The following is an 82,875-nucleotide window of genomic DNA, read 5'->3' as shown; positions in this document are numbered from 1 at the left end:
GGCTTTGAAGTCACCAAAGTATTTAGTGATCGCTGCCGTCAGGGTGGTTTTACCGTGGTCAACGTGGCCGATCGTGCCGATGTTCACGTGCGGTTTCGAACGCTCAAACTTTTCCTTAGCCATATCGAGGCGCCTCTTGGATTGAAGGGGCCTGCATGCGGCCCGAAATTAACATCGCGGGCTAGGTAGTGGCTTCGAGCGGAAAAATCAAGCGTCAGTTGCTATTTGTCGCCTGTTCGGCGGCTTCTTCTGCGGCCTCGGGCGCCAGAACTTCGAGCGCGGCCTTCGCCTCGTCGGCATCCGAACTGTCGGAGGCAATCGGCTCGATGCCGAACCACTGGCCGTTTTCCTGCAACCAGCGCTCAACTTTGAGGGCGGCATTGCGGCTCAGAATCTCGAGCTGTTCCTCTTTTGTGCGCGCAATACCCGACCCGACGAGCGTCGCGCCAGAAGCGCCTTCGAACACGGTCAACAGCTTGGGCTTTTCCGTCAGCTTCACACCTTTCGAATCGTCCCAGATGTTGACCGACAGCACGAGCACGGATTTCGGCGTGAACAGAACCGGGATGCCGGGCGCGGCAAGGCCATAGGCATCGACCTTGATCCCGATGTGATAGAGCTTGTCGCCATCGTACCGCCCAAAGCGCGCCTGCATCGCGTCCTTGATCGCGGCTTCGATATTTTCCTCGCTCTCAGTGCGAGAAAATGGAGCTTTCGTCGCATCCGTGGCCACAACGACATTGTGCCCAAAGGCGAAATCCCCGAGGTCCACCAAAGGCGTATCCTCCGTAATGACCTTCGCATCACTACAGGCCGTCAGAGCCAAAAGGGACAGACCAAAGACAGCGCGACGCGTAAATGACAGCACGGGGGGAGACCTCCTGAATTTTCGGTTCCCTAGGGGTAGCGGCAAACGGCGGGCGGTGCAACGCCATGACTTCGACATGACTTAGTCGCAGATCGCACGCAGATCTGACCAGGCCGCCTCCGAGAGAATCGGCTGTGTGTCCTGATCAAAACCAACAGCGGCGGCATGGGCGCGATCCACCCGGTCGCCCAGTTTGGGGTGAGACGCCAGATGCGAGGCGAGGCCTTCGCTGTCGCCGTACTTCTCTTTGAGCCGTTCGAACAAAGGCGCAAGCGCGCCGGGCGACACGCCGACTTTCGGCAAAAGCGCATGGGCATAGGCGTCGGCGGCACTTTCGGCCTCTTGGCTATATTGCGCATTCACCAGTTGGTTGACGCCCAAAAGCACCACCGTGCCGCCGGCAAAATCGCCAAAAACCAGAGACAAAACCCCAAAGGTCCCCACCCCGCGCAGGGCGTGTCGCGTGGGGTCGCGATGGGCGACGTGGCCAATTTCATGCGCGATGACGGCGGCGACCTCATCGGGACCACCGGCCTCGTCGATCAGCCCGCGCATCACGACGATCCGACCGCCCGGCAAAGCAAAGGCATTGACCATATCGAAATCGAGCACCGTGAGGCGCACAGCCTCCGGGGCCAGATCGGACGCGCCAATCAGTGCCTCCTGCATCTGCGTCAAAGCCTCAAATCCTGCGTCATTCGTGCATTCGCGGATCGGAATATAGTCGTTTTGCGAAAAGCTTTCGCGGATGCGCTCATAGGTCTTGTCGCCCAGCGCGCGCTCGCCTTCGACCGGCAAACGCATGGCCAGTTGATCGGCAATCGCCGGAATCAGCACGAAGACGATCAAGAGAACAGAGGCCACAGCCCCCGTGATCAACCCGGCGATGCGGCCTTTTCCGGTCACCGGCGCGCGGCGCGTCAGGTTCGGCGCGGCGGCTTTGATCTCGGACAACAGCACGCCATCGCGCACATAAAGCCGCGCGGTAGGAGACATCACAGTGGTGAAGACCCCCATCGACACCTTGCCCCAGCGCAGTTTGTGCTGTCCCTCAACATGGCGCAGTTGCGACAGTGGCCAGCTCACGCACAGGGTTTCACCGGACACGACCTTGCCCCAAATGTCCTCGCGGGGCTCACCAAGATAGCGCACTTCAAGCACGCCCTCGCCCGGCGGCATCGTCACATAGGCATCATGGCACTTGGCCGTCTTGCCATCCACGAATTCACAGCGGACACCTTCGGGCGTCGCGGCCCAGGGATTTACTTGGGGGTTCATCGTCATATTGCCGCCCCCAGATCAAAGGCTTCGGCCATGCCCTCGGCCTGCCCTGCGTGGTCCCGATCACGTTGCTGGATCTGCGCCAGATGTTCGCCCCCCGTCAAAGACAGGGTCCGCGCATAGTGCCGCCAGGTCGGAAACAGCACAAAGGTCTGACGAAACACGGAAAAGAACAGAAGCGTCGCCATATAGAGGAACAGCGCAAAGGCCACGGTCAGCCCGGCAGACGGCAGGCCGTCACCATCCCCGGCGGTCCCTTCGCTCACCGCGCCCGAGGCAAACACCCCGAAATCCGCAAGCCCCGGATAGAACAGGATCAAAAGGCCAGAAGCCGCCGCGCCGACGACCAGCATCGCCAGCCCCGTGCAAATATTGGTCAAAAGATAGCCGCCGATGTTGATCCCCAAAACCCGCGGAAACGACAGGCGCGAGATCAGCCCAACACCGCCCGCCGTCTTATGATTGGCGAGATAGCGCAGGGCAACGACCCGGTAGCGCAGATAGAAAAACAGCGCGATCAGGATCAGCAGCGGCACGAAAGCCAAAAGACCAAAAAATTCGCCCCCAGCATCGAACCCATTGTCTTTCTCACCCACCGCGAAACTTTGAGCAACAGCATAAGAGACCATACCCAGCCCAAGCCACAGACACATAAGCGTCGGCAAAAACGACTTCGCCAGACCGGTCCATTTGCCGCCTTGGTGCATCCGCTGGTCGCCGAAAAACGTCCGGTCCGTGCGGAACTTTTCCAGCTTGAAGGTCATGCGCGGCCAAAGAAACCCAAGCGTGATCAGCGTCAGAAACAGATGCCCCATCGCAACCATCGCATATTTCCCCGCCGCCGGTTCAAGCCCAAAGCGAATGCCGCGCCAGCGGGTGCGGGCATAGACATAGCGTTTGGCCCGGTACGAGGCGAAATAGATCAGCGGCAAGGCAATGACGGCGGCCACGAGATAGGCCTCGACCTCATCTTGGAACACCGCATAGGAGGCATAGACCAGCCCAAGCGCCAGCACACCGATCAGGAGCGCCAGCATCACAAGCGCGATGAGAAATCCGGTGAATTTCTCGATCCCCTTGCCGACATATTCCAAAGGCGTGCCGTCCGGGCGCACAGCGGACCAGAAATGCCGCCGGAGCCGGGTCTTCATCCAGAACCGATAAAAGCCAAGCGTCAGAACGGACAGCGTGGCGGTCCACAAAGACAGGCTCAAAATCGGCCCGACCCGACCCTCGAATTCGGTTTTCAAAAGCTGCGCCACATGTCCCCCACACACCACTCACGACGGTTCCCCGCCAGACAAACAGAGACCGATTAAAATCAGCTGAATTTATTGTCCCGCGGGAAGCCATGCGGCGGCTGTTTACCCACGCCTGCACGTTTCCCGAGCCATTGCGTCAGATCTTTTTCCGTCCGCGTGTTGCCACCGCCCATGGTCCAGCTCAGGCCGTCTTCCCAATTGAAAGTGGTCAGATCGGACAATCCGCCATCGAGTTCCAGCATGCCTTGGGCGCCGCGCGCCTGGTTGTATTTCTGCAACCGGACACCTTTGCCCCGGCCCAGTTCGGGCACCTCGGCGAGCGGGAAGACAAGGAAGCGACGGTTCTGCGACATGATCGCCACATGATCGCCGGCAATCCGGTGCACGATCACGGCTTTCTCGTCGTCCTTGACGTTCAGCACCTGCTTGCCGGACCGCGTCTGAGCGACGATGTCTTTTTCCGCGATCTGGAAGCCGTTGCCCGCATTCGACGCCACCAAAAGACGCCCCTCGGGATCGTGTTTGAAGATGTCGACGATCTCCACCTCATTGGGCAGATCGACCATCAGCCGGACCGGCTCGCCCATTCCCCGCCCACCGGGCAGGTTGGCCGCAGACAGCGTGTAGAACCGTCCGTTCGACCCCATCACAATCAGCTTGTCCGTGGTCTCGGCATGGAAGGTGAAGCGTGGTCCGTCGCCGTCCTTGAACTTCAGCTCGCGGGTCAGGTCAATGTGCCCCGACATGGCGCGGATCCAACCCATTTGCGACAAGACGACGGTGATCGGCTCGCGTTCGATCATCGCTTCCAGCGGCACGTCCTCGACCTCGGTGGCCTCGGCAAATTGCGTCAGACGCGCGCCGCGCGGGCCGTAGTCTTTGCCGAACTTCTTCTTGGTCTCTTTCAACTCATCAGAAATCCGAACCCATTGCAGCTCTTCAGATCCCAAAAGCTCTACAAGCCCGGCCTTCTCTTCCAAGAGGGCATCGCGTTCGCGGATCAGCTCGATCTCTTCAAGACGACGCAAGGACCGCAGCCGCATGTTGAGGATCGCCTCGGCCTGCACCTCGGTCAATTCGCCTTGGCCTTCGGGCGCGGGCAGCGGACTGACGTAGTCTTTTTCCGTCATCGCACGCGGCACGTCGCGGCCCCAAATCTCCGCCATCAAGGCAGCTTTCGGGTCGTCGTCGTAGCGGATGATGTCGATCACGCGGTCCAAATTCAGAAACGCGATGATGAAACCTTCGAGCACCTCGAGACGGTGGTCGATTTTCTCCAACCGGTGCTGCGAGCGGCGTTGCAACACAACACGACGGTGATCGAGCCAGGCACGCAGCACCTCTTTGAGCGAACACACCTTCGGCGTCCGCCCGTCGATCAACACGTTCATGTTCAAGGAGAACCGCGTTTCCAGATCGGAGTTGCGGAACAGCGTGTTCATCAACACATCCGGGTCGACGTTTTTCGACTTGGGCTCAAGGATCACGCGAATGTCCTCGGCGCTCTCGTCGCGCACATCGGCCAGAATCGGCACCTTTTTGGTCTGGATCAGCTCGGCGAGTTTTTCGATCAGTTTCGATTTCTGAACCTGATAGGGAATCTCGGTGACGACGATCTGCCACACACCGCGGCCCAGATCCTCGACCTCCCATTTCGCCCGCAGACGGAAAGAACCGCGGCCCGTGGCATAGGTTTTCGCCATGCTTTCGCGCGGCTCGACGATGATGCCGCCCGTCGGGAAATCCGGGCCTTTGACGTAGTTCAAAAGGGTCTCGTCGCGCACATCCGGCGTCTTGATCATATGCAGCGAAGCATCGATCAGTTCGCCGATGTTGTGCGGCGGGATGTTCGTCGCCATGCCGACCGCGATGCCCGACGAACCATTGGCCAAGAGGTTCGGGAAGGCGGCGGGCAACACCTCCGGCTCGCGCAGCGTGCCGTCGTAGTTGTCACGGTAATCGACCGCATCCTCATTAAGACCTTCGAGCAAAGCCTCGGCCGCAATCGTCATCCGCGCCTCGGTGTAGCGCGAGGCCGCCGGGTTATCGCCGTCGATGTTGCCAAAGTTCCCCTGACCGTCGACCAGCGGATAGCGGACGTTGAAATCCTGCGCCAAACGCGCCATCGCATCGTAAATCGCGGCGTCGCCATGCGGGTGATAGTTGCCCATCACGTCGCCGGAGATTTTCGCGGATTTGCGGAACCCCCCGGTTGCGGACAGCCGAAGCTCACGCATCGCATAGAGGATGCGTCGGTGCACGGGCTTCAACCCGTCGCGCGCATCCGGCAGCGCCCGGTGCATGATCGTCGAGAGCGCATATTGCAAATAACGCTCACCGATCGCACGGCGCAAAGGTTCAAAGGTCTCGCCCAGAGGCGCGCCTTCGTTTTCGGGATCTTGGGTCAAATCACTGCTCATAGGGAGCATGAATAACCGCCCGCCTCGCCCCCGGCAAGCGCCCCTCTCACAGGATTTTGTCCCCAGAGCGCCCGAAGGTGATCAAATTCTAGGTGGAGTTTTGGAACAAGTTTCCCCGTCAAGAGTTGAAGAATCGGTTATAATAGAACGCGTAACGATATTCGGGGGTGTGTTATGCTGCGTCTTTTGGCGATGACTTCTGTTGGCCTATGGGCCTCTTTCATGGTGTTTGGGCGGGATTTGAGCCCGGAGGAACAGGCCGTGCTCGATCTGCGCCGCGCCGAGAAAATCTCTGTGTTTTCCGGGCTGTCCGATAGCTTCTCCGCAGCCTTCGGAACGGACGCGAAACGTCAAGGCGCCTATGTCCCGACCTTGGCTGAGTTGAACGCCCAACGCACCGTGGCTCCGACATCTGCGCCTTCTCATGACACTGGCCTCGTGCAACTGGCCAGCGCCCAGATCGGCACGCCCGACATCACACCCACCAGCGCCACCACGACCGTCGCACATCCCGAAAAAATGGCCGCCCTGCTGGTCGATCCCGTGATGGACCCGACCGAAGCCGCGTCTGACATGATCCTGCGCGAAGTCACCGCAGCCCGTGTCAACGTGCGTTCCGGCCCCTCCACCGCCAATCCGGTGATGGGTCAGGTCGTGCGAACCGAGATTGTCCGCGTCATCTCTCCCGAAGAAAACGGCTGGGTCAAAATCTCCGTCGAGGGCGACGGGGTCGAAGGCTATATGGCCGCCCGCTTTTTGGCCGATGTTTCTCACTAAGAGTGAATTTTGCGATCTCGCCTGATTGGTGGATTCCCTCGTCGTCGATCATGCGATAAGCCTTTCCCGATCCTCTCGGGAAAGGCTTTTTTCATGCGCTCCATCCTCATCACCGGCTGCTCCTCGGGCATCGGCTATCATGCCGCTCATGCCTTGCAAAAAGAGGGCTGGCGGGTCTTTGCGACCTGTCGACAAGAGGCGGATGCAGAGCGGTTAAGGGCGGAAGGTCTGGAAAGCTTTCGCCTCGATTACGAGGACCCGGCCTCCATCGCCACCGCCTTTGACGAGGCCTTGTCGCGCACCGGCGGCACGTTGGACGCGCTCTTTAACAATGGCGCCTATGCGATCCCTGCGCTGGTCGAGGACCTGCCTGTCGCCGCGCTGCGCCAGAATTTCGAGGCCAATCTCTTTGGCTGGCACGACCTGACGCAACGCGCCATCAAGGTGATGCGCCAACAGGGGATCAACGGCCAAGGCCGCATCGTGCAATGTTCCTCCGTCATGGGGTTCATCACCACCAAATTTCGCGGCTCCTATGCGGCGACAAAACATGCGCTTGAGGCGCTCTCGACCGCCGCACGGCTGGAACTGCGCGACACGGATATTCATGTCTCGATCATTCAACCCGGCCCCATCGCAACCGATTTCCGCCTGAATTCGCGCAAGAATTTCGACCGCTGGATCGACTGGGAAGGTAGCGATCAATCGCCGCGCTATCGCCCCGTGGTGGATCGCCTCTATGCGACCGACAAATCCCCCGATCCTTTTGAGCTGCAATGCGATGCCGTGACCGCCAAACTTCGCCGCGCACTCAATAGCCCGCACCCGAAAGCCCGCTATCACGTCACGAAGGTGACCACATTCTCCGCGCTCGCCCTGCGGTTTTTGCCCGCGCGCGCCAGCGAATGGATGATGGCAAAGGGCTGACGCCCGGATTCGCGACTTGGGTCGCGGATATAAAAGCGCTATCACAGTCACATCATTCCTAGGGAGGAAATGCACATGTCCGATCCGTTTCTCTATGTCATTGGCGCGGCGTGCCTCCTCGTCCTCGTCATTCTCGCGCTCGGCATCGGCCAGTTCGGGCGCGGCGGCGCCGAAGGAGCGAAACGCTCGAACAAACTCATGCAGGCCCGCATTCTCGCCCAATTGGGCGCGGTGATCCTCGTGGTCATCTTCGTGGCGCTGCGCAAATCGGGGAACTGACATGGTTGTTTTGAACAAGATCTACACCCGCACCGGCGACAGTGGCGAAACCTCTCTGTCGGATCTCTCGCGCACTCCGAAATACGCTACACGTGTCGAGGCCTACGGCACGGTAGATGAGGTCAACGCCACTTTGGGCCTCGCGCGCCTTCATGCCGAGGGCGAGGTGGACGCAGCGCTCTCGCGCATACAAAACGATCTCTTCGACTTGGGCGCCGATCTGTCGCGTCCGAATTTGGACAAGGATGATGAGGCGGGCTACCCGGTGCTGCGCACCGTGCCCTCGCAGATCGAGCGCCTCGAGGCAGAGATCGACGCGATGACTGCCGTCTTGGAACCGCTCCGAAGCTTTATCCTGCCTGCTGGCACGGCGCTGTCCGCGCATCTTCACATGGGCCGCACAGTTGCGCGCCGCGCCGAACGGCTGGCCGTCGCGCTGAATGCCGAAGAATCGGGGGACGTGAACCCGGCGGCGATCAAATATCTCAACCGGCTCTCGGATTGGCTTTTCTGTGCCGCCCGCATGGCCAATGACGACGGCAAAGCCGATGTGCTCTGGGTGCCGGGCGCCAATCGCTAGGCCTGCGCGCATGGCAAAAACACCGGAACGCGGCGGCGGATGTTCTCTCAAACGCTGCGTCTTTGGGACGAAACGCGACGTTTTGGGGGTGTTTTCTGCGTCCGCAAACGGGTAATCACATCAGCGGAGAGCTTGAGCGCCCCCCAAAACTTTGGGCGGCACAGTCATAAGGGAGTTTACGCCTATGAAGGTTTTGGTACCTGTCAAACGGGTGATTGACTACAACGTGAAGGTCAAGGTTAAGGCCGACGGCACGGGTGTCGATCTTGCCAATGTGAAGATGTCGATGAACCCGTTCGACGAGATTTCGGTCGAAGCGGCCATTCGTCTCAAGGAGGCTGGTGTGGCCTCTGAGGTGGTTGTGGTGTCCATCGGCGAAAAGAAATCCGTCGACACGATCCGCAACGCGTTGGCCATGGGCGCCGATCGCGGCATCCTGATCGAAGAGGATCAGGGCGTCGACATTGAGCCGCTCGCAGTGGCGAAAATCCTCGCCAAAGTGGTCGAAGAGGAAGCCCCCGAGCTGGTGATCCTCGGCAAGCAAGCCATCGACAACGACATGAACGCGACGGGCCAGATGCTTGCTGCCCTTCTCGGGTGGGGTCAGGCGACCTTTGCTTCCGAGATGGAAATTGCGGACGGCAAAGCCGTGGTGACCCGCGAAGTGGACGGCGGTCTTCAGACCATTTCCACAGCACTTCCGGCCATCGTGACGACCGATTTGCGCCTCAACGAGCCGCGCTACGCCTCGCTGCCGAACATCATGAAGGCGAAGAAAAAGCCGCTCGATGAGAAAACCGCCGCCGATTACGGCGTCGACACCTCCCCGCGTCTCACGGTGGTCACCACCGAAGAGCCCGCCGCGCGCGAAGCCGGGATCAAGGTCGGTTCCGTCGATGAACTTGTCGCGAAACTCAAAGAGGGAGGTCTGGTCTGATGGCTGTTCTGCTTCTCGCCGAAGTCGCGGGCGGTGCGCTCGCTGTTGATGCCACCGCCAAGGCGGCCACCGCTGGTGCCAAACTGGGCGATGTGACCGTGCTCGTCTGTGGCCCCGCCGCCGCAGGGGACGAGGCCGCGAAACTCGATGGCGTGTCCAAGGTTCTGGTCGCGGATGACGCGGCCTATGCCAACGGTCTGGCCGAAAACCTCGCCGATCTGATCGTGTCTCTTGCGGGCGATTATTCCCACATCATCGCGCCCGCGACGACCACCGGCAAAAACGTTCTGCCGCGCGTGGCCGCGCTTTTGGACGTGATGGTGATCTCGGACGTGACCGAGGTTGTCGACGCCGACACGTTCAAACGTCCGGTCTATGCGGGCAACGCGGTGCAGACCGTGAAATCCGCCGATGCGACGAAAGTCATCTCCTTCCGCACCTCGACTTTTGATGCCGCTGGCACCTCCGGGTCCGCCGCTGTCGAGGCCGTGTCGGGCGCGGGCGACAAGGGCCTTTCGGCCTTCGTCGAGGACAAGGTGGTCGAAAGCGACCGTCCGGAATTGACGTCGGCCAAGGTCATCGTCTCGGGTGGCCGGGGTGTCGGCTCCGAGGAGAGCTTTGGCATCATCGAAGCGCTGGCGGACAAGCTTGGCGCCGCTGTCGGCGCGTCGCGCGCTGCGGTGGATTCGGGCTATGCGCCCAACGACATGCAGGTCGGCCAGACCGGCAAAGTTGTGGCGCCTGAGCTCTACATCGCCTGCGGCATCTCCGGTGCGATCCAGCACCTCGCCGGCATGAAGGACTCGAAAGTGATCGTCGCGATCAACAAGGACGAAGAAGCCCCGATCTTCCAGGTCGCCGACTTCGGCCTCGTCGCAGACCTCTTCGACGCCGTCCCGGAATTGACCGAAAAACTCTGAGACATCTCAGGTATGAAACACGAAAGGCCCGCCAGAACGGCGGGCCTTTTGCTGTCCGGCTTGCGTTAAAGATAAGGCGCAAGCGCATCCTGAAGAGCTTTGGCGGCTTTCGCATGGGCAATCGGGCCCAGCATTTCCCGCGCGGCAGGAGCGTCGAGATCGGAATAGACCATCATCTCGTAGCCCGCGTCGATCTCGTCTTGGCTCACGACCACCTCGACCACATCTTTAACCAAAGGCCGAATTTCCTCGATCATCTCGCGGTTCACAAAGAGCGGATCGCCCTCGATCGCGTCACAGGCGGCCTCGTCATCCGGGGAATGGCCGGAGAGCCACAACAGCACGACATCGCCTTGCAATTTGTTGGCCATGGTCCGCATCCGCGCCACCCAAGCATCGCGCAGCTCTTGGCGCACCATGACGAATTTTTCCTCCGACGTGACCTCCAAGGTTTGCAGCAGATGCCGCGTGAAGTTGAAATCGGTAAAGTCGATCTCGCGATAGATCGTCCGCAACAGGGTCGAGGCGCGCAAGAAACGGTCATTGCGACGCGGGTGCACCGCATAGAACCGGTTCGACATGTTTTGCGCGCCGGGCATCTGCAGCACCGTCACCTTGGCCTTTTTGCAGATATCCGCCACGGTTTCATCATTCAGAAACACATCCACGCCGCCATTCACACAGCCGAGGTTGAGCGTCGTAGCCCCCAATCCGGCCTCGGTGAGCGCCGGAAACGGCACGTCGACGAATTTCCCGTATGTTTCCGTCCCCCCCAGGAAAGCCACATACGGATCGTCGAGATTTTTTTGCGGTCCGCGGAACAGAAGTTTCGATTTGCCGTACCGGCACGGCGTATAGTTTAACGAGCCTTCGCCCATATTTTGGTAAGCCATGTGTCCACCCACTGGTTCTTAAATTTCACCCGACACAGAGAGTCGCAGACACAGGTTTCGAAATCGCTAAATCGCCAATTCATTAAAAATTTTATAGGTCAGCGCCCCTGTCTTGCCCCTTGAACCCGGCGGGATGTGGCGCGTAAACTTCATACAAATTTGTCCAAGGAGAGTGCGGATGGAGATCAAGAAAGTCGGTATCGTCGGCGCCGGTCAGATGGGCAACGGCATCGCGCATGTCTTCGCTTTGGCGGGCTATGATGTGGTGGTGAACGACATCGCGCAAGACGCCTTGGACAAGGGCATTGTCACGGTCACGCGCAATCTCGACCGTCAGGTGTCGCGCGAGAAAATCTCAGAAAATGAACGGGATGCGGCGCTTGCGCGGATTTCCACCACGCTCAACCTCGAAGAGCTGGGCCAGACCGATCTGGTGATCGAGGCGGCGACCGAGCGCGAAGACGTCAAGAACGCGATTTTCGAACGTCTCCTGCCACACCTCAAACCCGAAACGATCCTGACCTCGAACACCTCGTCCATCTCGATCACCCGGCTTGCGTCGCGCACGGATCGGCCAGAAAAATTCATGGGCTTTCACTTCATGAATCCGGTGCCGGTGATGAAGCTCGTCGAACTTATTCGCGGCATCGCCACCGATGAGGCAACCTACAAGACGCTTTTGGGCGTGGTCGAATCACTCGATAAAACCGCCGCCAGCGCCGAGGATTTCCCGGCTTTCATCGTGAACCGCATCCTGATGCCGATGATCAACGAGGCGGTCTATACGCTCTATGAGGGCGTCGGATCGGTCAAATCCATCGACGAGTCGATGAAGCTGGGCGCGAACCATCCGATGGGGCCGCTGGAGTTGGCCGATTTCATCGGGCTCGACACCTGTCTGGCGATCATGAACGTTCTGCACGATGGCTTGGCCGACACAAAATACCGGCCCTGCCCGCTTTTGACGAAATATGTCGAGGCCGGGTGGCTCGGCCGCAAGACCCAGCGGGGCTTTTACGATTACCGGGGCGAAACACCTGTGCCGACGCGCTAAATCAGGCGCATCAGGATATAAAGAAGGGGCCGCGCTGGCCCCTTTTTCGTGTTTAGAGTTTAATCCGTGCGCCCGCCCAGAGCCAACGTATGAGAGCGCATCCAATCCATGAATTCACGCGTCTTCGTCTGCCAGTCCTTGAGGTCGTCCGGCGTCAGCGGATCACCGATGATCGGGGACTGAGGTTTGTCCAAAGCATGCGCAATCTCATGCAGCAAAAGCCCCTGCCGGAAGCTCGCCGCGATCTTGTCCGCGATCTGATAAAGCCGCGTGTTGCGCCCCGGGAAATAGATCGGCAGCACGGTGGCCCCAGATTTCAGCACCATCTTGGCGGTGAACGGGTTCCACGGTTTTTCCTTCACCGGCCCCCACCAATCCTCCGACGAGGCCACGGCACCCGCCGGGAAGAGGATGATTACGCCCCCGGCTTTCAACGTCTCCATCGCCTCATTGCGCATCTTGATCGAAGCGCGGTGGCTGTCGGGTTCGTGCGGGAAAGGCACCGGCAACATGAAGGGGTCGATTTCGCGAATGCCGGTCAACAGCGAACGCGTCAGGATTTTGTAATCCGTGCGTACCTTGCCGATCAACTCCGCCATCACCAGACCGTCCACGAGGCCGTGCGGGTGGTTCGCGACCACAACCAGCGGGCCTGTGGCGGGTATCTTGGCGATCTGATCCTCGGGGGTCTGCACCTTGATGCCCATGACCTCAAGCGCCTGGCTAAAGAACGGCTGGCCCATCGGCGTGCCCATCTTTTCGAACCGACGGATGCGGCGCAAAAGCGGCAGCTTGCCGGTCACCCATTCTATGGTGCGGATGATCAGAACCTTCGAGGGATCGGAAAACGTGCCCGCATAGGACAGCCGGCGTGCGTCGTATTTGACGAAATCCTCGTCGCCAGGTTTCGGAGCGTGGAGGTCCGTCACGTCGTCTTGCCCATCTTTTTCGGGGTGAGACACTTTACATATCCTCGCCAAATCTGTCCTTGATCAGGGCCTCTATGGCATCCGCCAGCGCGTCCGCCTCCGGCCCGGTCGTCGTGACGTCAATAGTGGTTCCTTTGGAGGCTGCCAACATCAAAAGCCCCATAATGCTGTCGCCAGAAGTGCTCAGCCCGTCTTTGGAAACCTCGGCGCTGGCGTCGAACTCCTCGACCACTTCGACGAGTTTCGCAGAGGCGCGCGCGTGCAGCCCCTTAACATTCACGATTTCATGTGTGCGCATAACCGACGCCATCTCCCCACTCGACTTTATTCTTGTCCGACAGCTTTAACGCCCGTGGACGTCGAAACTGTCGATATATTTTCGCCCGGCATCAAGCGCATTGCCGACCGCCTCCGCAACCGTTTTGTGCCGCGATTTCGCCAGTTTGATCAGCATCGGCAGGTTCGCGCCGTAAATGATCCGGCGGTCGTTGTGATGACAAGCCAAGAGCGACAGGTTCGACGGGCTGCCGCCAAACATATCGGTCACCACGACCACACCATCGCCGCTGTCGACATCGTCGGCGGCCGCGCAAATCTCGCGCTGTTTGGCCGAGCGGTCATGATCCGGCTCGATCGAAATCGCTTCGATACCCACCTGTTTGCCAACGACATGTTCGACCGCCGCGAGATATTCGCGGGCCAGTCCCCCATGTGCGACGATCACAATTCCGATCACGTAAGCATTCCCGGTCAGAGGCCGCTCTGGCGGCGTTCAAGTTCCCTGTGTCTTATTGACACTTGCCAATTATGTTCTGCAAGGGCTTTGGATAGAATTTCCGCGAGCGTTACCGATCTGTGTTGCCCTCCAGTACACCCAAAGGCGATTGACAGGTGCTTTTTACCCTCATCGCGATAGGCTGGCAGCAAAAGCAGCGTCAGTTCCAGAATTTTCTGGAAAAACGCGTCAAAGCGCGGGTCGTTTTTCACGTAGTTCTGGACCTGCGCATCCGTGCCGTTCAGGGTCCTGAGGCTCTCGTCCCAATAGGGATTGGACAGGAAGCGCACGTCAAAGACCATATCGACGCCCCGCGGCATGCCGCGTTTGTACGAAAAGCTATGAACCGAGAGCGCCATATCCGCCTCGCGCCCTTCGGCGAACCAGCGTTCGATCTCGTCGCGGAGCTGGTGCGGCGTCATCTCGGAGGTGTCGATCAGGATGTCGGCCCGCGCTCGGATCGGCACCAAAAGGTCGATCTCACGCGCCACCCCGTCCTGCGCGGTCTCGGCCGGCGCCAGAGGGTGGCGACGACGGGTTTCGGAATAGCGCCGGATCAGCACCTCGGGCGCACAATCGAGGTAAAGCACCTCCGCCTCATGGTTCGGATCACGGGTCAGATCGTCGATCACTTCGATCAGCCCGTTGACGGAGAAATCGCGGTTGCGCACATCGAGACCCAGCGCCAAAGGCTTGGTCAGCCCGCCGCCCTCCAAAAGCCGCGGCAGGATCGAGATCGGCAGGTTGTCGATGACCTCATAGCCCAGGTCTTCGAGCGTGTTGATCGCCGTGGAGCGCCCCGCGCCAGACGGTCCGGTCACCAACACCACACGGTGGCGGGATTTCGATTGCGGGACCGGCATCTCTGCGGGTGAAGTCACGCGCATCGGCCTCCTTTGAGCCATTGGATCAGGGCCGGGGCGAATTGCGGCCCATCGACCCGGTAGAACAGGGGAATCGAGACCCCGATGAGAGCCTTTTCGCGCCGGGGTGGCAAGCGCTCTGTTTCGACCTGTGCCATGTCGACCACAGCGCGCAATCGGGTGTGCGGCAGGCACTCTGCTGTCAAAATCCCGACCCCGCGCGCTTCGATCATGCCGGCAAGCGTCCCTGGCGCCGTCGCCATGAGATCCGCTCCATCGCGTGTCAGGAGGGTGCGGTCGTCAGACACCAGCGTGGCGCCCAACGCCATCATCGTGAGTGACAGCGTCGATTTCCCGCTGCCCGACGGCCCGATGATCAAAAGCCCCGTCTCGGAATCCAAGGCGACACAGGAGGCATGAAGGTTCACCTCCTCCTCGTCCTTGCTCACACCGGCAGCCCCACGACGAAACGGGCGCCCAGCGGGTCGGAGGTGATGTCGGCATCGGTCGGACGAATGTTCTCAGCCCAAATCACACCGCCATGCGCCTCGATGATCTGTTTCGAGATCGCAAGGCCAAGACCGGAGTTGTTGCCGAACTGGCCTTCGGGGCGCTCCGAATAGAAGCGTTTGAAGATTTTCGTCAGCGCCTCTTCCGGGATACCCGGCCCGGTGTCCTCGACCACGATCAGAACACGATGATCCCGCTTGCGGACCCAGACCCGAATGGCGTCACCGTCTTCACAGAACGAGATCGCATTGGTGATCAGGTTCACAAACACCTGCGCCAGACGTGCTTCGAGCCCCGAAATCATGATCGGTTTGTCGGGCATGTCCGCGATGAATTCGACGCCTTTTTCCTGCGATTCCTGCGACAGGTAGTCGATCAGGTTCGTCAGCATCTGGATCAGGTTGAACTCTTCTTCCTCTTCCTTGACCAGCTCACTGTCGAGGCGCGAAGCGTTGGAAATGTCGGACACAAGACGGTCAAGACGACGCACATCATGCTCGATCACATCGAGCAGCTTGATGCGATGCTCCTCTTTCTTGATCATCCGCAAAGAGCCCACCGCAGAGCGCAAAGACGCGAGCGGGTTCTTGATCTCATGCGCCACGTCTGCGGCAAACTGTTCGTTGGCGTCGATCCGATCATAAAGCGCAGACACCATGCCCCGAAGCGCCGAGGACAGACGTCCGATCTCATCGGGGCGGCCCGAGAGATCGGGGATACGCACACGGCCCGGCGCCACTTTGCGGCTGTTCTTGTCGCGGCCAATCTCGGCGGCGGCGGCCAGATCGGCCAGCGGGTTGGCGATGGTCGAGGCCAGCACAAGGCTTAGCCCGATGGAGACCAGAATGGCGATCACAAAGACTTGCAGGATTTGTTCGCGCTCGACCCGAACCAGATCGTCGATCTCACCCTTGGCAGACACAAGCCCGATCACACCGATGGTCTGTCCGGTCTCATCCAAGGTGATCGGTGCGGCCACGGTAAAGACCGTGGAACCTTCGGCATTCACGCTGGTGTTGACATGGATTTCATCGTTCAGCGCAAGCGCGGCAAGTCCCGCGACATGTTCTTCGTAATCCTCAAAGCTCTCTTGGCCGCTGCCTTTGGCAAAGGTGATGGCCGACCAGATTTTATTGAGGAAATCGGAGATGACGGTCGAACGGCCTTCCTCGCGCAACCCGGCCACATTCGCCGGCTCCACCCGAGGCATCCCCTCGGTCGAGGCGATGAGCACGCCCGTCTGATCATAGATGTAGACATTATCGCGCAGAGGCAGTTCCAGCACCTGGAGCACGCCCGTCACATCATCAGAGTCATCGCTGACATCAAGCTGACCATCCGCCCCGGCCGTGACCTCAAGCATATCGGCGACCAGCGCCGCCTCCGTCACCATCGCCTTTTCGCGTTGCAGCACGAGGCTATCGCGGAAAGGGTTGAGATAGAGAATGCCCGCGACCATGAGGATGATCGCAACAAGGTTGAAAGTGATGATCTTTTGCGCCAGTGGCGAGCGGTTCACAGCAATGAAACTGCGACGCCGACGCTTTTCCCGCAGCTCCGCATCAGAGATGCGCGGCGCAACCCAGTCGTCTCCCAGAACGACATCCGCGTTCTCGGTGCTGGACTTGCCCGAACGATCCATACCGGAAGCCAGGGTCATTACTCCTCGTTGTACCTATACCCGATGCCGTAAAGCGTTTCGATGGCCGAGAAATCGCCGTCGACGGAGCGCATTTTCTTGCGCAGGCGTTTGATGTGACTGTCGATGGTGCGGTCGTCGACATAGACCTGATCATCATAGGCCACATCCATCAACTGATCGCGCGATTTCACAAAACCCGGACGCTGTGCCAGCGCTTGCAACAGCAAAAATTCGGTCACGGTCAGGGTGACGTCAAGACCTTTCCATTTCACCGCATGGCGCAACGGATCCATTTCCAACTCGCCACGAACCAGCACTTTGGTCTCTTCGGTCTCAGCCACGTCGATGCCCGCAATCGCCTCTTGGCGGCGCAGAAGCGCGCGAATGCGTTCGACCAGAAGGCGTTGCGAAAACGGTTTCTTGACGTAATCGTCGGCGCCCATGCGCAAGCCCAGAACCTCGTCGATCTCATCGTCTTTCGAGGTCAGAAAAATCACCGGCATGTTGGTTTTCTGGCGCACGCGCTGCAACAGATCCATGCCGTCCATGCGCGGCATCTTGATGTCGAAGACCGCCATATCGGGAAGGCGTTTGTTGAAGGCATCCAGAGCCGACTGGCCGTCATTATAGATTTCAACCTCGAACCCTTCGGCCTCTAGCGTCATGGATACGGAGGTGAGGATATTCCGGTCGTCGTCTACCAAGGCGATACGGGACATGGTCGGTTTCCTTCAACTGCTCAACTGGTTCATTTTTTGTGCTATCTTCCGTGTTTCAACCGCTCAAATCAAGCGAAACCACGAATCAGAGCCCGGGGTTAAAGCCATAGAAACCGGAAAGTTTCAAGGAATGGCTAATATGTCTCACCTTCGTGCTTATCCCTTATGCAGATTGGCTTTGATGCCCGGTCGTCGGCAAGTGTTTGCGCTACCCCCTATGTGGTTGCGCAAACACTTGATCTCGCGCCTGTTTACGCGCGGCGCAAGCGTGATATAGCAACTCCGTTGGCACATGTGTTGCCCATCCGCGAATGGCCCTTTCGCGGTACAGAATTCTATATCCAAAGACGCCGGCAAGGACACGGCGAGGGAGTTTGCATATGACAACCGGACGCGTGAACCCGGCTTTCACCCTTGAAGACCAAGGCATTACCGGACTTGGCACTGTCTATTACAACCTTCTCGAACCGGCCCTCATCGAAGAAGCCATCAAGCGCGGCGAAGGTGCTCTCGGCAAAGGCGGTTCTTTCCTCGTCAGCACTGGCGCCCACACCGGCCGGTCCCCGAAAGACAAATTCGTCGTCCGGACCGCAGATGTCGAAGACACCATCTGGTGGGAAAACAACCAGCCCATGGACCCGGCGAAATTCGACGTGCTCTACGCCGATATGCTCGAGCACATGAAGGGCAAGGATTACTACGTTCAGGATCTCTACGGCGGTGCCGACCCGGCCAACCAGCTCGACGTACGCGTCGTGTCTGAGCTTGCCTGGCACAACCTGTTCATCCGCACCATGCTGCGCCGTCCCGAGCTCAGCGATCTGGATGATTTCACCGCCGATTTCACCATCATCAACTGCCCGTCGTTCAAAGCCGACCCTGCAAAGCACGGTTGCCGCTCCGAGACGATCATCGCGCTGAACTTCGAGAAAAAGCTGATCCTGATCGGCAACACCGAATATGCGGGCGAGAACAAGAAGGGCGTGTTCACCCTGTTGAACTACATCCTTCCGGGCAAAGGCATCATGGCGATGCACTGTTCCGCCAACCACGCGCCGGGCAACCCGGTCGACACCGCGATCTTCTTTGGCCTCTCCGGCACCGGCAAGACCACGCTCTCCGCCGACCCGGCCCGCGTGCTGATCGGTGACGACGAACATGGTTGGTCCGACAAAGGCACCTTCAACTTCGAAGGCGGCTGCTACGCCAAGACCATCAACCTCTCCGCCGAAGCCGAGCCGGAAATCTACGCGACCTGCTCGATGTTCGGCACTGTGATCGAGAACATGGTCTATGACGAGCACACCAAAGAGCTCGACTTCCAGGACAGCTCGCTGACCGAAAACATGCGCTGCGCCTACCCGCTGCACTACATCTCCAACGCGTCTGAGACGGCGATGGGCGGTCACCCGAAGAACATCATTCTTCTTACCTGTGACGCCTATGGCGTTCTGCCTCCGATCGCGCGTCTGACGCCCGCTCAGGCCATGTATCACTTCCTCTCCGGCTTCACCTCGAAGACCCCGGGCACCGAAGTGGGCGTGACCGAACCGATCCCGACCTTCTCCACCTGCTTTGGCGCGCCCTTCATGCCGCGTCGTCCGGAAGCCTATGGCAACCTGCTGCGTGAGAAGATCGCGAAACATGGCGCGACCTGCTGGCTCGTCAACACCGGCTGGACCGGTGGCGCGTTCGGCACCGGCTCGCGGATGCCGATCAAGGCAACCCGCAACCTGCTGCACGCCGCGCTCGAAGGCACGCTGGCCGAGGTCGAATTCCGTAAGGACGACAATTTTGGCTTCGACGTTCCGGTCTCCGTGCCGGGCGTTGCTGATGTGCTTCTCGACCCGCGCCGCACCTGGGCCGACAAAGAGGCTTTCGACGCGCAAGCTGAGAAACTGGTCCATATGTTCAAGGAAAACTTCGAACAGTACCTGCCCTTCATTGATGAGGACGTGAAAGCCGCCGCCATCGGCTAAGGCCTTTCCTCACCTCATGATTTGACGCCCCGGCCCATATGGTTCGGGGCGTTTTCTTTTGCGCGTCATTCAGATGTCACGCCGCTCAGGCATTCTGTGTTCATGAAATATGCTCTGATTTTCACGCTCCTCACGACCCCGGCTCTCGCGCAGGAGGTCGATTTTACCGACCCCGCACTGATCGACGCCGGTAAAGAGATCTTCACCGATTTCTGCATGGCCTGCCATGGCGAAGAGGCTCTGGGTGGCAATGGTCCGGACATCCAAGGCGCAATACTAAGCGATGTCACCCAAGCGATCCGAGGCACGGATCAGATGGAGCCTGTTGAGCTGTACGAGGGCGAACCGGAAGCCGTCGCGGCCTATCTTATGGCACTGGCGCCCAAAGTGGCCGAGACCAAATTGCGCCTTCTGGCCGAACGTCAGCAGGGCTCAAAATAGCCCGCGCCGGACCAAATTGGCGCCAGCCACCAAAAGCACAAACAGCGTCGCGCGTTTGAATTTCTTCTGATCCAACCGGTCCTGCACCTGATGGCCCAGGATCATTCCGATAAGCGCCGGGATCAGCAACGCGGCGGAGAGTGGAATGGTCTGGGCATTCAACACCCCCGAACGCAGATGCGCCAACATCAAGGTCAACGCGCCGGTGCCAAAGATCACGCCGGTGATCTTGATCTGAAGCTTTTTCGGCGTGTCCACGGCGGTGAGATAGGCCACGGTCAGCGGCCCCCAGATGCCTGCCACACCGCCAATCACGCCAGATATCGCGCCAAGGCCCAGATCGTAAAAGCCGCGGTGATGGTCCGGGATGTGCAAGGCGCGCCCCACCAAAAGATAGCTCGCCAGCACGATCACGATGAGGCCCAGCGACAAGAACACCACCGATTGCGGCAGGATCACCACGAGCTGCGCGGAGAGCACGATCATCACGAGCAATGCGCCGATATAGAGCCTGTATTGTTTTGCGGCCTCGACCGCCTCGCCAGCACCGCCTCTGAGCGCCTGCCAGACGTTGGAGACAACCGTCGAAAAGATCAGCCCAGCCAACGCCACTTCGGGCGCCAGAAACGATCCCAATCCCGAGATCATGATCATCGGCATGGCAAATCCGGTCGCGCCTTTGACAAAACCCGCCAAGAGCGTGATCGCAACCGCGGCGATGATTTGTGGCATGGTCAGAAGGGTCAGGAGGCTTTCGAACGTCATGCCCCCTGATAAAGCGCCGCCTTTCTCACGTATAGGAGAAAGGGCGCGATCCATGGAGCCAGAGGTTTTCTTTCGCGGCGCCAGAGGTGGTGCAATTTCTCTGCGACACTTTAAGTCTTATAAAAACTTCATTTGAAAATATTATTGCGCTGCGACTGCGAAAGGATTAGACAAGTTCGAGACCTTCAGGAGGAGAGAATCCCATGGCCCTTGATCAACAGGAGATGAAACAGGAGATGACAATGCCGAACCCCATTCTGCCCGATCTTCTGGCTCTGACCGGCGCGGCTGTGGCCCCGGCGGAGGCCATTCTGGACCGTGCACGCGCCGCCTTGCGCTCCGAATTCCTCGACGGCGACCGTGTGTCGAGCAAAAAGATCGAGGCCAATCAACCCGCCGCACACGGGCTCGCGTGGCTTGCGACCTATGTCGAAAGCCTGCGCCAGATGCAGAAATGGGCCGAAGCGCTCTCCGCAGACGGCAAATTCGGCGAGATGGAGCAGCTCATCCATCAGATCGCCTTTGGCGAATACCTCAGCCAGATTTACGGCGGCATCCCGATGAACCAAGGCGAGATTTGCCGTCTCTCCGATCTGGGTCTGGGCCTTGTCCAGCCGAGCCACTGCGAAGTGGTCAAACTCATGCTCGACGGCAATTCCACCGGCGCGCGCACGCGGCTTGTCGAGTTGATGCGCACCAATTCCGGTCATGCGACCTTTGGCGCTTCGGGCCTCGACGACGAATTGGAAATGATCCGCGATCAGTTCCGCCGTTTCGCCGATGAAAAAGTCGCGCCCTTCTGTCACGAATGGCACCTGAAAGACGATTTCATCCCGATGGAGATCATCGAGGAACTCGCCGAACTTGGCGTCTTCGGTCTCACGATCCCCGAGGAATACGGCGGCTTTGGCTTTCCGAAAGCGGCGATGGTCGTGGTCTCCGAAGAACTATCGCGCGGCTACATCGGCGTCGGCTCTCTAGGCACGCGCTCCGAAATCGCGGCCGAGTTGATCCTTGGCGGCGGAACCGAGGCGCAAAAGGAACAGTGGCTGCCGAAACTGTCCTCCGCCGAAATCCTGCCCACCGCCGTCTTCACCGAACCGAACACCGGATCGGACCTTGGGAGCCTGCGCACCCGTGCGGTCAAAGAGGGCGAGACCTACACGGTGACCGGCAACAAGACCTGGATCACCCACGCCGCGCGCACCCATGTGATGACGCTTCTGGCCCGCACCGATCCCGACACCACGGATTACAAAGGCCTGTCGATGTTCCTGGCTGAGAAAACGCCCGGCGATGACGCAAACCCCTTCCCCACACCCGGCATGTCCGGCGGCGAGATCGAGGTCTTGGGCTATCGCGGCATGAAGGAATATGAGATCGGCTTTGACGGCTTTAAGGTGAAGGCCGAGAACCTTTTGGGCGGCGAGGAAGGCAAGGGCTTCAAACAGCTCATGGAGACCTTTGAGTCTGCCCGCATTCAGACCGCCGCCCGCGCCATCGGCGTGGCGCAAAACGCGCTCGAGGTCGGCATGCAATATGCCGAGGACCGCAAACAGTTCGGCAAGTCGTTGATCGAATTCCCCCGCGTCTCCGGCAAGCTGGCGATGATGGCGGTCGAAATCATGGTGGCGCGTCAGCTCACCTATTTCTCCGCTTGGGAAAAGGACCACGGGCATCGCTGTGATTTGGAAGCCGGGATGGCGAAGCTTTTGGGCGCACGGGTCGCTTGGGCCGCCGCCGACAATGCGCTGCAAATTCACGGCGGCAACGGCTTTGCGCTCGAGTATCAGATTTCCCGCATCCTGTGCGACGCGCGGATTTTGAACATCTTTGAGGGCGCAGGTGAAATTCAGGCACAGGTGATTGCGCGTCGTCTGCTGGGCTAAGTCATCCTTCAAACGACTTTAAAAAGGCGGTGCCTCCTGCGCCGCCTTTTTTGCGAGCCGGTCCACGAAGCGATCCCGCGCGGCGGGCAGGCCCCGATCCGACAGCTCCGCCGTGATCTTCGCCAGAAAATGCCCCGTCGTCTTGAGACCCTGCCCGATCTCGGCAAAATCCAGAGACGACTGCCCCAACAGACATTGCGGCAAGGGCAAAAGCCGATCCGCCCACTCCCCCGCGCCTTTTCCCGAAACGGCGCGGCCAGTCTTGGGCGAGACGTAAATCAGATCGTCGGGTGAACCGGTCACCGCACAAGAGGAAAGATCGAGGCCAAAGCCCAGCTCCTCCAGCAAAGACACCTCCCAATGCAAATAAGCCAAGGGCCACATCGGGTCGGCGCCGATGCGGTCAAACAACGCCAGACTGTCGACATAGAGATAGCCATGCGCCTCGCGCTCCGGCAAAAGCTGCGAGAGCATCGCGGTCATCGCCGTCATCCCCGCAAGCGCCATAGGATCTCCCAGCACATGCGCACGGCTTTTCACCGGCTCGAACGTAAAGCTTCCGAGATGATCTTCAATCCGCGCTTTCCACGTCACGGCAACATGCCCGCCCGGCTGCAAATGCGGCGTCATCTTGCGCGAAATACCGCCCCGCACGACGCCCGCATGCCGCCCGTGATCGGGGGTAAACACCTCGACAATCACCGAGGTCTCGCCATGTTTTCGGACGGAGAGGACCACCCCTTCATCGCGCCACTCGATCATGCGCCTGCTTCTTCTTGGTCGAAATACTCAATCAGCCTGACGTGCAAGGCGCGGAACGTCAATCAGACAGACCGGCCTCATCCAAAAGCGTGCGCCCCAGTCGGTCCTCAACCTCGATGATCCAGAGATCGGGGTCAAAACTGCGTTGTTTGGCCAGAGAGGCGTCCACATCTCGCTCTGCGCCTTCGGCCAGCACAGCCCAGTCGCGGCGATCCTCCATAAGGTTGAACTCGCGTTGAAACGCCTTGGCCTGACCGTCCAGCGTATTGAGCTTGACCATCACGGCACCGGCCGTGGCATCGCCCCTCTTGACGACAAAGGCCGGAATATCGGCCAACCGCAGCCGCGTCAGATAGGCCGAGACCCAGACATCCGCCGTCAGCCGCGCCATCAGTTGCCGTCTTTGAAATCAAGCCCCATTTCGCCGTAGCGCTCGGCCTCTTCGAGCCAGTTCGGACGCACTTTGATCTGCAAGAACAGGTGCACTTTACGGCCCAGAAACTCCGCCAGTTCCTCACGCGCCGCACGCGAAATGCGTTTGATCGTCTCGCCGCGCTTGCCAAGGATGATGCCTTTGTGCCCGTCCCGCGCCACGTAGATCACCTGATCGACACGGGCAGAGCCATCCTTGCGCTCTTCCCATTGCTCGGTCTCGACGGTGAGCTGATAGGGCAATTCCTGGTGCAGGTTCAGCGTCAGTTTCTCACGCGTGATCTCAGCCGCAATCATCCGCATCGGCAGATCGGCGATCTGGTCCTCCGGGTAGAGCCAAGGCCCCGCCGGCAGTTCGCGGGCGAGCCATTTACGCAGGTCATCGACACCTTTGCCCTTCTCAGCCGAGATCATGAAGGTCTCTACGAAGTTGCGGCGTTCGTTCATGTCCTTGGTGATCGCGAGGAGTTTCTCAACGTCCACCATGTCGATCTTATTGATCGCCAGCGCGACTTTCTGCTTCGGGTTCGAATGCTCGTCCAAAGCGGCCAGAATTTCCTCAACGCCCTCGGTCACACCCTTATGCGCCTCGATCAAAAGCACCACGACATCGGCATCCGCAGCGCCGCCCCAGGCGGCAGAGACCATGGCGCGATCCAATCGACGTTTGGGTTTGAAAATCCCCGGCGTGTCGACGAAGACGATCTGGCTGTCCCCCTCCATCGCGACGCCGCGAATGCGGGCACGGGTGGTTTGCACCTTATGGGTCACGATCGACACTTTCGCGCCGACCATGCGGTTCAACAGCGTGGATTTTCCGGCGTTGGGTTCACCGATCAGGGCCACAAAACCTGCGCGTGTCGTTTCAGCCATCTTTGGCCTCCAGTTTTGTCAAAAGCGCCTTGGCGGCGGCTTGTTCGGCCTGACGTTTGGAATTTGCTTCCGAGCGCTCCGCCTCACCACTTTCGAGCGTCACTTCGATGGTGAAGATCGGCGCGTGATCGGGGCCTTTGCGGGCCACTTCGGAATATTTTGGCGGCTTCTGCCCCCGGGCCTGTGCCCATTCCTGAAGCGCGGTTTTGGCGTCGCGGGCGTCGTCTTCGACCCGGTCGATGCGCTTGCCCCAAAGCCGGCGCACCAGCGCTTTGGCAACCTCAAAGCCCGCATCGCGATAGACGGCAGCAATCACCGCCTCCATCGCATCGGCCAGAAGCGCTTCTTTGCGACGACCACCCGACATCATCTCCGAGCGACCAAGTTTCAACACGGCACCCAAATCGATCTGACGGGCGACATCGGCACAGGTTTCCTTGCGCACCAGCGCGTTGAAGCGCGGCGCCAACTGACCTTCTGAGGCGGATTTGTCTTTTTCGAACAGAGCCTCGGCCATGGTCAGACCCAAAACCCGGTCGCCCAGAAATTCGAGGCGCTGGTTGTCGGGGCGAGTCGCGGACGAGATCGAACTGTGCGTGAGCGCGCGCAAGAGCAGTTCGGGCTGAGAAAACTCATGCCCGAGCCGCGTCTGGAACGCGCTTATGTCTGCGGACATCTTCACTGGAGCGCCTTGAAGAAACGATCTTTGCGCCAGGTCCAGAAATAGACAAGACGTTTGCCCGCAGAAGAGAAAATGACGCGGCTCGCCTTCCCGACAATATATTCCTCAGGCACGTAACCCACGCCGTTCTGGGCTACCGAGAGCCGGCTGTCGGCGGAGTTGTCGCGGTTGTCGCCCATGAAGAAATAGTTGTTGGCGGGAACGGTGTAGACCGGTGTGTTGTCGACGCTGGTGGGGCCGATATTGAGGATCGAATGCTGACGCCCGCCCGGCAGGGTCTCGATGTATTTCTCTTTGGCACACTCACCGCCAAGGCCCGACGTGGTGGTGCAGGCCGGACGACGACCGGCGGCACCCTGTTTTTCATCGGTCTCGACGAACATACCATCCGGGGTCTGCGGCACCTCTTCGCCATTGAGGAAGATCACGCCATCGCGCATCTGAATCCGGTCGCCCGGCAGGCCGATCAGGCGTTTGACGAAAGTGCGATGCTGGGTCGGGTGCTCGAACACCACGATGTCGCCACGCTCCGGCTCAGAGCCAAGGATACGACCAGAGATCGGGCAGAGGAAATTCACCACCTTCGGACAGGACCACTGCGAGTAGCCGTAGCTCATCTTGTTGACGAAAAGAAAATCGCCGATCAACAGCGTGTCTTTCATAGAGGACGACGGGATAAAGAACGGCTGGAAGAACAGCGTGCGGAAAATCCCGGCGATCAGCAGGGCATAGACCACTGTTTTGATGGTTTCGGTCAGGCTGTCCTTGGCACTGCTCATCTTCTCGTCCTTTGGGGAAACGGTTTTACGCTTTAGCCGGATATGAAAGGCGCGCGGCGGGGAGTCAAGGCAAACGCCCGTGATGGTGGGGTTTTCGGGCGGTAATCGACAATTGGGCGCGCTTTATTTGTCCTTCGGGCAGGCTTCATATGTCCTTCGGACGGGCTTCGATCACCACAAAAGCCTGCGCCCAGGGGTGATCGTCGGTCAATGTCACATGGATGATCGCCTCGTGGCCCGGCGGCGTCATCTCCTCGAGCCGCTCTTTGGCCCAACCTGTCACCTCCATCACCGGCTGTCCGGTCGGGAGGTTCTTGACCGCCATGTCTTTCCACGAAATCCCCATGGCAAGACCCGTACCAAGCGCCTTGGAACAGGCTTCCTTCGCGGCCCAACGTTTCGCATAGGTGCCCGCGACGTCGCGACGACGCTCGGCCTTGGCCTGTTCGATCTCCGTGAAAACACGATTTTTGAAGCGCTCGCCAAAGCGCTCCAAAGTACCGGTGATCCGGTCGATATTTGCGAGATCTGTGCCGATGCCCAGGATCATCCCTGATGCCCCATATAATGTGGCGCGATGCACGGCACGTTCGGATTAAGCCGCAGCCTTCGCGCGTTTCTTTTCCTCAACCTTGATCTTGTTCTTGGCAACTTGACCAAAGAAAAAGCCGCTGACGAAGTATACCAAAAGCAGAAGAATGACGGAGGCAACAGCCGTCGCAATCATCGCGGTCGACGTGCGCAGTTCCGGAAGGACAGTCATAAGCCCCACATAACCGATGGCACCGACCACAAGGTTGACCAGCGTCGCCATACGCGCAAAGGCGCGTTTTTCGGATTTTTCAGGGATGCGACGTTCTTTTTTGTAAAAGAATTCCCCTTCGAAAGCAGCCGCACCGATGAGCGGCGCAACACCTGCCGCCATGCCCACGCTGGAGCCAAGAAATGCCTCAAGAATCCACAGCAGGATGCCCACCACAACCGTCAGGCCGATCAGGATCCCTGTATACCGCAAAACTTTCATATCATTAACCTTTTCATAGATTTTGCTTGCGAACTTCGTCCATCAAACGGCGCATCTCGCGAATCGCCGGGATAATACCCAAAAAGATAGCCTCGCCAATGAGGAAATGCCCGATGTTCAGTTCTGCGATCTCCGGCAGCGCAGCAATCGGTTGCACGGTGTCGTAGGTCAGCCCGTGGCCGGCGTGGACCTCGAGGCCGAGCCCATGCGCGAAAGCTGCCATTTCGGTCAGACGCTTCAATTCATCGTCACGCTCGGCAAATTTGCCCTCGGCGTGCAGGTCGCAATAGGCACCGGTGTGCAGCTCGACGACGGCGGCGCCGATGCGGTGCGCGGCCTCGATCTGCGGCTGGTCGGCCGCGATGAAGATCGACACGCGCGAGCCAGCGTCGCGCAGGGGCGCGATGAAATGCGCCAGACGGTTTTCCTCGCGCGCAACTTCAAGCCCGCCTTCGGTGGTCCGTTCCTCGCGCTTTTCCGGAACGATGCACACCGCGTGAGGTTTGTGGCGCAAAGCAATCGCCTGCATCTCGTCCGTGGCGGCCATTTCGAAATTCAACGGCACGGAGAGGTTCGCGACCAGCGCCTCGATGTCCGCATCCGTGATGTGGCGGCGATCTTCGCGCAGGTGCGCCGTGATCCCGTCGGCCCCCGCCTCTTCGGCCAGCTTCGCGGCCCGCACCGGGTCCGGGTAGGCCGAGCCACGCGCGTTGCGCACGGTGGCGACGTGATCAATGTTCATGCCGAGGCGGAGTTTCTGGGTCATGGTTTCGTTCCCAATCAAGATCGTTTGGCGCGGACAATAGCCTGCGGGTCGCGAAAGAAAACCGACAAATCCTGATCGAAGCGATCAAACCTCGTGCGGGCGTGTCGGGTTACGGTTTCTGAGCCGCTTTTTGCGCCTGTTTCTTGCGCCGCAACTCTTCGAGCTTGGCCTTAAGCTTGCCGCGGCGGCGGTTTTGATAAGCGGTCACCATCGGCAGAGTGATGTAATAGGCCGCAATCCCCGCCACGATGCCCGGGATGATGCCGCCGACCAGATAGGGCATGAAAATCTCATGCCAGAACCGGATCAGCGCATCCCAATTGGCATCACGATCCGTGAACAGCGCAAGAAAATTGCGCCAAAAATCATCGGCGGCGTCGAAAAACTTGCCCGCAAAGCTGCGCTCATGCTCGTGATCGAAACTCGTGCCCAGCAGGAAGTGGCCCATTTTCATCGAGATCACGCCAATCGGCACATAGGTCAGCGGGTTGCCGACAAAGGTCGACAAAAGCGCCGCGATGACATTGCCGCGCATCAGCTTGGCCAAAACAAAGGCGATGACGAAATGCAGGCCGAAAAACGGAGTGAAGACCGCGAAGACGCCAGCAAAGACGCCGCGCGCAATTTTATGAGGGGTGTCAGGCAGACGGTGAAGACGATGTTTGAGATACCGGACCGCCCGCCCCCAGCCACGTTTGGGCCAGAGGGATTGCGCAAGCCATTGAAGTGGCTTTAGCTTTTCCCGGCGTTTAAAGACCACATCACCCTCTTGACCCCCTTAGGGTCGTCTGTCCAAATTCCTGTATCTGCGCACCCGTGCCACTTCGCTTTCGGCCTCAAGCGCCAACATCACCGCATGCAGATGCTCCACGTCCCGCAGGTCCACATCTACGATCAAACGGTAAAAATCGGGCTTACGATCGACGAAATTCAGGTCCGAGATATTGGCCTTTTGCTCCGCAATCAATGTACAGATCCGCCCCAAAACGCCCGGATCGTTGGAAATCGTCAGATCCAAAGACACGGTATATTGCGGCGCGTGCGGTCCCGAATGCCATTGCAGATCGACCCAGCGATTGGTCTCCGCCTCAAGTTCCTCAAGCGCGGGACAGTCGATCGCGTGAATCACCACGCCCTTGCCGCGATAGGTGATGCCGACAATGCGCTCGCCCGGGACCGGTTGACAGCACTTGGCACGATTATAGGTCTCGCCTTCGGAAAGTCCAAGCACCGCGCGCTTCGCGTCAATCGCACCGCTTTCTCGCACCAGTTCCGGATAGACCGCCTTGACCACGTCGGAGGCGGTGAGTTCCGCCGAGCCCAGACGCGCCAAAAGCGCTTCGCTGTCGGCCAGCGACATTTGTTTCGCCGCCGTCGCCAGCGCCTTTTCCGACGCCTTTTTGCCGACATGCTCAAACGCCACGCGGGCCAGTTCACGCCCCAGTTTGACAAAGCGTTCGCGGTTCTCTTCGCGCAAAGATTTGCGGATCGCCGCCTTAGCGCGGCCCGTCACCACGATGTCGAGCCAGGTTGCCTGCGGGCGCTGGCCTTCGGCCGTCAAAATTTCAACGCTCTGGCCGTTTTTCAACCGGGTCCAAAGCGGAACGCGGATGCCGTCCACCTTGGCGCCAACACAGCTGTCGCCGATACGCGTATGGATCGCATAGGCGTAATCCAAAGGCGTGCCGCCTTTCGGCAGGGACACCACCTCGCCTTTCGGCGTGAAGGTGAAGACCTTGTCGGAATACATCTCCAGCTTGACGTGTTCGAGGAATTCGGAGTGATCCTCGGCATTCTCAAACCGCTCCGTCAATTGAGCGAGCCACTTCGCCGGGTCGACCGCAAAGGGGTTTTGTGCCCGAACGCCATCGCGATAAGACCAATGCGCGGCCACCCCGGATTCCGCAACCTCGTGCATCTGACGGGTGCGGATTTGCACCTCGACGCGTTTGCCGTCGCGCCCCGAGACCGTGGTGTGAATAGACCTGTACCCGTTAGATTTCGGCTGGCTGATATAGTCCTTGAACCGCGTCGGCACCGCGCGCCAACGCTGATGGATCACACCCAACACGCGGTAGCAATCCATCTCTGTTTTGGTAATGACGCGAAAGCCGTAAATATCTGACAGGCGAGAGAAACTTTGCTGTTTCTCCTCCATTTTGCGCCAGATCGAATAGGGTTTTTTGGCGCGTCCAAAGACGTCCGCCTCGATGCCCTCGCGCTCCAGCTCTGCACGGATGTCGTTGGTGATCTTATGGATCACATCGCCGGTTTCCCGTTGCAACAGGATAAAGCGGCGGATGATCGAATTGCGCGCCTCGGGGTTGATGACGCGGAAGCTCAAATCTTCGAGCTCCTCGCGCATCCATTGCATCCCCATGCGGCCTGCCAAGGGCGCATAGATGTCCATGGTCTCGCGCGCTTTCTGGAGCTGTTTCTCCGGGCGCATCGACTTGATCGTCCGCATGTTGTGCAAACGGTCGGCGAGTTTCACAAGGATCACCCGCAGGTCTTTCGACATCGCCATGAACAGTTTGCGGAAGTTTTCCGCCTGTTTGGTCTCTGTCGACGACAGTTGCAGGTTGGTAAGTTTCGTCACCCCATCGACCAGTTCCGCGATCTCTTCGCCGAACTTGCGCGCGACCTCTTGGTAAGAGGCGCGGGTGTCTTCGATCGTGTCGTGGAGCAAAGCCGTGATGATCGTCGCATCGTCCAGAGACTGTTCGGTCAGGATGGCGGCGACGGCGACGGGATGGGTGAAATAGGGTTCGCCAGAGCGGCGGAACTGCCCCTCATGCATCTCACGTCCGTAGGCATAGGCCTCGCGGATCAGTTCGGCATTTGTCTTGGGGTTATAGTTGCGGACCAGCGCGATCAGGTCTTCGACGTCGATCATTTTGGTCCGCGAACTCCGTGAATGGGGGCCCCATGAAAACCATGCGGCCCCGCCTCTTAGTTTTGCCCCTGCGCTTCCATCAGCGCGCGCAGCAGTTTCTCTTCGGACATATCGTCCTCGGCCGGTTTGTCGGCCTCTTGGCCCATCAGGAGAGCCATTTGATCGTCTTCCGGCTCATCGACCTCGATCTGGGTCTGATGGCTTTCGATCATCCGCTCGCGCAGCGCGTCGGCGGATTGGGTCTCTTCGGCGATCTCGCGGAGCGCAACAACCGGGTTCTTATCGTTGTCCCGATCCACGGTCAGCGGAGAGCCAGCGGTCACTTCGCGCGCACGGTGGGCGGCAAGCATCACAAGCTCGAAGCGGTTCGGAACCTTGTCGACGCAATCTTCAACGGTCACGCGGGCCATGGGATCTCCAATCGTTTGGACAGACATAGGAATGCGTCGGGACGCATTTGTTCAAAGGCTCTATTTAGGGGCTCAGCCCCTTATTGACAAGCGCCCTTTCCCCTTAATTCACGCGGATTTCAACTCCGGACATGGGTTTTACCTCAGTTTTCTCGTTCTCGGGCCGGGCGGCAAGCATCTCAGCTATGGTTTGGCCCAAAAGCGGATGCCGCCAGTCGGGGGCAAGATCGGCAAAGGGAATCAGCATGAACGCCCGATCCTGAATGCGCGGATGCGGCAGAATAAGCTGATCCGGCGCACGCACCGTTTGCTCGGCCAAAGGCAAATCGATCCAGGCCTGAACGGAACGCGCATCGGGGCGCACCTCATCCGCGTAGGCCATGAGATCCAGATCAATCGAACGTCCAGCCCAACGCGTCTTGCGCACTCGCCCCAGTTCCGCCTCGATCTCGTGCAGAACCAACAAAAGCGCCTCAGGAGGGCCGTCGAACATGACTTCTGCGGCAAAATTCACGTAATCCGGCCCGGCCCCAGCCGGGAAACAGGGCGTCTCGTAAATCTGGCTAAGCCCCTTGACCTCGACACCCTGTGCTGTGAGCGCTAGCAAAGCGGCCTGCAAAGTTTCCATCGGAGTGCCGGTTTCAGAAGGCAAATTGGCGCCGAACGCGATCCATGCGCGCATTTTCGCCCAGCCCAAAGATGTCTCTCGCACCAAGTTTTTAACGCCCTATCTTTTTCGGCAAGTTCAGTTTCGGTGCATTTCATACTATTCAGCAGGACAGAAAGCCAAGAACAACTGACTGTCCCCATGGAGATTGCTGTCGGGGCGGTCCAAAAAAACAAGATATAAAGGACCTTTATATGTTTTATAAAGATGAGCGGCTTGCCTTGTTCATCGATGGGTCGAATCTCTACGCAGCGGCAAAATCGCTCGGGTTCGATATCGATTACAAACTGCTCCGACAGGAATTCATGCGCCGCGGTAAATTGCTGCGCGCATTCTACTACACCGCATTGCTTGAAAACGATGACTATTCGCCGATCCGCCCGCTGGTCGATTGGCTGAACTACAACGGGTTCACCATGGTCACCAAACCGGCCAAGGAGTTCACCGACTCCATGGGTCGACGCAAGATCAAGGGCAACATGGATATCGAGCTTGCCGTCGATGCGATGGAACTGGCCCCTCATGTGGATCACATCGTGCTCTTCTCCGGCGACGGCGATTTCCGTCCGCTGGTCGAAAGCCTGCAACGTCAGGGCGTGCGCGTCTCTGTCGTCTCCTCGATCCGCACCCAACCGCCGATGATCGCCGATGAGCTGCGTCGCCAAGCCGATAATTTCATCGAGCTGAACGACCTCAAAGACGTGCTCGGACGTCCGCCGCGCGAACCGCGCGAAGATGACAGTTACGACAACTGAGTTATGAAAGCCCTCGCCGTCTCGGCGGGGGCTTTTCACTTTACCGGTCTTTTGATCTGTCGGCCTTTTGATCTTCCGGTCGTTGCACTTGGTCCCTTTCGCCGCTACCTCTGAAAAAGATCAGGAGTGCCGCATGACCGAAACGACCCCCAAGCCCCCTCTTATGCTCTATCTCGCCGCCCCGCGCGGGTTCTGCGCCGGTGTCGACCGCGCGATCAAGATCGTCGAAATGGCGATCGAGAAATGGGGGCCGCCGGTCTATGTCCGCCATGAGATCGTGCACAACAAATTCGTGGTCGATGGACTGAAAGAGAAAGGCGCTGTGTTTGTCGAGGAGTTGGAAGACTGCCCGGATGACCGCCCCGTGATCTTTTCTGCCCATGGCGTCCCGAAAGCCGTGCCCGCCGAGGCCGCCAAGCGCGAGATGGTCTATGTTGACGCCACCTGTCCGCTGGTGTCCAAGGTCCATATCGAGGCGGAGCGGCACCACGCAGACGGGCTTCAGATGATCATGATCGGCCACGCCGGTCACCCGGAGACCATCGGCACGATGGGGCAGCTTCCCGAGGGCGAGGTTCTCTTGGTCGAAACGCCGGATGATGTGCCGGGGCTTGAGGTGCGCGATCCGGAGCGTCTGGCCTTTATCACCCAGACCACCTTGTCGGTCGATGACACTGTCGATGTGATCGCCGCGCTGCGCGCGCGTTTCCCCAACATTGTCGGCCCGCACAAAGAAGACATCTGTTACGCCACCACCAACCGGCAGGCGTCAGTGAAAGCCATTTCGTCAAATATAGACGCTCTTTTGGTGATTGGGGCACCTAATAGTTCGAATAGCAAACGTTTGGTCGAAGTCGGAAAAGCCAATGGCTGCGCCTATTCTCAGCTTGTGCAACGTGCCCCCGACATCGACTGGCGCGCTCTTGCGGGCATCACCTCCGTCGGCATCACCGCAGGTGCGTCGGCCCCCGAGGTCTTGGTCAATGAGGTGATCGACGCTTTCCGCGCCCGCTTTGACGTGACCGTCGAGCTGGTGGAAACCGCGCAGGAAAACGTCGAGTTCAAAGTCCCCAGAGTTTTGAGAGAACCCGCATGAGTTTTGAGTTTCTCCTGACCGCCTTCATCGTCTGCCTCGCCCCCGGCATCGGTGTGATTTTCACCCTTTCCACCACCTTGGGGCGCGGATTGCGTGCCGGGCTTTGGGCGGTTTTGGGCTGCACACTCGCCACCGTCGCCCATCTCGGCGTGGCGCTTGCCGGGTTGGCCGCCGTGTTGCACACCTCCGCGCTTTTGTTTTCCGCGATCAAATACGCCGGTGTCGCCTACCTGCTCTACATGGCCTGGGGCACGCTCAAAGGCACAGGCGCGCTAGAGGTCAAACCGGATCATCAACCGCAAAGCGCCGCAAGCTTGGTACGTCGCGGAGTCCTCTTGAACCTGCTGAACCCGAAACTGCCGATGTTTTTCGTCGCCTTCCTGCCCCAGTTCGTTCCTGCGGATGCGCCCCATACGAATATGCTGCTCGTCGAGCTCGGCTTCGGTTTTGTCGCCATGACATTTGCTGTCTTCCTGCTTTACGCCCTTGCTGCCGGGTTCCTGCGCGCGTGGGTGGTTGAAAGCGAGCGCGCCATGGCATGGATGCGCCGTATCTTTGCCGCCTCTTTCGCAAGCCTTGGAGCCAAACTCGCCTTTGAGCGCGCATGAGACCCAAAGCCTTAACGCGAAGACTTGACCATTCGCCCGAAGCCTATATCACCCGGTCCCATCATGGCTGAATTCTACGCATATACCGACGGAGCCTGCTCCGGAAATCCCGGCCCGGGGGGCTGGGGCGCTTTGTTGCAGGCAAAGGACGGCGACACGGTCGTCAAAGAACGCGAGCTTAAGGGCGGCGAGGCAGAGACCACGAACAACCGGATGGAATTGCTCGCGGCGATCTCTGCGCTTGAAACGCTCGGACGCCCGACGTCTATCACCATCATCACCGACAGCGCCTATGTGAAAAACGGTGTCACCGGCTGGATTCACGGCTGGAAACGCAACGGTTGGAAGACCGCCGCGAAGAAGCCGGTGAAGAATGTCGATCTGTGGCAGCGCATCGATGAGGCGCAGAAGCGTCATGACGTGACCTGGGAATGGGTCAAGGGCCACGCCGGACATCCCGAAAACGAGCGCGCCGATGAGTTGGCCCGTGCGGGCATGGCGCCGTTCAAAAAGGGTGCCACATGACCCCTTTGGCGGCCCTCGATTACGCCTCGGTCATCGTCTTTGCGATTTCCGGCGCTTTGGCCGCCTCCCGTGCTCAGCTCGATCTCGTTGGCTTCGCCTTCGTCGCCTGTCTCACGGCGGTGGGTGGGGGAACACTTCGCGATCTGTTGCTCAACCGCGAGGCCGTGTTCTGGATTGCCGACCCGACCTATATCGTCATCGCCTGTCTGGTCTCTGCCGTGGTCTTCTTGACCGCGCATCTGTTCGAGAGCCGTCAGAAAGCCCTCTTATGGGCGGACGCCGTGGCGCTTTCGGTCGCCGTGGCGGCGGGTGCCGGTGTGGCGCTCAAGCTCGGGCAACCGCCGGTGATCGTGGCCCTCATGGGTGTTGCGACCGGGTGTTTTGGCGGCATGATGCGCGATGTGGTCTGTAACGAAGTGCCTCTGATCCTGAAGCATGGCGAGCTTTACGCCTCGGCGGCTCTGGCCGGACCTTTGGCGTTGCTTTTAGCATCTCAATTTGAGATTCCGCGCTTCTTTGAATTTATTATATGTGCGATTGTGACATTCACGCTGCGCGCCGGAAGCCTGGCCTGGGGCTGGTCCCTGCCCGTCTACAAATCGCGTCCCCCGAAGAACTGAGGGCTTACGCCTTGATGTACCACGTCGCCGCCACCGCGAGACAGCAGGCGACAAACCACCCTCCGGGGCGGAACATCAGCCAAAGCCCGAGGCCGAAGAGGATGCGCGCAAGCATCCCCGGAATGGACAGCAGCCAGATCATCTGCGCCCCCTGATCGCTTTCCACGCCCAGATCAACAGCATCGCACCAAGCACAGCGCCGACAAAGCCCGCCGCCACGCCAGAGAGCATCAAGAGAAAGCGCAGCACAAGCCCGCCGATCAAAGCGCCCAACATGCCGATCACCACGGTGGTGATCAGATCGGTTTTCAAATCCATCACGCGGGTCGCAATGAACCCGGCGGCGGCTCCGACGATGATGAGGAACAGGACCGGCATAGGATCAACGCCTCCGCCAATGGGTCGGCACGATGATCAGCGCGCCCAGCGAGGACACAATCGCATTCAACCCCGGAGAGCCAAAGCCGACACCGAACATGAGTTTGACGAAATAGGCCAGAAACGCCCCGCCGACACAGATGATGATCGAGGGCAGGATACCGTTGCGGGTAAAGCCCGTCTTTTCGCAAATATAGCCGACGATGCCCGCGATGACGACCGTGCCGATCAGGATTGGAAACATGACGCGCCCCTAGTCGAACCGGCTGCCCTTTGGCAGATCCAGCCCTTTCAAAATCTCTGCGACAGGCATAGCACGTTTGCCCTCGCGCTGCGCGGTGAGAATTTCGACCGCGCGGTCCCCGCAAGCGATTGTGAAGTCGTCCACCACCTCGCCGGGGGCGCCGGTGGCCCCCGTCACGCAGGACATGTGGAACTTGATCCGCTCGCCGTTGAGCATGGCCCAAGCGCCGGGAAATGGCGAAAGCCCCCGGATTTGCCGGTCGATCTCGTGCGCGGGGCGGGTCCAGTCGATCCTCGCCTCGGCTTTGTCGATTTTACGCGCGTAGGTCACGCCGTCCTCCGGCTGCGACTCCGGGACGAGTTGATCCAGCGTATCGAGCGCAATGGTGATCGCATCGGCACCCATCTCGGACAGGCGATCGTGCAAAAGCGCCGTGGTGTCCTCTGCCGTGATCTCAGTTTCTTGGCGCAACAAAACCGGGCCGGTGTCGAGGCCTGCCTCCATCTGCATGATGCAAACGCCGGTCTCGTCGTCACCCTCAAGGATCGCGCGATGGATCGGCGCGGCGCCGCGCCAGCGCGGCAAAAGCGAGGCATGGATGTTGAGGCACCCGCGCTTGGGCGCATCGAGGATGATCTGCGGCAGAAGCAGGCCGTAGGCCACGACCACGGCGATCTCGGCATTCAGATCCTGAAACGCCGCCACATCCGCCGCGTCTTTGAAATTCACCGGATGGCGCACCGGAAGGCCAAGCTCTTCGGCGCGGGCTTGCACCGGCGTTGGGCGGTCTTTCTTGCCCCGCCCCGCCGGACGCGGCGGCTGGCAATAGACGCAGGCGATCTCATGCCCCGCCTCGACCAGCGCGTCGAGCACAGGCACGGAAAAATCGGGGCTGCCCATGAAAACGATCTTCATTTCATCGCTCCCATCTTCTTGGCCTTTTTCAGGAACATCTGGCGCTTCACGGACTTCAGATTGTCAAAATACATCTTGCCGTTCAGGTGGTCGATCTGGTGCTGCACCGAGGTCGCCCAAAGGCCGACGAAATCCCGCTCTTCCATCTCGCCCGCCTCATTGAGAAACCGCACCGTGACGGCGCGCGGGCGGGCGATCGCGGCGGACATACCGGGTAGGTTCGGGGAGGCCTCTTCGTGCTCGCGCAATTGCGCGGAGGCATGAAGCACCTCCGGGTTGGCCATCAAAACTGCCTTGCCGCGTTCGTCCGAACAATCGACCACGGCGAGCTGTTGCATCACGCCGATCTGCGGCCCGGCTAAGCCATATCCCGGCATGGCGTCCATGGTCTCGACCATATCGGCCCAGATGTTTCGGATCTCTTCGGTGATCTCGGTGACAGGCGGCACTTTGGTTTTCAGACGCTTGTCCGGGTAGGCCACAAAAGGGCGTTCTGTGGGCGTATGGGTCATACGTAAATCTCCTCAAGACGGGCGCGGGTTTTCGCACCAATGCGGTCGAAATGCACCAACCCGTCGAGATGGTCATATTCATGCTGGGCAATGCGGGCCTCGGCGCCCGTCATCTCGCGTGCGTGGCGCTGCCCGTCGAGATCGGTCCATGAGAGCGTGATACGCTCGGGCCGCGTCACAGTGGCTGTAATGCCGGGGATCGAGAGACAACCCTCATCCATCTCACAGGTCTCGTCAGAGAAGGCCGTGATCTCGGGATTGATCGCGACAAGCGGCGATTTTTCGCCCTCTTTCCACGTCGCATCCATGACGAAGAGCCGCAACATCGCGCCTACTTGCGGCCCGGCAAGGCCGCGGCCCGGCGCGTCATACATCGTCTCGAACATGTCAGAGACCAGCGTGCGAATGTCGTCGGTGATCTCCGCCACAGGCGCGCAAGCCGTGCTCAGCCGCGCGTCCGGCCAGAGCAGGATCTCGCGCAGCGCCATTAGGGACGAGCCCTCTCGCGTTTGAGCTTTTGCATCTTGCGGGTGATCATCTGACGCTTGAGCGGTTTGAGGTAATCGATGAATAGCACGCCGTCCAAATGGTCGATCTCATGCTGCACGCAGGTCGCCCAAAGCTCGTCGAACTCCTGCTCATGCGCCTTGCCTTCGACGTCCTGCCAGCTCACGCGCACCATCTTCGGGCGCTCGACATCGGCATATTGACCGGGGATCGACAGACAGCCCTCTTCGTAGACATTGCGCTCGTCGCTTTTCCACGTCACCTCGGGGTTGATCAGAACCATCGGCTCCGGCGTCCCCTCTGCGTCTTTGACGCAATCCATCACCAACATGCGCTGGATCACACCGACCTGCGGCGCGGCAAGCCCGATGCCTGGCGCGTCATACATGGTTTCCAACATGTCGTCGGCCAGCTTCGCAAGATCCTTGTCAAACTCGGTGACAGGATCGCAGTGCTTTTTGAGGCGCGGATCGGGGTGAATGAGGATCGGTTTCAGTGTCATGCCCTGCATTTAGTCAAACCAAGGGGGCCGCGCAACTGTGCAGCGCCGAAATCGCGCAGCCCCTTTTGCAGGATTGCGGTTTTCTTTCGCCCCAAGGCGGGATTAGGCTCTGCGCAGACCCGAAAAGGAGCTTTGCATGACCAACCCGCTGTTCGACCCGATCATCCCCCGCTTTGGCACCCATTGCGCGAAATGGGACAAGATGGAGGACATCTACGGCGTGCCCTCCGCGGACGGGATTGCGATGTGGGTGGCGGACATGGATTTCCGCCCGCCTGCCGTGGTGCAAGCCGCCGTCGAGAAAATGGCCGCGCATGGCATCTACGGGTATCTCGGCGATGACAGCGATTATCTGGCCGCCATTCAATGGTGGATGAAAAATCGCCACGGCTGGAAGGTCAGCCCGGAGTGGATTTTCACCACGCATGGTTTGGTGAATGGCACGGCGCTCTGTGTCGACACCTACACGCAACCGGGCGATGGCGTGGTCCTGATGACGCCCGTGTACCATGCCTTCAGCCGGGTGATCAAAGCTGCCGGGCGCGAGGTGGTCGAATGTCCTCTGGCGTTTGAGGACGGCAAATATGTGATGGATTTCGACGCCTGGGATGCCCAGATGACCGGCAAGGAAACCATGTTGGTCTTTTGCTCGCCGCACAACCCGGGCGGCCGGGTCTGGAGCCGGGACGAGTTGGAGGGCGTGGCCGCGTTCTGCAAGCGTCACGACCTTATTCTTGTGTCGGACGAGATTCACCACGATCTGGTGATGCCCGGACACAGCCATACACCGATGGCGCTGATCGACGGGATCGAGGATCGGCTGATCATGATGACCGCGACCACGAAGACCTTTAACATCGCGGGCACGCATTCCGGCAATGTCATCATCCCGGACGCCAAATTGCGCGGGAAGTTTGCGGCGCGGATGGCCGCACTGGGGATTTCGCCCAACTCCTTTGGGCTGGAAATGGCCACCGCCGCCTATAGCCCCGAAGGGGCCGCTTGGGTCGAGGAGTTGGTCGCCTATCTCGAGGGCAACCGTCAGGTGTTCGATGCGGCGATTGCGGAGATTCCGGGGCTGACCTCGATGCCTCTGGAGGCCACCTATCTGGCTTGGGTCGATTTTTCCGGCACCGGCATGAGCGCCTCCGAGTTCACCGCAAGGGTCGAAAAATCCGCCCGCATCGCCCCCAATCATGGCCCGACATTTGGCAAGGGCGGGGAGCTTTACCTACGCTTCAACCTCGCCACGCCGCGCAGCGTGGTCGAGACGGCGTGCACCCGTCTCAAAGAGGCGTTCAGCGACTTGCAGTAAGGTTAACGCGGCAACAAGGCGATCGGCGCGTCATCGGGCCGGTCGTAATCCAGAGGCGGCTTGTCGCTGGCCACGGTCGAGCGTTTGAACTCAAAGCTCATCTCATGTCCGTCGTCCGTCGCCGCCACAATCAGCGCCTGATAGAGGTGCCGCGTACCATCGAAGACATCGACCAATCCACGCAGATGCTCCGTGTTGTCGCGATCCAGCGCAAAGCCATTGTCCCACGTCCGAAGGATCGGATAGGTATCGTCGCCGACTTTGACGCGCAGTCGAGACCGGCGTTTGAGGTCACGCTTGCGGGCCATCTCAAGACCTTCAAGCACCTCTTTGGGTAAAAAATCAGTCATGGTGGCCTCCCTGGCAGTCTTCCTCTCGCCGAAATGCTGCGCAGCATCTGTGGCTTCTTAAAGCTTGGCGCAAACATGGTTTCGGTCAAGTTAACCGTTTCGCCATGTGCCAAGTTCCGCCATGAGAGTCACCGGATTGTCGCAATTCCCGTTCGAAGAGAACGTTCGCACCTCCTCATGTGCATCCGCGCACCATCTATGCGCCCTGACGCCTGTTTGCGCATCAATGCAAAGTGGTTACCTCGATGTAACCACAAGCGGAGGAAAGAGGGTCACATGGGCTATTTGCAAGACGGGATTTGGCACGACGGCTGGTACGACACGGCCAAGTCCGGCGGAAAATTCGAACGCACCACGGCAGGGTTCCGCAATTGGGTGACCCCCGACGGGCAGCCCGGCCCAAGCGGCCAGGGCGGCTTTGCCGCCGAGAGCGGGCGCTATCACCTCTTTGTGTCCTACGCTTGCCCTTGGGCGCATAGAGCCTTGATTTTCCGCGCTTTAAAGGGGCTTGAAGAGCATATCACCATCTCCGTTGTGCACCCCGACATGTTGAAAGACGGCTGGACCTTTGGCACGGATTTCGAGGGCGCGACGGGCGACACGCTTTTGGGCAAACGCTTTTTGCGCGAGGTCTATCTTGAGGCCGACCCGCATGTTTCCGGTCGCGTCACCGTGCCGATCCTATGGGACAAGAAAACCGCCACGATCGTCTCCAACGAATCGTCTGAGATCATCCGCATGTTCAATTCCGCCTTCGACGGCATCACCGGCAACACGCTGGATTTCTGGCCCGAAGAGCTGCGCCATGACATTGAGGCCATGAATGCCCGCATCTATGAGCCGATCAACAATGGCGTCTACAAAGCCGGTTTCGCCACAACGCAGGCCGCCTATGACGAGGCAATCCACCCGTTGTTCGACGGCCTCGATGCCTTGGAAGATGTGCTGTCAGAGCGTCGCTACCTTTTGGGCGACCGTCTAACCGAAGCCGACTGGCGCCTGTTCACCACGCTCATCCGGTTCGACAAGGTCTATCACACGCATTTCAAATGCAACAAACGCATGCTGAAGGACTACCCGAACCTCTGGGCCTACACCCGCGAGCTATATCAAATGCCCGGGGTCCGCGAGACCACGCATTTCGATCACATCACGCGGCACTATTTTTACAGCCACGACATGATCAACCCTTACCGCATCTTGCCGATCAGCCCGGAGATTGATTTCGACGCGCCGCATGGACGTGGTTAAGGCAGCGTAGACAAGCGGCGTCAGGACGCCGCTTTCCCATAATGCGCCACCATGGCACTGAGATCATCGGGATCGACCTGTTTGGGCACAAAGGCACAGGCATTCGCCGAATGCTGGAAAATCGACCCGTCCGAGAAAAAACTCGAATTCGTGGTGAAAATCACCCGCGTTTCGGGATGGCGATAATTGGCATAATCGGCCACCGCAAAGGCCGATCCCTCATCGAGCACAAGATCCAGAACGATCAGCTCCGGCGCGCTATGCTGCAGAGCGGCAATCGCTTCGTCCTGACCCTGCACGAGAGACACATCCATGCCCTGACGCTCCAGATGGCGTTTCCAGATCTGCCCAAGCTCAGGGCTGCTTTCGACGATCAATACCTGCATGCGCTCTCTGACCACGGGTCATGCCGCGATCCGTTTTTTATCTCTCTGACGAGGAAGTGGATTCGATAGGTCAAAGTAACGGACCTTTAACTTGGTGGTCAATCGCGTCGGAGTCGCACCCTGCCCCAGAAAAGCTAAGATTTTAACTTGCACTCTCTGACTAGCCCGCCGAAACACATGCCAAGGGGGCAGTTCAAGCGCCCCCATCGGGAGGGCCTATGAGCAAACATCGCGATCATGGAGGCGGTTTGGATGCTGCCGTCGCCCGATATGGCGGCGAGAAAGCCGACTGGATCGACCTCTCGACCGGCATCAACCCGACGCCCTATCCCATCGGCGAGATTCCGCAAGGCGCATGGTCCGCACTGCCGGATGCCGCTGCCCAAGACGCCCTGATCCAGGCCGCACGTAGCTTCTGGAACGTGCCGCGCGGTGCCGCCATACTGGCCGCCCCCGGCGCCTCAAGCCTGATCGCACGCTTGCCTGCGCTTTGGCCCGTTGGGCAGGTCGAGGTTCAAACCCCGACCTATAACGAACATGCCGGCGCTTTCGATGCACATGGTTGGCAAGTTTCGAGCCAACCCAACCTGTCCGCAGATGTGCAGGTGGTCGTTCACCCGAACAACCCCGACGGGCGGCTGTGGCGGCAAGACGAGTTGACGGCCCCTTATGTGATCATCGACGAAAGCTTTGGCGATGTGATGCCGGAGGAGAGCCTGATCGAGCGCGTTTCCGATGGTCGCACCATTGTACTCAAGAGCTTTGGCAAGTTCTGGGGGCTGGCCGGTCTGCGCCTCGGGTTTGCCATCGGCGCGCCGGAGCTGATCGACCGTCTTTCCAGCCTGATCGGCCCTTGGGCCGTGTCCGGCCCTGCCCTGTCAATCGGCACGGCGGCGCTGAATGATACCGGATGGGCCGCAGCAATGAATATCAAATTAAAACACAATATGGAAAAATTTGATCATCTTATGATCCATAAGGATGCAAAACCTATTGGCGGCACCACTCTCTTTCGTCTCTATGAAACCCCTGATGCCCGCGCCTTTCAGAACAGATTGGCCAAGGGCCACGTCTGGTCGCGCATCTTCCCCTATTCCGACACTTGGCTGCGTCTTGGTCTACCGCCAGAGGACAAATGGGATCAGTTTGAGGCCGCGTTGTGAACACCGCCGCCGCGCTCTTTCTCGCTCTGGCGCTCGACGCGATTTTCGGGGAACCGAAATGGCTTTGGAACCAGATGCCGCATCCGGCCATCCTAATGGGGCGATTGATCGGCTGGGCGGATCGGCGGTTCAATCAAGGCGTCATGCGCAAAGCCAAAGGCGTCCTTGTGATGACGGCTTTGGTGATCTGCGCCGCAGCACTCGGGATTGTGCTGCGCCACATCCCGCTGGTCGAGATTGTGCTGGGCGCCATTCTTCTCGCCCAGAGGTCGCTGGTCGATCACGTCAAGGCGGTCGCACGCGGGCTCGAAACCTCGCTTGAAGCGGGACGTCATGCGGTGTCGATGATCGTCGGGCGGGACACCTCCGACATGGACACCCCCGCTGTCTCACGCGCGGCCATTGAATCCGCCGCCGAGAATTTCTCCGACGGTGTGATCGCGCCCGCCTTCTGGTTTCTGCTTTTCGGTCTGCCCGGTATTCTGGTCTATAAAATCACCAACACCGCCGACAGCATGATCGGCTACCGCACCGAACGGCATCGCGATTTTGGCTGGGCCGCCGCACGGTTGGACGATCTTTTGAATCTGATTCCCGCACGCCTCACCGCACTCTTGCTGTTTCCCTGGCAGAACATGCGTGGATCACACGAGGCAAAGCTTTCGCTCTGGCAAGAATTCTATGTCGATGCCCGCCGACATCGCTCCCCCAACGCCGGTTGGCCCGAGGCCGCCCTGTCGCGCAAACTTGGCATCGCCCTCTCCGGCCCCCGCGCCTATCATGGCGAACTGCGCGACTACCCATGGGTCAATCGCTATGGCCGCGAGGCCACCGTCGGTGACATTGACGCCGCCTGCGTCCAGCTCTGGCGGGCATGGTCCATGGTTTTGTTCTGCCTCGCTTTCCTGTCATTTGCCTGACACGCTCAGCCCCGCTATCTTGCCCCAAAATATGACTTTAAAAGGTGTCTTCATGCGTTCTCTCGGCCTCGTGCTCGCCCTCTCTCTCGCCTCCCCCGCTGTTGCGGATGTGTCTTGCGGCGGGAATTTCTCAAGCTTTGTCAATCAGATGAAGCAATCTGCCGTGAGCCAAGGCCATGCGCAGGCCAATGTCGACCGGTTCTTTGCCTCCGTGCGCCACGACCCCGCTGTCATCAAGGCCGACCGCGCGCAGGGCGTGTTTCAAAAGACATTCATCGACTTTTCCCGCGCTCTGATCAGCCAAAACCGGGTTCAGAACGGCGCCGCCAATGCTTCGAAATACAAAAGCGTTTTCGACCGGATCGAGCGTGACTATGGCGTCTCGCGCGGCGTGCTTTTGGCCTTCTGGGCGCTTGAGACCGATTACGGTCAGGTGCAGGGCAATTTCAACACGCTGAACGCGCTGATGACCCTGAGCCACGATTGCCGTCGCCCCGAGCTGTTCCAGCCGCAGGTCTTCGCGGCTCTCACCCTCTTCGAGCATGGCGATTTCGATCCGGCGACCACGCAGGGCGCCTGGGCTGGTGAGATCGGCATGGTTCAGATGCTGCCGAAAGATATCCTTGAAAACGGTGTCGACGGCGACGGCGACGGTCATGTCCGGCTCAAAACCTCCGCCCCGGATGCGCTGATGTCCGGTGCGAAAATGCTGCGGCATCTGGGGTGGCGCGCGAATGAACCGTGGTTGCAGGAAATCACCCTGCCATCGACTCTCGACTGGTCGACAACGGGCCTGAACCACAAAATGTCCGTGCGCGACTGGGAACGCCTCGGCGTCAAGCCTCGCAGCGGGTCGTTCCAGAACGGCAATCTTCAGGCCTCGGTACTTTTGCCGATGGGGCGCAATGGTCCGGCCTTCCTCGCCTATCCGAATTTCGAGGTCCTGTTCGAGTGGAACAAGAGCTTTGTCTATGTGACCACCGCAGCCTATTTCGCCACCCGTCTCGAAGGCGCGCCGGTCTATAATGCGGGCAACCCGGATACCGGGCTTTCGGGCGCACAGATGAAGCAGCTGCAACAAAAGCTCGTGAACATGGGCTATGATGTGGGCGGCGTGGACGGCATTCTGGGCGAGAAAACCCGCGAGGCGGTGCAAAGCGTTCAGGAAAAACTGGGCCTGCCGGCGGATGCTTGGCCGACGCCTGCACTTTTGTCGCGCCTGTAAATCAAGGGGGATCGGGGGCAAATGTCCGGGATGCACAGGTCCTGTGTTATGGCGGGGCTTGCATTTTCTGAGTAAAATAGTTTGTTTTGCGCAAACATCAGAATAACCAGTGAAAGTGACTCGCCATGACTGCCCCCACCATCCGCCGCATGCGGCATGAGCTGAAATTCCGCGACCTCACCGTGGCCAGCACCGAACGCCTGACCCCGCATATGATCCGCATCACATTGAGCGGGGCCGATTTGGCAGATTTCGCCAGCGGTGCGTTCGACGATCACCTCAAAATGATTATCCCCACGGACGGAGACACGGCCAAACGCGATTACACCCCGCGCCGGTTCGACACCGAGGCCCAAGAGCTGATCATCGACTTCGCCGATCACGGCGAAGGCCCCGCGGCAAGCTGGGCGCGCGATGTCAAATCCGGCGACACGGTTCAGATCGCAGGCCCGCGTGGCTCGCGTGTGATCGAAGGCGAGATTGCCCATTGGGTGTTGATCGGCGACGAAACCGCCCTCCCTGCCATGGGCCGTAAACTCGAAGAACTGCCCGCAGGTGTGAAGGTCACGATGATCGCCGCCGTGCCCGGGGGTGAAGATGAACAAGTGATCGAAAGTGCAGCCGATGTGACCACCCATTGGGTGCATCGTCCGATGGATCAGGCGACCGAGGCTCAGCCCTTCTTGGACGCTCTGCCGCAGATCGCGTTGACGCCCGACACCTTCGTTTGGATCGCCACCGAGGCCGGGATCGCCAAGCAACTGCGCGAGGCAGTATTGGCGATGGGTCATCCGCTGCAATGGCTCAAGGCAGCGGGTTATTGGATAAACGGCGAAGCCGAATCCTCGATCAAGGATTTCGACGCATAAGGCCAGTTAGGCCACCAACGCCTCGGCCTTTTTCAGGTCCACGGACACCAGTTGCGACACACCTTGTTCCTGCATGGTCACGCCGAACAGGCGGTCCATGCGGGCCATGGTCACGGCGTGGTGGGTGATCACCAAAAACCGCGTATCGGTGCGCTGGGTCATCTCGTCGAGCATGTCACAGAACCGCGTCACGTTGGCGTCGTCCAGCGGCGCGTCGACCTCGTCCAGCACACAGATCGGTGCCGGGTTCGCCATGAACACGGCAAAGATCAGCGCCAGCGCGGTGAGCGTCTGTTCGCCCCCCGACAACAGCGACAGCGTCGACAATTTCTTGCCCGGCGGCTGACACATGATCTCAAGCCCGGCCTCCAGCGGATCGTCGCTTTCAACCATCATGAGCCGCGCTTCGCCACCGCCGAAAAGATGCGTGAAGAGCATGGAGAAATTGCTGTTCACCTGCTCGAAGGCGGTCAGCAAACGCTCCCGCCCCTCGCGGTTCAAAGAGGCAATCCCGGAGCGCAGCGTCTTGATCGCCTCTTCCAAATCCTGCTTTTCTTTCAAAAGGGTATCGTGTTCCTCACGCACCTCTTTTGCATCTTCCTCGGCCCTGAGGTTCACTGCACCTAGGCTATCGCGCAGCCGTTTCAACCGGTTCACATCGACCTCGATCACCTCATGCGAGGGGATTTTCTCCGGGTCGATGTCGAGCTCTTCCAAAAGTTTCGCGGGCGTCGTTTCCAACTCCTCGCGGATCCGCTCAAGCGCGGCTTCAACTGTCTCTTTCGCCGCATCGCGACGGGCCTCTGATGCCGCACGCGTTTCGCGCGCCTCAGACGCCAAACGCTCTGCCTCACGCTCCGTATGCACCGCCTCGCGCAGACCCTCTTCGGCCAGGGCCAGCCCATCCGACGCGCGTTTGCGACGGTGCTCCGCCTCCTCGATCTGCGCCATCAGGGCCTCGCGTTTTTCCGCGATTTCCTCGGGCTGGGCGGCGGCCTCGTAAAGCTCTTCTTCGGTCGCTTCCTTGCGATCCTGAAGCTCGGCAATCCGTTTGCCAGCCGTCTCAAGACGGTGCCGCCAGCCGGACAATTCTTTGGTGACTTCCTGCGAACGACGCGTGCGCGCCTCACCTTCGCGGCGAATTTCATCATGCGACGAGCGCTTGGTCATCATAGTGATCCGCGCGGCCTCGACCGCAAGTTTCACCTCTTCGATGTCCGAGCGCGCGGCCTGCAAATCCGGCAGGTCCTTCACGGTTTTCTCCGCCTCGCGCAGACGCTGCTCTGCGCCGCGCGCCTCTTCTTCGTGGCGCGCCACGGCGAGGCCAAGGTTCTCGACCTTACCCTCTGCCAATGTTTTTTCATTCTCGACCTTCGACAGCATCCGCGCCGCGTCTGACATCGCCCGGTCCGCGTCGCGACGCGCTTCGCGCGCCATGCGATCCGCCTCTGTCAGGCGGGTCAATTCCGCCTTCAGGTGTTCATGCGCCTGCGCCGCGCCGCCCGCCTTGGCCTCTGCCGCGACGAGTTCCTGTTTGAGGTCTTCGAGCCGGTTGAGCTGTTGCAGCCGCAACGCCGCAGCCGACGGAGCATCTTCCGCGCCCGCCCGATAGCCGTCCCAACGCCACATGTCGCCCTCGATAGAGACCAACCGTTGCCCCGGTTCGAGATCGGCCTGCAACCGCGCGCCATCTTCCGCACGCACCAGCCCGATCTGCGCCAGGCGACGGCCCAGAACCGGCGGTGCCGTGACGTATTCCTCAAGCGCCTCTACCCCGTTGGGCAGGTCCTGATCGTCCGGGTAGTCCGGTAAAGTGACCCAACCGGAGGCCTGATAGCTTTCAATCGAAGGCTGTCTTAAATCATCAGAAAGCGCCGCACCGAGCGCTTTTTCATATCCTGATTTGACTTTCACCAAATCCAAAAGCTGCGCGCCGCCGATCTGGTCGCGGTCGAGCATCTTCGCCAAAGCCGCCACTTCCGCCTTCAGCGCACCGACCTCACCCTCGGCCTCAGAGCGCGCTGCACGGGCCAGCGCCTCGCGCGATTGCGCCTCTGTTCGGGCCTCATCGGCCTCGATCAGCATCGCCTCGGCCTCTTCGGTGCGCGCCACGGCCTCTTCCTGCCCAGCTTCGGCCTCTTCCAAAGCCTCAGCAGATTGCGCCAGCGTTTCGCGCGCCGTCTCAACCGCGCCCCGCGCCCGGTCCGCCTCGCCACGCGCACGGTCCAATGTCTTGCGATTGTCCTCAACCAGACGCGTCGCCGATTGATGCCGCGCCGCAAGACGGGCGACGTCTTCGGTCATTTCAGTCAGCGTGGTTTCGCGGTCCGCCAAAATCTGGCTGGCTTCCGAGGCCTCGGCGGAGGCTTCCAACAGTTTCGGCTCATGACCTTCGGCGGCTTTGATCAGCTCACGCTGTTCCCATTCGAGACGCGAAATCGTCTCGCCTGCGTCCTTGTTGAGCTGTTCTTCCCGCGCCATGTCAGCGACCAGTTGGTCGATGCGGCGCGACAGGGTTTCGATCATTTCGCGAGCACGGCGTTCCTCATCAGAGAGCTGATCGCGTGACACAGTGAGACGTTGCAAGACAGCCGCCGCAATCGCCTCTTCCTCGCGCAGGGGCGGCAGGGCCTCTTCGAGTTTTTCACGCTGTTTCGCGGCGTCACGCGCCAGGCGTTCTGCCTCAGACGCCTGTTTCAGCCGGGTGCGCAGCACGTCTTCGGCCTCAGCGCGGGCCAGATCGGCATCGCGCCAACGACGATAGTGCAAAAGCCCCTCGGCATGGCGCAGCTCCGTGCCGATCTCACGATAGCGCGCGGCCTGACGGGCCTGACGCGCGAGTGAGGCCAGTTGACTGGCGAGCTGTTCGATCACGTCATCGACACGAGCGAGGTTGGTTTCCGCGCCCTTGAGTTTCAACTCCGCCTCGTGACGGCGTTGATAGAGGCCCGAAATCCCGGCAGCTTCCTCGAGGATGCGACGACGCGCTTTCGGTTTGGCGTTGATCAGCTCGGAGATTTGCCCCTGACGCACCAGCGCCGGCGAATGCGCACCGGTGGAGGCGTCAGCAAAAAGCATAGAGACGTCGCGCGCCCGCACGTCTTTCGCATTCACCTTATAAGCGGAACCCGCATCGCGGGTGATGCGGCGGATGATCTCGACCGAGTCGCTGTCGTTGAACCCCGCGGGCGCGAGGCGCTCAGAGTTGTCGATCATCAGGCAGACTTCGGCGAAATTGCGCGCAGGACGCGTCGAAGCACCGGCGAAGATCACGTCTTCCATGCCCGCGCCCCGCATTGCCTTGGGACGGTTTTCGCCCATCACCCAGCGCAACGCCTCCAAGAGATTCGATTTGCCACAGCCGTTCGGGCCGACAACGCCCGTCAGCCCATCCGCGATCACAAGATCGGTGGGGTCCACAAAGCTTTTGAAGCCATTGAGACGCAGACGGGTGAAACGCAAACGAAAACTCTTTTCTGATTCCTATAGAGGAAAAGTCTTTGGGAGGGGCAGGCGTGTGTCAACGGCGAACACGCGAGATATGGGGAAAACCGGCGAGTTATCCACAAAATATCGCATTTGCGTGACGCAGAGCGCTTGAACGGAGTGACTTATTTCTCCGTCTTCTTAGCTGCAGCGGCTTTCATCCGGGCCAAAAGTTCCGCCTTCGGCGCGGCTTTCCCGCCCGGCGCCTGACGTTTGTGTTCACCATGTTTCGGCGCTGCGGAGGGCTTTTTCGCGCCGCCCATTTTCGAATAATCCATCGACATACCTCATGAGAGTTGGTCCTTGTGATGCCTTGAAATCGCAGCCTGGGCAAGCCCTGTCACGCGGCACAAAGACCTCTCTCAGAGAGCTTTCAACGCCAAGGCATGGTGTTGCAGGTGCCCGGCACCCAATCCTTGGCGCCGGGGCCGTCGGAACAATCCAACTGAGCTTTCGACATCGCCTGATCGCCGATGAAGGTGCCTTTCTTTAGCTTGCACTGGGTGACCTGCATCGCCGCGGTTTCCATTTGCATCAGGATCATTCTGCGCGAGGGCGGCGGGAAGACGGCGTTGACGCGATGAATCTCGACGCAATTGCGGGTCTCTTCGGTGTAGACGCGATAGCTGTTGCCGCCGAGTTCTACGGTGGAAAACGCCGCGCGGGAATAGCCCAGCGCAGGGCTGTCGGCCATGCAGGCGGGCAGCATGAGAGAGAGAGCGACGAGAGGCACAAGATGTTTCATGGCGCGAGATTGCGCCAGCTTGGTTAACCAAGTGTTAACACCACTCCGATCCCGGCCCTCTCAGGCGCGCGACACCATCAGCTAAAACGACTGCATCCCGCCGCGTTTCGGATCGAGCAGATTGGACGGCCCGGTTTCGAGAATCTCGACCTCATCCCCCAGCACCATATTGCCCTCTTCCTCGACGACCATGTTCTGACCGAAGATGATCTTGCCCGACACGGATCGGTGAATGCGGCGCAGTGTGGCCAAGGGCTCATGCGGATGCGTTTGCTCGCCGGACTGCGGGTCTTGGGTTATCATCACGCAGCGGTCACAGGGTTTGACGATCCGCACGACGGTCGATCCGATACGCAGCACGCGCCACGTGTCCTCGCTCCAAGGTTCGATATCGCCCGCGATCACGACATTGGGGCGGAAGCGGCGCATTTCGACAGGCGAGGCCAGTTCTGCGTTCAGCTCAGCCAAAGAGGCCTGCGTCGTCAACAACAGCGGAAAGCCATCGGAGAGGGCGGTGTAGTGACCGTCAGGCGCATAGATGCGATCCACGGAGCGGCGCGCATGATCGGGGAAATAGACCAGACGCACCTCGCGCTCGAGCGCGGAAGACAGGAAATGCGAGGCGTAATTACCCGCGTCCTCGACATCGTCCACCTGGGTCGAAAAAACGCGGACAGACACGGCGGCGCCGCTAGGATAGGGCACATCGAGACGGCTGCCCTCGAAGGAAATCGAGACGCCGGTCTCCGTATCCACGGCATTCAAATGCGCCATATGGGGCAATTCACGCCGCGTCGCCACCTTGCCGTTCGGATAGACCACGGCCCAGCGTCGGTCGCCCGCAATCCCCATGAACTGAACCTTGACGGCGGCATGATCCGTCCCGGTCAAACTCTTCACTGGGTAGGTGGTGATGCGCGCCAGCTTCATTGGCCCCTCGAGCAGACTTCAAGATTCGCCCCCTCCTAAACGATTCGGTCTGAAAAGAGCAGTTGGCTCAAAAGACAGGCTCGTCATCTGGGCCGTCATTTTGCGACAAAATGCCGACGCCGGGCTCTAGGAGAGCCTAACGACAATTTGACATGCATCAAAGATATAGGCTTTGCCTCCATTATATTCCAACAATAGAATATGATTAGGAGACCTGAAATGAAACCTTCACGCGCGGCCGACCACTACGTGCCCACGTATTTCCTCGCCTCTTTGGGTGCGGGTGGCCTCTCTGTCACCTTCTTTATGTATCTGATGTTCTGGGTGCCGCATCCGGGGCGCCCCGTTCCGGTGTTCGAAGACATTCTGGCGGCATGGGGCACCGGCAGCCTGCCGATGCGTCTGGGCCTTGCGGTGGCCATCGCGGGCATCGCCGTTTTCGTCTTTCTCAACCTCAAACTGCTGATTTGGAACTTGAGCCAACATGCGGCGCTGAAGCAAACCGAGCGCTACACGCAGTTGCGCAATTCCAACGCCGAATCCACGCTTTTGGCGATGCCTGTGGCACTCGCCATGTCGGTGAACGGGCTGTTCATCGCGGGGCTGGTGTTCGTGCCGAACCTCTGGTCCATCGTGGAATATCTCTTTCCCTTCGCGATGATCGCTTTTGGTGTCATCGGCTGGATCGCCCTGTCGATCATCGGGGATTTTCTGGGCCGTGTTTTGTCCAAAGGCGGCGTGTTCGATGTGACCTCGCACAACTCCTTCGCCCAGATGCTCCCGGCTTTCGCGCTCTCCATGGTCGGCGTCGGTTTTGCCGCCCCTGCCGCCATGTCGCATGTGCCTTGGGTGGTCGCGACCGCCCTCGTGCTCTCGACCTTCTTTGCCGTCGCCGCCTTGGTCTATTCCCTCGTGGCGCTGACCACAGCCTTCAATTCGATGCTGCATTATGGCACCCACGAAGAATCCGGTCCAACGCTTTTGATTGTGATCCCGATCGTGACAATCCTCTCGATCCTCTTCATGCGGCAAAACCATGGTTTGCACACCTTTGACGGCCATTCCGATCCGGCGAGCACGATGATGTTCCTCGCGCGCATGTTGTCGCTTCAGGTCGTCTTTCTAGGCCTCGGCCTCGTGGTGTTGAAACGTCAGGGCTATTTCAAAGATTTCGTCTTCGGTTCGAAGACCTCGGCGGGGTCTTATGCGCTCGTCTGTCCGGGGGTTGCCCTGTCTGTGCTGATCCAATTCTTCGTGAATTCGGGACTGGTGCAAGCCGGTGTGATTGCCAAATTCGGCGTGACCTATTGGGCAATCACCGCCGTCGCGATTGCCTTTCAAATCGCCATGATCGCCTTGGTTGCCCGTCTCAACGCCCAGCATTTTAGCCGCTCAAGCGCCAAGGCTGTGCCTGCGGAATAATCAAAACCGCTCACCCCCCTCCGTACGCGTCACGCTCTCTGCGTGGCGCGCGCCATCTTGCCGTATCTGCGCTTGCGGCCAGACCTCCGCAGGGTAAAATCGTCCCTCGTGGCCTCAGGCCCCAAAGCGACCAAACCCCCAAAGCGACCAAACGAGGTACAGCAGCGGCATGATCTTTCATTTCGGACTTTTTCTAGGCTTTCAGCTCATAGGCGAGGTTCTCGCCCGGACGCTGTCTTTGAACCTCCCCGGCCCGGTCATTGGCATGATCCTCTTGGCCGCGCTTTTGTTGCTACACCCCCGCATCGGCCACGCCATTGAGAAAACCGCCACAGGCTTTCTCTCGCATCTGTCGTTGCTCTTCGTGCCTGCGGGCGTCGGCGTGGTGCAATATCTCGATCAGATCTCCGACATCGGCCTGCCTCTGGCCGCCGCCCTTTTGGGGTCCACGGTCCTCTCCATCGCCGCGGGGGCCTTGACCTTCAAATATGTCAACCGTTTGAGAGGCGTCCCCGACGAAACCCCGGAATGAATGAAATTCTCAACATCTGGAGCTACCTCTCCGAAGGGCCGCTTTTGTGGCTGACCGTCACGCTTTTCGCCTATCTGATCGGGCTGGGCTGTTTCAACCTGTCGGGCAACAAACCGGTGGTGAACCCCGTCTTGATCTCGATGGTCCTGCTCTCCGCTCTGCTGAAACTCACCGGCACCAGCTACGCGACCTATTTCGAGGGCGCACAATTCGTGCATTTCATGTTGGGCCCGGCCACCGTCGCCCTCGCGGTTCCGCTTTGGCAGAACTGGCAGCGCGTCAAAGCCGCCGCCGTCCCAATGTTGGCCGCTTTGGTCGTGGGCGGCACCGTCTCCATGGCGTCTGCGGTCGCGATTGGGTACGCCTGCGGGTTGCGCGGAGAGCTGTTGCTCTCCTTGGTGCCCAAGGCCGCGACCTCTCCCGTCGCCATCGGCGTCTCTGAGGCCATCGGCGGCCTGCCGACGCTGACCGTGGCGTTGGTGCTGATCACCGGCGTAATCGGCGCGGTGGTAACCACACCTTTGCTCAACGCCCTGCGCATCCGTGACTATCGCGGGCGCGGTTTTGCCACCGGCGTCGCCGCCCATGGCATCGGCACGGCGCGGGCCTTTCAAGTCCACGGCACGGCGGGGGCTTTCGCGGGCATCGGCATGGTGTTGAACGCCATCCTCACTGCCCTTGTAGCACCTTTGTTCGTTCACCTGTTTTTCTAGGAGCCATCATGACGTTGAAGCTTCTCGGCATCTCAGGCGCCTTGCGGGCGCAATCGACCAACACCAAGCTCATGCATGAGGCTGTGCGCCTGTTCGGGCCCTGTGATTTCACCCGCGCCGACCTGCGCTTGCCGCTTTACGACGCCGATCTGGAAGCCGAAGGCATGCCGCCCGAGGTCACCGCATTGGCCGAGCAAATCCGCGACGCCGATGCCGTGGTGATCTCAACGCCCGAATATAACAAGATGATCCCCGGCCTTTTGAAAAACGCGTTCGATTGGATCAGCCGCACGGGGATGAAGCCTTGGGAGTACAAACCCGTCGCGATCATGTCAGCGGCGGGAGGACGCGCGGGCGGAGAGCGGTCGCAATATAGTTTGCGGTGGGCAATGACGCCATTCAACGCGCATATTCTGCAAGCGCCAGAGGTCTTGGTCGCGGACAGTTCAAACGCCTTCGACGATCAGGGCCGGCTCACGAATGCGCGCACGATTGCGGGGCTGGAAAAGCTGATGACAGCTTTGCGCGAGGTGGCCTCAAAGCCGGTTTGAGACTTCGATGAGATTACCGTCCGGGTCACGCAGGTAGATCGACAGCAAAGGCCCCGTTGCGCCCGTGCGACTGACCGGTCCCTCTTCGACGCCAATGCCTTTGCCCTCAAGATGCCGCATCCAATCGGCGACAGGCATTTCGGTCAGGAAACACAGGTCCCCCGAACCCGCTTGCACATGGGCCGCTTTCGGCTCGAACTCGCTTCCGACCTGATGCAGGTTGATTTTCTGAGCCCCAAATGTGAGCGCATAACGCGTCGTGCCATCGGCGGGATGAAAGGTCTGAACCTCCATCCCCAGCGCTTCGGTGTAAAACGCCACGGTTGCCGAAAGATCGGCCACGGTCAGCACGAGATGATCGAGAGAGGTCACTTTCATAGACTCGCCTCCACGCGGAAATCCTCAGGAATAGCGTCGCGCCCCTCCAGCACGAGGTCAATCAAAACCTGTGCCGCGAGCGGTGCCATGCCGTAGCCGATCTTGAACCCGCCATTTGCGATGAAATGTCCGGCACGGTCGGGCCAGGCGCCCAGCATCGGCGCGCGGGATTTGGCGCGCGGTCGCACCCCGGCCCAGCGCCTTATTTCCTTCACATCCGCCAGCATCGGCACCGCCGCAATCGCGCGTTCCAAAAGCGCGTCGCATTGCGCGTCGGTCGTCTCGGGACTGTCGAAATCCCGCTCAGACGTCGATCCGATCGCCGTTGTGCCATCCGCGTGCGGAATGACATGCAGGCTTTCACCATAAAGCTGGGGCGCCTCGGGCAACGACAGATCGAGCAGGATCGCTTGTCCTTTCACGCCATTGCCGACCTCTTTGCCAAAGGCCTCGTTAAGCGCTTTCAGCCCCCACCAACCGGAAGCATGGATCACTGCGCCCTCTTCCGCCCCCTCGGCCACCACTTCCCCGCCCAGCGCCGTGATCGCGGCGGCCAGCGCCTGACACGCCCGCCACGGGTTCAGTCGGGCCGAAAGCGTGTCGTGGATGAGATAGCCAGTCGGGCTGAGCGGTGCCCAATATCCGGTCTCGCCCTGCGTCACGACACGCCAGTCGGCTTGGCCTTGCCACAAGTCCTTCGCCTGATCCTCGCGCTCGCGGGCCAGTTGCAACTGACGCTCATCCTTAATGGCCTGCACCCGCCCCAGATTGCCATACCCGGACGACACGCCCCCGGTTGCCTCAACCTCCGGCCAATGGCTGCGCGCCAAGATCAGGCTTTGAAACTGAAACTCTTTCTTGGCATTCCAACGCTCCGGCGTGTGCGGCGCAAGCGCGCCGACGATCCCACCGGACGAGCCATGCCCAACGCCATAAGGGTCGATCACCCGGACCTTTGCGCCGCGCTTCGCCGCCTCATAGCCGCAGGACAGCCCAAAGGCGCCTGCGCCATAGATCGTGATTTCTGCTCTGCCCATATGCGCTTTTACCCGTTGCAAGTGATCCCAGCCCAAAGCATGGTCTGCCAGACCGGCCCTCTCATAAGCTATCCCATGACAAACAACCAGACGGGCGCCCAGCCCGGCGACCAGACAGCCAATATCGAATGGCGCGACGGGCAAATCCCCGTTTCGACGCAATTCGACGACCCTTATTTCTCGCTCGGCAACGGGTTGGAGGAAACGCGACATGTTTTCCTGACGGGCAACAATTTGCCTCTACGCTTGCGGGACGGGTTTCATGTGGCGGAACTGGGGTTTGGCACGGGGCTCAACATGTTGGCTTTGGCGCTCATGTGGGATGGGCCTGGCGTGGTGCGCTTCACCTCGTTCGAGGCCTTCCCGATGGAGACCGCCGACATTCGCACGGCGCTGGACGCCTTTCCCGAAGCCGCCGCCATTGCCGGGCCGTTTCTCGACGCCTGGGCGCAGGGGCTCCGGCAATTCCAACTGGGTCAGATCGAAGTGGATGTAAAAATCGGCGATGCGCGTGAGACACTTGCCGCTTGGGACGGTCAGGCTGACGCCTGGTTCCTCGACGGGTTTTCGCCCGCCAAGAACCCAGAGCTATGGGGCGAAGACCTGATGCTTGAGGTCGGACGGCATACCGCGACGGGCGGCACCTTCGCGACCTATACGGCTGCGGGGCATGTGCGTCAAAAATTGACAGACGCCGGGTTCGCGGTCGAACGCGTGCCGGGTTTTGGCCGCAAACGCCACATGAGCCGTGGGATCAAAGGGGGCATCACATCATGAGCCGTGACAACGCCACACTTGGCACCCTCCTGATGATCGGCGCCACCTTCATCTTTGCGATGCAGGATGGCATTTCGCGACATCTTGCTGATAGCTACAATGTCTTCATGATCGTGATGATCCGCTATTGGGCCTTTGCCGCTTTCGTCGTGGCTCTGTCGATGCGCCAAGGCGGGATTGCCAAGGCGCTACGCTCCCAACGCCCCAAACTGCAATTCTTTCGCGGCGCACTTTTGGCCTTTGAAGTCTTGATCATGATCACCGCCTTCGTGCGCATGGGACTGGTCGATGCCCCCGCGATCTTTGCCGCCTACCCGCTTTTGATCACCGCCCTGTCCGGTCCGATCCTTGGCGAGCGCATCGGCTGGCGGCGCTGGGCCATGGTCGCGGTCGGCTTTGTTGGCGTGATCATCATCATCCGCCCAGGGAGTGGGGTTTTCTCTTTTGATGCCTTAATCGCTTTCACGGCGGCGTTCTGTTTTGCGCTTTACGGCTTGCTCAATCGATATGTCTCCCGCTTCGACGGGGCGAATGTCACCTTCTTCTACACAGGGGTCGCGGGGATGGTGGTGACATCTTTGGTCGGCGCGTGGCATTGGGAACCGATGCTGCCGTCAGATTGGCTCTGGATGGGGCTTTTGTGCATGACGAGCATTGCCGGGCATTACATGTTGATCAAAGCCTATGAGCTGTCCGAGGCGTCGGCAATTCAACCTTTTGCCTATCTGCAACTGCCCTTTGCCGCCATGCTGGGCGTCTTCGTATTCGGAGATTTGATCCGGGCCAATGTGGTGATCGGTGCCATCATTGTCGTCGGGGCCGGGGTGTTTACATTCCTGCGCGCCCAACAACTGGCCCGGCGCTCACGGGTCATTGCGCGTTAACGACACAAACCGTTACCCCCAATGACCCGACACATCAGCGCCCTGACAGCATGTCCATCATATGGACCGGCCCGGTTTCTCCGTGCAGTCGCGCACGATAGACAGGAATACTCTCCGCGACGCGCATGACGTAGTTCTGCGTTTCACGAAACGGCAGATGCTCAATCCAATCGACGGGATCCACTTCGCCCGTGCGCGGATCGCCGTAGCGTTTGATCCAGTCCCGCGCGCGCGTCGGACCGGCGTTATAGCCCACGGCAACGAGCGGAATGTTGTCACCAAACTCTTCGATCAATTGCGCCAGATAGGCCGACCCTAACCGTGTGTTGATGATCGGATCGAAAAGCAAGCTGTCGGAATAGTTTTCAATACCGACCTTCTCCGCCATCGCCTCACCCGTGCGCGGCATGAGCTGCATCAGCCCGCGCGCGCCAACGTGGGACTGCGCCCTCGGGTAAAACTCACTTTCGCGGCGGGCAATCGCCATGGCCAGCTCCGGCTCCACCGGAAGATCGGCCTCAGCCAAAGCATGCAGCGGGTAGTAAGCCCGGTTCAACACGATGCCCTGATCGGCGGCGAATTTCGCAACAAGAACAGCCAGGTACGGATCGTGATCCAAAGCCAGATCGCCCAGCTGCCCAAGCTCTTGCGGGCTCAGGCTTTCACCCAGATGCCGCAGGAACCGCGCGGCAAGCGGCGTCTCCCCTGCCTCTTCCAACACGAGCGCAGCCTTCAAAACCGAAGAGCTCATAAAGCTCGCCTGTTTGTAATCCGCGAACCGCATCTCGCCGGTCAGCGCCGGATCCAGAGGCAGGCCGATTTTTTCCGCCGACAACAATCCGTAGAATGCCGTCTGGAATTGCGCACCAAAGGCATAGGCCGACGCGGCATCGTCGCGAGCGCCCATAGCCTCAAGCGCGCGGCCCTCCCAATAGCCTGCGCGGCCCAATGAGATCGGCGTGCCGACCGCCATGCGGAACCGGTTGAAATGATCCAATGCCAGCCCGGCGTCATCGAGATAGCGCAGCGCGATATAGCCCGACAGCCATTCAAGATCGGCGTAGTGATCCTGTTCGGGCGTCAAACCATGGCGCGAGGCGACGGAATAGGCGATCTTGCCCTTGCCGTCGCGCATCATCTGCCGCGCCAGCATCCGGCGCCGGTTGCCCCATTCCACCGGCTCGCCCAAGCCCTCAGCCGTCGAATGTTGCAGCAAAAGCGTGGTGGCATCTTCGTTGCGCCCGCGCCGCACGCGCCATTCGAACCGCGCATGGGCCAAAATCGGATGATCCGCCAAGGCGGCAGGCACCGCGGTGATCGCCTCATCGACGCCCGCCTCGTCCTTGACCAGTTTGCGCGCGGCCACGATGAGTTTGTCCCAGCCGGTCGGCAGGTTCGGCACCATCCGCAAAGCCTCATCAAACCGCTCCCGCCACAAAAGCATCTCGGTGCGCGCCACATGGTGTTTCGTCAGGATCGAGCCATAGCGCGACAGCAGGACCGTTTCTTCCTCGGCGCCCATGGGCAGGGTGTTCCAGGTCAGCACCGCTTGCGCCTGCGCATCCGCCGACATGTTCAGCGCCTCATAGGCCGAGATCAATCGCAGCGCGCCGCGCCCGGTTTGCGGCGGATAGGCGGTCAGATAATCGACCACCCCCTTTGGGTCGGCGTCCGTCGGGATCACCGCCTCGCCCTTTTCCGCCAATAGCGGCAGGCCCGGCCAATCGGCATTGCGTTTCAGGAAATCGCGATAGGCCTCGAAGGTGCCTCGGCCTGCCCGCAGGTAATCCCACTCGATGATGTCACGTCCGACGCCTTGGGCCTCCTGACGGGCCCGATCCCAGTCGCCTTGGGCGCGCGCCTCATAGGCCCGCGTCAGCGCATCCGATTCGGGAGAGGCGGCCATGGAAAATGGAGAAAGCAAAGCAAATACAAAAGCATAAACTGCTTTTGCGGAGGGCGTTTTGGGCATGATCTGGTCTTGTTCTTATGAGAGCTGCTCTTGTCTTGCGGACCAAAGTAACGGCTTCGAAATATGCAGCAACACAGATTCTTGTGAACGGGCGCGAAGGCGGCTAGTTTCCGCCGGAACTTTCAGGGGCGACTCACACCCCTTTCATCACGACGAACGAGCAAACGAAAAGGAGCGTACGATGTTCAAAGGATCCATTCCTGCACTGGTGACGCCGTTTAAGAACGGCGAACTGGATGTCGATACGCTCAAACGTCTGGTCGAATGGCATATCGAAGAAGGCTCTGCGGGCCTCGTTCCCGTCGGCACCACCGGTGAAAGCCCGACGCTGAGCCATGCCGAGCATGAAAAAGTGATCGAGATCGTGGTGGAGACCGCCGCAGGCCGTATGCCGGTCATTGCGGGTGCCGGGTCGAACAACACCCAAGAGGGCATTCGCCTGATCAAACATGCGGCCAAAGTGGGCGCGTCCGCCGCGCTGGTCGTGACGCCCTATTACAATAAGCCGACGCAAAAAGGCCTGATCGCGCATTTCACCGCGATGCATGACGCCGCCGAATTGCCGATCGTGATTTACAACATTCCGGGCCGTTCGGTGATCGACATGACCACGGACACGATGGCGCAGCTCTCGAAACTGCCCCGCATCGTGGGGGTCAAGGATGCCACCGGCGATCTGTCCCGCGTGCCGAAAACCCGCATGGCCTGTGGGCCGGAGTTCTGTCAGCTTTCGGGCGAGGACGCGACGGCTCTCGGGTTCAACGCCCATGGCGGTGTCGGCTGTATCTCCGTCACGGCCAACGTCGCGCCGAAACTGTGCGCCGAGATGCAGGCCGCCTGCGCGCTTGGTGATTACGCGAAAGCTCTCAAAATCACCGACAAGCTGATGCCGCTGCATCTGGCGATCTTCATGGAGCCGGGTGTCTGTGGTGCGAAATATGCGATGTCCTTGCTGGGGCTCTGCTCCGACGACGTGCGCCTGCCGCTGACGCCTTTGTCCGACGACACCAAGGCCGCGATCAAATCCGCCATGGAGCATGCCGGGCTGCTCTAAAGTTCGCGCAAATCGACGTCGAGAAAGGGCTCCATTCGGGGCCCTTTTTTTCATCTCGAATGCCGACTTTCCAATTGGTTGCGCCGCACATGGCGCAGCACTTCCATCAAGAGCGCGGTCATCATCCCGATGTTCAAAAGCCCGTTCGTCGCGGCAAACCCGCCGAGCAAACGCCAATTTTCCGGCAGCAACAAATCGCCAAACCCAAGCGTCGTGAAGGCCACGAGCGAGAAATACAAAGCCTCTTCGAAATGCGCGAACAGGCCCAAAAGACGGAACCCAATCGCCCAGATCCAGACCCCCGCCGTGATCATCCACAAGACCGCAATCACCGCGCCGAACAGAACCACCGCAAGCTTCGGCCGATGCGGTTCGCGGATCAGCCAGCCATGCGCGCGTTGCAGAGTCAGCTCCATGACCAGAAACCCCAAGGCGGCCACAAAGACCGACAGGAGGATCAGGGTTGAGCCGACGAAAATCTGGATGAACATAGGCGCCTCAAAGAGATTTCCCGATGTTTTGCCAGAATTCCAGACACGGGGCCAGTGGACAGATCGTCCACAAACACCTATCTGAGCACACATCATGGCCAAGAAAAAACAAACGCCCGAAGAAAAGAACTACAAGGTCATCGCCGAAAATCGGCGGGCCCGTTACGACTATGCCATCGAGGATGACATAGAATGCGGGGTCATGCTCACCGGCTCAGAGGTCAAATCGCTGCGCACCGGCCAGTCGAACATCGCCGAAAGCTATGCCTCGGTGGACAATGGCGAACTGTGGCTGACCAACTCCTATATCGCGCCCTACGAGCAGGCGATGTTCCCGCATGAGGAACGCCGCAAACGCAAGCTTTTGGTCTCGCGTCGCGAGCTGTCGAAGCTTTGGCAGGCGACGGGGCGCGAAGGCATGACGCTTGTGCCTTTGGTGATGTATTTCAACCATAAGGGCCGGGTCAAAATCAAACTCGGCATCGCCAAGGGTAAGAAAACCGTCGACAAACGTCAGACGGAAGCCAAGCGCGATTGGGGTCGCCAGAAACAGCGCCTGCTGCGCCACGGCGGTTGAATTTTCACGTCTCAGTTACTTTATTGCGCCGCAAGCCGCATGTGCGGCGGGCGATGCTTGCACGCGCCTTGAGAGAAGGCTAAGGCAGAACCCGAAAGCTCAGCAAAGGTCTGATCATGCCCTATAGCGATCCCAAAACGCTCGTCTCGACCGACTGGCTCGCCGAGCACCTCAAAGCGCCGGAGCTTCGCCTCATCGACGCCAGTTGGTACATGCCGGCGGAGGAGCGCGATTGTCTCGACGACTATGAGCGTGAACATATTCCCGGCGCGCGGTTTGTTGACATCGACGAGGTCGCAGACCTGCGCTCCGATCTGCCGCATATGTTGCCGCCCGTCGAGAAATTCATGTCCCGCATGCGGGCGCTTGGCATTGGCGACGGGCATCAGGTGGTGGTCTATGACAGCTCCGGCATGTTCTCCGCGCCGCGTGTGTGGTGGATGTTCAAATATTTCGGTCAGGACAATGTCGCTGTCCTCGATGGTGGCCTGCCGAAATGGAAAGCCGAAGGCCACCCGGTCACCGATCAGCCGCCGACCATTCGCGACCGCCATATGATCACCGAACTGCACCCCGAATTGGTGCGCGACGTGACACAGGTTGCGGCCTCGGCCAAGCTGGGCGATCACGTGATCATTGACGCACGCTCGCGCGAACGCTTCCGTGGCGAGGCCCCTGAGCCGCGTGCCGGTCTGGCCTCCGGTCACATCCCGAATTCCCGAAACGTGCCGTTTGGCGAGGTGTTGAACCCCGATGGCACGATGAAATCCACCGACGCGCTGCGCGCCGTGTTCGAGGCCGCTGGCGTTGATTTGAACAAACCGGCCATCACCAGCTGTGGGTCAGGGGTGAGTGCTGCAATCTTGGGCCTCGCGCTCACCCGTCTTGGCGTGCCTTTCGCGCTTTACGACGGATCCTGGGCGGAATGGGGCATGTATGGCGACCTGAAAGTCGCGACTGGAGACGCGTAATGCTGAGCAATCTGAAACCGCAACCAGCGGATAAAATCCTCGAACTGATGGCGCTGTATCAAAACGATCCGCGCGACACGAAGATCGATCTTGGCGTCGGCATCTACAAAAATGCCGAGGGCGAGACCCCGGTGATGCGCGCGATCAAAGCGGCCGAAAAGCAGCTTTGGGACGTCGAGACCACCAAGAAATACACCGCGCTCTCCGGCGATCCGGCCTTTGGCGCGGCGATGAAGTCCTTGGTTCTGAGCGACAGCGTGGATCACGCCCGCGTTGGCGCCATTGCGACGCCGGGTGGCACGGGTGCTGTGCGTCAGGCCCTGGAGCTGGCGAAGCTGGTCGATCCCGAAACTACGATCTGGACCTCGAACCCGACCTGGCCGAACCATGTGTCGATCATCAAGTTCATGAAACTGAACCACGCCGAATATGCCTATTTCGACGAGGCCTCCTGTACCGTCGATTTCGACGCCATGATGGAGAGCCTCAAGGCGTTGAAAGCGGGTGACGTGGTGCTGCTGCACGGTTGCTGCCACAACCCGACCGGCGCGAACCTGACGCTGGAACAATACGGCCTTGTCGCCGATCTGATCGCTGAGAAAGGCGCCACCGCTCTGGTGGACATCGCCTATCAGGGCTTTGGTGACGGTCTTGAAGAAGACGCGGCGGCGACCCGTCTTTTGGCCTCCAAACTGCCGGAACTTCTGATCGCCTCAAGCTGTTCGAAAAACTTCGGTATCTACCGCGAGCGCACCGGCTGCCTCATGGCGATCTCTGAGTCCGCCGAGCAGACCCCGGTGACCCAAGGCACGCTGAACTTTTTGAACCGTCAAAACTATTCCTTCCCGCCGGATCACGGTGCACGTCTGGTGACGATGATCCTCACCGACGAGGCGCTCAAAGCCGACTGGATGGCGGAGCTGGAAGAGGTGCGTTTGGGCATGTTGGGCCTGCGTCAACAGCTCTCCGACGAGCTCAAGCGCCTGACCAATTCGGATCGCTTCGACTTCATCGCGCGTCACCGCGGCATGTTCTCCCGCATTGGCGCAACGCAGGACGAGGTGCTGAAAATTCGCGAGGACTTCGGCATCTACATGGTTGGCGACTCGCGCATGAATATCGCGGGGCTGAACGCAGAAACGGTGCCACTTTTGGCACAGGCCGTGGCGAAGACCTGCAAGTAAGCTCTCGCGACAGTTATGGATCAAAAGCGCGCTTCGGCGCGCTTTTTTCGTGCTAGATTGAAAATGTCGCACCCAAGATAATGGCGCGTCACGAAAAGATGACTTTCAAATACATCTTATTCGCATATGTCTATGCACAGACAAACCTCCAGAGGAAACGCTATGAAAACCGAGACCGTAGACGGGCTGACCTTTGAAACATGGACCGTGGATGAGGTGGCAAAAGCCTTTGACGCCAATGAGATCGCCCTGATCGACGTGCGCACCCCGCAGGAATACGCCTTCGAGCACATCCCCGGCGCGCTCCTCTTGCCGCTGTCCTTCTTCTCCGCCGAAAAGCTGCCGTCGCAGGAGGGCAAACGCATCGTGTTCCATTGTGGGTCCGGCGTGCGTTCGGGGAAAGTGGCCGCCGCCTGTGCCGCAGCCGGCATCACCCCGCTGGCCCATATGGAAGGCGGCTTTGGCGCCTGGAAAAACGCGGGCAAGGCCTATACCGGCACCGACATGGCGACCGGCGCACCGAAGTCTGTCCCCGCCACCTAAATGATCTTAAAAGGGCGCCTCAGGGCGTCCTTTTCTCAACTTGGGAAAGCTTTCGCCATTTCCCGATCAAACTCGGCCCAACTCACCGTCGCCTTGTTCCCGGCATAGCCGTGGTAGTGCGATTTGCCCGAAGAGGTCGGCAGACCGGCCCAGATCTTGGCCAGATTGTTCATGAACTGATGACGGGTGATCTGCCCCGTGCGCAGCTCGTAAATCCCCGCATCGGCCAGCAAGATATTGGCCAGCTGGTCCTGCACCGCAGGGGTGAAAATCACCTCCGGCCCCAGATCAAGCTCCATCACCAGACGCCCCAGCGTCGAAGGGATGAATTGATAATAGCCGATGGCATGCGGCTGGCCCGGCGTGTCCTCGATCCATTTGAAAATCTCGCCCAGCGACATCTGCGACGGTTTCTTGCCCGGCTTGCGCTTGGCCCCATGTTGCACGGCGTCATAGCCATCGCGCGGGCTTTCGGCGCGTCCGATCATGGCGCGGATCAGGGCAATATCGGCAGGCGCGCGTGACAGGGTGCGAATCTTGGCACGCGCCTCCGGACGCGGCGGCAGTGGTTCGAAAAAACTGCCCTCGGCGCGCCCGGCAAAGAGACTTGGCCCCATGGCCGTGGCTCCCCCCAGCGAGGCGTTCACCAAAGGCTGCGGGGCGGTTGCGATCAGCGGCTGACGTTCCAAATCCCAACCCTGCCCACTGGGCCGCAAAAGCGACAAAGGCTCAGCCCCCAGCGCAAAAGGCCAGAGCAAAAGGAGACAAAAAAGACCGCAATTCTTGCGCAACATCGAGACCTCGAGGGTTCTGAAACTCGACATCAGGCATAGGGCGTCATGATTGAGAAATGGTTTCCAAGATAGAAAAAGCCCGGGCGAATGACACGCCCGGGCTCAGGATATTCAGACTGAGGAAGGGATCAGCCTTTGTAGAATTCCGGATAGGCTTCCATGCCGAGCTCGGCTTTGTCGAGGCCCATCATCTCTTCTTCTTCGGAGACGCGGATACCCATGATCGCTTTCAGGATGAACCACACAATGCCGGAAACAACGAAGGTGAACACACCGACCACGGCGATACCGTAGAGCTGAGTGCCGATGGAGGCGTCGGAGTTGGTGAAGACAACCGCGATGGTGCCCCAGATGCCGCAGATCAGGTGGACCGGGATCGCGCCGACAACGTCATCGATTTTCAGCTTGTCGAGGAACGGCACAGCGAAGACCACGATCACGCCGCCGACCATACCGATGAGGGTGGCTGCACCCAGAGTCGGGGTGAGCGGTTCCGCGGTGATGGACACGAGGCCAGCCAGAGCGCCGTTGAGCACCATGGTCAGATCGACTTTGCCGTAGACCAGCTGGGTCACGATCAGAGCAGCGATCGCACCACCAGCAGCTGCGGTGTTGGTGTTCGCGAAGATACGGGACACGTCAGCCACGTCACCCACGGAGCCCATAGCAAGCTGGGAACCGCCGTTGAAGCCGAACCAACCGAGCCACAGGATGAACGTACCCAGAGTGGCGAGCGTCAAGTTGGAGCCCGGGAAAGCGGTGACTTTGCCGTCTTTATATTTGCCGATACGCGGGCCGAGGATGAGAGCGCCAGCCAGAGCAGCCCAGCCACCCACGGAGTGCACAACGGTGGAACCAGCGAAGTCGAGGAAACCAGCTTCGTCGAGGAAACCGCCGCCCCATTTCCAGGAGGCGGAAATCGGGTAGATGATGGAGGTCAGGATGATCGTGAAGACCAGGAACGGCCACAGTTTGATGCGCTCGGCGAGGGTACCGGACACGATGGAGGCGGTCGCACCACAGAACATCAGCTGGAAGAAGAAGTCGGAGCCGGTGGAGGCGTAGGAGTAATCGTCCACAGCATCGGCGGTCACACCAACAGCTTCGAGCACGCCCGGGCCGAAGACGCCGGAGAGTACACCTTCGACCGACCAGGTGCCCAGCGGGTACATCAGATTGTAGCCGATCAGGTAGTAAAAGATCGAGGCGAGACCGAAGAGGGCCACGTTTTTGGTCAGCTGCATCGCAACGTTTTTCGAACGCACGAGGCCGGCTTCGAGCATGGCAAAACCAGCAGCCATGAAGAACACGAGGAAGCCGCCAATAAGGAACAGCACGGTGTTCATGATAAAGACGACATCGGTCGGCACGACGGCAGCGACGGCTTCTTCAGCGTCCTGCGCAAAGGCCATAAGCGGCATCGCGGTCGCGAGCGCAGTGGCCGGAATGAGCTTGGTGAGTTTCATAGGTTTCAGTCCCTTTCGTCTCGGGTAAGCGCGATTAGATCGCGTCGTCGTTGGTCTCGCCGGTACGGACGCGGGTTGCGCCTTCCACGTCGAGGACAAAAATCTTGCCGTCGCCGATCTTGTCGGTCTTGGCGGTGGTTGCGATGGTTTCGACAACTTGCTCGGCCATGGCATCGGCCACGACGATCTCAAGTTTCACCTTCGGCACGAAGTTCACGGCATATTCCGCGCCGCGGTAGATCTCGGTGTGACCGGACTGAGAGCCAAAGCCCTTGATCTCCGTCACCATCATGCCCCGAACGCCGATCCCGGTCAGCGCTTCGCGGACTTCTTCAAGCTTGAATGGCTTGATTGCAGCAATAATGAGTTTCACGTTTTTCCCCTTCCGTTTGAGCGGGTGGCGCCACTGCTGGTGCGACCACGGCTCAGCAAAACGACGTTAGGCGTTTCTTCACAAGCGATGCGACGGCTTGCCGTGAGTCATTTTCAAGCACTTGCGCCTAAAAATTATACATTTTGTGCACAAAGATCAAAAAATAAGCAGAAAAATAAAGAGGTCCGCGCGACTCGTTTCCCCTCAACATTCGCGACCCAAGTCATTAAGGTCCTCTGCAATCAAAACCTGGCAAAAAATCGAGCAAAACATGACAGGACCCAACGGCGGAAAGCGGAAACTGGTCGCAGATCGGCGCTATCCCAACGGCACGAAAGCCAAGAAAAAGCCGGAAAAAAAGGCAAAAAAGCCTCTTCTCCGCAAGAAAACCGCTGCGCGCAAACCCAAGCGGGCCTCTACCCGCAAACGGTCGTCGAATCCGATCGTGCGTCTGGTGGGCGGGCTGCTGCGCTGGGTCGGACGGCTGATCTGGCTGGCGTTCTCACGCGGTGCACTGGCCTTTGCCGTTGTTTTGGGCATTGCCGTTTTTTACATCTATTCCACCCTGCCACCCTATTCCGAGCTTCTCGATGGGCGCGCGCGGGGATCGGTTACGCTTCTGGACCGGAACAGCTCAGTCTTTGCCTGGCGCGGGGAACAATTCGGGGGCCAGATCACGGCAGACACCGTTTCGCCCTACCTCAAAAACGCCATTGTCGCGACCGAGGACAAACGCTTTTATCGCCACTTCGGCGTCTCACCACGCGGTGTCGCCTCTGCGGTGAGGATCAACCTCTCCGAGGGGCGTGGTCCGCTATCCGGCCATGGCGGCTCGACCCTGACGCAACAGACGGCGAAACTCCTGTGCCTTGGCGTGCCCTTTGATCCGGACAAGTGGAAGAACCAGACGGAATACGAGGCCGATTGCCGCGAAGGCTCGATCGCGCGCAAAGCCAAAGAGGCTGTCTACGCCATGGCGATGGAGGCCCGTTATTCCAAGGATGAGATTCTCTCGATCTACATGAACCGGGCCTATCTCGGCTCTGGCGCGAATGGGTTCGAGGCGGCCGCACAGCGCTATTTCGGCAAATCCGCCGCCGAGGTGACCATCGCCGAATCCGCCATGCTCGCCGGTCTTTTGACCGCGCCGACCCGCTATGCGCCGACGAACAACCTTGAGCGTTCGCAAGAGCGTGCAGGCATCGTTTTGCTGCTGATGAACCAACAGGGCTATATCTCCGACGAGGAGCGCGCCTATGCGAAATCGCACCCTGCCGAACTGTCCGAGACCGCCGAGAAACGCGCGGGCGGTTATTTTGCCGATTGGGTGATGGGTGCGGGGCCGGACTTTTTGACGCGTGACACGACCGAAGATGTGGTGATCGAAACGACCTTCGATCAACGCATTCAGGCGGCGGCGGAAGAGGCGCTGATCTGGATTTTCGAGAACAAAGTGCGCGAAGGCTCCGAGGCACAGGCCGCCATCGTGGTGATGTCCGCCGACGGCGCTGTCCGTGCGATGGTGGGCGGGCGCAAGCTCAAGGTCTCGGGCGCCTTCAACCGTGCGACACAGGCGAAACGTCAGCCGGGGTCGTCGTTCAAACCCTTCGTCTATGCGACGGCTCTGGACATGGGGTGGTCCTATGACGATCCCATTATGGATGAACCGATCACGCTCAACATTCCCGGCTCCGGCCCGTGGTCGCCGCAGAACTATGATCGCAAATTCCATGGTCTCGTGACCGTCACGGACGCGCTCAAACACAGCTACAACATCCCCGCGGTCGAGCTGGCGATGGATGCGGGACTTGAGAATGTCCGCACCGTGGCCTCGACGTTCGGCATCGAGAGCGACCTTGCACAGGGGCCTGCGCTGGCGCTTGGCGTCTCGGAAACCACGCTTTTGGAGATGACCGGCGCCTACGCGGGCATTCTCAACGGCGGCTCGTCGGTGACGCCTTACGGGTTGAAATCCCTGCGTCTCAAGGGCGACAACACGGCTCTGATGGGGCAAGAAGGCGGGCTTGGCGAACGTGTGATCACCCCCGACAGCGCGCAGCAGCTCATCTACATGATGTATAACGCCGTCCAAGGCGGCACCGGCGCGCGAGCACAAATCCCGGGCGTCGAAGTGGCGGGCAAGACCGGCACGACGCAGGCCGCACGCGACGCCTGGTTCATGGGCTTCACGGCGGATTACGTCGCGGGCGTCTGGATGGGCTACGACGACAACTCGCCCCTGACCGGCGTGACCGGTGGCGGTCTTCCGGCCGAGATCTGGCAACGGACCATGGCGCAGGTGCAAGACGGCCTCGAGCCGAAACCCCTGCCGATGATCCGACCCGCCAACCCGCCAACAGTGCAGCGCGCTCAGCCCACCGGCAACGGTCAGCGCAGCAATGACAAGGCCGACAATGTGTTGATCGACCTGTTGGGGGCGATTTTCGGCAATGGCAACTGAGGGCGGGGCGATGGACAGGTCTGCATGCGACGTGTCCATCGCCCCGGTCAGCCAGGCGACGGCGGCGCGATTCACCGACCTCTATTTTCGCCGCCCCTTTCTGATCTTCATCCGCAGCGGATCAAAGGTCGTCACCTGTCCCCTGCATGGTGAAATCGAGGGGCGTGAAGGCGATGTGATGATCTTTCCGCCCGGCGTCGTTTTGACAATGGAGAACCGCCCGCTGGCGGATCGGCACTATCAAGCGGAGGGGGTGAATTTCTCCGACGATCTGATCGAAGAGGTCTTCACGCAGACCCCGGTGCTGCAACGCAAGGCCGGCATCCAGATCCTGCGCGCGGCCTCGCATCAGCCGCAGGCCGTGTTGCGGCTTTTGAAAGAAACGCTCGCCACGACCGACTTGCCGCCCGAAATCCGCAGGCATCGCCTGTTGGAGCCGCTCATTTGGTTGAAACACCAAGGTGTCGTGCTGCCGCTTTTGGGCGAGGACACGCCGCACGCGCGGGTGCGCGAGTTGATCGAGCGCGATCTGAGCCACGACTGGCGCGCGCCCGAGGTGGCACGCGATCTGGGCATGTCCGAGGCGACGCTGCGCCGCTGGCTGGCCAAATCCGGGCATGGGTTTTCCGGCATCCTGCTGAACACCCGGCTGGAACGCGGGCTGGGGTTGCTTCAGACCACTGGCCAGCCGATCTCCGAAATTGCGCTGGATTGTGGTTTCAAAACACCGTCGCATTTCTCGGACGCTTTCAAGAAACGCTTTGGTATCCCACCGAAATCCATCCGAACGGTCGAAGCCTGATCGTTTGCCGATAGTTTTTGCCCGACCAGCGGAAGCGCGCCTGACCTCCCACGCCTAAAGTCATCCCATCACTGATTTGAAAAGGATGACACATGTCTTTCACTCGTTCCTTCACGCGCTTTGGCGCGACGGCCCTCGCCGCTCTCACCTTGAGCGTCGCCCTCTCTGGCGCCCTCGCCGCCGAAGAGTTTCAACTGACCAGCCAAAGCATGGTCGAGGGGATGCAGTTGAGCACCGAACAGGTGTTCGAGGGCTTCGGCTGCACCGGCGGCAATCGTTCTCCCGATCTTGCCTGGTCCGGTCTGCCGGAGGGCACCGAAAGCCTGGCGCTCACCGCCTATGACCCGGACGCGCCGACCGGCTCGGGGTGGTGGCATTGGGGGATCGTCAACATTCCCGTCGAAGCCGCAGGCCTCACGACGGGCGCAAGCGGCACGGATGCGATGCCCGAAGGCGCTATGGAGCTTCGCAATGATTATGGCAGCTTGGGCTTTGGCGGAGCCTGCCCGCCGCCGGGCGAGGTGCATCGCTATATTTTCACGCTGCATGCGCTGTCGGCAAAGCTCGACCTGCCGGAAGGGGCCACCAACGCCATCGCAGGCTACATGATCAACAGCCAGACCATCGCGACCGCGAAACTGACAGCGGTCTACACGCGCTAAAGCACGAAAAAGGGCTGCGGTTCGATCCGCAGCCCTTCCATCGTTCAGAGGCGTGACGCTCAGCGCAGCGACGCCGTCAGCGCATCGATGCTACCACCGGCTTTGTCGAGCATCGCACCGATCTCGGCACGTTCGGATTTCAGCAAAGAAATCCCTTCGATCTGCAAATCGATGAACTTGCCCGCCTTGTCATGCACGATGAAAGAGATCGCAAACGGCGGCTCGCCGCGTAGAATCGCGGTGCAGCGCACGTCATAGACAGAGTTGATCTGCTGCGTGCTGTTGACCTGAACCTTGCCACCGATGAATTCGCGGAAGCGCGAGCCGTATTTGCGGGCGACATAGGTCTGGAACGCTTTGGTGAAGGCGTTGAGCTGTGCCGAAGAGGCGGAACGCGCGGGCGGGCCAAGCACCGAACGCGCGATGTTCTGCATATCGGCATACCGCGTCAGAACACGTTCGAAATCGACATACATTGCAGCTTCGGATTTGCCCGAATTGATGATGGCGTTGATGTCATTCACCGCCTTGCCGATCAGCGCCTCTGCCTGAGGCGCGGAAAAGGCCAGCGCGGCCTGCGGCAAGATCAGAGTTGCGCCCAGAGCGGCGAGAACCGACCGGCGCGAAAAAGCGAAATCACTCATAGAAGTCCTCGTAAATATCATAGGGTGCTGCGCCCTGACCCGCGGCCTCACCATTCCCCGTGGCAATCGGTGTGCCCAATTCAAAGCGACGGTTGTCGAGATAGGTCAAACGCATCTGGGCATAGCTGTCGGCACTGTCGTAAATCACAGATTCATAGAGATCGGAGTAACGATACCGTGTGTCCGCAAGGTCGGCAACTTTCAGCCCGGTCTTGTAGCTTTTCTCGGGGTTGCCCAAGAGGTTGCCCACGGGATCGAGCGCAATATCGACCAAAAGTCCGATGGAATCGCGCTCCGTCGAGGGGCCATAAAGCGGCAGGACGACATAAGCCCCTTCGCCCACGCCCCAGGCGTGAAGCGTCTCGCCAAAGTCGGAGTCGCGCTCTTCGAGCCCCATCTCGGTCGCCGGATCGAAAAGCCCACCGATCCCAACCGTGGCGTTCACCGCGAAACGCGCCGTGTTGTGCAGCGCATCGCCAAGGCGGAACTGCAACACGTCATTCACCACTGTGCCGGGGATACCCAGCGTGTCGGAGACATTGGAAAACCCTTTGCGCAGCGGATCGGGCACCACCGTGCCATAGGCCGTCGACACCGGTTTGATCACCGCCTTGTCGAGCGCAATGTTGGTGTCATGCCAGCCGCGGTTCACCTCCTCATAAGGATCGGCAATCCCGTCCGGTCCCGGTGTGGCGCACCCCGCCAAAAGGGCAAGCCCCGAAACAGCGGCAAGGGCGGGCAGACCCCGCACTGAGAAAGATGAAAACATGGCAGCAGACCTTCGGGCTAAGGCATCAAGGCAAATCGGGCAGACCAGGTGACAGGCGTCATCCCCATGGCTATACCGCGAGATAGTATCCCTGAACCGGAAGCCCAATATTAACACACACTCTGATATCTATCCTGTGACATTGTTTCAACAGATCACCTGTGGTTCACGCCATATGCGACAGGCAAATCTGCCATATCAGACAAGACCGAGCTAAGACATCGACATGACACAGGAAGACATCCGCCTCGGCCAGAGAGAGCTTTCCAGCGTACGTCGCGAATCGCGCGGCCTATTTTGGATGTCTGGGATATTCTCAATATGTATCAATATGTTGATGCTCACTGGCCCGCTTTTCATGTTGCAGGTTTACGACCGGGTTCTGGGCTCAGGCTCAGAGGCGACGCTGCTCGCGCTGTTTTCCATCGTCGCGTTTCTCTATCTGATGATGGGGCTTCTGGATGGCACACGTGCGCACATCCTATCGCGCGTTGCTGCACGGTTTCAAAGCCGCTTGGAGACCCGCGTGTTTCACGCCACCATGGCGCAGGCGGCCCATAATCCGCGCGAAAGCCGCAAAATCCGCGGCATGGACAATCTCACCGCGATTCGTCGTTTTTTCGGTTCCCCGGCGTTGGCCGCGCTCTTCGATCTGCCCTTCACGCCGTTGTTTCTCTTTGGGATCAGCCTGTTTCACCCCTATCTCGGCCTTTTGGCTGTCGGCGGCGGCGCCGTCCTCGTGGGGGTCGCGCTGCTGCATCGTTCTGCGGCAAAACCGATGCAAGACGCCGTGATCCGCGCCGAAAGCGAGGCCGCTCAAACCGCCAGCCGGATGACCACCGCCGCCGAGGCATTGGCCGCTTTGGGCATGAAAGAGGCCGCCTATCGCCGCTGGCTGAAAGCGCGCGAGACCGCTTTGGAGAAATCCGTGGCGAGCGAGGACACCACCCATGGCTTCACCGCCGCCTCCCGCGCGCTTCGGTTGTTTTTGCAATCGGCGATGCTGGCGCTTGGGGCCTGGCTGGTGCTGGAGCGTCAGATCAGCCCGGGTGCCATGATCGCGAGTTCCATCCTGCTTGGGCGCGCGCTTCAGCCCGTCGATCTTTTGATCGGTCAGTGGAACCTGTTGCAGCATGCCCAACGTGGCTGGGGCGATCTGGCCGAATTGCTGGGCAAAAATCCCGCCGATGTCACCCGCACCGAATTGCCGCGCCCCACGGCCGCGTTGACCGTGCAACAGGTCTCTGTTGTGCCCCCGGGTCAGCAACAGGCCTCTTTGCGGATGATCAGTTTCGATCTGGCGCCGGGCGAAGCCCTGGGCGTGATCGGGCCGTCTGGGGCGGGTAAATCCACGCTGGCACGCGCTCTGACCGGGGTCTGGGCGCCGTCCAGCGGCGCGATCCGGCTGGCTGGTGCGAAACTGGAGCATTACGCCAGCGAAGCGCTTGGCAGCTACATCGGCTACCTGCCGCAACAGGTGCAGCTTTTCGACGGCACCATTGCCGAAAACATTGCCAAGCTGGCGCTCAGCCCCGATGCGGAAGCGGTGATTACAGCCGCTAAAAAGGCGGATGCGCATGATCTGATCCTGTCGCTGCCCGACGGCTATGACACGCCTGTCGCCTCGGCCGGTGGGCTGTTGTCCGGTGGGCAATTGCAGCGGATCGGCTTGGCGCGGGCGTTTTACGGCAATCCGGTGATCGTCATTCTGGATGAACCGAACTCCAATCTGGACAACGCGGGTTCCATCGCCTTGAACGCCGCAATCCGGCGGCACAAGGCCGAAGGCGGCGCGGTGTTGATCATGGCGCATCGCCCCTCTGCGATTCAGGAATGCGAAAAGCTCATGGTGCTGGACGGTGGGCTGCGTCGCGCCTTTGGGCCCCGCGATCAGGTGTTGAGCGAGATGGTCAAGAACTCCAAAGACATCTTGCGCAAAGACGCGGGTCAGGGGGGCATCCAATGACCGCGCAAACCCAGAACAAAAGCCAAGAGAACACATGGTCCGCCCGCCGCGCAATCTGGTTCGGATTCGCCTGCATGGCAATTCTGATCGGCGGCTTTGGCGGCTGGGCTATTTTCGCAAGCATTGACGGCGCCGTTGTGGCCGCCGGCCAGCTTCAAGTCGAACAGAACCGTCAGGCTGTCGCCCATCGCGATGGTGGCGAAGTGGCCGCTGTGCATGTCAGCGAGGGGGATATGGTCGAAAAAGGTGCCCTGCTGATCGAATTGTCGTCGGAGGATTACCTCAACGAAATCTCGCTTCAGGAAACCCAGCTTTTCGAACTTCTGGCCCGCGTCGCCAGACTTGAGGCAGAGCGCGACGGCGCGCCGACCATCACGCTAGCGCAAGAGTTGATCGACCGCATGGCCGAAGATCCTCAGGTCGCGCGCTCTGTGGCCGGGCAAAAAGACCTGTTCCAGGCGCGTCAGGACACGGCCAAGGCCGAGATCGAACAACTCAACAAGCAACGCAGCCAGATCGAGGTTCAGATCGAAGGCCTCGCGACGCAAAAATCCGCGCTCTCCGAGCAATTGTCGCTGATCGAAGAGGACCTCGCGGCGCAAACCGAATTGCTTGAACGCGGACTGACCCAGCAAAGCCGCGTCATCGGCATTCGCCGCGACGCCGTGCAATATGCGGCCGAGATCGGACGGCTGGAGACGGCCGAGGCTCAAGCGCAGGTGCAGATCACGGAGATCGAGCTGAACATCCTCAAGGCCAGCAGCGACCGCCGCGAATCCGCCATCACCGAGCTGCGCGACATTCAGGCCAGCGTCAGCCGTCTGCGCGAACAGATTTCGGGGCTGCGGGCGCGTCTGGCGCGGCTCGACATTCGCGCGCCGGTGGCGGGTGTGGTCTATGGCCTCTCGGTGTTCGGCCCCGGTGCGGTGATCCCGCCCGCACAGCCCGCGCTTTACATCGTGCCCCAAGACCGCCCGCTCATCATCATGGCGCGGGTTAGCCCGACCCATGTCGATCAGGTCTACCCCGGCCAACCCGTGCGCCTGCGGTTCACGACCTTTGACCAGCGCACCACACCCGAGCTCGAAGGTCAGGTGATGCGAGTCTCCGCCGATGCCTTTGTCGACGAGGCGAGCGGCGCGAGCTATTATCGCGCCGACATCCACCTCCCCGAAGCACAGCGCGCGCGTCTGCCCGAGGGGACCGTTCTCATTCCCGGCATGCCGGTCGAAGCCTATATGTCCACGGGTGAACGCTCACCCTTGGCCTATCTGACAAAACCCCTTACGGATTATTTCACCCGCGCCTTCCGCGAGAAATAACGCCATTCGACAAAGGACCCTCCCCATGGATCTCTCCGCAAAACTCTCCGAGCTCGGCCTCACCCTGCCCGCCGCACCTGCGCCCGCGGCCAACTACGTGCCCTATGTGATCAGCGGCAATCAGCTCTTTATTTCCGGGCAAATCTCCAACGGTCCCGACGGGCTGATCTGTGGCAAACTGGGCGCGGACATGGCCACGGAAGACGGTGCGAAGGCGGCACAAAGCTGCGCGCTGGCGCTTTTGGCCCAAGCCAACGCCGCCGTTGAGGGCGATTTTTCCAAGGTGAAGCGTCTGGTGAAACTCGTCGGGTTCGTCAATTCGACCGCAGAGTTCACCGAACAACCCAAAGTGGTCAACGGTGCCTCTGATTTGATGGTCGAGGTGATGGGCGACATGGGCCGTCACGCCCGCTCCGCCGTGTCTGCCGCCAGCCTGCCGCTGGGCGTCGCGGTCGAGATCGAAGCGATTTTCGAGCTCGCCTGATGCCCACTCTGCCAGAGGCCTTTCTAAAGGCGCCCATTGCGCATCGTGCCTTGCACGATGACAATATCGCCCGCGCCGAGAACAACATCGCCGCCATCGATGCGGCGATCGCGCGGGGATTTGGCATCGAGATCGACCTGCAACTGTCCTCGGACGGGGTGGCGATGGTGTTTCACGACTATGCGCTCAATCGCCTGACCGAGGGCCACGGCGCCTTTGCGCTCCAAAGCTCCAAGGCCCTGTCTACGCTTCGGTTCAAAACCGGCGAGGTCGGGGTGCCGACGCTGAAACAGGTGCTGGATCACGTCGCGGGGCGCGTGCCCATGTTGATCGAGGTGAAGGATCAGGATGGCGCGATGGGCCCCAGTGTCGGCGCCTTGGAAGTGGCTGCCGCCAAAGTGCTTGAGGGCTACGATGGCCCTGTCGCACTCATGTCCTTCAACCCGCATTCGGTCGCGGTTCTGGCGGAGCTGTGCCCCCATCTGCCGCGCGGCATCACCACCGCGAATTGGGAGGACGAGGGCGCGAAACTCATCCCCGCCGACCGCCGCGAGACCCTGGGACTCATCGAGGATTATGATCGCGTCGGCGCGTCTTTCATCAGTCACCAGTGGTCGAACCTCGACGCGCCTCGGGTCGCTGAACTGAAAGAGGCGGGTGCACATATTCTGTGCTGGACGATCCGAAACCCGGAAGACGAGGCGGAGGCACGCAAGATTGCGGAAAATATCACCTTTGAGGGCTACCTGCCGACTTGACGCCAAGACCCTGCGTGCCAGTTTCTAACCAGACGTTGCGCGCGGGACCTTTATGACCGACCAGATCGAGATCAGCCTGATGAACAGCCTCGGTGCGATTGCGCCGGAGGACTGGGATGCTTGTGCAGCTCCCGACTTTGGGCGGTCCGAAGATCCCTTCGTGACGCATCGATTCCTGATGGCTTTGGAAAACTCCGGCTCGGTCGGTCCCGGCACCGGCTGGCAGCCCAGCTATCTCGTGGCGCGCGCGGGTGATCAGGTGATCGCCGTCGCGCCGATGTATGCCAAGGGCCATAGCCAGGGCGAATATGTTTTCGATCACGGCTGGGCCGATGCCTATGAGCGCGCGGGCGGGCGATACTATCCGAAACTCCAGATCGCGGTGCCGTTTACGCCCGTGACAGGCCGTAGGCTTTTGACCCGCCCGGGGTTCGAAGACATCGGCAAGGCCGCATTGGTTCAAGGTGCGGTTGAGGTGGCGGATCAGAACACGCTGTCGTCGCTGCACATGACGTTTTGCTCTGAGGACGAAGTGGCCGCTGGCGAGGCCATGGGGCTTTTGCACCGCACCGGGCAGCAGTTTCACTGGGACAACGCGGGTTATGCCACGTTCGACGATTTCCTCGCCGTTCTGTCATCACGCAAGCGCAAGAACATCCGTAAGGAACGCGCACAAGCGCAGAGCTTTGGCGGCGAGATCATTCAGCTCACGGGTGATGACATCCGGCCTGACCATTGGGATGCGTTTTGGACCTTTTATCAGGACACCGGCAGCCGCAAATGGGGCTCGCCCTACCTGACGCGGGCGTTCTTCGAGGAGCTGCACGAGACCATGCGCAACGACGTCTTGCTGGTTCTGGCACAGATCGACGGGGTGCCGATTGCGGGCGCGTTGAATTTCATCGGGCGGGATCGATTGTTCGGACGCTATTGGGGCTGCACCGAATATCACCCCAGCCTGCATTTCGAGATTTGCTACTATCAGGCCATCGACTACGCCATTGCTCACGGCCTCAAACGGGTCGAGGCGGGCGCGCAGGGCGAGCACAAGCTGGCACGCGGCTATATGCCCAACACGACGCATTCGCTGCATTGGATGCGCGATCCGGGCTTTGCCCGCGCCGTGGCCGAGTACCTTGAGGCCGAACGCGCCGCCGTGGCCGAAGAGGTCGAGGTACTCACCTCATATGGCCCGTTCAAATCCACGCCTGAGGAGGACGATCATGACTGAAATTTTGCAGGGCGCCGCCCGCACCGAGGCCCTCGCGCCGTTACTTACACGCGGCTGGACCGAGACAGACAACGGCACAGGCATCGCGAAACGCTATGAATTTCGGAACTTTAACGAGGCCTTCGGGTTTATGACACGGGTTGCACTTTGGGCCGAGAAACGCGATCACCACCCGGATTGGCGCAATGTCTACCGCACGGTCGAAGTGACGCTTTCGACCCATGATGCCGGTGGGCTGACCCAGAAAGACATAAATTTGGCAGAAAAAATGGACGAGGCCGCCGCACATGTTTGAACAGATCCTGAATTACGAAATTTACAACGGCCAGACCGTCGGGGACTATCTGTCTCTCGAATTTCTGGCGGGCATCGCCGGGTCGATTTTGGGCGCGCTGATCCTTCTGATTATCGGGATGATGATCTCCGGCTGGGTCGGTCGTCGCATCCGCGCCATCAGCGCCCGCTATAAAAGCCTCGACGACACGCTGTTCAATTTCCTCGCCAATATCGCCCGTTATGCGATCCTGGCGTTCACGGTCCTGATCATTCTCAACACCTTCGGTATTCAGACCACCTCGATCGTCGCCGTCATCGGTGCCGCCGGCCTCGCCATTGGTCTGGCGTTGCAAGGCACGCTCTCGAATGTCGCGGCGGGGGTGATGATCATCATGTTCCGTCCTTTCAAGAACGGTGATTTCGTCGAAGTGTCTGGCAAGATGGGCACCGTGAAAGACATTTCCCTGAACTTCACCGAGCTGGCCGACCTGTCCAACGTGCAGGTCATCGTGCCGAACTCGCAGGTTTGGGGCAATATCATCACCAATTTCTCGACCAACCAGACCCGCCGCGCCGAGTGGACCTTTGGCGTGGGCTATGGTGCGAACCTGAAGACCGCCGAAGAGGTGATCCGCAAGACGATCCTGTCGGACCCGCGCGCGCTCCAACAGCCGGAGCCCTTCATTCAGGTCAACAATCTCGGCGATTTCTCTGTCGATTTTCTGGTCCGGGTTTGGGTTAAATCCAGCGACTTTTTCCAGTTTCAGGCCGACATGAAACGTCAGGTCAAAGAGGCGCTGGATGAGGCCGGGGTGGATATTCCCTTCCCGACGCGCACGCTGCTCAATGCTGCCGAATAAAATGAAACGCCCGGGATCATCTCCCGGGCGTTCTTTTTAGATCTTCTCTGAGTCAAATTTTTTCGACCAGAGATTCACCGGCGGAAATCGTGCATTCGCCCGGGCTGCTCTCGACTTCGAGCACCTTCACCACGCCGTCCTCGGCATAAAGCGCGAATCGTTTCGAACGGTTGATCAGGCCCGCAGGCGGTGCGGTAAAATCAAGACCCAGCGCCTTGATGAAACCGGCCTCCGCGTCGCCCAGCATGGTGATTCCGGCCTCTTCCGCACCGGTATCCTTGCCCCAAGCGCCCATCACGAAGGGATCGTTGACGGAGACGCAGATCACCTCGTCCACACCCTTCTCTTTGAACTTCGGCATGGTGCGGATAAAGCTCGGCACATGCGCCGTGGTGCAGACACCCGTATAGGCGCCCGGCAGGCCGAAAAGCACAACCTTGCGACCCTTGAACTTCTCAGAAAGCTCAACTCCCGCCGGGCCTTCTGCCGTCATTTCAAGCACCGTGCCGCCCGGCAGGCTGTCTCCTGTTGCAATCGTCATCTTTGTGTTCCTCTGTGCGTTGTCATTCTGTCCTCTGACGATATAGGGTCAGCACGTTTCGCGACCAGAGGAAAGAGCATGAGCCACTTCATCGTCATCGGGGCCGGGCAAGCCGGGCAGAGCATCGTCACCACCCTGCGCGGGCAGGGGTTTGAGGGCGAGATCACCCTGATCGGCGAAGAACCCGTGCCGCCCTATCAGCGTCCGCCGCTGTCGAAGGCCTATCTTCTGGGGGAGATGGAGTTGGATCGTTTGTTCCTCCGGCCCGAGAGCTATTATGCGGATGAGAACATCACCCTGCGCACGGGCACCAAAGTGACCGGCATTGATCCGGTGGCGAAGACGGTGTCCATCGGCGACGAGGTTCTCTCTTACGATAAGCTCGCTCTGACCACCGGCTCCGCCCCGCGCCTGTTGCCCGCCTCCATCGGTGGCGATCTCGGCGGGGTCTACACCATGCGCACGCTGGCGGATGCCGATGCGACCCAGCCCGAATTCCGCGAAGGCGCCTCTGTGCTGATCGTCGGCGGAGGGTACATCGGTCTTGAGGCCGCAGCGGTCGCGGCCAAGAAGGGTCTCAAGGTGACGCTCGTCGAAATGGCCGACCGGATTTTGCAACGCGTCGCCTCGGTCGAGACCTCCGACTATTTCCGCGCGTTGCATCAGGCCCATGGCGTCGATCTGCGCGAGGGCGTGGGGCTTGTGAAGCTGACCGGCGAGGATCGCGTGCAAACCGCCGAACTGACGGACGGCAGCACACTCGACGTGGATTTCGTCATTGTCGGCGTCGGCATCACCCCCGGCATGGAATTGGCCGAACTGGCGGGGCTCACGCTCGAGAACGGCATCAAGACCGATCTCTATGGCGCCACATCCAATCCCGATATTTTCGCGGCGGGCGATTGCGCCTCCTTCCCGCATGACGGCGCGCAGATGCGGCTCGAATCCGTCGGCAACGCGATTGATCAAGGCGTGGTCGTGGCGAAAAACATGCTCGGGCAGGATGTCACCTATGTGCCGAAGCCGTGGTTCTGGTCGGATCAATATGACGTCAAACTGCAAATCGCGGGGCTCTTCAATGGCCACGACCGGACCGTGATCCGCAAAGGCGAGGGCACGCAGTCGCATTGGTATTACAAAGACGGCAAGCTCATTGCCATCGACGCGATGAACGATCCGCGTGGCTATATGGTCGCCAAACGCCTCATTGAGAGCGGCAAGTCCGCCGATCCCGACAAGGTCGCCGATCCGGCAACCGACCTCAAACAGCTGATGCGCGGCTGATGCGGATCATTGCCGGAGAATTTCGCGGTCTTGCGCTGGCCTCTGTCGGAAAAGGCGACGCGGGGGCACATTTGCGCCCGACCACCGACCGCGTGCGCGAGAGCCTGTTTTCCGTTTTGACCGCTGGCAAATATGGCGATGCCGTCGAAGACGCGCGGGTGCTGGATCTCTTTGCGGGCACAGGCGCGCTGGGGCTAGAGGCCCTGTCGCGCGGCGCGGAATGCGTCACCTTTGTCGATGACGGGCGCAAAGCGCAGAGCCTGATCACCGAGAACATCACGAAATGCCGCGCGGAAACCCGCTGCGATCTGATGCGGATGGACGCCACGCGTCTGCCTGCGAATCCGTCCGAACCCTATGACCTGATTTTCCTCGATCCACCCTATGCCAAAGGCTTGGGCGAAGTCGCCATTGCCGCCGCGATTGCCGGGAACTGGCTGACACAACGTGCGCTCGTGGTCTGGGAAGACAGCGCAGAGATCACGCCGCCTGATGCGCTAACGCTGTTGGACACGCGCAAATATGGTGACACCAAAATCAATTTTCTGGAGCCGAAATGATACCGAAAGCCGTAATTTTCGATTGTGACGGGGTGATCGTCGATAGCGAGCCACCGCTTTTGGAGTTCCTGCAAAAGGACTTCGCGCGCTTTGGCCTCGACATCACGCTGCATGAGTTGGAGACCCAATACGTTGGCGGCACCATGGCACGTGTGGGCGAGCGGGCGCGGGCCGCAGGGGCCAAACTGCCCGACGATTGGCAGGTCGAGGCCTACCCTCGCGTGTTCGAGATGCTGCGCGCGGGCGTGCCGCTGATACCCGGCATTGAGGCCGCCTTTGATGCGCTGGACGCGGCGGGCATTCCCTACGCAGTCGGCTCCAACGGACCGATGGAGAAGATGGACGTGACGCTGGGCGCGCACCCTGCGGTCTTTGACAGGCTCAAAGGCCGCATCCATTCCGCGCATACTTATGGCACCGCGAAACCCGAACCGGGGCTTTTCCTGATTGCCGCCGAACAGCTTGGCGTCTCCCCCGAAGACTGCGTGGTGATTGACGACAGCCCCTCCGGCTGTATCGCCGCACGTCGGGCCGGAATACGCTGCTTTGGTTTTGACCCACATGGCGACGGCGCGCGGCTGATCAAAGAGGGTGCCGAGCATCTTTCCGACATGCATGACCTGCCCGCCCGCCTCGGGCTTTAAACCTTCATTGCAGTCAAATACTCAAACAAAAAGGCCGCCCAAAGGCGGCCTTTTCTCAAATGATCACATAAATCATTCCGTGGTGATTGTATAAGCCGCGCCCCGCGCATCGACCCAAGGGGCCTCGTCCTGCGCATGCTCCATGGCCGCTTTCACATCGGCCACCAGCTTTTCACCATCGAAACCTTTCTCGTCCATCTCGGCGATCCAGTCGGCCACGACCTCGTCACCCAAGGCCGTGATCTTCGCGGTCTCTTCTTCGCTCAACACGTTGACCGCATTGTCGCTCGCTTCGATGACTTTCACACCGTCGTCGTCGCCCATGTCATAGGCGATGCCGGACCAGCGCGAGGCCATCAGGCCGGAGTTCCGGTCGATCACCTCTTTCAGGTCGTCGGGCAGGCTGTCGTATTTCGCCTTGTTCATCGCCCAAAGGAAATAGAGGTTGTAGAACGACCGATCCCCCGCCACATCGGTTTCCGCATCGGTCAGCTCGTCGAGCTTCAAGGACGGCGACATGGCGAAGGTGATGATGCCCCCGTCGAGCACGCCTTTTGACAGGGCTTCGGGGAAGGCCGGGACCGGCAAG

Annotated in this window: 95 protein-coding genes (1 of these 95 running past the window's edge); 45 read left to right on the top strand and 50 right to left on the bottom strand. The window is 60.0% G+C overall.

What is annotated here, in order from left to right:
* From ACN0X0_RS14185 to ACN0X0_RS14165, 5 genes are all read right to left on the bottom strand, one after another.
* Window positions 1-123: GTP-binding protein (locus ACN0X0_RS14185; protein WP_417279678.1), on the bottom strand; the 123-nt coding region annotated here is incomplete at its 3' end.
* Between the two features lie 91 nt (window positions 124-214).
* Window positions 215-868: a hypothetical protein gene (locus ACN0X0_RS14180; RefSeq protein WP_417279675.1), complete on the bottom strand. Its 654-nt coding sequence runs from the start codon at window positions 866-868 to the stop codon at window positions 215-217.
* 81 nt (window positions 869-949) lie between these two features.
* Window positions 950-2,152, bottom strand: coding sequence for a M48 family metallopeptidase (locus tag ACN0X0_RS14175; RefSeq protein ID WP_417279674.1), 1,203 nt, complete (start codon window positions 2,150-2,152; stop codon window positions 950-952).
* Window positions 2,149-3,411 (bottom strand): YjgN family protein, encoded by a 1,263-nt coding sequence (locus ACN0X0_RS14170; protein ID WP_417279673.1) that lies wholly within the window; start codon window positions 3,409-3,411, stop codon window positions 2,149-2,151. The genes ACN0X0_RS14175 and ACN0X0_RS14170 overlap by 4 nt, the downstream gene beginning before the upstream one ends.
* A gap of 59 nt (window positions 3,412-3,470) precedes the next feature.
* Window positions 3,471-5,831, bottom strand: coding sequence for a DNA topoisomerase IV subunit A (locus ACN0X0_RS14165; RefSeq protein ID WP_417279677.1), 2,361 nt, complete (start codon window positions 5,829-5,831; stop codon window positions 3,471-3,473).
* 174 nt (window positions 5,832-6,005) lie between these two features.
* Here ACN0X0_RS14165 and ACN0X0_RS14160 point away from each other — a divergent pair, with 174 nt between their 5' ends.
* From ACN0X0_RS14160 to ACN0X0_RS14135, 6 genes are all read left to right on the top strand, one after another.
* Window positions 6,006-6,608 carry an SH3 domain-containing protein gene (locus tag ACN0X0_RS14160; RefSeq protein WP_417279672.1) on the top strand — a complete coding sequence of 201 codons (603 nt, stop codon included), beginning with the start codon at window positions 6,006-6,008 and terminating at the stop codon, window positions 6,606-6,608.
* Window positions 6,609-6,701: 93 nt separating this feature from the next.
* Window positions 6,702-7,535, top strand: a complete 834-nt coding sequence (locus ACN0X0_RS14155) for an SDR family NAD(P)-dependent oxidoreductase (protein ID WP_417279671.1) — start codon at window positions 6,702-6,704, stop codon at window positions 7,533-7,535.
* A gap of 75 nt (window positions 7,536-7,610) precedes the next feature.
* Window positions 7,611-7,814: a twin transmembrane helix small protein gene (locus tag ACN0X0_RS14150; protein ID WP_167600856.1), complete on the top strand. Its 204-nt coding sequence runs from the start codon at window positions 7,611-7,613 to the stop codon at window positions 7,812-7,814.
* Between the two features lies 1 nt (window position 7,815).
* Window positions 7,816-8,394: a cob(I)yrinic acid a,c-diamide adenosyltransferase gene (locus tag ACN0X0_RS14145; protein ID WP_417279670.1), complete on the top strand. Its 579-nt coding sequence runs from the start codon at window positions 7,816-7,818 to the stop codon at window positions 8,392-8,394.
* 184 nt (window positions 8,395-8,578) lie between these two features.
* Window positions 8,579-9,331, top strand: a complete 753-nt coding sequence (locus ACN0X0_RS14140) for an electron transfer flavoprotein subunit beta/FixA family protein (protein ID WP_417279669.1) — start codon at window positions 8,579-8,581, stop codon at window positions 9,329-9,331.
* Window positions 9,331-10,251, top strand: a complete 921-nt coding sequence (locus tag ACN0X0_RS14135; RefSeq protein ID WP_417279668.1) for an electron transfer flavoprotein subunit alpha/FixB family protein — start codon at window positions 9,331-9,333, stop codon at window positions 10,249-10,251. Before ACN0X0_RS14140 ends, ACN0X0_RS14135 begins: the two co-directional genes overlap by 1 nt.
* A gap of 65 nt (window positions 10,252-10,316) precedes the next feature.
* Here ACN0X0_RS14135 and ACN0X0_RS14130 read toward each other — a convergent pair whose 3' ends face one another.
* A complete protein-coding gene (locus tag ACN0X0_RS14130; RefSeq protein WP_417279667.1) occupies window positions 10,317-11,144 on the bottom strand; it encodes a DUF6473 family protein in 828 nt (275 codons plus the stop codon).
* 178 nt (window positions 11,145-11,322) lie between these two features.
* On the opposite strand from ACN0X0_RS14130, the gene ACN0X0_RS14125 reads away from it, so the two are divergent.
* Entirely contained in the window at window positions 11,323-12,198 is an 876-nt protein-coding gene (locus ACN0X0_RS14125) for a 3-hydroxybutyryl-CoA dehydrogenase (RefSeq protein WP_417263686.1), read from the top strand.
* A gap of 59 nt (window positions 12,199-12,257) precedes the next feature.
* Here ACN0X0_RS14125 and ACN0X0_RS14120 read toward each other — a convergent pair whose 3' ends face one another.
* From ACN0X0_RS14120 to ACN0X0_RS14090, 7 genes are read right to left on the bottom strand one after another with little or no spacing between them, the layout of a single operon-like run.
* Window positions 12,258-13,160, bottom strand: a complete 903-nt coding sequence (locus ACN0X0_RS14120) for a lysophospholipid acyltransferase family protein (RefSeq protein WP_417279666.1) — start codon at window positions 13,158-13,160, stop codon at window positions 12,258-12,260.
* A 1-nt stretch (window position 13,161) separates the two neighbouring features.
* A complete protein-coding gene (locus ACN0X0_RS14115; RefSeq protein ID WP_226551032.1) occupies window positions 13,162-13,425 on the bottom strand; it encodes an HPr family phosphocarrier protein in 264 nt (87 codons plus the stop codon).
* Between the two features lie 45 nt (window positions 13,426-13,470).
* The gene (locus ACN0X0_RS14110) at window positions 13,471-13,863 is read right to left on the bottom strand and encodes a PTS sugar transporter subunit IIA (protein WP_167600864.1); all 393 of its coding nucleotides are present in this window, start codon (window positions 13,861-13,863) and stop codon (window positions 13,471-13,473) included.
* A 14-nt stretch (window positions 13,864-13,877) separates the two neighbouring features.
* Window positions 13,878-14,789, bottom strand: coding sequence for an RNase adapter RapZ (rapZ, locus tag ACN0X0_RS14105; RefSeq protein ID WP_417279665.1), 912 nt, complete (start codon window positions 14,787-14,789; stop codon window positions 13,878-13,880).
* The gene (locus ACN0X0_RS14100; protein WP_417279664.1) at window positions 14,780-15,214 is read right to left on the bottom strand and encodes an HPr kinase/phosphorylase; all 435 of its coding nucleotides are present in this window, start codon (window positions 15,212-15,214) and stop codon (window positions 14,780-14,782) included. The genes rapZ and ACN0X0_RS14100 overlap by 10 nt, the downstream gene beginning before the upstream one ends.
* Entirely contained in the window at window positions 15,211-16,935 is a 1,725-nt protein-coding gene (locus ACN0X0_RS14095; RefSeq protein ID WP_417263690.1) for a sensor N-terminal transmembrane domain-containing protein, read from the bottom strand. Before ACN0X0_RS14095 ends, ACN0X0_RS14100 begins: the two co-directional genes overlap by 4 nt.
* Window positions 16,935-17,636 (bottom strand): response regulator transcription factor, encoded by a 702-nt coding sequence (locus ACN0X0_RS14090; protein WP_417279663.1) that lies wholly within the window; start codon window positions 17,634-17,636, stop codon window positions 16,935-16,937. Before ACN0X0_RS14090 ends, ACN0X0_RS14095 begins: the two co-directional genes overlap by 1 nt.
* 380 nt (window positions 17,637-18,016) lie before the next feature.
* Here ACN0X0_RS14090 and ACN0X0_RS14085 point away from each other — a divergent pair, with 380 nt between their 5' ends.
* Both ACN0X0_RS14085 and ACN0X0_RS14080 read left to right on the top strand, forming a co-directional pair.
* Window positions 18,017-19,615 carry a phosphoenolpyruvate carboxykinase gene (locus ACN0X0_RS14085; protein ID WP_417263691.1) on the top strand — a complete coding sequence of 533 codons (1,599 nt, stop codon included), beginning with the start codon at window positions 18,017-18,019 and terminating at the stop codon, window positions 19,613-19,615.
* A 102-nt stretch (window positions 19,616-19,717) separates the two neighbouring features.
* The gene (locus ACN0X0_RS14080; protein WP_417279662.1) at window positions 19,718-20,056 is read left to right on the top strand and encodes a c-type cytochrome; all 339 of its coding nucleotides are present in this window, start codon (window positions 19,718-19,720) and stop codon (window positions 20,054-20,056) included.
* On the opposite strand, the gene ACN0X0_RS14075 is transcribed toward ACN0X0_RS14080, so the two are convergent.
* Window positions 20,048-20,821, bottom strand: coding sequence for a sulfite exporter TauE/SafE family protein (locus tag ACN0X0_RS14075; protein WP_417263693.1), 774 nt, complete (start codon window positions 20,819-20,821; stop codon window positions 20,048-20,050). The two genes, ACN0X0_RS14080 and ACN0X0_RS14075, sit on opposite strands and share 9 nt — an antisense overlap.
* 203 nt (window positions 20,822-21,024) lie before the next feature.
* Between ACN0X0_RS14075 and ACN0X0_RS14070 the strand changes: the two genes are divergently transcribed.
* The gene (locus ACN0X0_RS14070) at window positions 21,025-22,710 is read left to right on the top strand and encodes an acyl-CoA dehydrogenase family protein (protein WP_417279661.1); all 1,686 of its coding nucleotides are present in this window, start codon (window positions 21,025-21,027) and stop codon (window positions 22,708-22,710) included.
* Between the two features lie 18 nt (window positions 22,711-22,728).
* On the opposite strand, the gene recO is transcribed toward ACN0X0_RS14070, so the two are convergent.
* The 12 genes from recO to folK form a co-directional block, all read right to left on the bottom strand.
* Window positions 22,729-23,472, bottom strand: coding sequence for a DNA repair protein RecO (gene recO / locus ACN0X0_RS14065; RefSeq protein WP_417279660.1), 744 nt, complete (start codon window positions 23,470-23,472; stop codon window positions 22,729-22,731).
* Window positions 23,473-23,530: 58 nt separating this feature from the next.
* Window positions 23,531-23,863, bottom strand: coding sequence for a DUF1491 family protein (locus ACN0X0_RS14060; protein WP_417279659.1), 333 nt, complete (start codon window positions 23,861-23,863; stop codon window positions 23,531-23,533).
* Window positions 23,863-24,777: a GTPase Era gene (era, locus tag ACN0X0_RS14055; protein ID WP_417279658.1), complete on the bottom strand. Its 915-nt coding sequence runs from the start codon at window positions 24,775-24,777 to the stop codon at window positions 23,863-23,865. The genes ACN0X0_RS14060 and era overlap by 1 nt, the downstream gene beginning before the upstream one ends.
* Window positions 24,770-25,459: a ribonuclease III gene (gene rnc / locus ACN0X0_RS14050; protein ID WP_417279657.1), complete on the bottom strand. Its 690-nt coding sequence runs from the start codon at window positions 25,457-25,459 to the stop codon at window positions 24,770-24,772. Before rnc ends, era begins: the two co-directional genes overlap by 8 nt.
* Window positions 25,456-26,238, bottom strand: a complete 783-nt coding sequence (gene lepB, locus ACN0X0_RS14045) for a signal peptidase I (RefSeq protein WP_417279656.1) — start codon at window positions 26,236-26,238, stop codon at window positions 25,456-25,458. Before lepB ends, rnc begins: the two co-directional genes overlap by 4 nt.
* Window positions 26,239-26,383: 145 nt before the next feature.
* The gene (gene acpS / locus ACN0X0_RS14040; RefSeq protein WP_417263699.1) at window positions 26,384-26,788 is read right to left on the bottom strand and encodes a holo-ACP synthase; all 405 of its coding nucleotides are present in this window, start codon (window positions 26,786-26,788) and stop codon (window positions 26,384-26,386) included.
* A 45-nt stretch (window positions 26,789-26,833) separates the two neighbouring features.
* Window positions 26,834-27,262 carry an ABZJ_00895 family protein gene (locus ACN0X0_RS14035; RefSeq protein WP_417279655.1) on the bottom strand — a complete coding sequence of 143 codons (429 nt, stop codon included), beginning with the start codon at window positions 27,260-27,262 and terminating at the stop codon, window positions 26,834-26,836.
* 13 nt (window positions 27,263-27,275) lie between these two features.
* Window positions 27,276-28,028, bottom strand: a complete 753-nt coding sequence (locus ACN0X0_RS14030; protein WP_417279654.1) for a pyridoxine 5'-phosphate synthase — start codon at window positions 28,026-28,028, stop codon at window positions 27,276-27,278.
* Between the two features lie 109 nt (window positions 28,029-28,137).
* On the bottom strand, window positions 28,138-28,788 hold the full coding sequence (locus tag ACN0X0_RS14025; protein ID WP_417263702.1) for a DUF2062 domain-containing protein: 651 nt from the start codon (window positions 28,786-28,788) through the stop codon (window positions 28,138-28,140).
* Between the two features lie 18 nt (window positions 28,789-28,806).
* Window positions 28,807-30,924 carry a RelA/SpoT family protein gene (locus ACN0X0_RS14020; protein ID WP_417279653.1) on the bottom strand — a complete coding sequence of 706 codons (2,118 nt, stop codon included), beginning with the start codon at window positions 30,922-30,924 and terminating at the stop codon, window positions 28,807-28,809.
* Between the two features lie 56 nt (window positions 30,925-30,980).
* On the bottom strand, window positions 30,981-31,334 hold the full coding sequence (gene rpoZ, locus ACN0X0_RS14015) for a DNA-directed RNA polymerase subunit omega (protein ID WP_321367603.1): 354 nt from the start codon (window positions 31,332-31,334) through the stop codon (window positions 30,981-30,983).
* 103 nt (window positions 31,335-31,437) lie between these two features.
* Window positions 31,438-32,046 carry a 2-amino-4-hydroxy-6-hydroxymethyldihydropteridine diphosphokinase gene (gene folK, locus ACN0X0_RS14010; RefSeq protein WP_417279652.1) on the bottom strand — a complete coding sequence of 203 codons (609 nt, stop codon included), beginning with the start codon at window positions 32,044-32,046 and terminating at the stop codon, window positions 31,438-31,440.
* 149 nt (window positions 32,047-32,195) lie between these two features.
* On the opposite strand from folK, the gene ACN0X0_RS14005 reads away from it, so the two are divergent.
* The 5 genes from ACN0X0_RS14005 (at window position 32,196) to ACN0X0_RS13985 (ending at window position 35,605) form a co-directional block, all read left to right on the top strand.
* Window positions 32,196-32,756 carry an NYN domain-containing protein gene (locus tag ACN0X0_RS14005; RefSeq protein ID WP_417263705.1) on the top strand — a complete coding sequence of 187 codons (561 nt, stop codon included), beginning with the start codon at window positions 32,196-32,198 and terminating at the stop codon, window positions 32,754-32,756.
* 133 nt (window positions 32,757-32,889) lie between these two features.
* Window positions 32,890-33,852, top strand: coding sequence for a 4-hydroxy-3-methylbut-2-enyl diphosphate reductase (ispH, locus tag ACN0X0_RS14000; protein ID WP_417263706.1), 963 nt, complete (start codon window positions 32,890-32,892; stop codon window positions 33,850-33,852).
* Entirely contained in the window at window positions 33,849-34,460 is a 612-nt protein-coding gene (locus ACN0X0_RS13995; RefSeq protein ID WP_417279651.1) for a LysE family translocator, read from the top strand. Before ispH ends, ACN0X0_RS13995 begins: the two co-directional genes overlap by 4 nt.
* Window positions 34,461-34,523: 63 nt before the next feature.
* Window positions 34,524-34,985, top strand: a complete 462-nt coding sequence (gene rnhA / locus ACN0X0_RS13990) for a ribonuclease HI (RefSeq protein WP_417263708.1) — start codon at window positions 34,524-34,526, stop codon at window positions 34,983-34,985.
* Window positions 34,982-35,605: a trimeric intracellular cation channel family protein gene (locus tag ACN0X0_RS13985; protein ID WP_417263709.1), complete on the top strand. Its 624-nt coding sequence runs from the start codon at window positions 34,982-34,984 to the stop codon at window positions 35,603-35,605. The genes rnhA and ACN0X0_RS13985 overlap by 4 nt, the downstream gene beginning before the upstream one ends.
* Window positions 35,606-35,609: 4 nt before the next feature.
* Here the strand turns inward: ACN0X0_RS13985 and ACN0X0_RS13980 are convergent, their stop codons facing one another.
* The 7 genes from ACN0X0_RS13980 to def (ACN0X0_RS13950) are packed head-to-tail and all read right to left on the bottom strand — an operon-like array spanning window position 35,610 to window position 38,663.
* A complete protein-coding gene (locus tag ACN0X0_RS13980; protein ID WP_226551060.1) occupies window positions 35,610-35,747 on the bottom strand; it encodes a hypothetical protein in 138 nt (45 codons plus the stop codon).
* Complete coding sequence (locus ACN0X0_RS13975) at window positions 35,744-35,983, bottom strand: GlsB/YeaQ/YmgE family stress response membrane protein (protein ID WP_167600888.1); 240 nt, start codon at window positions 35,981-35,983, stop codon at window positions 35,744-35,746. Before ACN0X0_RS13975 ends, ACN0X0_RS13980 begins: the two co-directional genes overlap by 4 nt.
* A 4-nt stretch (window positions 35,984-35,987) precedes the next feature.
* Window positions 35,988-36,227 (bottom strand): hypothetical protein, encoded by a 240-nt coding sequence (locus ACN0X0_RS13970; protein ID WP_226551062.1) that lies wholly within the window; start codon window positions 36,225-36,227, stop codon window positions 35,988-35,990.
* A 9-nt stretch (window positions 36,228-36,236) separates the two neighbouring features.
* The gene (gene fmt / locus ACN0X0_RS13965; protein ID WP_417279650.1) at window positions 36,237-37,142 is read right to left on the bottom strand and encodes a methionyl-tRNA formyltransferase; all 906 of its coding nucleotides are present in this window, start codon (window positions 37,140-37,142) and stop codon (window positions 36,237-36,239) included.
* A complete protein-coding gene (gene def, locus ACN0X0_RS13960) occupies window positions 37,139-37,654 on the bottom strand; it encodes a peptide deformylase (RefSeq protein WP_417279649.1) in 516 nt (171 codons plus the stop codon). Before def (ACN0X0_RS13960) ends, fmt begins: the two co-directional genes overlap by 4 nt.
* Window positions 37,651-38,142 (bottom strand): peptide deformylase, encoded by a 492-nt coding sequence (gene def / locus ACN0X0_RS13955; protein ID WP_417279648.1) that lies wholly within the window; start codon window positions 38,140-38,142, stop codon window positions 37,651-37,653. Before def (ACN0X0_RS13955) ends, def (ACN0X0_RS13960) begins: the two co-directional genes overlap by 4 nt.
* A complete protein-coding gene (gene def, locus ACN0X0_RS13950; RefSeq protein WP_417279647.1) occupies window positions 38,142-38,663 on the bottom strand; it encodes a peptide deformylase in 522 nt (173 codons plus the stop codon). Before def (ACN0X0_RS13950) ends, def (ACN0X0_RS13955) begins: the two co-directional genes overlap by 1 nt.
* A 136-nt stretch (window positions 38,664-38,799) precedes the next feature.
* On the opposite strand from def (ACN0X0_RS13950), the gene ACN0X0_RS13945 reads away from it, so the two are divergent.
* Window positions 38,800-39,978, top strand: coding sequence for a MalY/PatB family protein (locus tag ACN0X0_RS13945; protein ID WP_417279646.1), 1,179 nt, complete (start codon window positions 38,800-38,802; stop codon window positions 39,976-39,978).
* 2 nt (window positions 39,979-39,980) lie between these two features.
* On the opposite strand, the gene ACN0X0_RS13940 is transcribed toward ACN0X0_RS13945, so the two are convergent.
* Window positions 39,981-40,328, bottom strand: a complete 348-nt coding sequence (locus ACN0X0_RS13940) for a hypothetical protein (RefSeq protein WP_226551068.1) — start codon at window positions 40,326-40,328, stop codon at window positions 39,981-39,983.
* Window positions 40,329-40,604: 276 nt separating this feature from the next.
* Here ACN0X0_RS13940 and ACN0X0_RS13935 point away from each other — a divergent pair, with 276 nt between their 5' ends.
* Entirely contained in the window at window positions 40,605-41,579 is a 975-nt protein-coding gene (locus tag ACN0X0_RS13935; RefSeq protein ID WP_417279645.1) for a glutathione S-transferase family protein, read from the top strand.
* 20 nt (window positions 41,580-41,599) lie between these two features.
* On the opposite strand, the gene ACN0X0_RS13930 is transcribed toward ACN0X0_RS13935, so the two are convergent.
* Complete coding sequence (locus tag ACN0X0_RS13930; RefSeq protein ID WP_226551070.1) at window positions 41,600-41,965, bottom strand: response regulator transcription factor; 366 nt, start codon at window positions 41,963-41,965, stop codon at window positions 41,600-41,602.
* Window positions 41,966-42,183: 218 nt separating this feature from the next.
* On the opposite strand from ACN0X0_RS13930, the gene ACN0X0_RS13925 reads away from it, so the two are divergent.
* The 4 genes from ACN0X0_RS13925 to ACN0X0_RS13910 all read left to right on the top strand — a co-directional run bounded on the left by ACN0X0_RS13925 (window position 42,184) and on the right by ACN0X0_RS13910 (window position 46,142).
* A complete protein-coding gene (locus tag ACN0X0_RS13925) occupies window positions 42,184-43,128 on the top strand; it encodes a threonine-phosphate decarboxylase (protein WP_417279644.1) in 945 nt (314 codons plus the stop codon).
* Window positions 43,125-44,048 (top strand): adenosylcobinamide-phosphate synthase CbiB, encoded by a 924-nt coding sequence (gene cbiB / locus ACN0X0_RS13920; protein ID WP_417279643.1) that lies wholly within the window; start codon window positions 43,125-43,127, stop codon window positions 44,046-44,048. The genes ACN0X0_RS13925 and cbiB overlap by 4 nt, the downstream gene beginning before the upstream one ends.
* A gap of 52 nt (window positions 44,049-44,100) precedes the next feature.
* Window positions 44,101-45,273: a lytic murein transglycosylase gene (locus ACN0X0_RS13915; RefSeq protein WP_417263720.1), complete on the top strand. Its 1,173-nt coding sequence runs from the start codon at window positions 44,101-44,103 to the stop codon at window positions 45,271-45,273.
* A gap of 125 nt (window positions 45,274-45,398) precedes the next feature.
* Window positions 45,399-46,142, top strand: coding sequence for a siderophore-interacting protein (locus ACN0X0_RS13910; RefSeq protein ID WP_417279642.1), 744 nt, complete (start codon window positions 45,399-45,401; stop codon window positions 46,140-46,142).
* Between the two features lie 6 nt (window positions 46,143-46,148).
* Here ACN0X0_RS13910 and smc read toward each other — a convergent pair whose 3' ends face one another.
* The 4 genes from smc to ACN0X0_RS13890 form a co-directional block, all read right to left on the bottom strand.
* Window positions 46,149-49,604 carry a chromosome segregation protein SMC gene (smc, locus tag ACN0X0_RS13905; RefSeq protein WP_417279641.1) on the bottom strand — a complete coding sequence of 1,152 codons (3,456 nt, stop codon included), beginning with the start codon at window positions 49,602-49,604 and terminating at the stop codon, window positions 46,149-46,151.
* 149 nt (window positions 49,605-49,753) lie between these two features.
* Window positions 49,754-49,906 (bottom strand): hypothetical protein, encoded by a 153-nt coding sequence (locus ACN0X0_RS13900; protein WP_226551078.1) that lies wholly within the window; start codon window positions 49,904-49,906, stop codon window positions 49,754-49,756.
* Window positions 49,907-50,001: 95 nt separating this feature from the next.
* Entirely contained in the window at window positions 50,002-50,373 is a 372-nt protein-coding gene (locus ACN0X0_RS13895; RefSeq protein WP_417279640.1) for a hypothetical protein, read from the bottom strand.
* Window positions 50,374-50,454: 81 nt separating this feature from the next.
* On the bottom strand, window positions 50,455-51,303 hold the full coding sequence (locus tag ACN0X0_RS13890; RefSeq protein WP_417279639.1) for an MOSC domain-containing protein: 849 nt from the start codon (window positions 51,301-51,303) through the stop codon (window positions 50,455-50,457).
* Between the two features lie 219 nt (window positions 51,304-51,522).
* Here ACN0X0_RS13890 and ACN0X0_RS13885 point away from each other — a divergent pair, with 219 nt between their 5' ends.
* The 4 genes from ACN0X0_RS13885 (at window position 51,523) to ACN0X0_RS13870 (ending at window position 54,521) form a co-directional block, all read left to right on the top strand.
* On the top strand, window positions 51,523-52,725 hold the full coding sequence (locus ACN0X0_RS13885) for a TsoY family (seleno)protein (RefSeq protein ID WP_417279638.1): 1,203 nt from the start codon (window positions 51,523-51,525) through the stop codon (window positions 52,723-52,725).
* A 169-nt stretch (window positions 52,726-52,894) separates the two neighbouring features.
* Window positions 52,895-53,257, top strand: coding sequence for a CidA/LrgA family protein (locus ACN0X0_RS13880; RefSeq protein ID WP_417279637.1), 363 nt, complete (start codon window positions 52,895-52,897; stop codon window positions 53,255-53,257).
* A complete protein-coding gene (locus ACN0X0_RS13875; RefSeq protein ID WP_417263727.1) occupies window positions 53,254-53,970 on the top strand; it encodes an LrgB family protein in 717 nt (238 codons plus the stop codon). The genes ACN0X0_RS13880 and ACN0X0_RS13875 overlap by 4 nt, the downstream gene beginning before the upstream one ends.
* Window positions 53,971-53,978: 8 nt before the next feature.
* Window positions 53,979-54,521, top strand: a complete 543-nt coding sequence (locus ACN0X0_RS13870) for an NADPH-dependent FMN reductase (protein ID WP_417279636.1) — start codon at window positions 53,979-53,981, stop codon at window positions 54,519-54,521.
* Here the strand turns inward: ACN0X0_RS13870 and ACN0X0_RS13865 are convergent.
* The gene (locus ACN0X0_RS13865) at window positions 54,507-54,899 is read right to left on the bottom strand and encodes a VOC family protein (RefSeq protein WP_417279635.1); all 393 of its coding nucleotides are present in this window, start codon (window positions 54,897-54,899) and stop codon (window positions 54,507-54,509) included. The genes ACN0X0_RS13870 and ACN0X0_RS13865 overlap by 15 nt on opposite strands.
* The gene (locus ACN0X0_RS13860; RefSeq protein WP_417279634.1) at window positions 54,896-55,936 is read right to left on the bottom strand and encodes an NAD(P)/FAD-dependent oxidoreductase; all 1,041 of its coding nucleotides are present in this window, start codon (window positions 55,934-55,936) and stop codon (window positions 54,896-54,898) included. The genes ACN0X0_RS13865 and ACN0X0_RS13860 overlap by 4 nt, the downstream gene beginning before the upstream one ends.
* Window positions 55,937-56,011: 75 nt before the next feature.
* Between ACN0X0_RS13860 and mnmD the strand changes: the two genes are divergently transcribed.
* A complete protein-coding gene (gene mnmD, locus ACN0X0_RS13855) occupies window positions 56,012-56,713 on the top strand; it encodes a tRNA (5-methylaminomethyl-2-thiouridine)(34)-methyltransferase MnmD (RefSeq protein WP_417279633.1) in 702 nt (233 codons plus the stop codon).
* The gene (locus ACN0X0_RS13850) at window positions 56,710-57,597 is read left to right on the top strand and encodes a DMT family transporter (protein WP_417263732.1); all 888 of its coding nucleotides are present in this window, start codon (window positions 56,710-56,712) and stop codon (window positions 57,595-57,597) included. The genes mnmD and ACN0X0_RS13850 overlap by 4 nt, the downstream gene beginning before the upstream one ends.
* Window positions 57,598-57,631: 34 nt before the next feature.
* Here the strand turns inward: ACN0X0_RS13850 and ACN0X0_RS13845 are convergent, their stop codons facing one another.
* A complete protein-coding gene (locus tag ACN0X0_RS13845; RefSeq protein ID WP_417279632.1) occupies window positions 57,632-59,569 on the bottom strand; it encodes a lytic transglycosylase domain-containing protein in 1,938 nt (645 codons plus the stop codon).
* 181 nt (window positions 59,570-59,750) lie between these two features.
* Between ACN0X0_RS13845 and dapA the strand changes: the two genes are divergently transcribed.
* Window positions 59,751-60,623 (top strand): 4-hydroxy-tetrahydrodipicolinate synthase, encoded by an 873-nt coding sequence (gene dapA, locus ACN0X0_RS13840; RefSeq protein WP_417279631.1) that lies wholly within the window; start codon window positions 59,751-59,753, stop codon window positions 60,621-60,623.
* Window positions 60,624-60,673: 50 nt separating this feature from the next.
* On the opposite strand, the gene ACN0X0_RS13835 is transcribed toward dapA, so the two are convergent.
* Window positions 60,674-61,114, bottom strand: a complete 441-nt coding sequence (locus ACN0X0_RS13835) for an ion channel (RefSeq protein ID WP_226551093.1) — start codon at window positions 61,112-61,114, stop codon at window positions 60,674-60,676.
* A gap of 94 nt (window positions 61,115-61,208) precedes the next feature.
* Here ACN0X0_RS13835 and smpB point away from each other — a divergent pair, with 94 nt between their 5' ends.
* The 4 genes from smpB to ACN0X0_RS13815 all read left to right on the top strand — a co-directional run bounded on the left by smpB (window position 61,209) and on the right by ACN0X0_RS13815 (window position 64,389).
* Window positions 61,209-61,691: an SsrA-binding protein SmpB gene (gene smpB, locus ACN0X0_RS13830; protein WP_167600916.1), complete on the top strand. Its 483-nt coding sequence runs from the start codon at window positions 61,209-61,211 to the stop codon at window positions 61,689-61,691.
* Window positions 61,692-61,807: 116 nt separating this feature from the next.
* The gene (gene sseA / locus ACN0X0_RS13825; protein ID WP_417279630.1) at window positions 61,808-62,662 is read left to right on the top strand and encodes a 3-mercaptopyruvate sulfurtransferase; all 855 of its coding nucleotides are present in this window, start codon (window positions 61,808-61,810) and stop codon (window positions 62,660-62,662) included.
* On the top strand, window positions 62,662-63,846 hold the full coding sequence (locus tag ACN0X0_RS13820) for an aromatic amino acid transaminase (RefSeq protein ID WP_417279629.1): 1,185 nt from the start codon (window positions 62,662-62,664) through the stop codon (window positions 63,844-63,846). Before sseA ends, ACN0X0_RS13820 begins: the two co-directional genes overlap by 1 nt.
* A 162-nt stretch (window positions 63,847-64,008) precedes the next feature.
* Window positions 64,009-64,389, top strand: coding sequence for a rhodanese-like domain-containing protein (locus ACN0X0_RS13815; RefSeq protein WP_417279628.1), 381 nt, complete (start codon window positions 64,009-64,011; stop codon window positions 64,387-64,389).
* 35 nt (window positions 64,390-64,424) lie between these two features.
* On the opposite strand, the gene ACN0X0_RS13810 is transcribed toward ACN0X0_RS13815, so the two are convergent.
* The 3 genes from ACN0X0_RS13810 to ACN0X0_RS13800 all read right to left on the bottom strand — a co-directional run bounded on the left by ACN0X0_RS13810 (window position 64,425) and on the right by ACN0X0_RS13800 (window position 67,022).
* Window positions 64,425-65,213 carry a hypothetical protein gene (locus ACN0X0_RS13810; protein WP_417279627.1) on the bottom strand — a complete coding sequence of 263 codons (789 nt, stop codon included), beginning with the start codon at window positions 65,211-65,213 and terminating at the stop codon, window positions 64,425-64,427.
* 98 nt (window positions 65,214-65,311) lie between these two features.
* Window positions 65,312-66,649 (bottom strand): ammonium transporter, encoded by a 1,338-nt coding sequence (locus ACN0X0_RS13805; RefSeq protein ID WP_417279626.1) that lies wholly within the window; start codon window positions 66,647-66,649, stop codon window positions 65,312-65,314.
* Between the two features lie 34 nt (window positions 66,650-66,683).
* Complete coding sequence (locus tag ACN0X0_RS13800) at window positions 66,684-67,022, bottom strand: P-II family nitrogen regulator (RefSeq protein ID WP_066604500.1); 339 nt, start codon at window positions 67,020-67,022, stop codon at window positions 66,684-66,686.
* Window positions 67,023-67,293: 271 nt separating this feature from the next.
* Between ACN0X0_RS13800 and ACN0X0_RS13795 the strand changes: the two genes are divergently transcribed.
* From ACN0X0_RS13795 to ACN0X0_RS13785, 3 genes are all read left to right on the top strand, one after another.
* Window positions 67,294-69,483 carry a transglycosylase domain-containing protein gene (locus tag ACN0X0_RS13795; RefSeq protein WP_417279625.1) on the top strand — a complete coding sequence of 730 codons (2,190 nt, stop codon included), beginning with the start codon at window positions 67,294-67,296 and terminating at the stop codon, window positions 69,481-69,483.
* A gap of 10 nt (window positions 69,484-69,493) precedes the next feature.
* A complete protein-coding gene (locus ACN0X0_RS13790) occupies window positions 69,494-70,285 on the top strand; it encodes a helix-turn-helix transcriptional regulator (RefSeq protein WP_417279624.1) in 792 nt (263 codons plus the stop codon).
* Between the two features lie 92 nt (window positions 70,286-70,377).
* On the top strand, window positions 70,378-70,947 hold the full coding sequence (locus tag ACN0X0_RS13785; RefSeq protein WP_417279623.1) for a YbhB/YbcL family Raf kinase inhibitor-like protein: 570 nt from the start codon (window positions 70,378-70,380) through the stop codon (window positions 70,945-70,947).
* A gap of 59 nt (window positions 70,948-71,006) precedes the next feature.
* Here ACN0X0_RS13785 and ACN0X0_RS13780 read toward each other — a convergent pair whose 3' ends face one another.
* Window positions 71,007-71,591, bottom strand: a complete 585-nt coding sequence (locus tag ACN0X0_RS13780; protein WP_417279622.1) for an MlaC/ttg2D family ABC transporter substrate-binding protein — start codon at window positions 71,589-71,591, stop codon at window positions 71,007-71,009.
* Window positions 71,584-72,360 carry a VacJ family lipoprotein gene (locus ACN0X0_RS13775; protein ID WP_417263453.1) on the bottom strand — a complete coding sequence of 259 codons (777 nt, stop codon included), beginning with the start codon at window positions 72,358-72,360 and terminating at the stop codon, window positions 71,584-71,586. Before ACN0X0_RS13775 ends, ACN0X0_RS13780 begins: the two co-directional genes overlap by 8 nt.
* A gap of 226 nt (window positions 72,361-72,586) precedes the next feature.
* Between ACN0X0_RS13775 and ACN0X0_RS13770 the strand changes: the two genes are divergently transcribed.
* From ACN0X0_RS13770 to ACN0X0_RS13740, 7 genes are read left to right on the top strand one after another with little or no spacing between them, the layout of a single operon-like run.
* Window positions 72,587-74,326 carry a type I secretion system permease/ATPase gene (locus ACN0X0_RS13770; RefSeq protein ID WP_417279621.1) on the top strand — a complete coding sequence of 580 codons (1,740 nt, stop codon included), beginning with the start codon at window positions 72,587-72,589 and terminating at the stop codon, window positions 74,324-74,326.
* A complete protein-coding gene (locus ACN0X0_RS13765; protein WP_417279620.1) occupies window positions 74,323-75,648 on the top strand; it encodes an HlyD family type I secretion periplasmic adaptor subunit in 1,326 nt (441 codons plus the stop codon). Before ACN0X0_RS13770 ends, ACN0X0_RS13765 begins: the two co-directional genes overlap by 4 nt.
* Before the next feature lie 25 nt (window positions 75,649-75,673).
* The gene (locus ACN0X0_RS13760; RefSeq protein WP_417279619.1) at window positions 75,674-76,132 is read left to right on the top strand and encodes a RidA family protein; all 459 of its coding nucleotides are present in this window, start codon (window positions 75,674-75,676) and stop codon (window positions 76,130-76,132) included.
* Window positions 76,132-76,890 (top strand): glycerophosphodiester phosphodiesterase family protein, encoded by a 759-nt coding sequence (locus ACN0X0_RS13755; RefSeq protein ID WP_417279618.1) that lies wholly within the window; start codon window positions 76,132-76,134, stop codon window positions 76,888-76,890. The genes ACN0X0_RS13760 and ACN0X0_RS13755 overlap by 1 nt, the downstream gene beginning before the upstream one ends.
* A gap of 52 nt (window positions 76,891-76,942) precedes the next feature.
* Complete coding sequence (locus ACN0X0_RS13750; protein ID WP_417279617.1) at window positions 76,943-78,121, top strand: GNAT family N-acetyltransferase; 1,179 nt, start codon at window positions 76,943-76,945, stop codon at window positions 78,119-78,121.
* Complete coding sequence (locus tag ACN0X0_RS13745) at window positions 78,114-78,416, top strand: 4a-hydroxytetrahydrobiopterin dehydratase (protein ID WP_417279616.1); 303 nt, start codon at window positions 78,114-78,116, stop codon at window positions 78,414-78,416. The genes ACN0X0_RS13750 and ACN0X0_RS13745 overlap by 8 nt, the downstream gene beginning before the upstream one ends.
* Window positions 78,409-79,257, top strand: coding sequence for a mechanosensitive ion channel family protein (locus ACN0X0_RS13740; RefSeq protein ID WP_417279615.1), 849 nt, complete (start codon window positions 78,409-78,411; stop codon window positions 79,255-79,257). Before ACN0X0_RS13745 ends, ACN0X0_RS13740 begins: the two co-directional genes overlap by 8 nt.
* A 52-nt stretch (window positions 79,258-79,309) precedes the next feature.
* Here ACN0X0_RS13740 and ACN0X0_RS13735 read toward each other — a convergent pair whose 3' ends face one another.
* Window positions 79,310-79,798 (bottom strand): peroxiredoxin, encoded by a 489-nt coding sequence (locus ACN0X0_RS13735; RefSeq protein ID WP_417279614.1) that lies wholly within the window; start codon window positions 79,796-79,798, stop codon window positions 79,310-79,312.
* Window positions 79,799-79,876: 78 nt separating this feature from the next.
* Between ACN0X0_RS13735 and ACN0X0_RS13730 the strand changes: the two genes are divergently transcribed.
* The 3 genes from ACN0X0_RS13730 to ACN0X0_RS13720 are packed head-to-tail and all read left to right on the top strand — an operon-like array spanning window position 79,877 to window position 82,286.
* On the top strand, window positions 79,877-81,082 hold the full coding sequence (locus ACN0X0_RS13730) for an NAD(P)/FAD-dependent oxidoreductase (RefSeq protein ID WP_417279613.1): 1,206 nt from the start codon (window positions 79,877-79,879) through the stop codon (window positions 81,080-81,082).
* Window positions 81,082-81,642 (top strand): 16S rRNA (guanine(966)-N(2))-methyltransferase RsmD, encoded by a 561-nt coding sequence (gene rsmD / locus ACN0X0_RS13725; protein WP_417279612.1) that lies wholly within the window; start codon window positions 81,082-81,084, stop codon window positions 81,640-81,642. The genes ACN0X0_RS13730 and rsmD overlap by 1 nt, the downstream gene beginning before the upstream one ends.
* The gene (locus tag ACN0X0_RS13720; RefSeq protein WP_417279611.1) at window positions 81,639-82,286 is read left to right on the top strand and encodes an HAD family hydrolase; all 648 of its coding nucleotides are present in this window, start codon (window positions 81,639-81,641) and stop codon (window positions 82,284-82,286) included. The genes rsmD and ACN0X0_RS13720 overlap by 4 nt, the downstream gene beginning before the upstream one ends.
* 72 nt (window positions 82,287-82,358) lie before the next feature.
* On the opposite strand, the gene ACN0X0_RS13715 is transcribed toward ACN0X0_RS13720, so the two are convergent.
* A protein-coding gene (locus ACN0X0_RS13715) for a TRAP transporter substrate-binding protein (protein WP_417279610.1) crosses the window boundary here: on the bottom strand, window positions 82,359-82,875 show its 3' portion. It continues 569 nt past the right edge of the window; 517 of the gene's 1,086 nt are visible here — the last part of the coding sequence; its start codon lies off the right edge, out of view — the gene reads right to left on this strand; it ends in the stop codon at window positions 82,359-82,361.

The sequence above is a fragment of the Celeribacter sp. genome (assembly GCF_048270365.1).
GTDB lineage: Bacteria > Pseudomonadota > Alphaproteobacteria > Rhodobacterales > Rhodobacteraceae > Celeribacter.
Note: the sequence above shows the minus strand (reverse complement) of the source record. Positions and strands in the feature narration are given on the sequence as shown.

Bases quoted from the DNA above. Each gene is read 5' to 3' on its own strand.
- mnmD (WP_417279633.1), top strand. From the start codon at position 56,012: ATGACAAACAACCAGACGGGCGCCCAGCCCGGCGACCAGACAGCCAAT.
- ACN0X0_RS14030 (WP_417279654.1), bottom strand. From the start codon at position 28,028: ATGACCCAGAAACTCCGCCTCGGCATGAACATTGATCACGTCGCCACC.
- ACN0X0_RS14090 (WP_417279663.1), bottom strand. From the start codon at position 17,636: ATGTCCCGTATCGCCTTGGTAGACGACGACCGGAATATCCTCACCTCC.
- ACN0X0_RS13880 (WP_417279637.1), top strand. From the start codon at position 52,895: ATGATCTTTCATTTCGGACTTTTTCTAGGCTTTCAGCTCATAGGCGAG.
- ACN0X0_RS14165 (WP_417279677.1), bottom strand. From the start codon at position 5,831: ATGAGCAGTGATTTGACCCAAGATCCCGAAAACGAAGGCGCGCCTCTG.
- ispH (WP_417263706.1), top strand. From the start codon at position 32,890: ATGACCGAAACGACCCCCAAGCCCCCTCTTATGCTCTATCTCGCCGCC.
- ACN0X0_RS13805 (WP_417279626.1), bottom strand. From the start codon at position 66,649: ATGAAACTCACCAAGCTCATTCCGGCCACTGCGCTCGCGACCGCGATG.
- ACN0X0_RS14035 (WP_417279655.1), bottom strand. From the start codon at position 27,262: ATGAAAGTTTTGCGGTATACAGGGATCCTGATCGGCCTGACGGTTGTG.
- ACN0X0_RS13820 (WP_417279629.1), top strand. From the start codon at position 62,662: ATGCTGAGCAATCTGAAACCGCAACCAGCGGATAAAATCCTCGAACTG.
- ACN0X0_RS13860 (WP_417279634.1), bottom strand. From the start codon at position 55,936: ATGGGCAGAGCAGAAATCACGATCTATGGCGCAGGCGCCTTTGGGCTG.
- ACN0X0_RS13970 (WP_226551062.1), bottom strand. From the start codon at position 36,227: ATGTTTCCAATCCTGATCGGCACGGTCGTCATCGCGGGCATCGTCGGC.
- ACN0X0_RS13900 (WP_226551078.1), bottom strand. From the start codon at position 49,906: ATGGATTATTCGAAAATGGGCGGCGCGAAAAAGCCCTCCGCAGCGCCG.
- ACN0X0_RS13910 (WP_417279642.1), top strand. From the start codon at position 45,399: ATGACTGCCCCCACCATCCGCCGCATGCGGCATGAGCTGAAATTCCGC.
- def (WP_417279649.1), bottom strand. From the start codon at position 37,654: ATGACCCATACGCCCACAGAACGCCCTTTTGTGGCCTACCCGGACAAG.
- ACN0X0_RS13795 (WP_417279625.1), top strand. From the start codon at position 67,294: ATGACAGGACCCAACGGCGGAAAGCGGAAACTGGTCGCAGATCGGCGC.
- ACN0X0_RS13730 (WP_417279613.1), top strand. From the start codon at position 79,877: ATGAGCCACTTCATCGTCATCGGGGCCGGGCAAGCCGGGCAGAGCATC.
- ACN0X0_RS13835 (WP_226551093.1), bottom strand. From the start codon at position 61,114: ATGTTCATCCAGATTTTCGTCGGCTCAACCCTGATCCTCCTGTCGGTC.
- ACN0X0_RS14155 (WP_417279671.1), top strand. From the start codon at position 6,702: ATGCGCTCCATCCTCATCACCGGCTGCTCCTCGGGCATCGGCTATCAT.
- ACN0X0_RS13815 (WP_417279628.1), top strand. From the start codon at position 64,009: ATGAAAACCGAGACCGTAGACGGGCTGACCTTTGAAACATGGACCGTG.
- ACN0X0_RS13975 (WP_167600888.1), bottom strand. From the start codon at position 35,983: ATGCCGGTCCTGTTCCTCATCATCGTCGGAGCCGCCGCCGGGTTCATT.
- ACN0X0_RS13720 (WP_417279611.1), top strand. From the start codon at position 81,639: ATGATACCGAAAGCCGTAATTTTCGATTGTGACGGGGTGATCGTCGAT.
- dapA (WP_417279631.1), top strand. From the start codon at position 59,751: ATGTTCAAAGGATCCATTCCTGCACTGGTGACGCCGTTTAAGAACGGC.
- era (WP_417279658.1), bottom strand. From the start codon at position 24,777: ATGGCTGAAACGACACGCGCAGGTTTTGTGGCCCTGATCGGTGAACCC.
- ACN0X0_RS13845 (WP_417279632.1), bottom strand. From the start codon at position 59,569: ATGCCCAAAACGCCCTCCGCAAAAGCAGTTTATGCTTTTGTATTTGCT.
- ACN0X0_RS13765 (WP_417279620.1), top strand. From the start codon at position 74,323: ATGACCGCGCAAACCCAGAACAAAAGCCAAGAGAACACATGGTCCGCC.
- rnhA (WP_417263708.1), top strand. From the start codon at position 34,524: ATGGCTGAATTCTACGCATATACCGACGGAGCCTGCTCCGGAAATCCC.
- ACN0X0_RS13740 (WP_417279615.1), top strand. From the start codon at position 78,409: ATGTTTGAACAGATCCTGAATTACGAAATTTACAACGGCCAGACCGTC.
- ACN0X0_RS14060 (WP_417279659.1), bottom strand. From the start codon at position 23,863: ATGGCGCGGCTGACGGCGGATGTCTGGGTCTCGGCCTATCTGACGCGG.
- ACN0X0_RS14005 (WP_417263705.1), top strand. From the start codon at position 32,196: ATGTTTTATAAAGATGAGCGGCTTGCCTTGTTCATCGATGGGTCGAAT.
- ACN0X0_RS13750 (WP_417279617.1), top strand. From the start codon at position 76,943: ATGACCGACCAGATCGAGATCAGCCTGATGAACAGCCTCGGTGCGATT.
- ACN0X0_RS13940 (WP_226551068.1), bottom strand. From the start codon at position 40,328: ATGACTGATTTTTTACCCAAAGAGGTGCTTGAAGGTCTTGAGATGGCC.
- ACN0X0_RS13790 (WP_417279624.1), top strand. From the start codon at position 69,494: ATGGACAGGTCTGCATGCGACGTGTCCATCGCCCCGGTCAGCCAGGCG.
- ACN0X0_RS13930 (WP_226551070.1), bottom strand. From the start codon at position 41,965: ATGCAGGTATTGATCGTCGAAAGCAGCCCTGAGCTTGGGCAGATCTGG.
- ACN0X0_RS13735 (WP_417279614.1), bottom strand. From the start codon at position 79,798: ATGACGATTGCAACAGGAGACAGCCTGCCGGGCGGCACGGTGCTTGAA.
- ACN0X0_RS13875 (WP_417263727.1), top strand. From the start codon at position 53,254: ATGAATGAAATTCTCAACATCTGGAGCTACCTCTCCGAAGGGCCGCTT.
- fmt (WP_417279650.1), bottom strand. From the start codon at position 37,142: ATGAAGATCGTTTTCATGGGCAGCCCCGATTTTTCCGTGCCTGTGCTC.
- rsmD (WP_417279612.1), top strand. From the start codon at position 81,082: ATGCGGATCATTGCCGGAGAATTTCGCGGTCTTGCGCTGGCCTCTGTC.
- ACN0X0_RS14070 (WP_417279661.1), top strand. From the start codon at position 21,025: ATGGCCCTTGATCAACAGGAGATGAAACAGGAGATGACAATGCCGAAC.
- ACN0X0_RS14130 (WP_417279667.1), bottom strand. From the start codon at position 11,144: ATGGCTTACCAAAATATGGGCGAAGGCTCGTTAAACTATACGCCGTGC.
- ACN0X0_RS13980 (WP_226551060.1), bottom strand. From the start codon at position 35,747: ATGATCTGGCTGCTGTCCATTCCGGGGATGCTTGCGCGCATCCTCTTC.
- ACN0X0_RS14115 (WP_226551032.1), bottom strand. From the start codon at position 13,425: ATGCGCACACATGAAATCGTGAATGTTAAGGGGCTGCACGCGCGCGCC.
- ACN0X0_RS14135 (WP_417279668.1), top strand. From the start codon at position 9,331: ATGGCTGTTCTGCTTCTCGCCGAAGTCGCGGGCGGTGCGCTCGCTGTT.
- ACN0X0_RS13785 (WP_417279623.1), top strand. From the start codon at position 70,378: ATGTCTTTCACTCGTTCCTTCACGCGCTTTGGCGCGACGGCCCTCGCC.
- def (WP_417279648.1), bottom strand. From the start codon at position 38,142: ATGGCGCTGCGCGAGATCCTGCTCTGGCCGGACGCGCGGCTGAGCACG.
- ACN0X0_RS14175 (WP_417279674.1), bottom strand. From the start codon at position 2,152: ATGACGATGAACCCCCAAGTAAATCCCTGGGCCGCGACGCCCGAAGGT.
- ACN0X0_RS13885 (WP_417279638.1), top strand. From the start codon at position 51,523: ATGAAACCTTCACGCGCGGCCGACCACTACGTGCCCACGTATTTCCTC.
- sseA (WP_417279630.1), top strand. From the start codon at position 61,808: ATGCCCTATAGCGATCCCAAAACGCTCGTCTCGACCGACTGGCTCGCC.
- ACN0X0_RS14080 (WP_417279662.1), top strand. From the start codon at position 19,718: ATGAAATATGCTCTGATTTTCACGCTCCTCACGACCCCGGCTCTCGCG.
- smpB (WP_167600916.1), top strand. From the start codon at position 61,209: ATGGCCAAGAAAAAACAAACGCCCGAAGAAAAGAACTACAAGGTCATC.
- ACN0X0_RS14150 (WP_167600856.1), top strand. From the start codon at position 7,611: ATGTCCGATCCGTTTCTCTATGTCATTGGCGCGGCGTGCCTCCTCGTC.
- ACN0X0_RS13985 (WP_417263709.1), top strand. From the start codon at position 34,982: ATGACCCCTTTGGCGGCCCTCGATTACGCCTCGGTCATCGTCTTTGCG.
- ACN0X0_RS13935 (WP_417279645.1), top strand. From the start codon at position 40,605: ATGGGCTATTTGCAAGACGGGATTTGGCACGACGGCTGGTACGACACG.
- ACN0X0_RS14085 (WP_417263691.1), top strand. From the start codon at position 18,017: ATGACAACCGGACGCGTGAACCCGGCTTTCACCCTTGAAGACCAAGGC.
- ACN0X0_RS14140 (WP_417279669.1), top strand. From the start codon at position 8,579: ATGAAGGTTTTGGTACCTGTCAAACGGGTGATTGACTACAACGTGAAG.
- ACN0X0_RS13945 (WP_417279646.1), top strand. From the start codon at position 38,800: ATGACCAACCCGCTGTTCGACCCGATCATCCCCCGCTTTGGCACCCAT.
- ACN0X0_RS14020 (WP_417279653.1), bottom strand. From the start codon at position 30,924: ATGATCGACGTCGAAGACCTGATCGCGCTGGTCCGCAACTATAACCCC.
- ACN0X0_RS13890 (WP_417279639.1), bottom strand. From the start codon at position 51,303: ATGAAGCTGGCGCGCATCACCACCTACCCAGTGAAGAGTTTGACCGGG.
- def (WP_417279647.1), bottom strand. From the start codon at position 38,663: ATGACACTGAAACCGATCCTCATTCACCCCGATCCGCGCCTCAAAAAG.
- ACN0X0_RS13810 (WP_417279627.1), bottom strand. From the start codon at position 65,213: ATGTCGAGTTTCAGAACCCTCGAGGTCTCGATGTTGCGCAAGAATTGC.
- ACN0X0_RS13870 (WP_417279636.1), top strand. From the start codon at position 53,979: ATGACGTTGAAGCTTCTCGGCATCTCAGGCGCCTTGCGGGCGCAATCG.
- lepB (WP_417279656.1), bottom strand. From the start codon at position 26,238: ATGAGCAGTGCCAAGGACAGCCTGACCGAAACCATCAAAACAGTGGTC.
- ACN0X0_RS13995 (WP_417279651.1), top strand. From the start codon at position 33,849: ATGAGTTTTGAGTTTCTCCTGACCGCCTTCATCGTCTGCCTCGCCCCC.
- rapZ (WP_417279665.1), bottom strand. From the start codon at position 14,789: ATGCGCGTGACTTCACCCGCAGAGATGCCGGTCCCGCAATCGAAATCC.
- ACN0X0_RS13850 (WP_417263732.1), top strand. From the start codon at position 56,710: ATGAGCCGTGACAACGCCACACTTGGCACCCTCCTGATGATCGGCGCC.
- rpoZ (WP_321367603.1), bottom strand. From the start codon at position 31,334: ATGGCCCGCGTGACCGTTGAAGATTGCGTCGACAAGGTTCCGAACCGC.
- ACN0X0_RS13915 (WP_417263720.1), top strand. From the start codon at position 44,101: ATGCGTTCTCTCGGCCTCGTGCTCGCCCTCTCTCTCGCCTCCCCCGCT.
- ACN0X0_RS14145 (WP_417279670.1), top strand. From the start codon at position 7,816: ATGGTTGTTTTGAACAAGATCTACACCCGCACCGGCGACAGTGGCGAA.
- ACN0X0_RS13865 (WP_417279635.1), bottom strand. From the start codon at position 54,899: ATGAAAGTGACCTCTCTCGATCATCTCGTGCTGACCGTGGCCGATCTT.
- acpS (WP_417263699.1), bottom strand. From the start codon at position 26,788: ATGATCCTGGGCATCGGCACAGATCTCGCAAATATCGACCGGATCACC.
- ACN0X0_RS13775 (WP_417263453.1), bottom strand. From the start codon at position 72,360: ATGTTTTCATCTTTCTCAGTGCGGGGTCTGCCCGCCCTTGCCGCTGTT.
- ACN0X0_RS14075 (WP_417263693.1), bottom strand. From the start codon at position 20,821: ATGACGTTCGAAAGCCTCCTGACCCTTCTGACCATGCCACAAATCATC.
- ACN0X0_RS13760 (WP_417279619.1), top strand. From the start codon at position 75,674: ATGGATCTCTCCGCAAAACTCTCCGAGCTCGGCCTCACCCTGCCCGCC.
- ACN0X0_RS13895 (WP_417279640.1), bottom strand. From the start codon at position 50,373: ATGAAACATCTTGTGCCTCTCGTCGCTCTCTCTCTCATGCTGCCCGCC.
- recO (WP_417279660.1), bottom strand. From the start codon at position 23,472: ATGATCGAGTGGCGCGATGAAGGGGTGGTCCTCTCCGTCCGAAAACAT.
- ACN0X0_RS14160 (WP_417279672.1), top strand. From the start codon at position 6,006: ATGCTGCGTCTTTTGGCGATGACTTCTGTTGGCCTATGGGCCTCTTTC.
- ACN0X0_RS13755 (WP_417279618.1), top strand. From the start codon at position 76,132: ATGCCCACTCTGCCAGAGGCCTTTCTAAAGGCGCCCATTGCGCATCGT.
- ACN0X0_RS14125 (WP_417263686.1), top strand. From the start codon at position 11,323: ATGGAGATCAAGAAAGTCGGTATCGTCGGCGCCGGTCAGATGGGCAAC.
- ACN0X0_RS13780 (WP_417279622.1), bottom strand. From the start codon at position 71,591: ATGAGTGATTTCGCTTTTTCGCGCCGGTCGGTTCTCGCCGCTCTGGGC.
- ACN0X0_RS13770 (WP_417279621.1), top strand. From the start codon at position 72,587: ATGACACAGGAAGACATCCGCCTCGGCCAGAGAGAGCTTTCCAGCGTA.
- ACN0X0_RS13745 (WP_417279616.1), top strand. From the start codon at position 78,114: ATGACTGAAATTTTGCAGGGCGCCGCCCGCACCGAGGCCCTCGCGCCG.
- ACN0X0_RS14095 (WP_417263690.1), bottom strand. From the start codon at position 16,935: ATGACCCTGGCTTCCGGTATGGATCGTTCGGGCAAGTCCAGCACCGAG.
- ACN0X0_RS13925 (WP_417279644.1), top strand. From the start codon at position 42,184: ATGAGCAAACATCGCGATCATGGAGGCGGTTTGGATGCTGCCGTCGCC.